Here is a 115343-nt window from a genome sequence, read left to right on the forward strand (position 1 = left end):
AGTGTAAAACGTGTACAATCGGAGCCAGGCAGTTTGTAGTACAAGAACCTGCTGAGATCACTTTATGCTCCTTTTTTAGCATATCGTTATTTACGCCGTAAACTACAGTTACATCAGCATCTGAAACTGGAGCAGAGACAATTACTCTCTCTGCATTATGCTTTGCTGCTTCCGCACGCTTGTTGAATGCACCAGTGCATTCAAGCACTACATCAACATTCCAAGGAATATTTTCAGGGCTACGTTCTCTATATAAAGAAAATTTCCTGCCATTTATAGATAGCCAATTTTCAGACTCGTTAAAATCAATATCGCCGTTAAATTTGCCATGAACAGAGTCATATTTAATCAAATGTGCATGCTGCTCAGCACTGAGCGACCCATTTACCGCCACAACTTCTATTTGCTCGCTATAGTTTTCTACTTCAAAAATAGCACGCAATACACTTCTGCCTATTCTACCAAGACCATTAATTCCTACACGAATTGTCATTTTTCCATCTTAAAAGTTTAATTATAGGAAATATTGCCTAATATTTCATTCTATTCTTTTAGTTGTTAATCCTAATGTTATAATATATTGATTGACTAAAGAAACTGTATCACTTAATTAATAATATCTAAATTTTAACTCGGAGTAGGTTATGCATGGATTACCAATGACAAATTCAGATAATCAGTATCAGCAAAGAAAAATAGAAGCATTGCAAAAAGAAAATAAAGGACTGTCAGAAGAAGTGAAAACATTACAGAAAATGTCAGTGCTGCAAAATGAAATGCTAGTAATGCTACAGTGGAAATCAATAACAGAGAAACTGCGCACAGAAATATTAAAAAAACTGCTAGAAGCACCTCAAGAGGCAGCAGCATTTCAATTAGAAGAAAGAGATGAGGATCAGCAAGTAATAGAAGACATACTGGATATGCAAGAAGAATTTAAATCTTTACAAAATTTGGAAAGTACTACTACTGAACAACCAAATATTCAAGGACAGAGCATATAAACTTGTAATAGTTTCAAACTATTACATATAACTTTCCCTACTTCCTTCTTTATCGTTACCCCGGGTGTTGTAGAACTGGGGTAACACCTTCCGCTACGCAAATCACCTACAAAACACAATCTTTTTATTTCCCCAAACAATTAGTTGTGAATTTAATCAATCATATTAATATAGTAAATATTTACTTAATATACTAATATTTACCTTGACTAAACAATTATAGTGCTGTATTATTCACACTTAAGCTTTAATAGTGAGGTGTTGATGGACACACAAGAATTAGAAAACTTACAGAAAAGTTCATCAACAAAATCCCAAGATGCTGAGGAGAAAACATCAGAAGAGTTGGAAAGAAATTTAAACCCGAATGAAGCCAATAATGATATATTCTAAAATCTATCAAGAATACGAGGGAGAAACATGGACAGAGTCATTAATGAATGGTTTTATAGCAGCTGTTTCTTTGGGATTTGGCTTCCTTCTAGGAAAAATAATTACTCCTACAAACGAAGCTGTTTCTACAAATCTAGAAAACGCTGCTGTTGAACAACCCAATGTGCAACAAACCCTACCCTTATATATATAAAATGACAAATTTTATAACTAAAAAAGTACTTCCCCATTTTCAAAGCACTGCATACAATAGAATTATATTGTAGTGCCTTATACTCATCCTGAGATATAGGAAAACAATCTATACAACATTTTAAGCTGGCTCAGAGCGCTGGCAAACCCAATACCATAATTTACAAGGAGGACTTATGAATAAGAAATTTCTCTATTCACCATTATCAATAAAAAGCATAGAAGAAAACGGAGTATTTTCTGGCTATGCGAGCGTTTTTAATATAGTTGATAAGCAAAATGATCTGATATTACCCGGAGCATTTAAGAACAACTTAAATAAAAGTCAGATAAAACTTCTTTGGCAGCACAACCCAAGTGAGCCTATAGGTAATATTACAGATATTTGCGAAAATGATGTTGGCCTATATATAACTGCACATTTGCTTTTTGGTATTCAAAAAGCAGAGGAAGCATATTTAATGCTAAAAACTGGAACTATTAACGGGCTTTCGATTGGCTATATACCGATAGAGTATGATGTTGATCATGAAAGCGGAGCTCGAGTGTTAAAACAAGTGGAGCTATGGGAAGTTAGTTTAGTCACTTTCCCTGCAAATTTGTCAGCTCAGGTAATCAACGTGAAAAATCAGCACAATGAACAAAAAATGTTAGCAAGAGCAATAGAAAAAGCAAATTCTGTGCTTACGAACATGTGTATTTCTACTTAAAATCTATAAAAATTTTCACACAATTTAACATTTATATTATTATTTATTTAATAATTATATTAATATATATAACTTCAATACTTTAAAAATTAGGTAATTTTATGCTAAATGCTAACAATAAGGTTAATTACGAACCTAGTATTAAACGAAAGGAAAAAAAATATAGCTTATCCACTGTGCTTGCTTGGCTATATCTAAAAACAATCGGACGAATATTGCCAGGGAGATGGAATCAATGGGCAGAGAATATCCTATATTACAATAAAATTATTGCAGATAATGGGGTTCAGATTGATGATCTTTTAAATTCTAACAGAGAAAAGGAACTTACAGAACAAGTAAAATCATTAGAAGAGGAAAAAATAAATGAAACTGTGAAGAAAGAGAATAAAAGCCTACGAGCGCAAAACACAGAACTTGAGAGTGAAGTTAGTAAGTTAAAAAAAGAATCTGATACTCAAATAAAGCAATTAGAAAGTCAACTTGAGGAGAAACAGGCAGAATTAGAACAAGCTAAGAAAAAAAATACTGAAGTAGAGCACCTTACAAGAGAATTGGAAAGTACTCAGCAACAATTAGAGCAAGAAAAGACTAATCTAAATACCATTGAAAAAAAGAAACAAGATTTAGAAAGTGAAATTAATGAATTGAAAGAACAAGCTAAGGGAAAAGATGCTGAAGTAGAGAATCTTAAACAACAATTAGAGAAAGAAAAGACTAATCTAAATACCATTGAAAAAGAGAAAAAAGAATTAGAAGGTGAAGTTAAAGAATTGAAAGAAAAATTACAGATATTAGAAAAAAATAGTACTGAAATAGAAAAACAAAAGGCCGATTTAGAGAAAAAATTAGAGTTTTCACAAGGGGAGAATAAAAAGTTGCAAGAACAAGTTGAACATCTGAGTGCAAAAAAAACAGAAAATATTACAACATTTTCTACTAGAAATAATAAAGAAATACCTAATCAAAGTTTGACATCAAAAGATAAACAAACTGAAGTTTCAAGACCTGAAAGTGGACAACAAAAGTTAAAAAATGAGCTAAAAGACGCTAATAAAAAGCCAGAAGATATTAATAAAGAAACTAAAGCACTAGATGCAAAGAGTATGTTATCTACTACAAAGTCAATTACTAAATCAATTTTTTCAACAGTCAATAACAAGCTTCTTGGTAATGAGGATCTCAATAACTTTTTATCTAAGGAAAACAAGGAGTTGAAAAGAAGTTTTCCTGAATTTAAAGGAGAACACTTTTGCCATAACGTGCTTAAGAAAACTATACAATCTCTATCAAATCAAAGTGATGGTAAATTTGAAAGCAATAAGTTACTCGCACTGTTGGAAAGTAATTTTGAAGAATCTGCAAGGACGATCATAAAAACTAAGGTTGACAAAGTTGTTGAAGAAGTTGTTGAAGAAGTTGCTAAAACTTTTGTTACAAAATATGATCTCACCCAGGTTAAATTTGTTCAAAAGTGCGCAAAAAAGTTGAAAACAACTCAAGCAGAACTAACTTCTATCGTGAATTCTTGGAGTGAAATGAATTGTAGAGATAATGATTCAGCCAAAAAATTTGTTGTGCAGAAGTTAACGGAAGCTGAAATGAAATGTTTTTCAGATAAGATTCAACAACTGGCATCAAGTATAAGAGATAAATTTTTATCCCCAGATCAGAGAATGTGTAATCAGACTCAAGGAAGAGTAAATGAGTATCAATTAACAGAGAAAGCTAAAAAAGAATACACACCTAACTCTTCCATGAGTCACACTACTATATCAAACATGAAGAGATTAGCTAGATAACTAGAGTAGGCTCTTAGCATAAAGTATCAGCTCCTCCTTTGTTAAAGTGTAGGAGCTGTCTTCCCAATGTTGTCGTAGCAATTCCAAGTTTCTACCTAAACTTTTTCCTGGCTGGTGACCTATAATTATTAGATCATCCCCAGATAAAGGAAATTTTGGAATATTGAATATATGAGCAAATGAAATATACTCATCAACATTTGTTCCAGACTCAATACCACAAATCTTCATTAAGTCACAATATAATTCCTTACCAAATAAAGATATGTATTTCTTTTGCTCTTTTTCTGAAAGCTCTGTTTTGATATTGCTTGATAATAAAAATAACAGCTTTTTCTTTTGCTTGTTTGAAAGACGTAAAAACTTGCTCACTTCTTCCCCAAGACTAATCCTATCTTCGGTAGTCCTAATAAGCAACGCTAATTTTGTTAGTGCATCGATTGTGGGATCTAGGAAAGGCGTATGGACATACGCTGAGGGTTTTGTAGGAGGTTTAGTGTTGATAAGAAGTGGTGAAGATAAAATTTCGCATTTTACTTCTTTTGGAATAATTTTTTGTAAAACATCAGATTTTTGCATGCTCTTAAGTGTTGGAGCAGGATCATTGCATTCCAAGAGTTTAAATATTTCTTCTCTTATTCTCTCTCCAGAGAGGTTTTGAATCATGTGCGAATGCTTTTTGCACACATCCAATATTTCATCACTTAAATCTCCTATGCATATTTTAGCGTGAAAACGAAACGCTCTTAAAATACGTAGATAGTCTTCCTTAATCCTATCTTCAGCGTTACCTATAAAGTTTAACTTTCGTGCTTTTAAGTCCTGAATGCCACCAAAGTAGTCGTATATATGGCTATGCTTGTCTGCATAAAGAGCATTAAACGTAAAGTCGCGCCTTGAAGCATCAGCTTGCCAATCATTAGTAAATTCTACCTTCGCATGTCTACCGTCACACTTTACATCATGCCTTAGCGTTGTAATCTCAAAGGATCTTTTATTTAAAATCGCAGTAATAGTTCCATGTTTTAAGCCAGTTGGAATAGTTTTTATATTACGGAGTTTAAACGCTTTAACTGCTTGATTAGGCAGCAGATTAGTAGCAAGATCGATGTCGTGAATGTCACGCTGTAAAATTGAATCTCTAACACATCCACCAACAAGCCTTGCCTCACCACCAAATTTCTCTATGGCCTCAATAATTACACTAGTTTCGTGATCAATTTGCATTTAGGTTACACATACTGAAAATCATGTTACAAAAAATGCGAAACTTTTGCAAAAATCCTCATATAAAAATATATAGGCAGGAGAGTGGTAAAATAAGAGGGTAAAGTGATAGAGTAAGTCTACAACAAATCCAGTGCCTAGAAACTTATAAGTATAAAAGTAATGTTAAAATACAATGTTTTCGATGATTATAAAAAAGCTGGATGAGCTACTTGCATGACACCTTTGTAGCCTTCTCTTGTCATCCCAGTACCTGCTCAAGTAACTGACACTGGTTCCCTTTATGATGGTGTTATCCGAGTAGCTCATCCAGCTTTTTATCAGGAACGTTGATTACTCTTTATTCTTCGCCCTTCCTGCACGTTTACGTTCATTTGGATCAAGTGTACTTTCATTGTCTATATACGCTCTCTAAAAAACCCTTTAATATTATTCTAGCGTATATTGACACATTAATTTTAATAATTAAACTACATTGACTTTAAAGCGAGGTTACAAAAATATGCTAAATCATCAAAATTTAACACGAAAACAAAAAGATTTGTATTTTCAGTTAAAAAGGGCCATATGTAATAGAAAGAGCATTAATAATATTTTAGAAGCAGCCTCAGAGAATGATTTACTAAAAGTTCTTACAGTTGGATATACTACACGATTTCCAAGAGGTGGGGGACGCACTCTAACACTGCTGAACCTTGCTATATATAAAGATAATAATGAATCTGTTGATCTTATTTTAACACACTCTAACAACAAAGGTATACTGCAAGAAATTCTTAAGACTTCAAGTACTATGAACTATACAATAAGAGGTTATACTTACACTTTGACACCACTTGCGTTTGCTATACATAGAAGTAATAACGAATGTATCAATTCTATTTTAATGCAGGCTCAATATAGTGGTATACTGCACAATATCCTTGCTTCTAAAGATATTGTACAGTTTCCAGGTCTGACGTATATCATCACACCACTTAACTTTGCTATATATAAAGGCAATAACGAATGTATCAATTCTATTTTAATAAGAGCTCAAAATAGTGGTGTACTATACAATATCCTTACTTCTAAAGATATTATGCAGTTTCCAAGCCTGACGTATGTCATCAAACCACTTGCCTTTGCTATATATAAAGGTAATAACGAATGTATCAATTCTATTTTGATACAAGCTCGAAATAGTGGTATACTACAAGAAGTCTTTATTGCAGTAAGTACTGTACTGTCTCCATATGTTGAATATACTTTAAATGCTTTTGAGCTATCTGTAGTTATTCATCAGAACGGTAATAATGTTAGAACTGCATTAGATAATGTATCTATTTCTCATAGACTACAAGAAAATAGAAGAACTTAATCAGTGTCCGTTCAACAGAGTGGCAAAAAAGCCCAGTATCAATAATGTCGTGACAGTACTTCTTCTCCTATCATGCAAGTAGTTACACTGGGATTCAGATTTTTATCAGGAACGTTGATTACTCTTTATTCTTCGCCCTTCCTGCACGTTTACGTTCATTTGGATCGAGGAATCTCTTGCGCAGACGTATAGACTTTGGAGTTACTTCTACCAATTCATCATCGTCTATATATGCTATCATATCTTCCAGTGTCATTATCTTTGGAGGAGTGAGTTTTATAGCTTCATCGCTACCTGAAGCTCTTACGTTTGTTAATTGCTTACCTTTAAGTACATTTATTTCTAAATCATTGTCACGACTATGCTGACCGACAATCATACCACAATATACCTTATCTTGTGGCTTAACAAACATAATTCCCCTATCTTGCAGATTGAAAATTGCATACGCTACTGCTTCGCCTTTGTCTGTTGAAATTAAAACCCCATTACGCCTTCCGGAAATTGAACCTTTATGTGGAGCATAACTGTGAAATAAACGGTTGATTATACCAGTGCCGCGAGAATCAGTTAAAAATTCTCCTTGATAGCCAATTAATCCCCTTGATGGCACTAAAAATGTCAACCTAGTTCTGCCACTACCAGAAGGTCTCATGTCAGTTACTTCACCTTTTCGAAAGCTAAGTTTTTCCATGATGATTCCACTATACTCATCATCTACATCAATTACTACTTCCTCTATAGGTTCAAGTTTTTTGCCATCTTCTTCTTTAAACAGCACTCGAGGCCGTGAAACTGAAAGTTCAAAACCTTCCCTTCTCATATTTTCAATCAGTACCCCAAGCTGCAACTCACCACGTCCACCTACTTCAAATGCTTCACCACTTGGAGCCAAAGTTACAGTAATTGCAACGTTTGTTTCTGCTTCTGCATATAAACGATCTTTTATAACAGTTGAGGTAAGTTTTGTTCCCTCTTGCCCAGCAAAAGGTGAGTCATTCACGCTTATAGTAATCGCCATTGTTGGCGGGTCAACTGGAGTTGAGCTGATCGCAGTTGTAACTTCTGGTGCTGCTATAGTGTCTGAAACTGAAGCTTTCTCAAGTCCTGCAATGGCAATGATATCACCAGCTACAGCTTGCTCTACTGGAACGCGTTTTAAGCCAGAAAATGAGAGTAACTTAGTTAATCTCCCTCGCTCAACCACTTGACCATCAAGATCAATTACCTTAAGATCTGAGTTAACTTGCGCGATTCCTTGGTAAATCTTTCCTGTCAATATTCTGCCAAGAAATTTATCAGATTCAAGTAAAGTAACTAGCATAGCAAAAGGTGCATTTTGATCATAAACGGAAGGTTTTATGTAATCTATCACCGTTGAAAATAATGGGCTTAAATCTTTTCTCTCATCAGATAGCTCCTTAGCACACCAACCATTTCTACCTGAAGCATAGAGTACTGGAAAATCTAGTTGCTCGTTGGTTGCATCAAGGTTAAAAAATAACTCATATATTTCATTTAGTACTTCATCAATTCTGCTATCTGGTCGATCAACCTTATTGATTATCACAATCGGTTTTAAATTTGCCTTTAGTGCTTTTGACAACACAAACTTAGTCTGTGGCATTGGACCTTCTGCAGCATCAACCAGTAGTAATACACCATCTGCCATGCAGAGCACCCTTTCCACTTCTCCACCAAAATCCGCATGTCCTGGTGTATCAATGATATTGATTTTCTCATCACCCCACATTATTGACGTACATTTTGCAAGTATTGTAATCCCACGTTCACGTTCTTGATCACCACTATCCATCACTCGTTCTTGAACTTCTTGATTCTCACGAAACGTGCCACTTTGTTTTAACATGTTATCAAGTAAAGTAGTTTTTCCGTGGTCAACGTGTGCAATTATTGCAATATTGCGGATTGATTTAAATTCACTCATTTCTTATCATTTCAAATTTAATTTAATAACAAGTATACGTATAATATATTTAGAGTAAATAACTAAAGCCGTGCTTTCAGAGTATTTTAGGCAGATCATGGAACTCTAACAAAAAGGTTTCATGTTCGCTGTACTTTGTAGCAACTAACACCAAGACAAAGAAGAAGAATCTTGCTTTAGCAGTACATTTATATAAAATTAAAATAAACTAAAGTAATCATTTAAATGCTAACAAGATTCGCTCCAAGCCCAACTGGCTACCTACATGTAGGAAACATACGCACTGCACTCATTTGTTGGATGTACACACGTAATCAAAATGGAAAATTTTTACTACGTTTTGATGATACTGATCTTGAGCGTTCAGATATCAAATATGTAGATAATATCATAGAAGACCTAAAATGGATTGGCATAAATTGGAATTCAAGTTTTAAGCAATCAGAGCGTTTTGAGCGCTATAACGAGGTGTTCTTACAGTTAATGAAAGAAGGTCATATTTATGCATGTTATGAAACAAGAGAAGAATTAGACACTAAACGAAAATTGCAATTAAAACAAGGTCTTCCCCCTATTTACAATAAAGGTGCGTTGCTTCTAACTGAGCAAGAGAAAATTCGTTATGAGCAAGAAGGACGAAAACCACATTTCAGATTTAAATTGGATAGAAATAAAACTGTAAAATGGAATGATGAAGTTAAAGGCGAAATAAATATTGCAACAATTCATATCAGCGATCCTGTAGTAAAAAGAGAAGATGGAATTTATACGTACATGCTACCTTCTGTTATTGATGACATTGACTTTAATGTAACCCATGTTGTACGCGGGGAAGATCATGTAACTAATACCGCAGTTCAGATTCAAATGATTCAAGCATTAAAAGCGAAAATTCCTATCTTTGCCCACCTTCCCCTACTACACTTTGATGATAGCAAAATATCGAAACGGAAAGGTGGGTTAGATATTAAGTCCATAAGAGAAGATGAGATTGAGCCAATGGCGCTAACTAGCTATTTAGCAAAACTTGGCACATCTGATCCAATAGAAGCTCATGTTGATATGCAGCCTTTAATTGACTCATTTGATATCAAAAAATTTAGCTCAGCATCTTTACAATTCAGCTTGAGTGAAATGTATAAGCTAAATAGCAAAGTGCTGCAACAAATGCCATTTGAAATGGTGCAAGATCGTTTAAGTCAAATTGGTTCAGAGTTTTGGTATTTTATAAGAAACAACATAAACAGGTTTTCTGAGGTGGCCAAATGGTGGCAAGTATGTAAATCCAATATAGAGCCTGTGGTTATTAATAAAGAATTTATAAAAATAGCGCTAAGCACATTACCTCAAGGTGATTGTAATGAAAATACGTTATCAGAATGGGTTAAAAATATTCGACAGACAGTTGATATAAAGGCAAAAGATCTATTTATGCAGTTGCGCCTCGCTTTAACAGGAACAGAAACAGGTCCAGAACTCGCTAAATTATTAATTTTTATCGGTAGAGAGAGCATTGTTGCAAGGTTAGAAGAAAATCATACAAAAGGTTTAAATGCACCGAATGTATTTGAATGACACCAATAGTTAATCTCATGCTGAAAGATCATTTTATGATTCAGATCAGTTCTTTTACAGGTCACTTCCAAGCTCATCAAATTTTCTAAGATCTTCTTAAGTTCTGAAAGTTGCAAACTTTTCAAATGAGATTTAAAACTCTGTAATTGTTTGAAGAACAATGGAGGACTCAGCTGGTCAATTGCAGCTTGTTCATTCATTCCATTTTGTATTAACAGCAAAACGCTTTCTAGCCGTAGAAAATAATTTGATATAATACGGATTAATGCTATCGGTGAAAAATTCTCTTGTAATATCAATACATCGGAAATTTTGATGAATTGTCCCATGTCTTTACTCACTATTGCAGAGCACAGATTATCAAGTGTAACATAATCATTGCCGGAGGTTGAAAAGCATAGATCTATATCAGCAAGTTTAAGATCTTTTCTTTTTCCTAGATATAAAACTAATTTTTCAAGCTCTGAATATATAGGCAGTTTGCTATGATTAAAATAAGACTGCAAGTGGTAGATTATCTCACTTGTGCACTCTATATCATTTTGTTTCAAGTAACTTGATATAATATCACAAAGATTACTACCGCTGTCCTTATAGCAGGTAATGACACCGAAAATTTTTGAGCTTTCCATATAACTTTTAGTTGTAGAACTATATGGAAGATCATTTGCGATCATTACTATATAATGATCGCCTATATTATGATCCAATATGTTTCTTAACTCTTTAGATATACTTCCACTGACATTTATCAGCTTAACTAACCTTTTTTTAGTAAACATCGAAATGTTTGCCAACTCGGAAAATAACAAGCCAGGCGACTTATTCACTACTGCAAAATCCATCACCTGAACTGAATACTCATTCAAGTTGGCAATTATTTTCTGTACAAAAATATCGACCTTACTATTGTCACTCCCATGAACTAATACACCACTTAAAGTATCGGGTTTCTCAAGGAATTTTTTAACTTTAGATGGCGTGATTCTCATGCCATCTATATTATATGATCACTATTTGGTGGTACATCATTTGATTGCACATCAGTTTCCAACAATTCTGAGCTTTCTTGATTTGCTGTATTCTGCATATCATCAGACACTTCTTTCTTTCCCGTAACATAATTATAAAAATTTTTTATAGGCTGTCCTATATATCTAGAAAAAAATCCTTCGGCCATATCTTTCACTCCACAAATTAACAATTAGCACATAAAAACAATGTAGCAAAAACTACTTTACGCTCAGATAGTTACACTCATTTGTTAATGAATTATGAACTTCCGAGACCAAAATTAAGTCGATCTACTTAACACCAATCTTATAAAATAAGCAATGATTAAATACACAGCTGCGATAAGTATAATTGCAGGTCCAGTTAATAAGTCAAAACTTGCAGATAATATCAAACCTGATACTCCAGAAATCACAGAAAAAACTGTTGCAACAATAATCATTTGCATTGGAGTTTTTGAAATGAGTCTTGCTGATGCAGCAGGTATTAACAAAAATGCAGCAATGAGTAATATTCCTATTAATTGAGCAGAAATTGCAATAAAGATAGCGAGTATAATCAAAAATTCTAGCCTAACAAAATTAACATTTACTTTCTCAACTGTTGCCAAATCTTGATTAATCGAAATCATCAGCCAATAGCGCCATCTAAATATTAATATCAAAGTAACTATTACGGAGGTTAGAAAAATTGATATTATATTACTTTGGTCAATCATTAATATGTCACCAAAAAGTGAGCTAATAATACTATTATTACCTGATGGAAGAAAAGACATAAGTATTAAACTCGATGATAAAACTACATTGGTAACTATGTTCAATATCGTATCAGCAGAGTATAATTTATTAAAATTAAGAGAAAGTAGTATAGCAAACATAATTGCAATGAGCATTATACTTACCGATGGGCTGATATTAAAGATCAAAGCAAGTGCAATACCAAGCAATGAAGAATGGGACAAACTATCACCCAAATACGATAACCTTTGCCATATCATAAATGACCCTAGAGCTCCTGTGACTAGGCTAATCATAATTACCGCAATTAGACTGTTTATAAAAAAACTCTGTGTAAATATCTCTAACATGCTATCAGATAACTGACAACAAATCTATCTTCAGATATTAAAACGTTATGGGTTCTGCATGCAGAACCCGTCGTCATAAATTCAAAATTTAAATTCTTTTGCTCCATAAGATAAGACTTCATTGAACAATCGCGTATCTTACCAGTACCTATTATCAAAATCTCTATTTCCTCTGTTAAAAAAGATTTAAAATACTCCTTGTTATTTATATCACTTTCTTTCAATTCAATCACCTTTTCAGGAAAAATTATAATTGAGCCATGATATTCTTGATTATTTACCCAAAATCTTTCTTCCCTGTAACCATCTATAAGATTTTTCTTCTTGGAAATTAAGGGCATAAATCAAACTATTAATTCCGTGTCGCACACCCACCATTCTGGATATTCCTTTTTGATATTTGCCGCTGCAGCTTTTGCATTTTCTTCACTATCAAACATTCCAAAACACGCTACACCACTACCTGACATACGAGAAAGTATAGAGCCTTCTTGTGACTCTAGTGTTGATATTACATTCTGAATTTCAGGTACAAGACCTATTGCTGCTTCTTGAAGGTCATTTTTTGTCTCTTTAAGAAGCTCTAACAAATTCTCCTCAGTGTTATCACTCCACTTAATTGGATTAGAGAAATCCTCTTTATACTTGGAAAATACTTCTGATGTATTCAAAAACTTTTTTTTTGGTTTCACAAGTACCAGACTTATGGGTAAAGAGCATTGTTTAATGGAACATAATTCCTCACCAACACCTCTAACAAAAACTGGCTTACTATCTACACTTGCAGGCACATCAGCACCAACGCTTAAAGCTATATCACTTAAAATTTGCCTATCAATATCCCACAGCTCTCCTAGCGTGCGTATCACAGCTCCAGCATCTGAGGAACCACTACCAAATCCTGCAGCAATTGGTACATTTTTTATAACCTTTACAGTGACTTTAGTTCGTATAGGAGCGTACCTAAGCAGTAGACTCAATGCTTTCGTTATAGTATTATATCGATAATTTATTTTAAACTCAGAGTTTACAAATTGAACTGTAGAGTTATCATATCTAAAGTTTTTTTCTCCTACTTTTATCTCTAAAAAATTAGAAAGTTTAGCAAAGACAACCAAACTTTCAATTAAATGATACCCTCTTTCTTCTCTATTTATAATATGTAAAAAAAGATTGATCTTTGCAGGAGCCTTTACACAAAAACTTTCCATCTGTATATCTTCACTAACACTATCTTATTTACTATACTTGAAATGCCACTTCAGTCAAACTTTATACACTCCTAATGAGATCAAATGCCATAAATCCTAACTTCTCTGTATGGGTAAGTGCATCAGCTGGTACAGGTAAAACAAAGATCTTAATAGACAGAGTATTAAGACTTCTATTAGAGAATAAGAGAAATATTCTCTGCTTAACATTTACCAATGCTGCAGCAAATGAAATGGAGGATCGCATTTACAGTACACTTAGTAAGTGGGCAATATGTCCAGAGGGTATATTGGTCACAGATTTAGAACAATTAGCCCAGTGTGTGACCAGAGAAAATAAAGATTATTTAACAAGAGCAAGAAGGCTTTTTTCTGAACTGGAAAATCTTGGTCTTAATATTCAAACTATACACGCCTTTTGTTACAAATTAATCTCCAGCTTTCCTACAGAAGCTGGTATCGCTCCAAATTGTACGTTGAGCGAATGTAAAGAATTGCATTCCATCGTATTTGAAAAAACGCTTCATAACGAAACTGTGCAGGACGATATCAATATCGTTGCAGCTGAAATTGATGAAAATAAGCTGCGTGATTTGCTCTATACCTTATGTATAAAGAGATCAGCTCTAGAAAATAATTTAGGATATATCAAAGATAAACTAAGCGTCCCAGACAAGATTGACAATTTACAGAATGAAACGATTGAGCAGATAAAAAGATTAGCTAAAATATTAAGTAAGGGAAGCAAAAGAGATCAGAGTTACAGTGCGATACTTTATGATTGGTGTAATAGCACAAAATCGTCCGTACCAAATGTTATCATCCCAGTGCTTGACACTGGGATCCAGAAAAAAAGAAATATGGATCCCAGTGTCAAGCACTGGGATGATAACAAGATAGAGAACTTAGCTAAAGTATTTCTCAAATCAGAATCGTACGAAAAAAAGAGCATATCATCCATTATAACAAAGGGTGCTTTGGAAAAATTTGAAGACGTAGAGCAAATGATAGAAAGCATTCAAAATGCATTGTTTACCCATGTAAAGGATATAAATTCTTATCAAATATTCGCAAGAACCAGTAGTTTACTTAGTATATTTAAAGTATATGTTGATCTATATAATAGTGAAAAATCAAAGAATGCACTGCTTGATTATGATGATATCATCAATTTAGCAACAAATCTCCTTAGCAATCCAGGCTATAAAGATTGGATATTGTTTAATCTAGATCAAAAAATAGACCACATTCTTGTTGACGAGGCACAAGACAATAGTATCAGTCAATGGAAAATTATAACAAATCTCTGCAATGAATTTTTTACCGGTGGTGACGAAAAGAGAACTTTATTCGTTGTTGGCGATGTAAAACAATCAATTTACAGATTTCAAGGAGCAAATCCCCATCTATTTAATTACATGCAGCAATATTTTCACACGAAAACCGGTGGCAGAGATTGGGTATCATGTCAACTTGAAAAGTCATTTCGCTCAACTCCAGAAGTTTTGATGCTTGTAGACAGAATATTTAACAATTTTCGTGAAGAAATATCTTTCAATGATAACAAGATAAAACATATTCCATATAGAGAAAACGATCAAGGGTACATTGAAATCTGGCCGTTACTGCCAAAGTATAAAGAGGAAGAGCAGCAAGCCTTACAATTAACACAGAGGAAAGATTATGTAGTAACAGATCGATTACTTGCTCAGGCAATAGCCCAAAGAATTCACAATTGGTTAAACGAAGGGCGGATTTTAGTCGCCAAAGATCGTCATATAGAACCAAGGGATATTATGATTTTGGTACGGCAGCGAAATGTGTTAGTTGATTACATAATAAGTGAACTAAAAAAAGTAAATGTACCAGTTATAGGCCGAGATTATTTTAGAATTATGGATTACATAGCTGTGCAGGACTTAATAGCTTTAGCTGAATTTTTGCTCCTCCAGGCAAATGATCTTGCTCTTGCAAATGTTTTAAAATCACCGCTATTTAACTTCACTGAGGATGATTTATTCAATATTGCATACGATCGTAAAGAACAGTCGTTGTGGGAAAAACTTCAAGATTATCAGGAGATTATCTCTCATGAATTAAACTATCTAATTAATTTATCTCAGACAGAATCTCCCCTTACACTATTCACGCATATATTGCGCACAGGCAAGAAGAAATTTGCTGCAAGGCTAGGTCTTGAGTGCTTCGAGATTCTAGACGAATTTATGAACCTCGTATTGCAATTTGAGCACCCATCTCTTCAAGCATTTGTTCAGTGGATCAAAGAAAATAATCCTGAGATTAAAAACGATATGCAATCAGAACTCAATGCTGTACGAATAATGACAATTCATAAATCAAAAGGTCTACAAGCTCCAATAGTGTTTTTAGTTGACACAAATACAGTACCAAGAAACAGCGAAAATATTTTGTTTGATGCAACGGAAGCACCGTTTTGGTGTGGCAAAAATAGTAATGCTTATTGTAATCAAGTAAAAAGAGAGAAAAAACTAGAGGATTATAACGAATATTTGCGTTTGCTGTACGTGGCACTTACGCGTGCTGAAGATGAGTTATACATTTTAGGCAAAGAGCCAGTGCAAAAGGGCTCTTGGTATGATCTAGTTATTCAATATGGAGCATTATATGAGAGGAAAAAACTATACTTACAGCCGATATTTAAAGAAAAAGTTGAAGTGCTATGCATGAATGCAAACTACCCTTCTATTTATAAAAAACGTGATTATTTTGATGTTCCAGTGATTTCACCTCCATCAAACCTATCAATGTCATTGCAGCACGTAACGCTGGAACATGGAGAAAAAAAGCCAGTGTCAAGCACTGGGATGACAGATGAGAATGCTGGAATGACAAAAAGGAGCATTGGGACGACAGACAGCTATGCAAGAGGCTTAATAATTCACAGTATATTGCAATATATGCCCAAGATAGAGAAAGACAGGAGAAAAAATTGGGTTAGGAAATATCTTGATAGCATAAACACTAGTGAAGATAAGGATGAAATTTACAGCAAAATATTAACCTTTAATGAAAAATATGATTACCTGTTCGACTTGGAGGGCAAATCAGAAATTCCACTTAGTGGAACAATTGACGGAAAACCAGTATTAGTGCGGCTAGACAGACTGTGTATAACAGAAGACAAAGCAATCATAATTGACTATAAATCACACCATAACGTTTCTATTTCCTCATCAAATGAAATAAAAAAGCAAATGTTGATCTATAAAACCTTAGTGCAAGAAGTCTACCCAGATAAGCAGGTAGAGTGCGTGGTTATTTGGATGGAAGATTTAACCTTACAATCTTTGATCTAAACTCCAAGGGAGTGTTAAATAAACTGTGTCAAATCGCATTTTTAGTTGTACTAAATAACACTTGATCTGACACTTTAAAAAAGTAAGTTATAAAATAATAAACAAACAAAAGGAGTGTTAGAAATGAGTACAATACAAACAAAAATACTAAAACCAAAGTTAGGGTTATTGGAGCTAGCAAAACAATTAGGAAATGTATCACAAGCGTGCAAAGTAATGGAGAGATACGTTTTATCGATTCAAGGAATTATATGAAAATGGAGGAGAAGAAGCATTACATGAAATAAGTAAGAAAAAACCTCTATTAGCAAACAGAGTTTCCGAAGATATAGAAAGGGCAGTAATTGCCATAGCTACAGAATTTCCAGCATATGGACAACAAAGAGCTGCAAATGAGCTTAGAAAAAGGGGCATAATAATCTCTGAAGGTGGAGTGAGATCTGTATGGCTGAGAAATGACCTTGAGACCTTCAAAAAAAGACTGAAGGCTCTTGAGGCAAAAGTTATGCAAGATGGAATAATTCTAACAGAGGAGCAACTTGCGGCTTTAGAAAAAGTTAAAGAACAAGGGGAAGCACATGGTGAAATTGAAACAGAACATCCCGGTTATTTAGGTTCTCAAGATACTTATTATGTAGGCAATATCAAGGGTATAGGAAGAATCTATCAGCAAACTTTTATTGATACCTATTCAAGAGTTGCTATGGCAAAGCTTTATACAGACAAAACTGCAATTACTGCAGCAGATCTTCTTAATATACCTTTCTTTGATGGGCAAAACGTACCATTGTTGCGCATTTTGACTGATAGGGGTACGGAATACTGTGGCAAACCAGAAAATCACGCTTATCAGCTATATTTAGGAATTGAAAATATTCTAAAACCAACTCCGCAAACTAATGGCATATGCGAGAGATTCCATAAAACTATGCAAGATGAGTGTTACAATATTATTTTTCGCAAGAAAATCTACAATTCTTTGGAAGATCTGCAGATAGATGTTGATCATTGGTTGCGTTCTTACAATGAGAGCAGGCCTCACTCAGGTAAATACTGCTATGCCTATGCAAACTTTTCTTGATAGCAAACACATTGCTTTTCAGAAAAATATTAGTAGCATTAAACAAGAGACTGATATTAGTTTTAACTATAGTATTTTCTAAAATGAATGATAAATTTCCATTATGGTATTACCAACCAAAAGTTGTAAGTCTGTACATTTATACATTAGAGGTCTGAGGCGGCTTTTGATGGTATGCCAACAGTGTTCTATGGGATTCAAATCTGGTGAATATGTTGGAAGATACAGCACATGACAGCCAAAAGACTCTATTAATGATTTTGTTTTAGTGGTCTTATGAAATGTAGCATTATCCATAACTATGGTTGTGCCAAGTGGCAATTTAGGTAATAACATCTTCTCCAACCATATATTGAATACCTCTTTGTCACACCCACCTTTGAAAGTCATTGGTGCAATAAATCTCATTCCAATCCACCCGGCTACTATACTGATTCTCTCTCGAGTTCTCCCTGGAATATCTGCATAAATTTTCTTTCCTCTTGGAGCACGTCCATATTCTCGGTATAACTTATTATCAACTCCTGCTTCATCTATATATAAGATGCTGGAATGGTCTATTTTTGAGATTTTATCAATAAATTGCTGCCTATCTTCTTGATTGCGCTCTTGATATAGTGTGACTTTTTTTTAAAGTAATTTTTAGCTGTTTTAGTCTATACCAAATTGAATTTATTCCAAATCCAAGATTTTGTTTCATCTCTGCCAGAGTATGATCTGGATTCTTTGTAACATATTCTTCGAGTATTTTTGGGTCTATTTTTCGAATAAAGCTACCGTTTTTAGATGGCTTTAGGCTTTCACCAGCAGCTTTCTTTTTTAACCAGCGGTACAGAGTTGCTATTCCTATCTCCATGAGCTCTGCTATCTCAACCTTTGTCTTCCCTTTTTCTATCATCAATACTGCCTTTTCCCTTAAATCCACACTATATGCCATTATAACTCAAATACTTCATTATACCTTTATCATTTACTTTAGGAAATACTATACCTCAATTCTTCTGTCAGTTAATTCGTGTCTGTCAGATTAAGTTGTGTCTAGTACAAAAGTCAACAATTTAACTAAGTATCACAAACACTTAAACAAGAAAAAGGGGCTTTTACCCGAATAGATATTTTATAACGTCTTAATGCTAACTCCACCGACATATAAATTTGCGTGGCTTTTTCCAGTATTAAGCAATGCAAGTCCAATATTGTCGACACTAGAGCGTAGTTCTCCTACTTCTTCATTATGTTCACTGATTACTTTAGTGCCAATATTTGGAAGTGCATTTTTTCCCTCAACAAGGTAAAGTTTCCTTCTGAATTTTTCTTGTCTGCTCATTCGATTTACAACTTCCTGACCTATATAGCACCCTTTATTAAAGCTTATACCATTTATCTTATCGATTAAATATTGCAGCGGAAATGATGAATTTTGCACCATATCTTTTGCTCCATCTGGGACAAGGTTTTTAATTCTAACTTTTTCATACTGAATAAAATCTCCAACCGGTTCTTTTATTTCATCTTCATGTATGATCCTCATTCCTAGCAGCTTGTGCCTTGGATCTTGAAAAATAACTTGTGACTTACTACTACACTTCGCCAACTTAGCATCAAACAAAACTCCAACCTTATATAGTGAACTAATGTCTTTAATCCTCACTCTAAGGTAAGTTTTGAGCAAGTCTAATTTTTCAATTATTTGCTGTAGATGGGCATTTTCACACTCCAAATAAATATATTTATCATGCTCAATGAGGAAAAAATCGTACAGATATTTTCCCTGAGGGTTGAGTAATAAAGAGTAAATTGCCTGCTGGCTACTTAGTTTATTAATATCATTTGTTATAACACCCTGAAGAAAATCTCTCGTATCTGGTCCGTATAAAGATATTAGACTACGGTTTGCTAGCGGTATGTAACCCATAAAACTTCTGTTCAAACCTTAATTATACACTTTTACTAACTCCAACCCTTGAAATGTAACCTTTAGATGACTACATAGAATTGTAGGTTAATCTATTAATGAGGAAACATAAATGTCAAGTGTAAATTTGAATGTATTAGATGATAACGTGCTAATAAAGCCTATTACTGAAGAAAAACAAGGTGGAATTGTACTACCATCAAGTGCTGAAAAGAAGCCTACTAAAGGTGAAGTTATAGCAATTGGTAGTGGTTCACGCAACTCAAGCGGAGAGCGTATAGCTTTAACTGTAAAAACTGGTGATAAGGTTTTCTACAGGCAGTGGGCTGGGACAGAAGTAGAGCATGATAATGAAAAGTATGTCGTGATGAAGGAGTCAGACCTACTTGCTGTTATCAAGTAGGTATTCCTATTTTACTAAACTAATGCGCTATATAGTGCATTATGTATTTTAATATTCTAAATTTTTTATTAATTTAAGGAGTGATAAAAATGGCTAACATAGTAGTATCAGGCGAACAGTTGCAAGAAGCCTTTCGTGAAGTTGCAGCAATGGTTGACTCAACGGTGGGAGCAACTGCAGGGCCTAGGGGAAATACAGTAGGAATTAGCAAGCCATATGGTGGACCAGAGGTCACAAAGGATGGCTATAAGGTAATGAAAGGTATAAAGCCTGAAAAACCATTACACTCTGCGATAGTAAGCACCATTGCTCAAAGTGCTTCTCAGTGTAATGACAAAGTTGGTGATGGTACCACAACATGCTCAATACTGACTAGCAATATGATAATGGAAGCTTCAAAGTCAATTGCAGCTGGAAATGATCGTATTTGTATCAAAAATGGAATACAGAAGGCAAAAGATGTGATATTAAAGGAGATTACATCAATGTCTCGCACAATTTCTTTAGAGAAAATGGATGAAGTTGCACAAGTTGCAATAATTTCTGCAAATGGTGATAAAGCTATTGGTGATAGCATTGCTGATGCTGTTAAAAAGGTTGGAAAAGAAGGCGTCATCACTGTTGAAGAGAGTAAGGGTTCAAAAGAATTAGAAGTTGAACTTACAACTGGTATGCAGTTTGACCGTGGTTATCTCTCTCCATACTTTGTTACAAATAATGAAAAGATGAGCGTGGAACTTGATGATCCATATTTGCTGATTACAGAAAAAAAACTTAATATTATTCAACCTTTACTTCCTATTCTTGAGGCTATTTTTAAGTCTGGTAAACCTTTGTTTATCATTGCAGAAGATGTTGAAGGTGAAGCATTAAGCACTTTAGTGATCAACAAATTACGTGGTCTAAAAGTTGCTGCAGTAAAAGCTCCAGGTTTTGGTGATAGGAGAAAGGAGATGCTCGAAGACATAGCAGCTTTAACAGGTGCTAAGTATGTCATAAAAGATGAGCTTGGAATCAAGATGGAAGATTTAACTCTTGAAGATCTTGGTACTGCTAAAAATGTTAAAATCACTAAAGACAATACCACAATTGTTAGTGAAGACAGCGACTCTGATAAAAAAAACAGAGTAGATGCTAGAGTTAACCAGATTAAATCTCAGATTGAAACTTCAACCTCTGATTATGATAAAGAAAAGCTGAGAGAGCGTTTAGCGAAATTATCAGGCGGCGTTGCTGTGCTCAAAGTTGGTGGAGCAACCGAAGTAGAAGTAAAAGAACGCAGAGATAGAGTTGAAGATGCACTTCACGCAACAAGAGCTGCAATTGAAGAAGGTATAGTTCCCGGTGGTGGAGTTGCACTTCTTTACGCTGCATCTGCTCTTGATAAGCTAAAAGCTTCAAGCGATGAAGAGCAAATAGGTATCAACATTGTCAAAAAAGTTCTCAGTGCTCCAATCAAAAGATTGGTTAAAAATGCTGGTCTTGAATCTGCTGTTATAATTGACTATTTGATTAAGCAGAATGATAAAGAGCTTATATACAACGTTGAGGCTATGAACTACGCTAATGCATCAACAGCTGGTGTAATTGATCCGGCAAAAGTAGTTCGTATTGCTTTTGAAACGGCAGTGTCTGTAGCAAGCGCACTTATTACTACTGAATCTATGATAGTTGATCTACCAAACAAAGAAGAAAATGCTTCATCACCTATGGGTGCAGGAGCAATGGGCGGAATGGGTGGATTCTAAGTAAACAAGAGCCTTGGAGCAACTTGCTCCAAGGTATCTTTCTAGTTCTAAAAAGTCTTACATTTATAAAGGAAATAAATTTGTGATTTTCTATGCAAAGCCACTACTATTTATATTTGTTACGTCTCTTTAATATTATAACTGCTTAAAAATAAAAAAATAATATATTAAAGTTATAATTGCTAGTATATTTGTATTAGCATAATATTATATTAACAAATGATTTATATAATATTTTTATTATAATAGATAGAACTTAAATTATTTTCTTCATAAATAGAGTATTTATGAAAATACGTATATACTCAATCCTACTTTTACTTTTTTCTTGCACTGAATTGTGCGCTGAAGAAGAAGTTGCAAAATTTGATCTGCTCATTGGTAAGGTAAATAAAGCAAACCTTACCATTGAAGGCGCAATAAAGGTTACAATAAAACCAGGTTGGCATATATATTACAAAGACCCTGGAGATTTCGGCCTTCCTACTTCCTTTGACTGTCAGGGTAACATATCAAATATAGATATTCATTGGCCTACTCCCAAGGAACATGAAGATAAAGTTGGGGAAGTTACATTTATTAGTAACATATATGAAGATATGGTGTTATTTCCCTTTAAAACCAATATCATTCCAAATCAGGAATACGCTGATATTAACTTTCATATAAAGTACGCAATATGTAAAGATAGGTGTATCCCTAAAAATGCCGAGATAAAAACCAGTCAACCACTAAAGGATTTTATAGATTCTGATATCAATAAACTCATAAATGAGTGGTATGAAAAATAGAGCTCCCAGCGAGCAAGTGATAGTTATACGATAGCTTAAAAATGTTATTCCTGTCCCTGAATTTTCCAATAAAGATCTTTCCAAAAATTTCGATCATGAAGCCTTTTGGTCCCCAAAAGGCTTCATTTCAATCAATAACGAAAATTATAACTTTGAAAGAGCTGCTTGCTTATTAACTCCTGTAGTAATTTGTATGCTTTCCACACTTGTTGGAGGATAAAATCCTTTTATTACTTCAGAGCCTTCTCGCTTTAAACATGACAATGCTTCATATAAAGGCTTCGCTTCATATTGTCTTCCTACTTTTACTTCTTTATGTGCAGCTAATTGATCCCAAGTAACACCATTGCTTTCAATAAACTCTACAGGACCATTATCGCTAATGCTAATTTTCATTTTACACTCTTTCCCCTCAACATACCAATTTAAATTCATATAATATGAGCCATTAGCTACTTCATAAATTCTTACTCCATTCTCATCAACTCTGCAGCGTATTCCCCTTGTTTCACACTTGCTTTTACTAGGCAGTAATAATGTAATTCCATCTACACCATATTTTCTGCATAGATCACTATTTAAAACATCAACCACATTTATTGATTTTGTAGGATCGCCAAGCATAATTCTGAGTGCAGGCTTAATCTTACCTTTCTTTCTACTTTCTTTAATTTCTATATATTCTAAAGTATTGTCTTTTATACTTTCAATTACATCTTGTGCAATTTTTTTAGCAATTTTGCCTACAATATTTTTGCTATCGTACTTATTGGCATACTTGTATTCATACCTGCCATTAACTTCATATCTATACTTTTCCTGTCCTTCTTCACTAGGAACCACAGTAGAAAAGTGTTTAAACCACACTTCATCATCATCAATACTAACTTCTTCGTTCTTATCTTCAGAATCTATAGATACTTTACTATCTGGGCTCAGATTTTTAAAAAAATTATCTTTTAAGCGCAAATAAAAACGATTACTTTTATCAAAATAATTCTGATTATTAACTGCTTTTGGATTATCTACCACCATATTACCTCCACACATTAGCTATATAGAGGTATATATCAGTGTTGACCTTCTAGGTCAACACTAAACAATAACGAAAACTATAGTTGTTTCTTTTCACCTGCTAAAGATTGTGCTTGTGCTCCATCTACACTTGTTGAATGTTGCTTCAATATGTGATTTAGATATTCTCGTACTTCATCAGTGTATTTAATGCTCTTGTAGCTTAAACTTCTTATCAACACCTTGCCTAAATGAAAAATATTTCCTCTTTCTTGGAGAAATTTGTTATATTCATTGCAGTTACTGACTTTCATTTGCTGTGGCATATTTTTTCTTCAATGGTTAAATGGCTATTCTATAATGAATTTTGTCAGTAACTGCCAGTTCTTTTCTCTTGAGTGATGCAACAAAGCCATCCCAGTGTCAAGCACTGGAATGACACCCATTTCTTTCTAGTGTCCCCTTTCTTGTCATTCAAGTATCCTTTTCTTATCATCCGAGTAGCTAAAACTAGGATCCATTGTTCATTTTCTGGATTCCAGTCTGGAATGACATTGTTTTAACATTGTACCATATTACAATGTTCATACAGTTGTGATTGGTATGACAAGATAAGAGGTGCTAGAATAATGGAACCGAAGTCATACATAGAAAATAGGTTAGGTATTTTTCAACTTTTGCTATATACTCAAGTAAAAATCTCTCTTTTACAGATGGATACAGTAAAGTTTGTTTTATTACTGCCAACAATACTACTCATACTAGTTGCTGGTGTTTACCTATCGGTTAAACTAAAATGGTTGCAGATATTTAGACTACCGTATGCCCTTTCACTTATTGGAGCTAAAAGAGGAGAAAATAAATTTTCTTCTATAGCTGCTCTGTTTACAATCTTAGGGGGAAATTTAGGAGTAGGAAACATTTCAGGAACTGCTGTTGCTCTAAAAACCGGAGGACCGGGATCCATTTTATGGATGGCAATAATTATTGTTGTTACTTCTGTGATAAAATATGTTACTTGTTACCTAAGTATAAAAACCAGAAAAGAAAAAAATGGACGGTTTATAGGTGGACCTGTAGCCTACATGGCTGATGCATTTAACTCTAGAAAAGCTACAGTTGTGTTTCTAGTTATTATGATGATGGTTTCAATAACAGTTGGTAACCTTGTTCAGGTAAATTCTCTATCAATACCACTCAGCATGGTAGATATACCTGTAGTCATTGGCGGCATTGTAATGGCCATAATATTTTTTGTTGTTGCAGCTCTCAGCTTAAAAAAAATTAAAATTTTTATATCGGCTATGATACCGATAATGACGGTAAGTTACCTCACACTTTGCGGTATCATATTATTTAAGTTTAGTGAAAATATTCTTCCTTCTCTAAAACTAATAACAAGCAATTTTTTTACAACTAGTAGCTTTAACTCTGGTTTATCTTTAGGTTTAATTTTAGAAATGTTGACTATTATTCAAGTTGGAACTTTGCGAGGTATTTTTGCAACAGATATAGGACTTGGCCTCGAAGGAATTGTACACTCCTCGATTACTCCTAAAAAAAATAACAATAAATTTATCATTGAACAGAGTCTAATCACAATAATATCTCCTTTTATAGTTGCACTCATAGTATTCATTACAACAATGGTACTGCTTGTCACAGATTCTTGGATTACTGATTTAGAGAGCACTAACATGTGCATATTTGCTTTTAGAAAAGCTATGAATTGGCCCTATATTGACTATTTTATTATGACCATAATGTTTTGCTTTGCATTTACTACTATTTTTACTTGGTTTTTTTGTTCAAAACAAACAATACGCTATGTATCTATGGATAATAAATACACCAAAATCTGGACTGTAGTTTTTACCTTAATCATTCCATTTGGTGCAATTGGTGGAGTTAAGTTACTCTGGGATATAGCTGATATCTCGATTGCTGCTTTGCTTTTTATTAACATACTTGCTATACTCAAGCTCACTTCTCAAGATCCAGAAGTATTTACTATGAGTAGCAAATACTTGAAGTTGCAAAAACAGAGCTAAAGCAATATTTTAAGTTGTCATCCCAGTCTGGAATCCAGCCTTTCATGAACTTCATCAAAAATGTTATGTTTTAACATAATAATTTTATGCTCACTAACTGAGTGCGACTGGATCCCAGTGTCAGCTACTAGAATGACATACTTTTTGGTGAAAATTACTCTTATATTATAACGTTTGTAGTTATGAATTTGACTATAGGATCAAGTCTAGAAAAATCTAGATTCCAGACTGGAATGACAACTTAAATTGCTTGATGTGAACATAAAATAGCTCATGTCATCACGTTAGCAATACAACTTCTTTAATAAAAACTAAATCAATTCCCGTAATAATTGTACTAGCTAAGGCTAAAAGGCAGAGGGTTATTAGTGAGGGAAAATATGAATACTCAAAGCACACAACAATATCATGAATTCATTCGAGGATTTTTTACTTTATTCGATGAAATAAAAAAGGAAGACGACCCAATTTATAATTCCAGAGTTGGTTTTAATGCAGTAAAGTTTCTAATAAAGCACCCCATCTGGAATTTGGAGACAGATGAAGACAAAAATAAAGCTTATGAAGTTATTCTTCCAGAGCAGAACAAGATAAAGAAAGCCGAACAAAAGCTTGAAAGTGAAGTTAAAGCAAGGTTAAAAGAGTATGTTGATGATATCGCAGGAGTTTCAATATATGGCGATCACGCAAGTATTACACTGGGAGATGACAAAAAAGAGTTTAAAATCAGCGAGTTTTTAAATAGTGACTTTTGTCAGAAGAAAGGAATTTCGGGATTTTCAACGCTGCATAGTGATGGAAAGAGCGGAATGCACGGTTTTGTTGCCGAAGAAGGAGAGAAAAGAATAAGGCATTATGTTGTAACCGATGGTTCATATGAAATGACTTTGAATTGGCATGACAAAAATGGAAAAAAATGTACTATCAAAATCAAGATTGATAAAGATGGTGTAGATCTAACTGAACGTAATGGTGTTACTGAGGAACAATTAAAAGCAAACACAGATGTAAAAATAGGTGGCTTATTCCTATATCAAATACAATTCAAGGAGAAAGGACAAGAACAAGAGAATCAACAATCATCTGAAACTTTCATAGAAAGTGATATTAGTAAAGGTATCGGCGTTCAAGCTACTCAAGATCAAGAAGTTGAGTTTAAGCATGTAACGACTAGCACTACAAATTCTAATAACGCATCTGCTAAAAAGATTCCACCGTCACTGCCACCTAGAGCTAGTTCATTACCTAATAATCAGAAAAAAGATGAGTATCAGCCAATACGGATTAATAGTAGAAATAACTACAATTCTCCATATTCTGATGCTTCTTCAAGCAGTACTATTTTCACCAAGTCTGTAATCTACAATCAAGATAATACACAAGAGGATGAACGGTATGACAATCCTACATTTGCTACATTTGGACATGCTGTACCTGGAAGCCGAAAATCAGATGAAAGTGAGCAAATATCTAATAATCGGCAAAAAGGTGCAATTTTTGATCCTACAACTACTGAAAGCGCTGCACCAGTACAAGACGTTGCATTCAAAAAAGTTAAAGATGCATTTAAGTATGAAAACGCTAAAGAATCACGCAATACTGGAAATAAGCAACCACTAAATGATGTAGCTTCGATTCTTGCATGGAAAGCAAAAAATGAGTTATTACGTAGTGAAAGTGAGTATGATGAAGAATTTTCTGACTTCGAAGATGGTTGGAGCGATAACGAAGATGAGTATATAACGCTTTCAAATCCTCAATCAGATTATAAACAAGAAAAAGATTATCTTAGCACTAAGGAAAACGAAGAAAGAGGAAACGATAAACAAAAAGAAACCGAAGATAAATTACAAGAAAATGAATCGCTAGAATACAGCTTAACAGACATAAAAACAAACGACTCAGGTTACTCATCTCCAACTTACGCTAGCCACTATAATTTTCAGGTCAATTCTGAGCAATTAGAGAAGAGATTAGAAACCATTGAACCAAAAGATACATTGGAAAAATTGAATAAAGGATTGAGAGAACCTTCACACCAGGCTACTAAAGATTTATTCTCAGAAAGTATGTTGAAAGAAATAAAAGAAGGTAAAAAATATGACCCTGTACGTAAGTTATTAGAAAGAAAAGTGGCAGAACAAGAAAATGATAATACTAATCTGACTATAGACAAAAATAGCGAACTATATAAATTGCTAGAAAAAGATGCAGCACAACTGAAAGCTGGAATAGTAGAAGAGGAAAGAAAAGATACTTTAACAGAACGCAATGATAGTCCTGATCGCAATAGAATTGCATTAGCAAATAGAAATAGAATCTGGGCTAAACTTATTGCTGAAGAAAAACAAAAAAAGGACAATGGTATTAGTATAGGTTAAAGTAATTACTTAGCAAGCAATGGGTTTCATGTAATGGTAACCCTATTACAGAAGAGTATGAGCCACGTAAAAATAATACAAACATTCCTGCAAGACCTTGTATGTTGCACCCCCCTGACCTGTTTTTCCACTCTTCTGATGCTAAATAATATTTAATTTCTTGTTCGCTGAGACGCTTAAATTTCACTATTGTAACTACAGTCCTAATATGCTGTTTAGATTGATCAGGAGTTAATAAACACACACTGGTGTATACTCTATGCCTTCTTCCTGATAACAAGCGAACGCATTTTTCTGCTTGCTCAACGTTTTCAGCTTTGAGCAGTATCCTTCTACCACAAGCAACAACTGTATCAACACCAAGCACAAAGTAATTTGGATTTGAACTTTGTGTTTTCTCAGCTTTACTTTTTGCCATACGGATTGAGTAATCTCTTGGAAGTTCCTTTTTTAAAGGAACTTCATCTATGTCTGCTGGCAAAATTAAACCTGGCTCAATATTTATTTGTTTTAGTAAAGCTATACGCCTTTTCGATGATGAAGCAAGAATAAGATTATTTAGAGATCGTTCTGTCACTTGTACCTTTAAGCCTTCTAATTATCCTACCCTTTTTTGCATTCCTATCATAAACACTCATCTCAACCAACACCCTATCGCCTATAATTATGCGTATTTTACTTCTTCTCACTTTCCCTGATACATGACAGATAATCTCATGTTCATTGTCCAGCTTCACTCTAAATTCTGCTGCAGGTAGTAAAGCAGTTACTGCCCCTTCCACTTCAAAAATTGTTTTTGATTTGTCTTCTTTTATCATTGTCGTATTATAATTTAATAATCTTTTTCAGTCTACTATAGATTTTAAATTATTATCAATACAGGAGATTTTTATACTCTACTTGAGTATTGCTCTTGCAACTTAACTCCAATCATCTCCTTAACAATGCAAGAGGAAAGCGAGCTACCTACGCTTCTACTCTCTACTACCTTCTCAATAGAAGTTATGTTAGAAGATAAATCATTATCACAATTTTCCTCATCGCTATCAAGTTCACTATCAAAACTTGAAGATCTGGATAACTCTGTCTTCTTTTGTGAGGCACTATCAGGCTCACTAAAAACGTTTCCTGCTAGAGTATAAAATTGATGATTGAAGCTTCTTTGTTCAATAGAACTCATGTTAGAAGATAAACCATTATCACTACCATATCCGCCATCAGAGCTTGAAGATCTGAGTAACGTCATCTTTTCTTCCAGTGGAACACAAGACTCATTATTAGTCTCATTAAAAATATTTCTTGTTGGAGTATAAAATTGATTATTGAGGCTTCTTTGTTCATCAGCATGAATTTTTTCTCCCAGTCCATCAGCTATTTCTACAACTTTATCATCCCATTCATTCTCACACTCTAGCTTGCTTCTTAACTCTTCAACTTCCCATGCTAGTTTGCATATCCCTTGTTCATAAGATTCCAGTTGTGCTTTATGCTCATCTTTCAACTCTTGCACTTGAAGTTTTAAATTGCTTACATACTGCTCCTTTTCCTTCATTATGTGTGCTGCTTCTTTTAATTTGTCTTCTAACTCCTTCTTTTCTGTATTAATACCTTTTAGCTTACCCTCTAGCTTTCCTTTTTCTTCACATACATTTTTAAGTTCTTGTGCTTTCTCTTGTAACTCTGCTAACACACTTGCTAACTTTTCATCTTTTTGTGCCAGTTCAGTTTGCAATTCCGTGTTTTTTCGCTCTTCTTTTCCAAAACTGTTTTGTAAATCAGTTATTTGTTGTGAAGCAATTTCTGGTTGAGTTTCAGTGTGCTGTAAATTGGCTTCCAATGCATTGCTATTAATAGAAGGAGAAGAAGGAAGGCTATTATCAGCATCAACTTTATGATCTAACTTCCCCTCTGGTTCCTTACCTTGATAAGCCACCATAGATTCATTGTAAAGATTAATAGGAGTAGCCCTATTCTCTTCTAGTGATTCCATTACAGCATCGTATAAGGAGAGACCTTGAATATATAATTCATCGTTTTGCTTTATTAATTCTAGAATCTCCTTCGATGAAACAAAATCTTCACCATTAAATTTTAGTATTTCAGTTATGCCATCTCTACTCACATTCATAATCATGGTACACATTCCTGATCCATCTTTTGCAGGCCAAGTGCTTGTCATTTCATAATATGCACCTTCTTTAAATTCATAATATCTTTTCTTATCTTTTTTATGAGCGTGTATTTCATGTTTTTTATTGCAATAGATATTCAGTTCTTTAATATCTTTCTCTTGCTGTAAAACGTCACTAATCTTTGTTGGCTCACTATTGTCGTAATGAGTAAGGTTAATATTCAAAACTTTATTATTATTGTCAATTTCTTCACAGTAAACTTGAAAGTCCTCTTTCCATTTTCCAAAATACCTACTTGCAACTTCTTTTCCTTCCTTTACTAACTCTATGTATTTACCTATATTTTTCTCAAAGTCCTCATTAACAGGCTTTTCTCTTTCTTTTACTGCTTGATCCACGTACATTCGCTTAAAATCATTATCACCTATTAGATCATTAAAACGCCAATTATCATAAGCTTTTTGTATATCAGCAAAGTCCATCTTTTCTCTCAAAAGCGCTAATAAGCTTATCTTATCTCTCAAATTTTCTAACTCACAATCGAGAAAATCATCGAAACTGCATAACTTTTTATACAGTTCCCTATCTTCTATAATTGAGCGAAGAAATTTCATTATAGTAAGGTTCTTAATGGAAGGCTCATTTTTTTCTGCATCATTAATATAGCTTTTGAGAAATTGAAATATACCAAGCCCATCACTATCTTGGACAAACTTCTCTCTATCATTAACACAATTGTTGCCCTGTGATGAACATAATCTATTATGCAATTTTTGCAAGTCATGTATTGACTTAACTACATATTCTGCAACTGACAATTCTCTCAGCTGGTCACTTGTTTTTTCCGCTTTTACTGCTTTGTCTCCCTTAGTCAAACCTGCAATCATAATACGCCTCCTTTAACTATGTTTATATTATAACAATCAACATGTATTTAAGAAAAATCACACTGCTCACTGTACGTTTACGCTGCTACTTTGCATAATAGATTGCTTGAAGTCACACAAGTATCGTTTTTTATTAGATAAAAGTTAACAAGGCGTTTTCATAGATTTTTAAGCTTAATAACATCCTCTCTTTTTGGACTGGTTGAAATTAGATGAATTGGTACACCTATTAATTCTTCTATTTTTCTCACATATTTCATCAAATTTGCAGGTAATTCCTTAACTGACCTTTTGCCTTGAGTTTTCTCTTTCCAACCAGGAAATTCTTCATATATTGGCTCTAATTCTTTTTGTATTGAATGTGATGCGGGTAAATAATCATACATTTTTCCGCCATACTTATAACCAGTGCCTATTTTAATAGTATCAAAAGAATCAAGAATATCTAATTTGGTTAATACAATGCTTGAAACTCCAGAGAGTTGTACGGCCTGGCGCACTAAAACTGCGTCAAACCATCCGCAGCGCCTTCTTCTATTGCTTACTGTTCCAAGTTCCTTACCTATAGAAAATAAGCTGTCTCCAATTTCGTTATTTTGTTCAGTAGGAAATGGACCATTACCCACTCTTGTTGTATACGCTTTTGCTACACCAATAATGTGAGCATTGTAGGATAATCCTGAGCCTGTTATCGCTTGCGATGCTACAGTATTACTTGAAGTAACAAAAGGGTAAGTTCCGTGGTCGATATCTAAAAATGCGCCTTGAGCGCCTTCAAATATTATTTTCTTACCTTCTTTCATAAAATCATTTAGTATCTTCCACACAGGTTTTTTATATAAAAGAATTTTTTCTGAAATCTCTTGAATTTCCTTTAATATTTCTTCTTTTTTAACTACCTGGTAGTTAAGTCCTGTTCTGATAGCATTATGGTAACTCAGGAGAGCATCCACTCTTTGATTGAGCTCATCTGTGTTTTCTAAGTCACAAAGGCGTATAGCTCTCCTGCCAACTTTATCTTCATAACATGGCCCTATCCCTTTGTTTGTTGTACCAATTTTGTGATTTCCGTTTAAATCTTCAAATAGCTTTTCCTTGTCCTTATGTACGCTAAGTATTAATGGACAGCTCTCGGATACCATCAAGTTGTTATAGTTTACGTCCACTCCTTTAACTTTCAATGACTCTATTTCTGAGACTAGAGCATGTGAATCAAGAGCAACACCGTTTCCTATAATAGATATTTTGTCCGCTCTCAAAACAGCAGAGGGCAGTAAATTTAATTTATAAACCTCATCATCTATTACTATAGTGTGCCCTGCATTATTTCCTCCCTGAAATCTCACAACTACATCTGCATTCTCAGAAAGATAATCTACTATTTTACCCTTGCCTTCGTCACCCCATTGCAGACCAACAATTACAATATTATTCATCACTATTTTCTAGATTAATACGTAAATATTAATGCAGCATGCTACAAATGAAAAGAGAAATCTACGCCTTTCCTATATCCCTAAAATAAAGAAATAGACTATCGACTTTTTTATATATTATAAAATTATTCATCATTATATGGTACAACTTACAGCATATTTATAGTAAGGTGTTAATTATGAAAGAGGCAAAAAAGAGTCCGGTAGTTAGATTAAAGGCCACAGCTAAAGAATTCAATTTTAGTAAATTAAGAGCAGATCAAGATAATAAATTAGCGAATTCCGGTGAAACAATGTTCTTAGATTTTCAAAGAATGAATTTTATTATTAATGAAAAAGAAATAGATAAAAATTTTATTATTGCATTTAAGGAAGGAGCTAAAGATTATAAAAATGAGATTTTTAACCGTGATAATTTTGATAACCTCTCTGAAGAAGGTAAAGCTTTTATGGAACCAGTACTTAAGGAGCTTGATCAAGATAGACTATCTGAAGTTTGGGAAAATCATTGTAATAGCCCTACAGTTGCTGATGAAAAAAAAATTGATGAATATAGAAAGGAATTTGAGAGATTTTATAACGCAGGGAGAAGCTCTTATCATCTATTCTCCAAAAAAGATTACCGTTCATTAGCAAAGGAAATTTTTAAGGAAATGTTTAGATACGCTGAAGCAGAAATCCCAAGTGATGCTATTTTAGAAGAGTTAGTCACCAATTGTAATCAAGCAGGGTATGGGGCTGGTATATTTAATGAATCTCATGCCGCACTCAGTAGTTGTAATTTAACTCCACACAGTCCTAAAAAAGTGCTAAACATTTACTGCACTGACCACAACCGCATAAAAGTGACGTCTGATATGGCAATACCTATAACCACGATTGACAATCCGGAAGAGAAAATATGTGACCTATCCAGCTCATTAGAATTTACACTTGAGTCTCAATATGGTGAAGACCTTGTAAAATATGGAGATGGTAAATTATCACTTACTATTCCTGAAGAGTTGAAAAACTATAAAGACAATGGCAAGACCTTGTTTGACACTATTAAAGAATATTTTCAGAAATTCTGTGCAAAATTAGGATTTAAACCTGAGGCAAAAATACAAATAGAGCATAGCTTAGGTACTCAAATCAAAGTAAACAACTATTTAGATGGTACAATATCTACTACAGGATCGGATGCAAATAAAGAGTTTATCTATCTTTTAAGCGAAAATCTCAGAGGGAGGTTATTGGGATCAGGAGTTGCTCTAGGAGGTGAAGATGTTGATGATATTATTGAAGTCAGAGTATCTTCAGTTATGGATCTACTGCGTGATTATACTAAATTGGAAGATAATAAAGAAAACAGAGAGTTATTAATAAGTGAAGTAGCAGATAATTTAGGGCTTTCCACTCAAGATAAAACAGCATCAGAAGTATTGATGGAATTAAACTCTTTACCTTCTTCGATAAAAGGTCAGGTTAATCATAATCAAGTGCAGTTTGTTGTAAATATTTTTACCAATTTAATTGTTGAAGGAAAAAGCGAAGTATACAAAGAAAAAAATGCAATTAATGCAATTGATGCAATTCATCAGAAGATAGATAAGGCAATTGTTGAGCAAGAAAAAAGAGCAACCAACAAACAAGATATAGAGAATGATAAATGGACAGATAAAATAAAAAAACAGAGATTATCTATGGAATCACATGGGCATTTGCATTAAAGATACTGTGTACAGAGGCGTAGTATGCTCAATTTTCGCCTTTCATTTAAAGCACTCAAATTGACCAAACACACTCAATCCAAAGCGTTTGTAGATTCGATATCTTGAGTAACTTGACGCAGAGAGAATTGTATACCTTAGTCAACTTTTCTAGCGGTATCCATAAGGTAAATCATTATTTGAGTGTTACACCCAAGCCCTCTTTATTTTCCTCTGTTATCAAGCTAAAAATACCATTTGGTTTCATTATGTATACGAAACTATTATGCTTGCAAGAAAAAAAAACCTAAAAAACTGGAAAAGAGAATAGGAATTTGACATAAGCTATTCCCAAATTTTCAATGTTCATATGGTTATAAGCAGTACAGCTATTAATCATCCATTATTGATATACCTGAATTATTCTCAGTAAATAAATCAAGTATAATGTTAGGTACTCTACCATCAACTATGTGAACAACCCCTGCACATTCTTCTACCATTTTAGTATATGACATAAGCCTTTCAACAAATTTTTCTCCTTTAATTTTTCCACAATCAATCGATTCTTTTAAATTTTTAATCAAGACTCTTCCATTGCCAACTTTGTTTATTTCTTCATCTGTATCACTCAAGATTATCATTTTAGATGCGTAAACTGCAAGTGCAATTGCACTTGCAGTGCTATCAGTATCAATATGATATGTTTCTCCATTTTTTCCATAACCGATAGGTGCAATAACTGGTATAGAATCTGATTCTTCAATAAAGAATAATATATCAGGATTGATTTCAGTTGGTCTACCGATAAATCCCATGTCTAGTATTTTTTCAATATTATTTAATCTATTTTCCCTAAGCGTAGTGCTTATCTTTTCAGCTTTTATGAGGTTGCCATCTTTTCCACATAGTCCAATAGCTGAACCACCAGCAGAATTTATATGCTGAACAATTTTTTTATTAATTGAACCACACAGTGCCATTTCAATGATTTTCATAGTGCTTTTGTCTGTAAGTCTGACACCATTTATAAACTTATCATTCATACCTAGCATTTTTAACACTAAGTTAATTTCATATTCTCCGTCATGAACTACCACCGGATTTATACCAAGCTGTTTCAACAGAACAACATTATGCGCAAAAGCACTAAGCAGCGTTTCATCTGAGATTATTACACTGCTGCATTTGATGATAAAAGTTTCGCCTACAAATTTAGGTATGTTAGACAGAACTTCAAATAATATTTCTGTTTTTTCCTTCAATGGCATCTTACCATTTAAAGATTCATCACTTTTCATTTTTTTATCTTGTAAATTTGAAAAACTCATCTCTTACCTTGGTGATTTTATGCTTAACACGAATGCTTATTTGATGAATTGATACATGTTCATTATTAACCCACTTTTGAGTATTTTCTAGAATAGCATCTAGACTTTCCTGATTCACTTTATCTATTTTTGTTAGCACAATATTAAAGTTAATATTATTACATATTAACCAATAAACAAAGTCTTTGTCTATTTCTTTTAATCCTACCTTGCTATCTATAAGCACAAACACTCTTTTTAGATTTCTCCTGTGAATTAGATAGTACTCAATTAGGTTTAAGTATTGTACTGCTTCTTCCTTGCTTGCACAAGAATAGCCATAACCCGGTAGGTCGACAATCCTAAACTTATCATTGTACATAGAGTAAAAATTTATTTGTCTAGTGCATCCAGGTTTAGAAGAAACTCTTGCAGCTTTTTTGCTGTTTATCAGCAAGTTGATTAAACTTGATTTTCCTACGTTTGATCTACCAGCAAATGCAATCTCTGGAGCCGACTCATCTGGTAATGATTTTTTGTCTGAAGCTCCAAATATGAAGCTGCAGATTGATGTTATCTGTTTTGCCATTATACTTAGGTAGAAATATTCGAGACAATTATAGTGTTATTGCTTGATATAAGAAATTTTTTATTTCAGTATATATTACTTACTTAAACAGTTGAAAACTAGACCTGTACTATATGGATATAGAGAATAATTTACAAGACTTAAAAAAAAAGTTTTCTGATGTAGAGAGAAATCTGGAAAACCCTACCAATTTGAGTCAAAAAGAATTCGTTAGTTTTTCAAAGGAATACTCTGAACTCAGACCAATTATCGAGATAATCGATGAATATAATATATTAAAAGAGGAAATTTCAGATTTAGAAGAAATCATGAAAGATGAGAACAGCGATGGTGATATAAAAGAGTTAGCAAAAGAAGAACTTCTTGAGAAGCAAAAGATACTATTACCGAAAGTAAAAGCAAAACTAAAGTTGGCATTATTACCCAAAGATGAAGATGACTCAAGAAATGCAATATTAGAAATTAGAGCAGGCACAGGCGGAGAAGAAGCAGCATTATTTGCAGCGATGTTATTTCGTATGTATCAAAAATATGCAGAAAGAAGAAATTGGAAGTTTGAGCCAATAAGTATTTCTAATACAGGTATAGGTGGCCATAAGGAAGCTTCTGCACTCATTAATGGAACAGAAGTTTTTGCAAGACTGAAATTTGAGTCAGGGGTGCACAGAGTACAAAGAGTGCCAGAAACTGAATCCTCAGGAAGATTGCACACTTCCGCAGCTACTGTTGCAATATTACCTGAAGTAGAAGAGGTTGACTTTGAAATAGAAGAAAAAGATTTACGCATAGATGTTTATAGATCCAGTGGTCCTGGAGGGCAATCAGTGAATACAACTGACAGCGCAGTAAGGGTCACCCACTTGCCAACAGGGATAGTTGTAATACAGCAAGATGAAAAATCGCAGCACAAAAATAAGGCTAAAGCGCTCAAAGTGTTGAGAGCAAGGCTATACGAAATTGAAAGACAAAAAAAAGAAATGGAAAGGTCAACAATGAGGAAAAGCCAAATTGGTTCTGGAGATCGCTCTGAACGTATAAGAACTTATAACTTTCCACAATCAAGAATAACAGATCATAGAATTAATCTCACTTCACATCGACTAGAACAGATTATAAAAGAAGGTGAACTAGATGAATTTATTGAGGCATTGATTTCACGAAATGAAGCAGAAAGGTTGACTGGAGGAGGTAATGTTACTTTTTGATGGAAATTTGAAACAAAGCATAGGTATCAGGTTAAAAAGAAGTAAAGTTAGTTGTTCATAAGGTTGACAATTATTTAAATTTATGCTATAATTAGCAGCCCTATAACTTACAGAAACCATGGAAGTTGACTTTAATCAATATGTTAATAGTAACACCTTAGAGTTAAATAATCTATATGTATATATGGAAAAGCTAGTAAACTTTTTACAGAAAAAGCAAAATATTACAAGCTTGACTTTATCTAATTGTTATATTGATGCTCAGTGCGGAGAAGTTTTAAATGAAGCATTAGAGAATATTAATCTTCCAAATATTACTGAGTGTAAATTAACTTCTAGCATTATTGGCGCAGAAGGCTCAATAGCAATCACTAAATTGTTAAAGAATGGTAACTTTCCAAATCTTATTAAACTTGATTTAATTTCTAATGATATTAATGTTGAAAGTGGAATAATATTAATGAGTGCGCTAAGGGGTGGTAGTTTTTCAAATATTAAAGAATTTAATTTACTTTATGACAACGTCTGCAACGAAGGCATAGCAGCATTACGTGAATCATAGAACAACAATATGCTTCCAAACCTTATTAAGTTTAGTTTTCCCTTTAGTATTACTAATGATAACAAAGATATGGAAATGTCAAGCGAATACCTATTCGGTTAATAGCATCATATAGAAAAAGGCAAGTTACATTTATTTGTTGCTGCTCATAGAACATCCAAATTCAACTCTAGACCTGCTAAAAGGTGTAGGAAATCTTACTGCTATTGACATTATTGCGAAAATTCCATCAATTGATAACTTCCTATTCTGTGTAAAAAAATAAGAAAGGAGAGGAAAAAAGGATTAGTTTCTTTTATGATTATCCAAGAAGTCTAGTCTAAATTCAAGTTTTGTGAATAGGCTAGCGCTTAAATTTTTGATCAAAAAGGGACAAGTTTAGTAAAAAATAATGATATTATAAGTGGAACATAAAATAGCCCCACTGCAGTACTAATTAGGAGCAATAAAGTAGCTTTATCTGGTTGGTAATTTAAAATATTAGCAAGTATTATACTGGATCCAGAAATCGGAATAATAGCCAGTAACATTAGTGCTTTATAGATGCTTTCATCGTATATACCTGTAACATGCTTGTCTAGCAAGACAATTCCCAAAACAAATGACGGCCAGAATATGTACTTTGCTACAATAGTGGTCAAGGCAAGCTTCCAATCTACTTTAAAATTTGTAATTTGTGCAATACTTACTCCAAGCAGCACCATTCCTAATGTGATAAATGTACTTCTGATATTTATCATAACATCTGTCAAAAAAGTGGGTATTTGTATATCATATATACTTAAAAAGAAACCTAGAATCATTGCATATAATGAGGGAAGTTTGAGTAACTTTAATACGCATTCTTTTGCAGTATAGATACCATTTGCAGCTATATAAAATCCCAAGCTATTTTCAAATAGTGCCATTCCTATGTAACAGACAACATACACAGACACTGAATCTTCATCAAATAAAGCCATGGCAATCGGTAGACCAAAATAACCCATACTTGTGCTGCCCGAGCTAAACGCTAATATGTTTCTCGTGTTGTCCTTAAATAAAAAAGAAGAAAGATAATACACTGATAAGGACATAGTACTACCTATAAACCATATCAAAATCGGCAGAGAAATTACTTTTAAATTAACTTCTGTATGAGATACTCCGTATAAAATCACTATTGGATTAGCTATATAAAAGAGTATTTGAGATATAGTATTTCTATCAATTTTAAGATATCTTCCTGCTAAGTAACCAATAAGTATTGTAATGTAAATAGGTAATATTTTGAGGAAAAGAGTAAAGAACATACTAGCCTATTGTGATATCTTTGCTGATAAAGTGATATTAGATTTTAAGGTATTGTAAAAGTAAGTAAAATTTATTTTCCAATTAATCAAGTTCATAGTTAGTTAAAAAAGATTCACTGAGTGCCAAAATTTGTTCTTATATAGGACTTAATAATGATATTTTTATGATTAAATTATGTTAAGTTTGTATAAAGCTCCTTGTATATTTTTATAAACCACTTGTAGTAATTTAGGTAGATTGTTGAAAAAACACTCATCTTGAATGGTTCTCAGGAATTCTTGCCTTAATCATTAAAATCGCACTATTACTTTCCATAATTTTTTTAAAGCCAACTTTTTCGTAAACACGGATTGCACAAACATTTGCTATACCTGGGTCGACAAAGGCATTCTCATAAACTTTAAAGACAAATTTGTTTAAAAATATATTCAAAGCTTGTGAACCAACTCCTTTACCTACATAATTCAGCTCTCCGATATACCAGTCTATAGCAGCACAACTTTCTGGAAGCTCTGAAGTATCGTAGCCTTGTTCAGGTGGAAAATCTTGCCTATTATAGTATTGAATATAACCAATATCAACTGCGTCACAATTAATAATGAATGCATACATCGGTTTTTCAATAATTTGCGTCTCAAACTTCAAACGTTTGAACCCCTTAATGTAGGTACTATATTTTTTCTCAATTAACTCTGGTGTCCAATTTATATCTGCATCCCACCATAGCTTTACGTGAGGTGTTTCTAACCATTTTAATAACAGTAAAAAATGTTCTTCTTTCAACGCTTTAAATGTGATATTTTTATTCATTAATGAAAAATCTCAAATGTTACTACCATTTCTGTTAATCCTGTCTCTAATTGCCAAGTTCATTGAGATTGACATTTCCGTACCTAGTTTTCCTGATATGGTGCGCTATTTTAACGTATCAGAAGGAACAATTCAATTAACTATTGCTTATAATTTCCTAGGCTTTTGCATAGGAGGGTTATTTTTTGGTCCATTGTCTGAATGTTATGGCAGAAGAAGGATTATGATCATAGGTAACACTTTGTTATTAATCGGCGCTGTTGGTTGTGTTTTTGCACCGTCGGTTTTTTCTCTTTTAATTTCTCGTTTTATTCAAGGTATTGGTGCAAGCACATCTGTAGTTGTGTTTGCAATCGTTGCAGACAGTTATCAGGGTGACAAAGCAATAAAATTTATTGGAATCATGAATTCTGTTCTAACAGTTGTCATGGCAATTGCGCCAGTGTTAGGCAGTTTCATCAATGAAATTGTAGGGTGGCGTGGTAATTATGCAACTGTTGCAATACTTTGTTTAATCTCTTGGGTTTTGCTGCTTTTTCTGTTACCAGAAACAAAAAAGGACCGCGATATTTTCAGTTTGAAAAAAATGATGAAAGATTACAGAAAATTATTATCGAGTTCAAAATTTATGGTTCTGTCTTTGCAGCAGAGCCTCTTCTCTGCTGCTTATATGTCATTCATTACTTGCGGACCTTTTTTGTATATGGAAACTTTTGGCTTATCCAGTACTATTTATGCACTACATCAAGGTGCAATAGTTGGGTCCTTCTCACTAATTAGCCTATTTTCCATTAAGATCCTCAAAAAATTTGGAGCCGTATGGTGTGTAATTTCTGGTACGAGCGTGGGTGCTATCGGATCTCTATTGTTTGTAATACTCAGTGTAATTATGCCCCATTCTTTCTACTTAGTAACACTATCTATGATTATTTTTTCTATTGGTTGTGCAATATGCCAGCCAGTGGTTTTTAACGCATCAATAAACGTTTTTCCTGAAATTAAAGGTACGGCTTCTTCTGCACTCTCGTTCATTAGAGCTTTTGTTATGGCTATTTTTATCGGCTTAACAAGCTACGTTTACAACGGTCAGGCAATCAATATATCTCTTCTTGTTCTATCTGCAGTAGCGCTAATTTACTGTCTACTTATTGTTTTTAAGGTCTGGAAAAATCTATAATCACCATATAGATCCTTCTCATTTCTAGTTATTGCGGTAATATGTATTGCAATTTTGCCGGCTGCTCTAAATGTATCTCTTCCACATCACCTAGTCTATATTAGTTAACAAGTATGAGCTTGCTCATGCGTCTAAAATTTGAGAGCCAACTTTCAACAATCCAATCAAATTCTAACTTTCTTTAAAATACTGTTTCTTGCTGTTTTTATACCCTAAAAAATTTAGCTTACTTTTGCGCTAGTTCGTTCAAATAGCATTAGTACGATTTACTTTTTTTGGGATGTAGAGATTTTCTAGGGATTGTCTTCTTGAGTTCTATAGTATTTTGTTCAACATTGAAACGAGAGTCCCGTTTCAAGCATTGAAGTGACGAATCAAGAGCTGCTTTTATCCCATCCCTATCAACTATTTGAGTAGTTGACAATGGAATCCAGTTATTTTCGTTTATACTAATCAATACATCAAATTCTATGCTATTATTGTGTTGTTTGACGTTGCTGGCTCTAATCTTATCATTCCCAAACCCAAACGTTATAGAATTATTCTCATCATAATTGACGCTTGCAGAATCAGGTAAAACCGCAAAATCCGCGTTGTTTACAAATCGAGAAAATGCATTTTTGATGTCGTTAAATGTACCGTAATGGTCTATATGGTCGTCATTAATACTTGTTACAACAGCAATATTTGCAGGAATTTTTAACATAGTTCCATCAGACTCATCAGCCTCGATTAAAAAAATGTCACTCTTGCCAAGTTTTGAATTACTCTGATAGGAGTTTAATACTCCTCCCACAATTACAGTAGCATCAGTACCAGAATGATCAAAAATGGAAGCAATCATAGCTGTTGTTGTTGTCTTGCCACTTGAACCAGAAACCGCTATCACATATTTACCTTTCATAATTTTAGCCAGCATGTCTGACCTATGCAAAACTGTTTTATTGTTATTTCTTGCTGCAACTAGCTCCACATTATCAGGTTTTATTGCGGAAGAATGTACAACTATTTGAGCTTGTCTAATACTACTTGCATCGTGACCAATATAGACCTCTATACCTAATTTTTGTAACCTATCTATATTGTCGTTTGATCGCGTATCACTGCCTTGAATTTTATAACTGGAATTATGAAGAATTTCAGCAATTGCGCTCATTCCAATTCCACCTATACCGATTATATGTATTACTTCTTTTTTAGGGTTCTGTCGCATTTGTAGGGAAGTAGAAAGAAGAATGATATAATTGTCTAAAAAAAAAGCAAAGATGTTTCGTATCAATCAAAAATTGTTGCCATATTTCAAAGGATTTAGCTTTTCAGCGGATGTTATCTGTATACATGAAATGTCGATTCTCTTTGAGCTATCGAGATTTGGAAGAAATGATGAGTATAAGGGGAGCAAAATGCTACGTTACAAAGGTGGGTTATCACGACTGATAGATGAGGCAGTAAGGAAAAGAAAGAAGCAGGTTGGTAGTAGTTGGAGAGACTTACATTAAATTAAACGGTAAATGGGTTTATTTATATACTGTAGACTTGTGTGTTAGTAGAGACAAGTCTGCAGCACTTGCATTCTTTCGTAAAGCCTTCAGGAGTAACTATCTTCCTGAGAAAATTGTAATTGATAAAAGCGGCAGTAATACTGCTGCTCTTGATGATTTGAATGCAGAAATTTCTGAAGATTACAGTTCTTCAAATAAAATATCTAAATAATATTGTTGATAGATTTATCAAAAAACTAATAAAGCCAATGCTTGGGTTTAAAAGCTTCCATTTCGCAAAGATTACCATCACGGGCATAGAAAATATTCGTATGATTCAAAAAAGACAAATTATTAAAATAATGTTTCTACTTTTGAGAATTTTGCTATGTTAATGGCTTCATAACTCCTATAATCCCACCTTTTTTCCTATGGTTTATAGATGCGACAGAACCTTTTTTTTGACTCTGTTGAATTAAAAAGGCTAACTACAGAACGGCCAACTCAGTCTAGTCTTGTAACGGCTTACTAAGGATTCTTTAAATATCGATCCTCAAAAAAATCGGCGTAGGTTTAGGCAGTGTAATGCCTAAGCTTACACATGCGTTGCACAGAGATTTTAAATCACGTTGTTCTTTTGGAATTTGCAACTGATCGAGTATCATTTTTGCTGACTTTGGAGCAATTGGCTGCAGCAAAATGCCAATCATTCTAATGTATTCAAGTAATTTGTAGATTACTAAATCCATGCGCTCTCTATCGGTTTTACTGAGTGTCCAGGGTGCACTTTTATCTATGTAAGCATTGGCCTTGGAAGAGATATTGATAATCAGGAGTATAATCTGGTTAAATTCATACTTTGATAGATGATCCATTACTTGATCAATTATGGCTTTGCAATTTGGTAAACTCTCATCATCTTTAAGCAAATTGCGATCGACCACTGGTACAACTCCAAAGCATTGCTTGTGCAGAAATGAAATTGTTCTTTGCACTAAATTGCCTATATTGTTTGCCAGCTCTGAGTTTATGCGGCTGATCATGTTCTTCTTACTGAAATTACCATCTTGACCGAAACTTGCTTCCCGAAGGAGAAAATAGCGTAGTTGATCAACACCAAACTCTTCTGCCAGACCAATTGGATCTATAACGTTACCAAGGGATTTGGATATTTTTTCCCCCTCGTTCAGCCACCAACCATGAACTGCAATTTGCTTTGGCAGTGATAAATCTGCTGCAAGGAGGATCGCTGGCCAGTATACAGAGTGAAAACGCAATATGTCTTTACCGATCACATGAACGTTGAAGGAGTTTGTCCAAAATTTCTTATATTCCTCATCTTCTATATTAGGAAAGCCTATTGATGTGAGATAGTTAGTGAGCGCATCTATCCAAACATAAATTACGTGCTTGTCATTCCCTGGTACTTTTATTCCCCAATTAAAACTAGTACGAGAAATCGAAAGGTCAGTAAGTCCTGATTTTACAAACGATACCACCTCGTTTTTTCTGCTCTCAGGAAAGATGAAATTCGGCTGATTTTCGTATAACTCTAGTAATTTATTTTGCCAACTTGATAAACGAAAAAAGTAGCTCTCTTCTTTTATCCACTGAACTTCAGCACCTGTTGGCGCTCTGCCATATATCAACTCTGATTCCTGATAAAACGCTTCATCACGAACTGAATACCAACCTGAGTAAGAATTCAGATATATTTGCCCTCTCTCTTCAAGCCTATTCCACAGAGCTATAACTGCTTTTTCATGACGTTCTTCTGTGGTGCGAATAAAATCATCATAATCAAAGTTCATTAGCTCAGCCAATTTTCTGAACGTAACACTTATTTCATCTGTAAATTCTTTTGGCTCTATTCCCTTTACCTTAGCCGCTTTTTCAATTTTCTGTCCATGTTCATCTGTACCAGTAGTAAATTTGACGTTCTTTCCAGCTAATTTCATAAATCTAGCTGCAACATCACAGATAAGGGAAGTATATGCGTGGCCGATATGTGGCTTGTCGTTTACATAATATATTGGCGTAGTGATGTAAAAGCTCTCAAATTGCTCCATTTTGTACTGTTTAAAGCTTTATCGTATCTGCACTAGTAATAAAAATCAATATATATCCTATCGTACAAGCAATCTGAAAATCCATTATACCGCTGCGTTTTGCAGCGGTATCCTGTAAGTGAATTTACGCTTTAGAGTAAGCAGTTTGCTGTCCATAACCTCCAAAATGTTGTTCTGAATAAGAATTATTAAATACACCTTGAGGAGGAGCACTTGGAGCAGTATTAGGATATTGAGGAAAGTAAGTAGGTGGTGCCTCACGATGAGAAGAATCTCCAAAGCTACACTCAGGTCCTCGTTTGTGATAATCATCTACCGCTTCTTCAGCCTTCTTAATATTTTCTGACTCTTTCTCATGCTTCATATGAAAAGCCAAACCACCAGCAAAACATACAAGAGAATTAATACCAAGAATGACTAAACCCCAAATTGGTAAGACTGGGTTAATAGCGCAACCTATCAAAGCTGCTAAAGAAATTGCACCAACTGCAAATTCTATATTTCTGAACATTTTAAGTTTATTATCCAGGTAATCTACCTTTTCTGATTCTCTAGCCGTTTTTTCGCTGCTGTTATACAAATAACACATTAAACCATGAAAACCCATACACACAACTGCAACTACTATACCTAAAGCCAATGATTTCATGTTGTCTTCTGCGTCTTTTTTCTTATCTTCTCTGCTTGGCTGGTTACTACTACCGGAACCAAGGTTATTTATCACTGTAGTATTACCACTAAACAGGCTACGAAGTAGAAAATAATCCCAAAAATCTAAACCTCTACTACTATTATATATATGTATGACTTGAGGGTCTGTAGGTTGTTGCCTATTGCTTCTATCATATTTTGTACTGTTCTGCTCATTAGTTGGATTATTGAGCTTAAATTCCTTATACGCATTTTCAAAACTTTTATCAATCCACTTCTCAATATTTTGCATATCATGAGAACGTAAAAATTCTTGAACACCATTGTCACTGCCATTTTCTTTTATATAGGCAAGTGCATACCTTTTTAAAACACTATTATACATAAAATTTCCCTCTAAATTAGGATTAAATTAATAAAGACTTATTATAACAGAGTAACGTTTTCTTGTCAATTCAACCATACCCTAATACCCAGTTAATATCCTTTCCACCAGTTCTTTTACTGTCGGTACGTAGCCATTCTCATAAAATGGGTCTTGCTTAAATCTGTAAACATTGTGTCCAGAAAACATGAGTTCATTTTCAACATTGCCGTCATGTACAATGTTTTGCAGTGTCTTTTGTATACAGAAACTCCGTGGATCTGGCTTTCGCCCTGTTGAATGGTCACCATGATCTTTCCAATTGCTAAATAAGCAGTGACTCAAACATCCCATGCAATTAATTTGATCTTGTCTTATCTCCGCAAATTTGCTTGGTGTCACAAAAATAACAGTTGTATCTGGAGTTTTCATTGCCTCTGTATAACCTTCCTGAGTCCACTTATCTGCCAGTTCTTTGTCTTGTGCAGTAAGGTAAATCTTTCTACCTCTGCTACCCATTGCAAATTCATTATTAAACTCTCCACTCGCACTTTCTGAAAATTTTATTTGACGTGAATTTCGTTCCTGTAGCTCATGTATGAAGTTATTTTTTACTGCAGATGAATAGAATCCTGTTGGACTAAATTTGTTTAAAAATACATCACCTTCTTCTAAAGTAAGTAACTTCTTTTTCCATTCTGTAGAAATCGGACTTTCTTTTGTTAAAAGTGGACGAGTGCCAAACTGAAAAGCTATTGGTCCAATTTGTAAATTGTCAAACCAATGTTCCCAATCCTTCAAATGCCACACTCCCCCTGCCATAACAATTGGCGTTTCAGTAAGACCAATCTCGTTCATGAAAGATCTAAGCTCTGCAACTCTTTCAAATGGAGCCTGCGGTAATTCTGGGTCTTCACTATTACTCAAGCCATTGTGACCACCAGCAAGCCACGGATCCTCATATACTACTCCACCAAGTAAAAAGGAAGATATTTTTTGATAAGCACGTTTCCATAACGCTTTAAAAGCGCGTGCTGATGAGATAATAGGGTAATAATAAACTTGATATTTAGCTGCAATTTCTCCGAGTCTGTAAGGCATACCAGCACCGCAAGTGATTCCATGAACTAAGCCTTTTGCTTTTTCTAATATGCCATGAAGGACTTGTTCTGCTGCTCCCATTTCCCAAAGCACGTTCATATGTATTCTTCCACGGCCTTTTGATATTTCATTCGCTATTTTTGCTTGACTAACTCCAGCCTCAATACTATACTTAATTAATTCCTCATGTTTTTCATTTCTTGTTTTACCCCTATAAATCAGTGGCACCAACTCTCCATTGTCATCAATAAGTTTAGCATTTGCACCAGAAAATGTACCAACAGCATCTGCTGCAGCAAACGCCCCACTTGATCTTCCATCACTGATTGCAATGCCTTTGCCGCCCTCGATGATTGGCCACACTTCTTTCCCTGAAATCACTATCTTTTTTATCTTATTTTTCAAAATTTCCTCTTAATCTTTCACTCTATTTTACTTAATTACTAAAAAAATCATAGCTTTTCTTTTTATACCTATGCATTCAGTTTTAAATAGGCATAGGAGATGCTATAAATATAGTTTTATAAGAAATTTGCTATATGATCATAGGTTTAACAGGTGGGATTGCAGTTGGAAAGAGCTTTGTAGCCAATTGCTTTAAAGAATTTGGTGCCGCTTTGTTTGATGCCGACTCTGTCGTGCACCAGCTTTATAAAGTGGACAAAAACATAATAAGTTATGCAGAAGAAAAATTTCCTGGGGTGGTAGTAAATGGTAAAATAGACAGAGCAGTATTGTCTGAATATTTTTTAGCCTATGATGAAAATTGGAAACAATTCCAATCTTTAGTGCATTCCGTTGTGCGAAATGAATTAGAAATTTTTATTGCTCAGGAGAAAAAAAATGATAGAAAATCTCTAGTTCTAGACATTCCACTCCTGCTGGAAACGAGATTCCATTTGTATTGCGATTTTATTGTTTTTATCCATGCAGATAGCGCTGTACAAGCTCAAAGGCTCAGTGAGCGTAATATGGATAAAGAAAAGCTGAATCTAATGTCTAGTATTCAGCTACCTATTGAAGAAAAAAAGCAAATGAGCGACTTTATCATCGATACCAGTGCAAATGTTCTTTCTCAAGTGAAAGATATAATAAACTCGTTAGACCTTAACACGTGATACGGTTATTCTCCACAAGATTACTCCGAATCTTAGCTATACTATCAGCAGATTTTACCATTAAAATTTCAAACCTTGAGCCTGCATTCAAAAACGATTCTACTGATCTGCCGAAAAAATCATATCTCCATCCCTTGAATAGTTTATCTATCTGCCCAGATATTGAGCCAGCTAACTCATCTTTTGATGAAATTAACTTTCTTGATATGTTATTTTCCTTACATTTGCTCTCCAAAATAATCGAGAGTATATCAAATACAGATTTATCATAATTATCTGACAGAGTATAATTTTGCTGCACAAATTCCTTCTCATTCTCATTGAAAATATTCATAAATTCTAATAAATCTTCCTCTTTTATATTTTTTGTGTTCCTCTCAAGATCATCTAAAACCTCGTCAATACGCTCCACATTTTTTTCAATAAGACCAATTATTACAGCATTATTAATTACTTTATTACGATTGATGTTATAGCGTTGTGCTAAAGTCTCTTGCCACTCACTCACTGCTTTAACAACTAACATTAGCCTCGGATTTGCTTCATAGTTAAATTTAATCCTCCTCCATGCATCTTTTGGACTATGCAAATACTTATTTATATCAACCAATAATTCCATCTCTTCTTGAAACCAACTCATCCTATTACTTTCTTCAAGTTTATTGCACAATATTTGGTATAGATCATATAGATATACCACGTCGTTTATTGCATAGTCTAGTTGATCCTCAGACAATGGACGCCTTAACCAGTCTGAATTTTTAGCTTTAATTTTATCCAGTGCTATTCCTTGATATTGCTCTACTACTTTTGAATAACCAATAAAGTCATGATAATAATGGCAAAACATAGCAGCAACTTGGGTATCAAAAATAGGAGTGGGAACACATTTAAACACAGTGAGTAAGGATTCTATATCCTGCCGGCAGCTATGAAACACTTTGATTATTCCTTGATTTAGCATCATTTTCTTAATGAATGATAAATCAATTTCTGGCACTAATGCATCTACAATAAAACTCTTCTCTCCGTAAGAAATTTGAATTAACGATAATTTTGGGTAGTAGGTTAAATTATTTCTAATGAACTCTGTGTCCACTGCTATAAATTTTGGATCTTTTGCCATCAATTCTTCACATGCATTCTCCAGCTCCGATGTCGTACTAATTAGCATATATTTTTTATTCAGTGGCTATATTTTACCACTTATATTAAATCTTTACAATTGGTCCAAATTCATAGCACAATTGTATGATAACTAACTCTTCCGTAAGTATACAGTTTTGCCAGACACAACAGTACGTATTACGTGCCCTTTTACTTTGCGTCCATCGAAAGGGGAATTTTTTGATTTACTAGCAAAGTTGTCAACTTTAATTTTCCATTCATGATCCAAATCAACTAAAATTAAGTCCGCTGCAAGGTTTTTCTGTATGCGGCCACGTGGCACATGTATGATATCTGCAGGCTTATATGTCAATTTTGCAAGCACATCAAGTAGACCCATTTGTCCACTATGATATAGTTCAAGTGAAAGGGGCAGCATTGTTTCAAGGCCAACAATACCAAATGCAGCATTTTCAAGTGGCAGATCTTTAGAACTAAGATCATGCGGAGCATGATCGGTTGCAATGCAATCAATCACACCTGTCTTTAAACCTTCAATCATAGCTAAACGATCCTCTTCAGTGCGAAGCGGCGGGTTCATTTTTGCGATTGCTCCGTGTTGTTTTACTATATCTTCAGTTAAAGTAAAGTGATGAGGAGTTACTTCACATGTAACATTTAATCCCAAATCTTTTGCACGTTTAATAGCATCAAGTGAATCTTTTGAAGAGACATGTAAAATATGGTAGTGTACATTTTCTATGTCCTTCATTAGCAGTATATCACGAGTTACCATAACCGATTCCGATTCACTCAAGATTCCCTTTACTCCCAATTCTTCAGAAATCTTACCCTCGTTAATTACGCCACCAGCAGATAGATTCAAATCTTCTGCGTGTTGAGCAATAGGAACACCAAGCATACTTGAATAAAGCAGTGCCTGTCTCATAATCATTGGATTCATAACTGGCATACCATCATCGGTGAACCCAACTGCACCTTCTTCCTTTAAGAGTGCCATTTCAGTTAATTTTTCTTCCGAAGTGGTGATTTTAGCGTAAAATTGAACATTCACATGCGAAGTTTCAAATGCTCTATATTTCAAATACTTAGCCAAGACAACACTATCAATCGCTGGAACAGTGTTTGGCTGGCAAACTACAGTTGTAACGCCCCCTGCAGCTGCAGATTTGCTGCCTGTATGTATAGTTTCTTTATGCTCTTGACCTGGTTCACGAAAATGCACGTGAATGTCAATAAGACCTGGCATTAGAACAAGCCCTTCACAATCTATTGTTTCATCAACTCCACTTGTTGAAAATAATGATTCGCCAAAATCAACAATTTTATCCCCTTCAGTCAATAATGAACCTTTTATATCAAGTTTAGTTTCCGGGTCAATAATACGAGCATTGGTATACGCAATTTTATAGCCTTCCTTTTGCCCTGTCTGCAATAAATTCCAAATCATATTTGAGTATCGATTATAAAATAAATCTAAAGTTTTTTTAGTAAAATACAACCAAATTAAAGTGATGATATAAAACTAGCAATAAAGAATATTTAAATTAATACTCAAGCAGCTATTCTATAACTACCATTTTCGATTTCAACGTTATTAAGTGCGGTATTTGCGTTATAAGAACAGTAACATCCTACTGCAAGAAAAGTTAATGCAGCTACAGCAAGCGAAACACACATTGCTAAATGAACCATTGTTAGACTTGTACCAACAGCAAATGCTCCAGATAATACAAAAGAAACAGAAGCATAATTACCTTGCCTTTTACTATAAATTTTTGCTTTCAAGAATTCTTCATTTAGCTCTTCATCCTTGCTTTCAGATTGTTTCTGTTGAGTTACTTCATCAGTTAGACCTTGCCTTGTATCATTCAGCTGCCCTTCCGGTTCTGTCGCATCTATAAACCATAGGAAAAAAGGTGGGATTATAGGAGTTATGAAGCCATTAACATAGCAAAATTCTCAAAAGTAGAAACATTATTTTAATAATTTGTCTTTTTTGAATCATACGAATATTTTCTATGCCTGTGATGGTAATCTTTGCGAAATGGAAGCTTTTAAACCCAAGCATTGGCTTTATTAGTTTTTTGATAAATCTATCAACAATATTATTTAGATATTTTATTTGAAGAACTGTAATCTTCAGAAATTTCTGCATTCAAATCATCAAGAGCAGCAGTATTACTGCCGCTTTTATCAATTACAATTTTCTCAGGAAGATAGTTACTCCTGAAGGCTTTACGAAAGAATGCAAGTGCTGCAGACTTGTCTCTACTAACACACAAGTCTACAGTATATAAATAAACCCATTTACCGTTTAATTTAATGTAAGTCTCTCCAACTACTACCAACCTGCTTCTTTCTTTTCCTTACTGCCTCATCTATCAGTCGTGATAACCCACCTTTGTAACGTAGCATTTTGCTCCCCTTATACTCATCATTTCTTCCAAATCTCGATAGCTCAAAGAGAATCGACATTTCATGTATACAGATAACATCCGCTGAAAAGCTAAATCCTTTGAAATATGGCAACAATTTTTGATTGATACGAAACATCTTTGCTTTTTTTTAGAGCCTGTACGCGATTTCTGAATATGGTAAGATGAGGTACAGTTGATATGAGGTAAAGTATGAGGAATACATATCCAAGTGACATAAGTTATGAAAAATTCGAAAAGATTAGACTAATTTTAGAAAGCGTGTGAAAGAAAACAAAGCCAAGAAGACTGGATTTATATGAGTTATTTTGCGGTGTGCTTTATGTGCTAAAAAGTGGCTGCCAATGGCGAATGCTGCCAAAAGAGTTTCCAAAATGGCGCAATTGTTACGATTACTTCAAGAAATGGAGTAAAAAAACGAATGAAGATAGAGAAAGTGTTCTAGAAATTGTCTTAAAAAAAATTGGTTGGAGAGAACAGTGGTCGGAATACCAAAACAAGCTTCTGCATCATTGATGCCCAAAGTGTAAAAAATACCGATACTGCTGAAGAAAAAGGTTATGATGCCGGCAAGAAAATTTCAGGGTCACATTGCAGTAGATACGCAAGGTTTGCCGCACGCAATTTATATTACTACGGCTAATATCGGAGATCGTAATGCTGCTGTAGAAATGATTTGTAAAGCAAGAAAAAATCTTTCCGAAGTTCAAAATATACTGGTTGATGAAGGTTATACAGGAGAAAATTTTGCAACTCAAATAAAAACGACTATTGGTGCAACTGTTGAGGTGAAGTGAATTACATACCTTTGTTGTATTGCCAAAAAGGTGGGTTGTGGAGCGTTCTTTTGCTTGGCTGGAAAAGTGTAGACGGTTGTGGAAAAATTGTGAGCGAAAGCTCAATACTAGCCTACAAATGGTTGTTCTGGCTTTTACTGCTTTACTCCTCAAGAGATTATGAACAGGCTCTCAGAGGATTAAATGGAAAGACACCACTACATTACGCTATAGAGTTTAAGCATGGTGGATCTGCTACTTACGAAGAAGAACATTAATCCTTTTGTGGAAGATAATGATGGTAAAACATCTCTTCAAAGAAGGGAAAAAAGCAGAAATATTAAAAGCGCTAATTAATAATAAATACGGGTCAGAACAAGATAACTTACTTCATTTAGCTGCAATGATAGGTGAAGTTAATGCAGTTAGATATTTGATAGGAAAAGGTGTTGACGTTAACGTACGAAATGCTCTGCATCATACGCCATTACATCTAGCAGCAGGTATAGGACATGCAGAAGTTGTAAAGATTTTGATAAGAGAAGGAAACGCTGAAATAGATGTCTTTGATGCGCGAAATCAGACACCAATGCACTATGCAGTTAATAATAAAAAGTTGGAGATAGTAAAGTTACTGCTGAAGCTTGGAGCAGATGTGAATAGTGCACGCATGGGACAAAACTCAATGAAATTGTCACCTGTTCATATAGCTGTAAGTAATACTAATTACGATGAAAGAGATTTGTGTTTGGATATCCTCAAATGCTTAATAAGGGAGCCTAATGCTCAAGTCAATTTGCAAGACTACGAAAATAAAACACCACTACATTATGCTGAAAGACTGAAAACAATAGAAGTTTTACTAACGCGAGAAGATATAGACCCTCTGGTAAAAGACGATAGTGGCAAAACACCATTTGATTACGCTAAACCTGAGATAAAGAAGGCTTTGATAAGTAATAAATACGGTTCTGAAAAGAATAGTCTACTTCACTTAGCTGCACAAAGAGGAGAAATTGAGCTTGTAGAGTCTATTTTAAAAGAAAAAATTGATATTGATATTTCAAACAATAAAGGTCTATCACCGATTTACCTTGCTGCAGAAAAAGGACATTTACATGTAGTAAAATTACTACTGAAAAAAGGAGCAAACTATACACCTGTTCTGCACTTAGCAATCAAGTCAAATAATTTAGAATTGCTAAAAACTTTATTTAAAGAAAAGAGCATCAAATTACCAGATGAGATAGGCAGATCTGTACCAATTTATTATAGGTGTATAGAGCATAGAGATGCAAAAGTAAGAAAATACAATAGTGTGATCTGTGTTTTTACCTCAGTAAGTGCAGTAGCAATGGCAGCATATATAGGTTTAACAGCAGCCACAATAAGCAGTGCGATCATTTTTGCAACAATAACAGGAGTATTTGCGCTTGTTATAGCAATAATGCTAAGTGAGATGAGCAAAAGATATATAGAAAAGGAATTTCAGAAAAAGATGTTTATGGAGGAGTGTAGTTCTACTGTTAATGATATTCAGATAGAACCAATTATGAGTAGATGCAGACAATGATATACGCCACATCTTTTTCTGAAGGTTTAAAACCAGATCCAGAGCTTAAAGTATCAGAGTGGGCAAATGAGTATCGAGTTTTAGCAGCAACTGCAGCATCAGAGCCAGGAAAATGGAGAACAGAAAGAACGCCTTATTTAAAAGAGATCATGGATTCACTATCTCCGTCCTCGCCAGTAGAAAAAGTGGTATTCATGAAAGGAGCACAAATTGGAGGAACAGAAGCAGGTAACAATTGGATAGGCTATATCATCGATCAAACACCAGGGCCAATGCTAGTAGTACAGCCAACAGTTGAAATGGGAAAGCGTTGGTCGAAGGGAAGATTTGCACCACTGATTGAAAGCACACCATGTTTAAAAAGTAAAGTAAAAGACCCAAGATCAAGAGACTCGGGCAATACTGTGCAAAGCAAGGAGTTTCCAGGTGGAATAGTAGTAATAACTGGAGCAAATAGCAGTGTAGGACTTCGCTCTATGCCAGTAAAATACCTCTTTCTTGATGAAATAGATGCCTATCCAGGAGATTCAGGAGGTGAAGGAGATCCAGTTTTACTCAGCATAGCCCGTACTAATACATTTGCACGGCGAAAGATTTTTTTAGTATCAACACCAACGATTCATGGAATAAGCAGAATTGAGAAAGAATTTGAAGCAACAGATAAGAGATACTTTTTTGTACCATGTCCGTATTGTAATTACTATCAAGTATTAAAATGGCCACAAATAAAATGGGAAGATAAAAATCCAAATACAGCACACTATATGTGTATAGAATGTGGTGAAAAGATAGAAAATCATCAAAAGACAGAGATGCTTGAGCGTGGAGAATGGAGGCCTACTAATAGAGTAAAAGGTGAGAAAAAAGGATTTCATCTTTCAAGTCTTTATAGTCCAGTTGGCTGGTATAGTTGGCAACAAGCAGTAGAGGATTTTCTTCATGCAAAAGAAAGTGAACAATTACTGAAGGTTTGGATAAATACCACGCTAGGAGAAACTTAGGTAGACAAAGGAGAAGTACCAGACTGGAAGCAATTATTTAACAGGAGAGAATTTTTTCCCGTAGGCACAGTACCTAAGAGAGAAGTGGTACTTACTGCAGGAGTAGATGTACAAAAAGATCGGTTAGAAGTAGAAGTTGTAGCATGGGGAAAAAGCCGTGAAAGTTGGTCAATAGACTACCGAGTATTTGAAGGAGACACAGGAAGTGGAGAAGTATGGAAAAAGCTTTCAGAGCTGTTAAATCATCATTTTATCGGTGAAAATGGGCTTGAATATATGATAAGTATGATGGCAGTTGATGCAGGATATGCAACACAGGAAGTTTACAACTGGGTAAGAGGTCATCAAGGATCTGGAAGAGTAATGGCAGTCAAAGGTGTAAATAAAGCACTAGTACCACTTAGCAGCCCAAGTAGAGTAGATATAACAGTTGGTGGTCAAAAGCTAAAGAGAGGAATAAAGCTGTGGCCAGTAGGAGTATCGATTTTAAAGTCAGAACTTTTTCAATTACTTAATGTTTTAAAGGACGGTGAAGAAGCTCCAGCAGGATACTGTCATTTTCCAGAGTATGCACCTGAATATTTTAAGCAGCTAACAGCAGAGCAATTAGTCAGCAAGGTAGTAAAAGGATACACTAAACAAGAGTGGCAAAAGGTAAGAGAAAGAAATGAAGTACTGGATTGCCGAATTTATGCGAGAGCAGCATCAATAGCACTGGGAATAGACAGATGGCCAGAGAGTAAATGGAATAGTTTAAGTGAAAAACCAGAAAGTAAAAAATCAAAGAAAATAGTCAAAAGCAAATGGATCAGCAAGTAATAAATGTATAACGAAGATTATTTAATTCAAGTCGAAGAAGCGATAAAGAAGCTGCAAAACGGAGAGCGAGTAGTATCAATTGCATATGGTGACCATGTAGTAAGGTATGCTGAAGTTCAGATAAATGACTTGCTAAGCTTAAGACAACGTATTAAAGCTGAACTGAAAGTTGCAGGTGTGAAGCCAAAGAGGAAAATTGTTTTTTCAACGAGTAAGGGAATTGACAAAATTAATTAAAAATGTAATACTATATAGTAGAAATTTTATAACTATAGGAGTTACATGAATATTAAAGAATTACAAGAAGAACTAGTTGGAAAAATTGCGTTGATTCCTACGGAAAATGATAGAGCTAGTGTTAAAAGAGCACTAGAGATTGTCAATGAGGTAAAAGATCATATTAACGATATCATTGTTTTTGGTGATCAGCGGCTTACAGCTTTAGATTATGTGATTATTGCTGACAGCCAAGGTAGTAATCCAAAAATAAGTGAAAGGCCAAGAATAGGTAATAGAGCATTAAAAGAGCTAGAAGATGCTATTAGAAATATTGGAGGAAAAACATCAGAGGAGCTAGGGCTGGTACGAAACGTCCCCTATAGTCGAGAAGAATTTTTAAGTGCTTCAGAACGAGCATTACAAATTCTTGAAGAGGTACAGAGAGATTCAAATGGTCGAATAGTAAAAGAAAGAATTCGTAATTTGGCTCATTCTGCCCTATTTGCAGGTTCGCTCTACCTAGTCTATACATCTGGAAATTATAATGATGAAGAGTTTTCAATGTCTAGGTATTTAACAGGTATATTTGGAATAGGAGTTTTTACTATGTTGCAAGTATCACAGATCATGAGTTGTTTAAGAGAGCTCACTCTTGGTCAACAGGAGAGACAACCTTTTATGAATTTAGAAAACGCCACTGTGCAACCTAATATAGAAGAAAGGAGTCTATCTTAAATTTAAGTGTACTTCTGGTAAAAATTAAATAGAGATGTACTTGTATAGGAACTGCTTGAATAAATAACAGGTGTTGATAGCTTATTGACTGGATTTTCTAGCAGTTCACTGTAGTTACAAATAGTGCAACAATCTGTTGCGTAGTTAACAATCTAAATGTTACTCAAATCATTCAAACAATTATTCAACAAACCAAAGATAAAAAGCTCAGCGTGGGATGCAGCAGGTTCAGGAAGAAGATTTTTTCACTTTCAACCAGAGTTAGGAAGTATAAACAATTTGCTGTCTCAAAGCCTTGAAACTTTACGTAGTCGATCACGTGATATGGTGAGAAAAAATCCATATGCAGCAAATATCATTGATACGATAGTAAGTAACTCTATTGGAACAGGAATAAAACCGCAATCAAAAGCAAGAGATGGAGAATTTCGAAAGAAAGTGCAAGAGTTATGGCTAAAATGGACAGATGAAGCAGATAGCTGTGGAATAAGTGATTTTTATGGATTACAAGCTCTAGTATGCAGAAGTATGATAGAGGGAGGAGAATGTTTTGTACGCCTCCGAAATCGTAAACACGAAGATGGATCTTCTGTACCATTACAACTGCAAGTACTAGAATCAGAGCATTTGGACAATAAAACAAATCTAACTTTAGCAAATGGTAACATAATTCGTAATGGTATTGAGTTTAACAGGCTTGGTCAAAGAGAAGCTTATTACTTATTTAAAGAACACCCTGGTGAAAATACCTTTGGAGAGTCAGTAAGAGTACCAGCAAATGATGTTTTACATATTTATAGACCATTAAGACCTGAGAGGGGAACCTTGGCTTTCTAACGTGCTTTTGAAGCTTTACGAACTTGACCAGTATGATGATGCAGAATTAGTACGAAAAAAGACTGCTGCGATGTTTGCTGGATTTATTACCAGACTTGATCCAGAAGCAAGTATTTTAGGTGAAGGTGAAGCCAATGAGCATGGTGTAGCTTTATCAGGACTCGAGCCAGGAACCATGCAGCTACTTGATCCAGGAGAAGACATAAAATTTTCAGAGCCGTCTGATGTTGGAGGAAGTTATGAAGCATTCATGAGACAGCAACTGAGGGCAATAGCGATTGGCACAGGGATAACATACGAGCAACTAACAGGAAGGCGTTAATTATTCATCCATTCGAGCGGGATTAATAGAGTTTCGTCGTCGATGTGCTATGCTGCAACACAACATTATGGTATTTCAGTTTTGCAGACCAGTATGGAATAGATGGCTAGAGTTAGCAGTGCTTTGTGGAGAACTGAGTATAGATGAAAAAGTAGTAAAAGCAGCGAAAGAAGAAGTAAAATGGATACCACAGGGATTTGATTGGGTAGATCCACTAAAAGACCAGCAAGCACAGCAAATGGCAGTAAGAAATGGATTTAAGAGTCGCTCAGAAGTTGTTTCAGAATTGGGTTATGATGTAGAAGAAATTGACCAAGAAATAGCAGAAGATCAAAAACGTGCTGATTCTTTCAACCTTCTCTTTGATTCTGATGTGTACTAAATAACACTTGATCTGACACTTTAAAAAAGTAAGTTATAAAATAATAAACAAACAAAAGGAGTGTTAGAAATGAGTACAATACAAACAAAAATACTAAAACCAAAGTTAGGGTTATTGGAGCTAGCAAAACAATTAGGAAATGTATCACAAGCGTGCAAAGTAATGGAGAGATACGTTTTATCGATTCAAGGAATTATATGAAAATGGAGGAGAAGAAGCATTACATGAAATAAGTAAGAAAAAACCTCTATTAGCAAACAGAGTTTCCGAAGATATAGAAAGGGCAGTAATTGCCATAGCTACAGAATTTCCAGCATATGGACAACAAAGAGCTGCAAATGAGCTTAGAAAAAGGGGCATAATAATCTCTGAAGGTGGAGTGAGATCTGTATGGCTGAGAAATGACCTTGAGACCTTCAAAAAAAGACTGAAGGCTCTTGAGGCAAAAGTTATGCAAGATGGAATAATTCTAACAGAGGAGCAACTTGCGGCTTTAGAAAAAGTTAAAGAACAAAGGGAAGCACATGGTGAAATTGAAACAGAACATCCCGGTTATTTAGGTTCTCAAGATACTTATTATGTAGGCAATATCAAGGGTATAGGAAGAATCTATCAGCAAACTTTTATTGATACCTATTCAAGAGTTGCTATGGCAAAGCTTTATACAGACAAAACTGCAATTACTGCAGCAGATCTTCTTAATATACCTTTCTTTGATGGGCAAAACGTACCATTGTTGCGCATTTTGACTGATAGGGGTACGGAATACTGTGGCAAACCAGAAAATCACGCTTATCAGCTATATTTAGGAATTGAAAATATTCTAAAACCAACTCCGCAAACTAATGGCATATGCGAGAGATTCCATAAAACTATGCAAGATGAGTGTTACAATATTATTTTTCGCAAGAAAATCTACAATTCTTTGGAAGATCTGCAGATAGATGTTGATCATTGGTTGCGTTCTTACAATGAGAGCAGGCCTCACTCAGGTAAATACTGCTATGCCTATGCAAACTTTTCTTGATAGCAAACACATTGCTTTTCAGAAAAATATTAGTAGCATTAAACAAGAGACTGATATTAGTTTTAACTACCTCAATTCTTCTGTCAGTTAATTCGTGTCTGTCAGATTAAGTTGTGTCTAGTACAGTTTACGCAATAGGCAACGATTTCATATACTGAGGCTCATTTAAATATAGAGCCTCAACACCATTTAATTTTTGTTTATTTTTTAGTCTATAACGGACTAATAGCCCTGCATGGCTAGCATTTAACTCTGGTAAACTGCAATCCATATATGTAATGCAGTCCGTTTCAGGCTGGAGTTCACTTACTACAGCAGGATTTGATAGCGGTAACAAATTGAAATCAAATAACTGTGTATAAAACTTTTGATCATCTTCGATTATAGCTTTAATATTTTTTTTGCTATTTGCACAAAGTAGCGATATTGCATATGCTTGAGCTTCCAGCTCACTAACCCCATATAACGGCTTATTTGTAGCAAGATTTATACCTTGTGCAGTTGATATACCAACTCTGATTCCAGTAAAACTTCCTGGTCCAACTATCACTGCTAAATGGTCTATTTTATCGTAGCTGTAATTATGCTTATCAAACAAAGTATTCAGTATTTGAAAAAATGATTCTGCATGACTATTGTTTACAGAATTGCGTTCTACAAAACAATTACCATCGTAATCAATTACTGCTATTGAACTACCAGCACCTACAGTATTAATTGCTAGAATGGACATCACTTAAGCTTATCATAGAGCTTTGTAAACATCATAGTGAACGCACCGTTACCCATAACATTTGCTGAAGTTATTATTGGGTCAAACACTATATACAATGCTGTAATTAATGAAAGCATCTCTGGGGAGAATTTAAGATACTTCTCAAGAACAGGCAACATTACTATAACCCCTCCCGCTGGAACTGCAACAATAGCAAATTTAAATAACAGAAAGTAGAGAAGGAAAGTCACATAGTCTGTTGCAGACAATGCACCACCAAAAGTCATTATCATTGATAGTATTATAATAAAAAAGCAATCACCTACTAAATGAAAGCTAGCAGTTATTGGCACAACAGACGATGCTATATCATGCTGCTTTACATTTTTTTTGCTTCCTTCAAGAGTAAGCGGTATAGCTATATTACTAGACATTGTGCTCATTGCAGTAATAAATGCTGGTATCATATTACCTATACTAGCTATCCAGCTTGTGATCTTGAACGAATTTGCTGCTCCATATAAGAGAAAAACATAAAGGTAGGTTGCAGATGATATAATAATAAAAATTATTGAGTAATCCTTAAATATTATGGGTAAAACCTGATCATGTTCCATTTTTAAAGCAAGACCAAGTACAAACATTGGAATAATTGGCGTCAAAAATGTCTTCAAAATAAAGAGAGTTAAATCTAACATTTTGTTCGAGAGCTCTTTGCTTTTTTTTGGTAATATTGTGGACACTAATATGCTTAACACAAATCCACAAGCAAGGGCATAAAAATTAGAAAGCAATGCAGGTATCCTAAATGACCATAAAGGAACAATTGTTTCTTCATATGTTATATCTTGTATTGAATAAGTGTTTTGTGTGATGAAATGCCCAACAGAATAAGCTATTAAACTTGAAGCTAGATTCGACAAGAAAATCGTTATAATAAGTAATAATATAAACTTTATAGCCGACTGCTTAAGATTGTTAACACTACTAAAGATTAATGCAAAAACAATAAAAGGCATTATAAATAGTAAGATCTCTTTTATACTAAGGCTTATTGAATACAAGAAGGTTTTCACTTCCATTGGAACTAGATGACCAAAAAATACAACCGAAGTGATAACAGCAAGTAAGGTTAGTAATTGTAACATATTCTAATATAGCGATATCCTATGGAAATACATATGATAAATTAGCTGCTAAGTAAAGTAAAACTGCCTAAAATATTTGCATTACCTTCTAGTAATTGAATGAGATTTCAAATTACAACGTTTCCACAAAGTATATAATTAACATCCACACCTTTGGTCAAGTTCCATTCACGCTTTATTACATTATATTCCATACCAGTCATATCTTGTAGTGTTACATTGTTTTCCCTTAGATGATTTGCAATTTCTGATGGCTTGAGAAATTTATTCCAATTATGTGTGCCTTTTGGCAGCCAGTTTAATATGTACTCTGCGCCGACTATTGCAAGACAGAAGGATTTAATAGTTCTATTTATCGTCGATATAAAAATTAGCCCTTCTGGCTTCAACAGCTCTATTGCTTTTTTCATGAAAAACTCTAAATTATCGACATGTTCAACCACTTCCATCAACAAAACCACGTCATACTTCTTGTCATTGCTTAGCTCTTCAATGCTAGTGTGTGTGTATTCTATATTTAACCCTACTTTCTTCGCATGCGACTGTGCCACTTTTATGTTTTCCTCACATACATCTATTCCCGCAACGCTAATACCAATACGCGCCATTGACTCTGACAAAATGCCACCACCACAACCAACATCGAGCAATGATAGTTCTTTTAAATCGCATTTTTTTAATTCTTTTATTTTCTCAACGATGTATGATACTCTCACAGGATTCATCATGTGCAATGGCTTGAATTTGCCATTCTCATTCCACCATTCACCTGCTATTTTAGCGAATTTTGATATTTCATCTTCGTTATAAGTTTTTGTGGTTTTTTTCTTGCTAATATTGCTAAGTTTATCAAGGCGTTCTTTATGTCTACTTTCTTTTGAAAATTCTGTTTCGAGGAATTGTTTGACTATGTCTTTTGCTAATCCACTCGCAGTAAACCCTGCACCAAGACAAAGTATATTCGCGTTGCCATGCTCGCGAGCTAATTTTGCGATCTCAACACTATTACATAAAGCAGCGTAGATTCCTTCAAAACGATTTGCCACAGTACTCATGCCCAAACCTGTACCGCAAATTAATATTCCATAATTTGCTTTTTTGTTTGTTATATCTTCTACAACTTCAGCAGCATAGTCAGGGTAGTCTACACTCTTTTGTTCAGCAGTGCAGCCACGGTCTATCACTGTATAATCTAAAGTTTCCAAGTAAGCCTTTATTTCTGATTTTAGTTCATAACCTGCGTGGTCTGAAGCAACTGATATCACATCTGACATATAAGAAATTGCAACTTAAGGGTATTTATATGGGTAATTTATTTTGAGCTTTTTGTCAAGCTCTCCTGATCTTTCTGAATAAATTTCGAGTCAGATATGCATAAATTCTATATAATTTTTATCCTACCACTACTCATTCGGTAAAATGGATCATATAGATATTATAAAGTCAAAATTATTGTTGTCCGACATAGTAGGAAAAAAAGTTAGGTTAATAAAAAGAGGAGATAGTTTTGTTGGACTCTGCCCATTTCATAACGAAAAAACTCCATCTTTTTCGGTCAGCAATGTTAAGGGCTTATATTACTGTTTCGGTTGCTCAGCTCATGGTGATGCGTTTGAATTTATTTCACAAACTGAGGGCTTAAGTTTTAAGGAAGCGTTGGAAAAATTGGCATCTGTTGCAGGTGTTGAGTTACCCAAAAACCTCAGCTTTGCTAAAGAAAATGACAAACTGTTTTCAGCACTGAATTTAGCTGCAAGTTGGTTCGCGCAGAAAAATCGAGGTGTTATGGCTTATTTAAGGCAGCGCAAGATCTCACTCAAAATCATAGATAAATTTAAGATAGGTTATGCACCAAGTTCTGGCTTGAAGGAATATTTGAACTCCTCTGGTATTAAAGACGAGATTTTGATCGATGTTGGGTTAATAAATAAGAATTTTCGTGATTATTTCTATGATCGGCTGATATTTCCTATACACAACATCACGGGCAAAGTTATTGGTTTTGGCGGACGTGCGCTGAACTCTGAGCAACAGCCGAAGTATTTAAACAGCCCAGAGAGTCAGCTCTTTAAGAAAAGAGAAAATTTATATGGATTAAACTTTGCTTTGAGTGAAATACGCAAAAAACAGCATCTATTTGTTGTTGAAGGATATATGGATGTAATAGCACTACATCAAGCGGGAATTAGCAATACAGTTGCTCCGCTTGGTACCGCAATTTCTGCAGAGCAGATAAAAAATCTTTGGAAACTTGCTAAAGAAATTTCTATCTGTATGGATGGCGATAGTCCTGGATGTCATGCTGCTATTCGAATTGCAGAACTTGTTCTGCCGATACTGGAGCCTGGATACACATTGAAGTTCGTGACTTTGCCAAGCAACAAGGACCCATGCGATATATGCAATGAACTAGAATATAAGACGGAAGATGTACTATCCGCTTTTAACCGCTCAACAGAACTGCACTCTGAATATTTATGGCATCACATAATTGGTAGCAATTTGCAAAATTATGAAAAATTTGCTCCGGAAAAATATTCAATTCTTGAGCACAAGTTCATGAAATATGTCAATGCTATCGGTAACAGCAGTATTAGAAGGTATTATAGAGATTATTTTTACAATAAGGTCAGTGAATTAAGAAGAAACTTTAAAAAGCTGATTTTTAATAGCAAAGCAACAAAAGGTGAGTATCTTTACAATAAATCTCCAGAGCTAATTGAAGCAGAGCAAAATCAGGCCATAATTTTGCGTATAGCCGTAGAATTTCCTGAAATCTTGAACCGTCCTATATTTTTTGAGCAATTTTCTCATTTCGAATTTACTAATGAGATGAAAAAATTACAACAGTACGTAATTAATATGGTAACTAATGAGAGCAACTTTAATAAAGAAATTCTGCTACAGGAGTCTAGTGTTATAAAGTTTATATTTGAAAAAACTAGCGTACTAAATAGTCAATTAAGTGAGAAGAGATCGGCAGAAACTGTCTGGAATAACATAGTATTACGGAAAGAATTAAATGTATTACAAGAAGAAAAAATTAAAGCAAGGCTGGGCGGTAATTTTGACTTAGAGGAAAGGCTAATAGAACAAATAAAGCAAATAGAGGATAGTATACAAGAAATGCAAATGGAATTTATTCAAAAGTAGATGGCTTAAGATGTTCAAAATTATTAGAAAAACACTGTATTAGTAGTTGCTTAAAATAGCTTATTCTAGTATATTTCTGGTTTGTTCAACTACGATAAGTGTTTTCATTTCTTCCTCTTATTATCTTTCTAGCCTTATACCTTGGAAGTGGTATTTATTTTTCTTTTATCGGACTTGGTAATCCTCTTCATCAAATTTCACCGTTAGTTTGCTTATTACCAGCATTATTTTTTGCTGTTCTATTCAATAAAAACAAAATTCAACATAGTATTGATACTCTTATAAAAGGTATGGGTAATAAAACTACTCTTACCGTATGTTTGATTTTTCTATTTGCTGGAGCATTTTCTACTGTTACTGAATCGCTTGGTAGTATAAATGTTGTTACTAACTTAACTATTCGATTTCTTCCAGCAAGATTATTACTTCCTGGAATGTTTTTACTTTCTACTTTTATTTCAAGTGCAATCGGCACATCAATCGGAGTTATTGCACTTATAACACCAATAGCTGTTAATTTAGCACAAAATGGAGCTTTTGATTGTGCAGTGGGTGTTGGAGCTGTGATAGGTGGGTCTATGTTTGGCAGCAACCTTTCAATGATATCTGACACTACTATTGCTGCTACTTCTTCACAAGGAGCTTCAGTAAAGGATAAAATAAAACTCACTTTCAAGACAGGATCTGTTACAGGTCTTATAATACTTATTTATCTAGTAATAATTTCAAATAGTACAGAAGTTGTTTCTATCTCAAGTCTGAATTATTTATCCATAGTCAAAATTATCCCTTATATATCTTTAATAATTATGGGTTTATTTGAAATAAACACTCTGGTAACATTAGCTATTAATATGGTTATTGCTGGGATATTAGGAATAGCTTTTTTTGATTATTCTCTTATTGAATATTCTCGTGACATATATAGGGGTTTTTATAAGATGAATGAAGTAATGATATTTATTCTCTTCAGTAGTGGATTAAGCCACTTAATGTACGAATACAGTCAGAAAAAGATAGATAAATTCACCGATGAGGTGAATCTCACAAGAAGTCAAGCTGAACTTATGATTGCAGGAATATCATCTTTGTTTACTATTTTAGTTTCCAGCAATGTTGTTGCTATTTTATTAACTAGTAATATTGCGAAAAGGCTTGCGCAAAGATATAACATTGCACCACACCGTAGTGCGTACTTATTAGAGATATTTACTTCTATCACAAAAAGTATCTTACCTTATGGTTCTCACGTATTACTAGCAAGCAGCATTGCCTCTCTGTCACCTATCATCGTACTAACAAAAGTATATTATTGTTTTGTTTTTGCAGCAGTTGCGATAGGTGAAATAGTGATTAATGACAGACGTCATGTGGTTGTAGCTCCTCAATTACCATAAACAACTCTTCTGTAGCTTTGTGGAAATTATGCTAACCATGGATGGCTTTCTTGCATAGTACTAACAGACATATGGTTTTAGAGTATCATTATAGGGATTTGGTATTAATAATTCAGGAATACTGGGAACATATAAATTCATAAAGGGTTTTGAGTTTTTTTGCTCTACCAAATGATCTTTACGAACTTGTTATTTATTATAAATGCAATAGGATATACTATATGAGATATGATAGTAAATATAGGTCCTAATAGGAATATAGATGACAAGAGATAGGCAATGGAATTACAAAGAGTTTGCAAATATTAGTTATTATTTGTAGAATATAGAGAAATTAGTAGAGATTTTAATAGTATGCCATCCGTTACTTTTATTTTACCTGATGGAAGTAAGAAAAGTTATGAAGCTGCAGAGGGAGAAACTCTTCTTAATTTAGCCCATAGAAGTGATCCAGATCTGCTTGAAGGTGCATGTGAAGGTTCTCTTGCTTGCTCTACATGCCATGTGATTGTTGATCCAAAATTTTATGATGTTGTAGAAACACATAATCCTATATCTGATGAGGAAAATGACATGCTGGATCTAGCTTTCGGTTTAACAGAGACATCGAGGCTTGGATGCCAAATAAAAATCACAAAAGATATTGACGGTTTGTGCGTAACCGTGCCCAGAGGTACAAGAAATATATCATTAGATAAATAAGAGGATAATGCGTAAAATTTTTATCTATATTCTCATCTCCTTACCTTTGTTTATTCCTCTAGCGTATAGTGGTTTTTGGTATTTTTCTGCATTTAAGGTAAAAAGTCTTTTAACTGATTACATTAATGACGAAAAAGTTGATATTTCACATGATTTTAAGGGATTTCCTTTTAACCTAGTTTTTCGTGTAACGAATCCAAAATTTTCTAATGAGCAATTAACTGTTTCATCTGAAGCTTTAATGATAAAAAACAGATTATTTGATAAGTCAGTATATATCTATATACCAAGCAATAAAGTAAACATTGCTGTCCGTAGTGATGAGAAAAAGAATATAAAGTGTCACACACACGTGAGTAGCCACTTTGTTGTTAAACTAAATGATTTACTATCTTCATTAAAATTCAACAGAAATAGCACTGTAATAGAATATATAGATACATTTCGTTACGAAGATTATGGATTAAAATGTGATGTTTTAGAAAATCAGCAAAGTGTTATAACTGAAGTGAATGATAAAAGTAATTACATTCAATTTCACTTTGATAAAGAACTGAATGAAAATACTAAACTAGAATTTGATTTTTATACTTACCGTTATAAACATACTGCAAGTCCTGAAAATTACCTTAGTGTCGACGCTAAATTAGATTATGAATTTGTAAACCATATTTCAGCTTCTAAGATTAATTTCAACATAGAAAAATTTTTGATTGAGAGTAATAACTTTTCTATTGCTGCGAATGGTGGAGTAAGTAATTACAATTTAGTTACATCTTCATTTGAAGATAAAATCAATGTAGCCATATCAAATTATAAAGAATTAATTTCGTTTGTGACTAATGATTCAAAGACTGCAGATAAATTGGAAAAATCAATATCTTCCTTATCAGAAAAAATCACTGATAACGACATTCAATTTTCAATAAAGTACGACAATAATGTAGGTTCAGGCTTTATTGGAAAATTATCCACTACTGATTTTATCACTCAATTCACCAAGAATGAGAATAGTAATTAGCTTACTTTTTACATTGATATTCCATTTAAGCATAAATGCTTTTACTTTGGATGATAAACTAAGAGACGAAAGTATGGAAGAGCGAGCAAGTAGCTTATTTGCAGTAATAAAGTGTCCAGTATGCTCTGGTGAATTATTATCCGAATCTGAGTCTCAAGTTGCATATGGTATGCGTAAGACAATTCGCAAGAAGATCAGTGATGGATATACTAACGAGCAAATAGTTTCAGAGTTAAAAAATTCTTATGGAGATTCAATTATCATTGTACCACCTGTAAAATCTAGTACCTACATTTTATGGTTTATTCCTTTTATAATTCTTCTTATTGGATGTTTTCTAATACGAAAATCAGTTCAGAAAATAGATAAAGTAGTAAAAAGATAACTATAGAGTAAAAGTGAGTTTACAACAAATGCAAGTAGCTACTATACGAACATGAGTTGGGAGTGTTAAATAAACCATACGCGTCAAGTTAAGGAAATAAAGGTATGAAAGAGATAGAATAATAAGGTATAAGTTCTCCCAGAAATACTTTTAGTGAGAGAACCAATGAATAAAATAACTAGCTTATCAAAAAAGCTCAAAGAATTTTTTAATGAAAAAGCAGATAAAATCTCAACTACAACAAGGTTTATAAAAAGAAAGAGAAAGCTAAAAGGTTCATCGTTCGTAAAAGCCATGGTCTTGGGTAATATAGGGGTTGATAATTGTAGCGTAGAAACAATGTGTCAATTACTAAACGAGGACTCGATAGATATAACAAAACAAGGTTTGGATTTTAGATTTACTGAAGAAGCAGTGGAATTTATGAAAAGGATGTATAATGAATCTGTGGTTCTCTTCAAAAATATCTTGCAAGTTGATTGCAAAATCTTACAGCAATTTAATAGTGTTAAATTATTGGACAGTAGCTATATTACTCTACCTAACAGTATGGAAGAGATGTATAAAGGTTATGGTACTAGCTACAGTGGCTATGAAAGCAATACTAAGTCTGGAATAAAGTTACAATTAGTTTTCGACTACATGAATCAGATAATAGACCAACTTAATTTAACGGAGGGAGTAAGATCAGACCAGGGATATAGGAAACATTTAAGTAATATATTAAGCAATGATTTGCTAATATCTGATCTCGGTTATTTTGTGTCAAGTTCTTTTAAACAAATCAATGAAATAGGAGCTTATTTCATAAGTCGTTATAAATCCGATACCAACATATATGATGTAGAAACAAATCAAAAAATGGAGTTATTAGAATGTTTAGAGGATAAGTTATTTTTAGAAAACGAGGTATTGTTAGGAAAAGAAGCAAAAATTAGAGTAAGAATTATATGTCAGAAACTAACTGAAGAACAGTCTATGGCCAGAAGAAGGAAAGCTAATAGATTAGCAAGATCGCAGGGATATACATCCTCTAAAAGAAATCAAAAATTGTTGAACTGGTCAATATTTATAACTAATGTTCCAGAAAATAAAATTAGTGCTGAGCAAGTATTAACGATTTACAGAGTAAGGTGGCAAATTGAGTTATTATTTAAATTGTATAAAAGCCATATCAGACTTGATAAGCTAAAAGGAAAGCCATGCAGAGTATTATGTGAACTATATGCTAAATTGTGCGCAATTCTTATATTTCACGGCATAGTTGGTTGCACAGAAGTGAAAAAGAATACAGAACTTAGCTTAACAAAGGCATTTATTGAGCTAAAAAGGCGGGTTAGAGAGTTATTCTTAACATTAAATTGTGTAGTCAGTAAAGTTCAAATTTTCCTCAAAAAACTCATCTCAACCTGGTCAAAATTCTCCTTAAAAGATAAATATAGAAAAACAAGAATATCAACTTTGAGTGCACTAAATTTGTTCATTTTTCCTTAACTTGACGCGTATGGTTAAATAAACTGTGTCAAACCGAGAAGTAAAGTAATAAATTGATAAAAAAATGGAGGTTTGACAATGAGTCAAGCAAACAGAACTACCGGTTTGGTAGACTATAAAGAATTAGAAACAAATATCTTATCATCTATACGAGAAGGAAGACCATTGACAGGAAGAGATGGAGCATTAACACCATTTATAAAAAAACTGCTAGAGGGAAGGCGAGATAGAAAACCATTTGTCGGCTGAAAGCGAAGAAAACAACCGAAGAAATTCTGTACTAGACACAACTTAATCTGACAGACACGAATTAACTGACAGAAGAATTGAGGTAGTTAAAACTAATATCAGTCTCTTGTTTAATGCTACTAATATTTTTCTGAAAAGCAATGTGTTTGCTATCAAGAAAAGTTTGCATAGGCATAGCAGTATTTACCTGAGTGAGGCCTGCTCTCATTGTAAGAACGCAACCAATGATCAACATCTATCTGCAGATCTTCCAAAGAATTGTAGATTTTCTTGCGAAAAATAATATTGTAACACTCATCTTGCATAGTTTTATGGAATCTCTCGCATATGCCATTAGTTTGCGGAGTTGGTTTTAGAATATTTTCAATTCCTAAATATAGCTGATAAGCGTGATTTTCTGGTTTGCCACAGTATTCCGTACCCCTATCAGTCAAAATGCGCAACAATGGTACGTTTTGCCCATCAAAGAAAGGTATATTAAGAAGATCTGCTGCAGTAATTGCAGTTTTGTCTGTATAAAGCTTTGCCATAGCAACTCTTGAATAGGTATCAATAAAAGTTTGCTGATAGATTCTTCCTATACCCTTGATATTGCCTACATAATAAGTATCTTGAGAACCTAAATAACCGGGATGTTCTGTTTCAATTTCACCATGTGCTTCCCCTTGTTCTTTAACTTTTTCTAAAGCCGCAAGTTGCTCCTCTGTTAGAATTATTCCATCTTGCATAACTTTTGCCTCAAGAGCCTTCAGTCTTTTTTTGAAGGTCTCAAGGTCATTTCTCAGCCATACAGATCTCACTCCACCTTCAGAGATTATTATGCCCCTTTTTCTAAGCTCATTTGCAGCTCTTTGTTGTCCATATGCTGGAAATTCTGTAGCTATGGCAATTACTGCCCTTTCTATATCTTCGGAAACTCTGTTTGCTAATAGAGGTTTTTTCTTACTTATTTCATGTAATGCTTCTTCTCCTCCATTTTCATATAATTCCTTGAATCGATAAAACGTATCTCTCCATTACTTTGCACGCTTGTGATACATTTCCTAATTGTTTTGCTAGCTCCAATAACCCTAACTTTGGTTTTAGTATTTTTGTTTGTATTGTACTCATTTCTAACACTCCTTTTGTTTGTTTATTATTTTATAACTTACTTTTTTAAAGTGTCAGATCAAGTGTTATTTAGTACAATTTAGTCTTATATAAAATTAGTATCATCAGAAACAGGATTATCTTCATAGTAAGGACTCGCTCTTTGCATATCATCAAAAACAGTTTTTAACAGTACTTCCTTATCAGTATCCCATGCAACTTTCTTCATGATTGGAATATAATCCTTACACTTTTGGTCATTTCCACAGTCCTTGATTTTACCATTAGCCTTTAGATAAGGCTTTAATAAATTATAGTGTATTTGAGTGTTATTGCCCTCTTTATCTATCATTTGTCCTGAGCTATTAACAAGTATCAATGGTGCAACTTGTTTTGCTTTCATAACACTTATTTCACCGAACTCTTTAACGAGATCAGGACATGATTCTCTAGAAAAAAAATTCTTGTTGCATTCTTTAGTAGCATAGTACTCGTTAGAGTAGCAGAAACTCTTAATCCCTTCTTCTTGACACGCTAACTCTTGTGGACTATTAATGCATTTATCACATTTTATATCACTAAAGTAGCCTATTGAACTAAGAGTATCAGTAAAGGCAAATTTAAAATTTACTGCACCATAACCACCCTCTGCTCCCTTTTCTATATATGGTGCAATTTTAGGATTACCGTACATCTCAGAATACAAATTCTTTAATAAATCAGATGTATTAAAACCTTGATAACCTATCTTTCCATTTTCTCCATAAAAACGAGCATAAGATCCACAAATTTCTTCCTTGCTACAATCTGGGGTTATTTTTTGAGACGTAATTTCTCTATTTTCATCCCTTCCTCCATTAGTAACAGGTTTGACTACATTAGTTTCATCTCCTCCTCCATTAGTAACAGGTTTGACTACATTAGTTTCATCTCCTCCTCCATTAGTAACAGGTTTGACTACATTAGTTCCACCTCCTCCATTGGGACAAGGTTTATCTGTACCACTTCCTTTCTCTTTTTTACATTCTTCAGCTGCTTTTTTATACCACTCAGTCTCTGCTTTTGCCGTGTCAATTTTACACTGTATAAGTTCTTCTTTATCACTTCCTTTCTCTTTTTTACATTCTTCAGCTGCTTTTTTATAACACTTATTCTCTGCTTTTGCCATGTCAATTTTATACTGCATAAGTTCTTCTTTTACCTTGTCAATTTTACACCGCATAACTTCTTCTCTCTCTTGTCCAATTTCGCACCTCAAAGCTTCTATTCTTGCTTGCTCAGCTTCCAATTTTGCTTGCTCAGCTTCCAATTTTGCTTGCTTAGCTTCCAATTTTGCTTGCTTAGCTTCTAATTTTGCTTGTTTAGCTTCTGCTTGAGCATCATCATACTTTGCCTGATTAATTGCCTGTTCAGAGCCTTCTTTCATCTTCTCAGCATCTTTTTTACACTGTATTAACTCATCTTTTGCTGCCTCAGCTTCATTCTTAGTTTGTTCTACCTTCCCTTTCTCTTCTTGAACCTGTAATTTTAACTCATCAACTTCTGCTTTTGCTGCCTCAGCTTCATTCTTAGTTTGTTCTACCTTCCCTTTCTCTTCTTGAACCTGTAATTTTAACTCATCAACTTCTGCTTTTGCTGCCTCAGCTTCATTCTTAGTTTGTTCTACCTTCCCTTTCTCTTCTTGAATCTGTAATTTTAACTCATCAACTTCTGCTTTTGCTGCCTCAGCTTCATTCTTAGTTTGTTCTACCTTCCCTTTCTCTTCTTGAACCTGTAATTTTAACTCATCAACTTCTGCCTTTGCTGCTTTAGCTTCATTCTTAGTTTGTTCTACCTTCTCTCTTTCTTCTTGAACCTGTGACTTTAATTCACTAGTTTCTGCTTCTAATTGTGTAATTTCTCTTTGTGATTCCACAGCATCTTTTTTACACTGTATTAACTTATCTTTTGCCTTCTTAGTTTCATCTCTACAGTCACGAAGTAAATCTTCTTCTGATTTATCATCCTCTTTTCCCGCAACCTGATCTCCTAGATTTTCGACTTGCTCACCCTCTTCACCATAAAAAAGTTTGTTGGCATATAAATTACTATTATTAACTTGATCGCTATAGATATTGTTTGACATTGTGACATCCTATACAGTCAAAACTGGAATTAAATTAGAGTATAAAAGCTAGGAATTCAACATGGGTAAAAGAAACCACAGCTCAGGAAATCTAAGGTTAACTCAGAAATTATTATAAGCCAAGTAGATCTAGCATGATAACCAACAATTAGATTTTCTTTCAATTTCCACCTTACTCACCAGCTTGACACAGTCCATCTTTATTCATTAGAGAGCCGTGATTCCTCTACTCTCCAATGATTAACACTTGTCAGTTTTGAGTGTAGTAGTTGATAGCCTGTACGTAAATACGTTGCTTTTGTCCTTTAGAAATTTTTAGTCTACTATCTTTATCCAGAAAAAAATTGTAAAATTTCTATAGTTATGGTATAATTGTAAATACCGCTTGCCAATAAGCTGAGTATAAAAATGCCGTTCGGACAAATCATTACATATAGCACGATATTACTTACTATAATTGCAGTATTTCTCTTTTTGAGAAAAATATACAAAAATCATATTAGAAAAATTATATTTCCTCTAAAAGTTCTCAAAGAAGAGTGGGAAGAAAATAGAAGATTTAATGAATTGTATCAAAAAAATAAGCAAAAAGAGTTGATGAAACAACAGGAAATGCTAAGGGAGAAACAAAAGAATATGCAAGTTTACAAAGAAGATCTAGAAATAGTTGATATAGCAAAACCGTTAGGTAAATGGACAAAGATGGTTATGATGGGTAATAGTTTAATGAAACATTTTGCACAATTGATAAACAGAGAAGGTGATAAGAAAGGATTTTGGGAGCTATTTATAAAAGCTCAGTCTTCAACTAAGGGTAAATATAAAGGAAAAGGCAGATAATCCATGCTTGAATGTAAAAATCTATCCTGTGCTCGTAATAACAAAGTATTATTTAAAAACCTCAATTTTAAAGCTGAGCCAAAATCAAAAATCTTAATCACTGGTCCAAATGGTAGCGGCAAAACCAGCTTAATCAGAAGTTTATCTGGACTCTTACCACCAGTATCAGGCAATATAAGATACTGCGGAAAAGACATATATGATGATCCAAAATCCTTTATATCTTCCATGGTTTACGTAGGACATAAAAACGCCTGTAAAGATAGTTTAACAATTGGTGAAAACATAGAATTCTGGGCAAGAATACGGAACACTAGAGAATCAGTTATGGCAGCTGCTTATTGTTTAGAGTTGCAGCCTGTATTTAACATTAGATATGGTGAACTTTCTGCAGGCTGGAAAAGAAGAGTTGCGCTTGCTCGCCTTTTAATTTCTAATGCAAACATTTGGCTGATAGATGAACCATTCTGTAATCTTGATAGCACAACATGTGAATTAGTATTGAACCTAATCTCAATACGCTCTGAGCAGAACGGTACAGTAATTATTACAGGACATAGCTCTACAGAACAATTGTGTGACTTCAAGACAATCGACATACGTGATTTTAACAGACCTCTTGTATAATTTTTGGCCTTATTGTACTTACATCAATAATTTATTATCACATTTAATATTACGCATTAAAATTAACTCATCTCTTTCAAAGGCTCTATATTAAAAATCGAAAGTCCAGAAGCAATGACGTGTGCTAAGGCTTGGACGAGAAACATTCTTGCAGCGGTGAAATTTAAGTTATTCTCCAGTATAAACCGCATATTTAAATCACTTTTGCCATATCCCCATAAAACGTGAAACGCTTCTGCAACTTCAAGTAAGTAGAAAGTGATTCTATGTGGCTCACAAAGCCTTGCAGATATTTCTACCACATCTGGCCACTTTGCTAAGGTTTTTATGAGGAATAGCTCCCCATCTGTCTTTAAAAGTGAAGGGTCTGCTGTTGGGAGCTCTTTTGGAGCATTACGCATTAACGAATGAGCACGGGCGTGCGCATATTGCACATAAAAAATAGGGTTGTCTTTTGACTGTTCTTTAACTTTAGCAAAATCAAAGTCCAAGACCATATCATTCTTGCGTGTTAACATTATAAAACGAGTTATATCCCTGCCAACCTCTTCCACTACATCCCTAGCTGTAAGAAAATTTCCTGATCTTTTCGACATCTTAACAGGTTTGCCATTTTCGAAGAAATTCACAATATTATGCAGTTTTACCTCTATCTTTGCTTGATCATCACTGAGCGCAGAGACAACTGCTCTAAGCCTTTTAATATAACCGCCATGGTCACTGCCGAGCTCTACGATCATATTGTTAAAACCACGTGATATCTTATCAAAATGGTAAGCAATATCCGATGCAAAATAAGTCCAGCTACCATCCTCTTTTTTTAGTGCGCGGTCAACATCATCACCAAATGTTGTAGAGCGAAATAACATTTCTTTTCTAGAAGTCCAACTTTCACTTTCTTTGCCTTTTGGTTTCTCCAGGTACCCTTCATACACTAGACCCTTGTCAGACAATATCTTTATACTCTCTTCGATTTTGCCATTTTTTTGTAGCTCATACTCTGAAGTAAAGACATCATGACTTACTCCAAGTAAGTTCATGTCTTCCTTTATTATCTCTAAAATGGAACTTAAAGTATACTCTCTAATTATTTGATTATCCTCCTCTTCTCTAAGCTCCTTGCCATATTTTTTAGCTAGCCCCTCCCCTATTGGTTTTAAATATTCACCTGGGTATAAACCTTTTTCGATGCTAATTTTCTCTCCCAGAGCTTCCTTATACCGCAAATATACTGACCGAATTAGCGTATCTATCTGCGCTCCAGCATCATTAATATAGTATTCCTTAGTAACTTTATAACCAACTTTTTTCAATAAATTTGCCAAAACATCACCAAACACTGCCCCTCTTGCATGACCAATATGCAGTGGACCGGTTGGATTTGCAGATACAAACTCAACATTGATGGCCTGATTGTTTCCAATGTTGAGAGTGCCAAACTCCGTTTTTAGCTCATTTATTTGTTTTAAAATCCCATACCATACTTCCATTTTCAAGTGCATATTGATGAACCCAGGACCTGCTATTTCCACTTTTGCAACTTCATCAAAAGATTTAAATTCTTCTGCTAAGATCCCTGCAATCTCAACTGGATTCTTTTTTTCATGCTTTGCAAGCACCATAGCAACATTTGTGTAAATATCTCCATGCGCTCTATTGCTCGGAGGTTCTACAATAAAGTTTGTTGCATTCGTGCTTATAATACCCCTTTGCTTCAACTCATTTAACTTGCTGGAAATTAGAGAGGAAACCTGCTTGAAAATGTTCATTAACTAAAAAGCTATAAGACCTGTAGCAGTATAGCGAATAAGTGGGGCTAGTTGAAGGGTTATCTGATGTAATCTATAGCTAAAGTGACTTAGGTTTACCGACAATTTGAAGAACTGTCATTCCGCTACTAGTTAGCGGCCGCGGTGGTATGACGTGTTGCTCCGTGTCAGCTACTTGGATGACACCTATAGCTCTGTCATTCCAACGCGTAACGCTGGAATGACAAAGAAGAATGGGCTATTGGTTTTTCATATGGTTATGCAAAAGCCTAATCTTGCAGTCTTTTCTTTAATGGCACATGTATCAAAATCGTATAAGCTTATACCATTCCCTGTTCAAAATATCATTTATATAAAAAACACTGGCACTACCTCTGAAGAATACCAAATTACTTCTTTGCAAAGTTCACAATCTCTTCCGTTTTCTGTACAATCAGTTACGTTTCCCTCCTGATCAAAAAATTCTTTGCATTCATCAAAAGTTTTATTACTTATTGTCCCATCTTTTTTTATAAGTCTATCTGTTTTTTTGTCAGCAACAATCAGTGATTCACTTTGAGAAAGTACTACCACCGGCTTATTTTTGTCAATGCTGTCAGGGTAGTAATATGCTCTTGTGTTAGTTAAATAAGCATCGTCAGAAAATACGTGATTTTTACAAGATGCATACCAATCAGGCCAATCATTCCTGTCACCAATTTGGCGTACATTATAAGATTCTTTGCAAAGACTATTCGGAGGAATAGTCATGCAATTTGCATTCATACTTCCTCTCCAAGTGATAAAAGGGTATTCCATGCCATTCTTATCGCAGTTAGTTGCTGCTATACCAAGTTGTTTTACATAATAATCATCGGTTTTAATTTTGTCAATAATGTCTGCACTTAAGTCAGGGTAAATTTTATTTAATGCCTCTCTTATATAAAGCTTACCATTCTGAGTTACTTCAATATAGTTACCATCTTTTCTGCTGTTGTCACATCCTTTTCGGTCACACTCACCTTCGTCAAATATTTTTCTAGTTTTCTCTTCAAGGTTACACGTTTTTAATATGTCACAATTTAACTTTACCCTTAATTCTTTGTCTATTTTTTCTTCTACTTCCTTTATCAATTCATCCTTAGCCTTATCATCAATCTTACAATTAAGATCTTTCTCTAGTTCATTTTTAATCTTTTCTTTCAGTTCATCCTTAGTCTTGTCATCAATCTTACAATTAAGATCTTTCTCTAGTTCATTTTTAATCTTTTCTTTCAGTTCATCCTTAGTCTTATCACCAATCTCAAACTTAAGATCTTTCTCTAGTTCATTTTTTATTTTATCCTTTATCTCATTCTTAGTCTTATCATCAATCTCAAACTTAAGATCTTTCTCTAGTTCATTTTTTATTTTATCCTTTATCTCATTCTTAGTCTTATCACCAATCTCACACTTAAGATCTTTCTTTAGTTCATTTTTAATCTCTTCTTTCAGTTCATTCTTAGTCTTATCACCAATCTCACACTTAAGATCTTTCTCTAGTTCATTTTTAATCTCTTCTTTCAGTTCATTCTTAGTTTTATCATCAATCTTGGATTTAGGGTCTTTACCATCATCTAGCCTTGTATGTAAATTAATTTTCAATATATGTGGCAGTTGACGTATATGACTTACATGCCTATTATTTGAATAAGGGGAAGTGTTCTTTAACATAAAATTGCTCCATTAATAAATAAAGGTTACTAAAAAGTTAACATAAAATAGAAGTGTATACTAACAATGTATACACCTTCATTACTTTCATATAATATAAACAATACCTTCTGGTACTGACATTTGTTCAGGAGAAAATGCTGATTCTGTGCGCGTATCTATTATAGAAGCATTTATCGCATCCACACAAGCTTTGCATTCAGGATTACTATCACATTGTCCTTTGATACGATTGTCTGGACCAATTTCAAGATTGTTGTCACTTTTATCAATAATTTCTTTACATTTTGCAAACATTAAACCACTAGATTTCTTAGTAATGGCATCTTTAATCTCTCCAGAAACTGCATCAACTACTATTGAAAGCTTTGAAAAGTCAATTGGTTTTTTAGGTTCTGGACAAGCAGGACAAGGAGGTATTTTTATATCAGGAAGCTGTATATTTAATTCGAGTCTATCACAACACGGATCAAAGTGGTCATGGCAATGTGGGTTAAAGTGGTTATGACAATGTGGACCAAAATTATTATGGTACCGTGGGTCAGTTGTGCAAGCTGTGCGCGTAGGAATACATGAACCAACACGTGGAGATGAGGAAAAATTATAATTCATAAGAATCCTTTAAAAAATAACTATTAGATTATTATAGGATAAAAAAGTTAATGATTTAATAATTTTGAGGCTAAAATTAGAATATACAAACTTACAGTACATTTCAAAATACGACTTTAATATAGAAGATATTCGCATTGAAAAGCTTTGCCACAGCAAAATGCTGCTAAGATTTCAAGAAAAAGCTGTCAGTAGTCAAATTTATTGTATTTTAAAGCAAAATGTGAAGCACATGGTTTCCCATGTGCTATTGGAAGTACGTATAGCAAGAGTGAAAGAACGTACGTTTGTGAGTGATTTAAATCTAATCTCTTAGCAGAAAAAATCAAACGTATCACAAGGATTATAACATGTATCATAATAGTTATGATATGAGTTAAAATGATTGTGGCAGGAATTAGTAGTACAAGGTACAAATGCAGGTGTACAAGCTTGTGCACAATTCGATACTGGTCCTTGTAATGCTGGTACTGGCAAATTATAACCCGTAAATGGTAGTTTTGGTAAATTACTGTAATTATAAACCATAATGATCCTTAAAAAAATACTATGAGATTATTATAAGTTAAAATGATTAAAGATTTAATAATTTTCATTATCAATCTAGCATAACAACCAACAAGTATGACTCAAATTTTCCTTCAGTTTTTACTATATCTTCGCCAATTTTGCATACAGCCCATCTTTACTCATTAGAGAATCATGAGCTCCTACTTCTTCTACTTTCCCGCAATTAATCACTATAATCTTGTCAGTTTTGAGTGCGGTTGATAGCCTGTGCGTAATTATAATTGTTGTTCTGTTTTGCATTAACTTGCTCAGTGCTTTTTGCACTAGGTTTTCACTTTTATAATCAAGAGCGGAAGTTGCTTCATCAAGTATTAAAACCTGAGGATTTTTTAGTATTGCTCTTGCTATTATGATGCGTTGTTTTTGCCCTTCGGAAAGCTTTAGTCCTCTTTTTCCTACAAATGTATCAAATTTATCCGGCAGCTTATCAATAAATTCCATCGCATACGCACTGATAGCTGCTTGCCTGACTTCCTCATATTCAGCACCCGGTTTGCCGTATAGTATATTTTCCATTATTGAGCAAGAAAATATCATGTGATCTTGTGGTACTAAGCCAAACAGCGATCTTAGATCATTTAGCGCAATTGTCTTAATATTCTGTCCATCGATAGTAATACTGCCTTCACTTGGATCGTGAAAACGGAGCAGAAGCTTTAAAATGGTGCTCTTGCCACTGCCAGATGGTCCAACAATTGATACTGATTGGCCTGCCTCTATAGAAAATGATACGTTATTTAATGCTGGCTTATCAGCATAAAAAAATGTTACATCGTTAAACGCAATTTCTTTTTGAATACTATTAATTCTTATAGGATTTTCGCCATTTACTATAGAGCTTTTCATGTTCGTAAACTCAAACAAACGCTCTACAATTCCAAGACCTCGTTGTAGGTCACTGACGTTATCGCTCAAATTGTTGACAGCTCCTGCCGCAAGCGCTGAATAAAACACAAATGAGGAGAGTTCTCCAATAGTTATATTATTGCTTAAGACTTCTTTTATTCCAAAAAAAAGCAAAATAACTAGCGAACCTATCACACACGTGATAACTAGAGTTACTAAAATAGCACGCAAGAGTACTAATTTTACGTATGATTTTGATACTGAGTTTAGATGTTTCTGAAAACGAATTTTTTCATTTTCTTCTAGTACAAATGATTTAATGGTTACTATAGATCTAAAATTTTCCTCACTAAATGATGCAAGCTCACTTAATTTATCCTGAGCAAAGCGTGCATAATTGCGAACTTTTTTTCCAAGTGAAGTCATGATAATGAGCAGTATGGGTATTATTGCAGCTGCATATGCGGTTAAATGTAGATTTGTGTATAACAGCATTGCAACACTACCAGTCAGTACCACAAAATTCCTCAATATTGTCAGTAAGCTGCTGTTTATTATCGATTGCAATGCAGAGGTATCAGTAATGAGTGCTGAGATAACATCTTGTACGCCTGTGTTCTCAAAGAAACTTGGTTGCAAGTCAGTGATACTGCTATATAAGTCGTATCTGATTCTTGCGATAACTTTCTCGCTGCCAATGCCAATGAAATATAACCGAATAAATGCAGTGAAAGAAATGCCTAAAACTATCAGTATTGAAACTACGAGCTTGGTAGTAAAGTTATGCTCTGCGCCAGAATCAATTATGTTGCTTAAGCCCCTACCAAAAAGAAGAATCGTTAAAGCTGAAAATAGAACTGCAATAAAAGCTACGGTAAAATAATGTAGATTAGGTTTTATATAATAAAATAACTGCTTAATGTTAGATCGCATTTTATTTTTAAGTTAATTATATAGATTTTAGCTTCAGGAAAAAGTTACAATATTAGTTTACAGTGTACTTCGTTAGAGCAATACGTTCAAGAAACTTTAGCTTGATTTCTACTGAAGAAAAAACGCTGCGAAATTACAGAAAGTTAGCAAAAAAACTACTGAATAGACCAGAGTTTAATATTCATTTTGTTCCAATATGTAATGCTACTATTCCATAACTCATATTATAGAACTCAACATTCTTAAAGCCTATCTCTTCAATTTCCATTTTAAAATTAGTTTGAGTTGGAAATTCTCTGATGCTTTTCACTAAATATTCATAAGAACCCTTATCTTTAGCAACTATGCTACCAATTTTAGGAATTACTTTAAATGAGTATAAGTCATAAAATTTGGTGAATATCTCATTTTGATAATGCATAGGGGCAAATTCCAAGCAGACAAATTGTCCATTTTGCTTCAATACCCTATATGCTTCACTTAAAGCCTTCTTACGGTCGGAAAAGTTTCGAATACCAAAAGCTACTGTATAATAATCAAATTCGGAATCTTCAAATGGTAAACTCTCTGCATTTGCACATACCCAATTGAAATTTAGCTGATTTGAATTTATAGCTTTATCACGCCCTTTGTCCAGCATGTTTTGATTTATATCACATACTGTAACTTGAGTACTTGGTTCACCTCTTGCTATTCTTATAGCTATATCTCCGGTTCCTCCAGCAATATCCAAAACCTTGGAGTTCTTTTTAAAATGCACACTACTTACCATCTTCTCTTTCCATAGCCTGTGCATTCCAAGACTCATTATATCATTCATGATGTCGTAGCAATTTGCTACAGAATCGAAAACCTCTTTAACTAGTTGTGATTTATCCATATTTTATATAGAGATTGCTTACATAATTATTTTAAACTTTAGCAGTTAAATTAATATACTAATGAGAAAAATATACTACAATTAAACATATTTAATCCAGTAAATCATTAGTGTCGACAGCTTTTTCACAAAATATCATCTCTCTTATTATGATATTATCTGTAGCAGTTGTTGATATGGCAACAGACTTATACTCAGTTGCATTGCCAAGTATTGCCAACTATTTTAAGGTGAAAGGTAATATAGCGCAGCTTACGATCAGTTTAAATTTAGTAGGAGTTGCAATATCTGGATTAATTTATGGCCCACTGTCAGACTATTATGGTAGGCGCCTAATAATGCTGATTGGTATGACAATTTTTACTTTGGCAAGTATTGTATGTTGCATAGCTGATAATATTATACTTTTAATATTAATCCGGTTTATACAAGGAGCTGGAGCTGGTGTTGCAGGCGTTGTCGGATATGCAGCAATCAGAGATATGTACTCAGGTAGTGAATACTCAAGAGTAATCTCAAAGTTAAATATGGTAGTAGCGCTTTCACCTGGAATAGCTCCAGTGGTAGGCAGTTATATAATTTCACATGGTTATAGTTGGAAATTTTTGTTTTTTATCATATCACTTGCTGCAATTATTATGCTCATTTTTATTTACTTGAAGCTGCAAGAAACGCTCACTGTAAATAAAAATCAAACCAACATAGCCATCAATATCTTCAAGCAATATATATCAATATTCAGGAATTATCGTTTTCTTGGGTTTTCAGCCATTCATGGATTAACTTTCATGTGGCTTTGGGCATACATTGCTAACTATCCGTTCATATTTGAATCAATGGGTATTGAAGTACAATATTTTGGCTATCTCATATCAATCATAGTCATATTTTACGTAATCGGCACTTTAATTAACAGAAGGTACGTACCAAAAATAGGAGTGAGCAAGATGCTAATCATAGGTTTGGTATTACCAATAATATCTGATGGTTTATTGGTATATTTTTATTTCATGAACAAATTGAACGTACTTATTCTTCAAGTTCTTTGGATTCCAAGCAATATAGGACTTGCACTCGTAATCAGCAATAACGTAACTTCTGCTTTAGAAACGGTCAAAAGTATAGGGCTTGGTAGTGCAGTTCTCTCATTTTGCAATATGATGTTTGGGGCTGTTGGAATATACATAGTAGGAAAATTCTTTTCTTATGGCATTTTACCAAATTTACTATTAACAGTTGTATGTTCTATAATTGCAATTCTTATATATAGTTTACTTAAATATACTGAAAAACACGAAGGATAATCATTATTTCTACAACCCAGATTTCATGAATTATTAATTACCTTACTATAGTAATGCAATTTTATAGAGAAGTGTTAAATGAATTATTCAATCAGAAATATAGATGCTGCTTTACTTGATGCTGCTAAAAGAGGTGATCTTAATGAAGCAAAGCGCCTAATAATTGAAGAAGCTGATGTTAATGCATATGATGGATCTCAAGGTAATTCTCTATATTGGGCTGTTAAAAATAATCATTCTTATATAGCAAAAGTTCTATTAGATAATGGAGCAGATTTTATTGCTTATGACTCTTCTCGAGAACGCCACGTGTTAAATAAATACGAAGAAGTAAAAGCTGAGCATTGTAAGGTTTCTCTACATCTGGCTGCCAGACTTGGCGACTTGAAAGCAGTAGAAGACCTATTAAAGAAAGAAGCAAATGTTAATACAAAAAATGATAAAGGACAGACTCCTTTAGATTTAGCTAAGACAGAAGAAATAAAAAATCTATTACAAAGCATAAAAGATGCCAATGATAAATTGCTTGAAGCTGCTAAAAGCGGTAATATTGATGATGTAGAAAATCTGTTAAATAGAGAAGAAAAAGTACAGGTTAACGCAGAAAATGAATTTGAAGAGACCCCTCTACACTTATCTGCTCAAAATGGACATAAAGACGTAGTGGAATTTCTACTCAGCAAAGGAGCAAAAATTGATGCAAAAAATGAATTTGAAGAGACTCCTCTACATTTGGCTGCTCAAAATGGACATAAAGGTGTAGTAGAATTTCTATTCAGTAAAGGAGCAAAGGTTGATGCACAAAGTGATGATCTAAGCACCCCTTTACATTTTGCTGCTAAATATGGACATAAAGACGTAGTAGAATTTCTACTCAGCAAAGGAGCAAAGGTTGATGCACAAAGTGATGATCTAAGTACCCCTTTACATTTTGCTGCTAAAAGTAGATATAAAGATACAGAAAAGATAGTAAAATTTCTACTTGATAAAGGAGCAGACGTTAATGCACAAAATAATGCAGGAGAAACCCCTTTACATTTAATTCTTCAAAAAATAGACCTAGATATAGATACAGATAAATTCTATACTCTACTGAACAAAAAAGGCATCAATGTTAATCTAACAGATAAAAATAAAGAGACTCCTTTGCATTTTTTTTTAAAAAAGAAAGCGATGGAGATACCTGAATTGGACGATCTACTGAAAGTAGAAAGTATCAATGTTAATTTACAAAATATAGATGGAAAGACTCCTTTACACCTGGTAATTGAAAAAAACAACTGGAATACATTGCCTAATGTATCGTGGAGCCGTGAAAAGATGGTCGATATTCTAATAGGAATGAAGGCAAATGTTAATGCAGTAGATAAGGATGAGAGGACTCCTTTACATTGGGCTGCAGGATATGGTAGAAAAGAGATAGTAAAAGCTCTAATAAACGCAGAAGTAAATGTTAACGCAGTAGATAAGGATGAGAGGACTCCTTTACATTGGGCTGCAAACTATGATAGAAAAGAGATAGTAGAAGCTCTAATAAACGCAGAAGCAAATGTTAATGCACAAGATAAATATGGAAAGACTCCTTTAGATTTAGCTAGCACAGAAGAAATAAAAACTCTATTACTAAAACCCCCCAAAAAAATTGATGACAGTATAGCATCAAAAGATAATGAAGTAGGTCAAGAGGAAGATGCTGAGCAAGAAGGTAATGCCCAACTAAGTTTACAAGAACAAGAGGAAGAATCACAGGAGATCAGTTCAGAAGAAGAAAGTGATGTAAAAATTGAAGCTGCTGATAATGGACATCTTCCTTATGCAGAACCTACACAAAATAGAGTATCGACAAATGAAGAGCAACCGAGCTCTTTTTTCGATAATTTGCTTAATATAATTATGAAGCCCTTTTCTTTAATTGCATCATTTTTTGGTGGCTTTTTTTCATGGTTGTTTGGATCTGATGAACCATCAACTGAATCTGATCAAATAATTGCACCAAGTAACTCAGGAGGAGAGGAGCTAACAAACTATCAAGAGGGTGACAATAATATTATATAATAGATTTCTTGCATAACTGGCATTCAAAGGAAAATCAATTGATGTCATGAAAGTAGCTGACACTGGCACCCAGTTAAATTTACGGAGTATAATGGATTCCAGTGTCAAGCACTGGAATGACAAGAAAGGGAGCACTGACTTGAACATTCCCCTGAACAGATACCTTGATACATTAAAGTTTCTAGGTTTGAGTAGTGAAATCCGATTCAGTGTGAAAATTAGCAAACTCCTTTTTAAGCTGTAGAATAAAATTTTTTATTTTAATGAAAAAATTGCTTCCGCATACTCAAGATGCCATTATAATGATGGTAGAGATATTTAGAGAGCTCAAAATTTATCTTGGTCTGCAGACCTTTTAACCAATTTTTCAATAAAAATTCAGCTACATCTGTTGTGTGTACATTCTGAATATTTTTTATACAGGAGGATTTTATGTCCAGAATTCCAGATATTTGACCTTTACTTTAGCTAACAACAGGCGCCTGTAGTTTTTAGAATTAGTGTTAACACGGTTTTTCTACTTTTTTTTTCTTAATGTTTTAACTCAATACACACCATCATCATTTACTGCTTCTAAATATATCATTGCTAAACACACGCCGCTGTGTATTTCTATAGATAACTCATTGCCTAGACTTCGATTAAAGCAAGAATTCTTTCCTGGAAAAGCAAGGTTACTATGGCATAGTTCCCATTTTAATCCTTTAGTTGATATTTGAGCTTTCGGTATACCAAGTAAGGATATTTTAGTATTTTTTAGCAAAGAGGAAAAACAGGTAATACCCTTTTGTAAGGCGTACCCCACCATGGAAGGCGAAGGCATATAAAAGATACTATCTGTACTTGAAAAAATGTTGATATTTTGTAGTATATGATCAATTGCTCCTCCAGTAATACCCGTTACTATTGATGGCAATAACTTTACTGTTTTTAAGTGAGCCATTGCTTTAGAAAAGTCGCAATAATCTTGATCAGGTAGATATACTGTATTTAAATTAGCACGTAAATTCGGATTTATACTATCCAAATCTCCTATTACAAGATCAGGTTTTACGCCAATTGATAGAAGCTTATTTGCTCCTCCATCTACAGCAATAACAGGTATATCTTGTTTAAAAAACGATGAATCAGGTATTTCTCCATTTAGTACTACAATAGAACGATATTCTTGCTCCACGCTACAATGTAGCATATGGTTATAAAACGCTTCGTGCAGTTTTTGCATCGTAGTAACATTTTTGAACAATTGATATTATACTGATCACTAATCCAGCAATATTACTGAGTATCACAAAAGTTAAACCCTGACAAATACCGTAAATAAGCCAAGATGATGAAAAAATAAGATAATTCACCAACATTAGCATCGATACGTCACGAGTAAGTTTTGTGATATATGCTCTATATACTTGAGGCAATAACCCAATGAGAGATGTAATGAACGCGATGAAGCCAAAGCATTCTTCAATATTTATATACATTTTCCTACGTTTGTTTTAACAAGATCAGGTTCAAAGGGTTGTACTTTATGTACTCTCAGCTTTTTTAGAGCACCCCTAATGCGTGTAATTTATAACATCATTTAGTCTATTAATCAAGAAATTAACAGTGACTTGCATTCATGAAACCCAATCGGCTTCTATGCTAATTATTATCCAAACTAATAGTCGGCTGTGCATCCTGCTCAGAGATCAGAGCAACTAGCAAATTGTTTATCAATTGAACCTTTTGTTTTCCATCCAATTGTAAGCTTTTATTTTTTTCAAAATGGGCTATTACTTCTTCGATAATTCCTATTGCATTTTGCACTATATGCCTTCTTGCAGAGGTGATGGCATGTGCTTGTTGACGTCTCAGCATTGCTTGTGCAATCTCAGATGAATACGCCAAATGCGATATTCTCGCTTCTGCAATTTCAATTCCAGCAATATTCAATCTTTGTTGTAGCATTGATCTCAATTCATTTGAAATTTTATCAGAATTTTTACGCAAAGATTCCTCATCGTTTTCGCTATCATACGGATAATTACTTGCCAGTTCTCTAATTACCGAGTCACTTTGCACAAAAACAAAATCATGATAATTATTAACATTATAATATGCCTTCGCAGGACTGCTCACTCTCCAAACAATTACTACTGAAATCTCTATCGGACTTCCATTAGCATCATTAACTTTAATTTTTTCTGTATTGATATTCTGAAATTTCAAAGAAACTCTATATTTACTCGAAAATGGAAGCGTTACGCATATTCCAGACTTAAAATAAGTTCCAATATAATGACCAAAAAACTCTATCACTCTTGCTTCATTAGGATCATTAACGAAAAATCCTTGAGAAAAAGTCAATATTGAAACAGCAGCAACTCCAAGTGCAATTGTGCTGTCATACACAAAAAGTACCAATAAAATTAACCCTAGCGCTATTAGTACAGGAAAAGCCCGAATTTTACTTAGATTTCTATCATTTATTGTATTTTTATCTGTACTGTCTTCATCAGATTGCTTTTTCACTTGCACCCTCTCTGCTGATTATTTCATCTACCTTACTTACAAATAATTTAAACTCTCTTAATTCACAATCAGGCAACTTTATCTCATTGCCATGAGCTATCGTAAGCGGATCAATGTGTTTACCATTATACATAACTTCATAATGTAAATGGGGCCCTGTTGCAACACCAGTGCTACCAACATAAGCTATAACCTGACCCTGCTTTACTTTAGAGCCTAACTTTACATCGCTACTAAATTTGCTTATATGTGCGTAACAAGTTGAATATTTATTGTTGTGCTTTATTTTGATGTAATTCCCATAGCCACCATTCTTTCCTATATATTCTATTACACCTTCTGCAGTGGCGTGTATAGGAGTGCCAAGTTTAGCTGCATAATCTACTCCTTTATGAAAAGCAATTTTACCATGAATGGGATGCTTTCTATTACCAAAATTCGAGGATATACGAAAATCTCCGTTTAAAGGACTTACAAAAATTTCGCTACTCTTCAAGCTTACCCCCTCTTTATTAAAATACTCTTCTTTGCTGTTTTGTGACTCATAATAATATAAACTTATAGCTTTATTGCTTGTTGTGAGTGAAGTATATAAAATTTTTTCTTCAGCCTTCTGATTACCGAGCGATTTCTCAAAAAGAACCTCCAACTTACCTTTTGGCACAATGTCTTTTTTAAAATCTACACCATAATCTTTATATATGCCGATTAATCTCATTATTGTATCTGGCGCCAAACCTTCTGCATCAAAAAAAGAGGATTTTATGTCACTGGATATGAATAACAACTTTCTATCACTTTCTGTAGCTTTTTTTTTCCTGATCCCGTCTTGGAATAACACTGGAGAGTGGGTTAGTGTCATTCCAGTGCTTGACCAGTTTTTTAATCGAAAATGTTGTATAGCGTGCTGTTTACAATCAATTTCCAGTGTCTGGGCACTGGAATGACAATAGTCTTTCTGCGCAAATGTTTCAGTTGCATATGCTGGTAAAATACAAAGCAGTAGAAATATTACCAGCCTCATAGTTTATCAGCAAAAATAAAATTACCTTCAACATACTGCACATCATCATTATCTTCTAGCTCTTCAACTAATGTAGATAATTTATCAATTAATTCTTTGTCGCTAACTTCAATCAGGTCCTTTGGTTGCCATGAAAGACGAGCAAGTTCTGGTTCTCCAAATTTTGTATAGAAAGCATCACGCACTCTACCAAAATCTTTCACTCCACAAGTTATAACATATAATTCTTCCTTGTTATTTTCCTCAACATTCAATACTTCTAATTCAATTCCATAGTTAAATAAATCTTCAAAATTTATACCCTCTGCTTTATAGACAATTAAGCCTACATGATCGAAAAGGTAACTCACACATCCTGTTTCTCCCAAATTACCGCCTTTGCGAGAAAAGATATAACGTATCTCAGAAGCGGTTCGGTTGCGATTATTCGTCAGAGCATGAACAATAATTGCAGTACCAGAAGGTCCGCAGCCTTCATATTGTATTTCTTCATAATTTTCTCCAGCAACGTTACCAGTTGCATTTTTTATTGCTGTTTCTATTTTATCTTTTGGTAGATTTTCCTTTCGCGCAGCAAAGATAGCAGAGCGAAGACGTGGATTAAGCTCGGGATCAGGTAGCCCTTGTTTTGCAGCAACTGTTATTTCCCTAATGAGCTTCGTAAATTTTTGCGAGCGCTTTGCATCTTGAGCACCTTTTCGATGTTTTATATTTGAAAACTGTGAATGACCAGCCATAAAAAAACTAATTCACCCCTTCTGCTAACATATTTTCATACTGCTCAGCTTCTAAGTCAAGGCCAAGAGCTAAGTGAGCTGTTATTAAATAACTAATAACTCTAGAAGAATATTTATCGCTTATCATATCTTGAAAACGCTTAATTGCTGCTAAATATTCACCACGCTTTAGGTAAAATTCACCAATAGAATACTCTTTTTTTGATATATGTTCTGTGATTAATTTTTCTTTTTCTTTGATCTCTTCTATATATTCGCTATTCGGAAAAAGATTAATATATTCAGTAGCTAGCTCTAAAGTTTTATATGCAATTTGTTGCCCAAGCTGCACTTTGTTAATTTGCATGTAATAAGATAATACTCTTAAGTAATATACATATGGCAAATCTTCACCATTTGGATAAACGTATATATAATCATCCATATCACTTGCAGCACCGCTGTATTTACCCATATTATAGTGAGAAACCCCAGACAATAATTTGGCTTTCATTGCCCAATAAGATAAAGGATACAAATCCTCTATCTTTTGAAATGCTCTAATAGCTTGCTTATATTTTTTCTGATCATAAAGCTTAACTGCCTCCTCATATAGTTCAGTTTCAGTGTGTTCAAGATCATTCGCATACGACTGCGTGAAGGGGCAAGTCAGAAGAAAAAAGCATATGATTAAAGTCTTATACATAAGATTTTTTTTGATCAAAATAAAGTATAGACTAAATATTACCTAAATAAACAAATTTTTGGCATTATCATCGAACGAAAAGCGGCTCTTGGCCACCATTACCTATATTGCTCGCACCACCACCTATTGCAACACCCTTTCCACTCACTTCTACGTTCTCTAGCTTTTTACTATAAGAATGCGTAATCAATCCACTTCCTACCATCAAAAGAGCAATACCTACCAGACCTAAAGCAGGCCCAACAGCAGATGATGCTAATGCTACTCCAGAAATCAATATTATTTTCCTGATTAGTAATAAAGAAGAACCAGCGAGCATTAACTTAGCTGCAGACATATTGCTTGTCTTTTTTTCAGATTTCTCATCAAAATCTTGCTCTTTTTCTACTTCAGAATTTTTATTTTTCTTGTACTCACGATAGCAAAAAGTAGCACTCGCTACAAAGTAAAATAGACTAGAAATTGAAAAAGCTACGTCTCCTATTATTCCTTGCTCCAATGCTTCACCTACTATGCTAGCCACAATAACTAATGTAACTAAAGCAGCATCAGCATAGTTAAAGTAATCATCAACGGTACAAGGAAGGTCTCTCTTTTCTTTTTCTCCATCTTCAATATTCTCCAACTCTCGTTCTTTTTCTGCTATTTTTCTATTATTATAAATTAAATATAGCGTGCAAATAAGGGATAAGACTGTGAAAGGTAATATAGTGTGGCCTAATGAGCTGCTTATAAGGCCAAGTAATACCTGATCGCTATATGTTTTTTCGAGCTCAATTGCCATCAATAATGCAAATGGAACCATTGTTACCAATGATACACATTTCCTATGTAGCTCTCTTTTTTTTAACGTTAATAACTCCTGTTCCAGCTTCTGCTTTTTTTTTCCTTCTTCAAGTATTAATAGTTCTTGTTCGAGCTTTTTGCTTTTTTCTTCCTCTCTTTCTTTTCTGACTTCTTCATCAACTGTTGGCCAAAAATCTCGAAAAAAATCCTCTATTTTAATATCTTTCTCAGAACTTGATCTCTTAAAGGAAGACTCAGTATTAAAGCTATCTATAATAATACCAGTCATACAAACTTGACTAATTTATAAACTAATACATTATACAGGATTTTAACTAATCAGTCAATATTGTGAAATTATTAACTTTCTTTGTATGCTCTTAAGTAATTTAGTCAATCTGTTTGATGCCAGCTAGAACGTAATTATAGCCTGACCACATAGTCATAACAGCCGCAGCCCATAAGCAAACCACACCTATATATTTAGTTGCTTCATAATCACTCATTATTAACGCTACTATAGCAACCATCTGCAAAAATGTTTTAATTTTCCCAGCCTTACTCACAGGTAAACTAACGTTTGTAGCTATCAAGAACTCCCGCAAGCCTGAAACTAATATCTCCCTACAAACAATTATAACTGACGGTATAATTGTAATATCATCTATCTTATGCTTATAAACTAGCATGATTATTGTTGAAGCTACTACTAACTTGTCGGCAATTGGATCAAATAACTTGCCAAAATTCGATTGGACTTTCCATGCACGCGCTAAATAACCATCAAAAAAATCTGTAATGCACGCAAACATAAAGATCAATATTGTTATTAGACTTGCATACTTACTTTCTATATAAAAGCTTGATATTATTGCCGGTATTGCGAGCGCACGAGAAATTGTTAGCAAGTTAGGCACGTTTTTCTTAAGCATGTCACATCACCCTACGTAGTAGATAAATTTATACAGAAGTACAATAGAGTTCACAAGCTAATAGTTGAACATTCATAAAAACCCCATATACTTAGGAAATTACTAACAATAAGCTCAAAGCATAAGAATGAATAATGATTTAGATAACACCACAAAACAAGAAGCACTGAAGTATCATAATAGGGGTGGTAAACCTGGTAAAGTGTCGATTATACCAACAAAACCCTTATCCACACAGTATGACCTATCACTTGCTTATTCCCCTGGGGTTGCAGCTCCATGCCTTGCAATAGCTAAAAATCCTAAAGCTGTTTATGATTACACGGCAAAAAGCAATTATGTGGCTGTCATTTCAAATGGCACCGCAGTGCTGGGACTTGGCAATATCGGTCCTCTTGCTTCAAAACCCGTCATGGAAGGAAAAGCTGTTTTATTTAAGCGTTTTGCTGACATTGATGCAATTGATATAGAAGTTGACACAGAAAACATAGAAGATTTCATCAATGCAGTAAGGTATCTTGGTCCAAGTTGGGGGGGAATAAATCTAGAAGATATAAGATCTCCTGATTGTTTTATAATAGAGAAACGTCTAAATGAGTTGATGGATATTCCGGTTTTTCACGATGATCAACATGGAACTGCAGTAGTTGTTGCAGCTGGTATAGAAAATGCCCTCGATATTGCTGAAAAGAAATTAGAAGACGTCAAGATCATCATGAATGGAGCTGGAGCAGCTGGTATTGCGTGTTTGGAAATACTAAAGTCTATGGGCGCTAAGAACATAGTACTATGTGACAAACAAGGAGTAATACACAAAGACAGAAAAGAGGACATGAATGAGTGGAAGGAAAAATATGCAATTGACACTAAAGAACGTTCTCTACTTGATGCCATAAAAGGCTCTGATGTATTCATCGGACTCTCTGCAAAGGATGTGCTCAGCGAAGAGATGTTAAAAAGCATGGGTAAAGACCCGATCATTTTTGCTCTTGCTAATCCTGATCCAGAAGTAAGGCCTGAATTTGCAAAGTCTGTAAGGCCAGATGCAATAATTGCAACTGGTAGGTCAGACTATAACAACCAAGTCAATAACGTAATGGGGTTTCCTTATATATTCAGAGGAGCACTTGATGTACATGCAACGACAATAAATGAAGAAATGAAAATTGCCGCTGCAGATGCAATAGCAAAGCTTGCCCGTGAGCCAGTGCCGAATGAGATATCTGCAGCCTATGGCGGTCGAAAAATGAGCTATGGACGTGAATATATAATACCTACTCCATTTGATCCAAGATTAATTTCTATAGTATCTCCTGCTGTTGCAAAAGCTGCAGTTACCTCAGGTGTGGCAAGAAAGGAAATAAAGGACTGGAGTGAGTATGCAAGTCAATTAAAATCTCGTCTTGCTAGTGCTCTCAATACGCTCAATTTATTGTCTTCACAATAATCAATTGCATATTTTAGACTTATAATTAAAATAAACTGATGACTATTACAATTCACGAGTTAGAGAAAATTATCAAACAATCATTTCCTGATGCTGATATAAAGATTAAGGACCTTGCTGGAGATGATGATCATTACCATTTAAAAATAACTTCCAAGTGTTTTTCTGGAAAGACAAAAATAGAACAACACAGAATGGTATATAAGGCTCTTGAAGGTCAGTCTATACATGCATTGCAATTAGAAACTAGCACTTAAAATTAAGGTGATATTTATGAACAACTTTGAACAAATAAAAAAAGACATAGCAGAAAACGATGTAGTGCTGTATATGAAAGGCACCTCTGACTTTCCTCAATGTGGATTCTCTGGACTCGTCGTGTCAATTCTCAAAAAATTGAATGTAAAGTTTAAATGCATCAACGTACTTGAGAATGATGAAATACGTCAGTCCATAAAAAGTTTCTCTGATTGGCCAACAATTCCACAATTATATATAAAGGGAGAGTTTATTGGTGGTTGTGACATAATTCGTGAGATGTATGAAAAAGGTGAGTTACAAAATTTGCTAAAAGAAAAAAAGGTTATTGCAGAGTAAGTTTACACAGCAGAGTGGTAAAAGAGAAAACAAATGGTGTCATTTGATACTGGAATGTAACCTTACCTTCTACCTTTTCTACCCTGATGAACGAATAGCTTTTTAGTAGTTTTTTTTCATCTCAAAATCTACCAACTTTTGAATTCTTTTTTTTACAAGAAAAAAATTGCTTGCGCATATTTAAAATGTGATTATAATCATAATTAGAGATATTTTAAGAGCTCAGAATCTATCTTTGTCTGCAGACTTTTTCTATTAAACAATCAAATTCATTAAAAAATGTAGTGTATCTTCTTCAGTGTATACACGTATACTTAATCTCTGTCGTATGTGCACTGCATTTTTTTTTAACTCTTTTTATACAGGGGGATTTTATGTCCAGAATTCCAGATACTTGACCTTTACTTTAGCTAATAAAAACCAACTGGTACCATGGTTTTTATAAAGAAAGCTTAACAAAAAACCGTTTCATGGTAAATTTGCCATACACACTTAAAAAGTGGTCATATCTGTATAGGTATGGTGTTCATATTTATATACTAAAATAGATATAATATGTATTTGCACAATATTTAAACTGTGTGTCTAAAGCAAAAAACAAAGATGATTCATTATCAATTTTCTATGGTCAGTACTTGACACTAAAGTGACGAGAAAAAAGCACTGGTTTCACATACATCTGAACAGATACACTGAATTTGTTAAACCTTATCACCAGGCTTAACAAATAGATTGGCTAATGTACCTCAGTCTCAGTTGCACATATCTCCTTTACATCACATTTTCAACTTATTGTCTTTGTGCTTTTCTTGATTTAGTATAAGATTCTACTTTTGCCTCTTTTACAGTCGTACCTGGAGCAATATCTCCGTCACTTTCTAAGCTATCATTAGAAGAAGCACTTCTGTCACTTTTTAAATTGTCATTGGAAATATCCATATCTTTAACTTCTACGTTAGCACTTTGCTTAGCAAGATTTTCAACTGTTTGGAGATTTTCTTTCGGAACTGCTGTCAGTTTTTGGTCTAATTTTGCTTGCATTAAATTTACTATCTCTGTGTGATTTCTTTCGCGAGCTAAGTCTAAAGGTGTTTTATTATCCTTACTTTTAGTTTCTATGCTAGCCCCTTGATCAACAAGAAATTCAACAATCTCTTTATGGCCTCTCTCAGCAGCACGGTGCAATGGCGTCCGTCCTTTCTCGTCTTTAGTTTCTATGTTAGCTCCTTGCTCAACAAGAAATTTAACAACCATTATATGGTTTCTCACAGCAGCATAGTGTAAAAGTTTCCATTCTTCCTTGTCTTTAGTTTCTATGTTAGCACCTTGCTCAATAAGATTTTTAACTGTTTGGAGATTTCCTCTTATAACTGCAACTCTCAAGTCTTTATCTAATTTTGCTTGCGCTAGAAAATTTACCATTTCCATGTTATTTCTTTCGCGAGCTAGATCTAAAGGTGTTTTATTATCCTTATTTTTAGCTTCTATGTTAGCACCTTGCTCAACAAGATTTTTAACTGTTTGGAGACTTCCTCTTGCAGCTGCAGCTATCAAGTCTTTATCTAATTTTGCTTGCGCTAGAAGATGTACCATTCCCGTGTTATTTCTTTCGCGAGCTAAGTCTAAAGATGTTTTATCATCCTTATTTTTAGCTTCTATGGTAGCTCCTTGAGCAAGGAGAAATCTAGAAAGCTCGAAATGGCTATAAGCAACAGCATAGTGTAAAAGTGTCCATCCATTACTATTAGCATCATCAATCCCCATCCCCTTAGTAAGAAAAAATTCCACTATATCTTTATAACCTTCTTTAGCAGCTATATGTATAGACTTTTTACCTTCATAAATAACTTTAGCATTAATATCAGCTTTTTTTTCATTCACAAGAAATTCAACAATCTCTTTATGGCCTTTCCATGCAGCATAGTGTAAAGGCGTCCATCCATTACTATTAGCATCATCAATCCCCATCCCCTTAGTAAGAAAAAATTCCACTATATCTTTATAACCTTCTTTAGCAGCAGCATGTATAGGTTTTTTACTATTACAATTATCTTTAGCATTAATATTAGCTTTTTTTTCATTCACAAGAAATTCAACAATCTCTTTATGGCCTCCCCATGCAGCATGGTACAATGGTGTCCGTCCTTTCTCGTCTTTAGCTTCTATGTTAGCTCCTTGATCAGCAAGAAATTTAACAACCATTATATGGTCTCTCCCAGCAGCATAGTGTAAAGGTGTCCATTTATCATTATCAGCATCATCAACCCCTATCCCCTTACTAAGAAAAAATTCTACTATTTCTTTATGACCTGCTTTAGCAGCAGCATGTATAGGCTTTTTACTATCACCATTAGCTTTAGCATTAATATTAGCTTCTTCTTCATCCACAAGAAATTCAACAATCTCTTTACGGCCTTTCCATGCAGCATAGTGTAAAAGTGTCCACCCATCATTGTCTTTAGCTTCTATGTTACCACCTTGCTCAATAAAATTTTTAACTGCCTGGATATTTCCTTGATCTACCTCTTCAATTAATTCAGAACTTAAACTCATTTTGCACTCCTAATATGTTTAAATTGGTATTTAGTAATATAAAAGTACTTAAGTCAATATGTTTTTTGACATATGATAAAAAATTTTTCACAAAAATGTAAATTTGCTATGACAAGTACGTTTCTCATCTTAATTTCTGTATAGTCTCTTAAACTTCAATTCACGTAATTGACTTTCCTTTTTCATCAGTCAAATTAGTGAATGCGGGACCCAGTCGTTTTGCACAAAAATGTTGTAGAGCGCTTTCGTGTTTACCAATTTAGTGCCCAATCGAATTCCTAGATTCAAGTGTCAAGCACTGTCCTCCTGCTGAAACAATGCTCGTAGTTATGTGTCACGGGTTACTATGTGCCATATTGCAACGTTCGTACAGTTGTATGGTTGACATTCGAGTTATACCTTATCACCAGGCTTAACAAATAGATGGCCCAATGTTATTAACTTTATAGGCTTACTTTCATTATTTGCGACTACCCAAACTCCATCGTCTTCATGGTCAACAATTTCTATTGGTGTAAATACTACATAATTATTGTCATCAACAATCTTTATTCCAAGAATACCATCGTCATTTAAGCTCAAAGCTGAAGAGGGAATTTTATATGCAAATTTTTCACCTGAAGGTAGGCTTACACTAGCAGTCAGTCCTTGCAAGGATATAATTTCATTATCAGTTACCTTGACCTCCACTCTATAAGATCCAGTTTTAGGCTCAGCAATTTTACTAATAAAACTCACTTCACCTACTAATTCCCTTCCGTCTAGCAAATTAATTTGCGCTGCACTACCCAGTTTTATTTTATTTACTTCATTTTCTGAAACATACAACACTACAAGAACCTGATCAAAATTAACTATGTCAGTTATCTTATGTCCAAGATTAACAAAATCCCCTTCATTTACGTTGATCTTATCTACATAACCATCAATAGGGGATTTAATCGCAGTATTTTCTAAATCCAACTCTAGCCTTTTTAGGTCAGCTTTTGCACTCTGCAATGCAGTAAAAGCTGCTTCCACTCTTATCTGTGCTCCATAGCCTTTTTTATTCAATTTTTTAGAGGAATCATACTCAATTTCACGCTGATTTAACAAAGCTTTGGCTTTCTCAACTTGTGCAACTCTGTCATAATCTTCTATCTTTAAAATTACATCGCCTCTTTTTACTTTTTCACCATCAGACAAATAAATAGCAATAACTTGACCACTTGTTCTTGAGACAAGGCTTGCCCTATGCAAGGGATTTACTGTACCAGAAAAATTTAAATATACAGTGCGATTTTGTGGAGTATAATCCTGAGTTTTTACTGAAAAACTACTAATTGGATTATCACTATGAACCGCCTGATCTTTTTTTAAAAATGTATTGTTGATAAAAAACAGTAGAATAAGAGCAATACCGGAAACGATGATTACTTTGTTTCTCATCCTTAAACAGTAAAGTTTATTGACCAATCTTGTTAGAAATAACTGCATAAATTTTCGAATCAGAAGTGTAAGTATAACACAGCTATTGTCACTCTATAAATAGTTTTATATGAGCAAGTTTTCTTACAATAAATAAGTTTTTATTGCAAAAATGCAATTTTTAATCAAATAAAAAAGTTGTGCATAAAATTTCCATCATATTATATGATGAAAATAAGAATATTGTAACAAAACTAAATATATATTTAAACAGAGCTTTAGCCCATCACTAAACCAACACCCAATTGCTCAACACTATCAATTTTAATTTGTAAAGTGCCCTTTATAAATTTATTAGCCTGGTCTGTACTCATAAAAACTGCATGTTTATTGGGCATTAATTTTTCCATAACAGCTCTATCTTTATTTTGCAAATGACAAATATAGCTATACTCTTTGAAATCTAGAAGTTTAGCAAAGCCATCACGATCATTCTTATGGTGAAAAGCAACATTTATACCTACTATTTCGTCCGTTTCTTGCAGCTTTCCATCTTTATCTATTACCTGTGCCTTAGCAAGCGCAACTGTAGGCTTATGGCCATAATTTGCTCCAATAATTCTCCTTATTGAGTGTTCTATTGCCATTTTTATTATTTTAGGATTACTGCAGGCATCTACTTTAGCATAAACCGACTGGCTTTCTAATTTCTCTGAGTATTTTTCATTAAATTCTTTTATCCTGTGAAAATGTCTTTCATATTGAGTCAATCCATCTTTCCCTTTTTTCTCCATCCTTTCCAAGAATTTCTCTACAGGTTCTCGTTTGGCTAGACTAATTTTGCGTATAAGCGGAATTTGTTTTTTCAAGCTAATCCAATATGGTAGGCAAACAACTTTTGCATCTTCCGAAAATAGACCTTCTAATTTTTTCACTGCATTGTATAAGTTTGCTGATTCTGGTTTATAATGCCCACTATTATTGTCTATATAAGTTATTTTACCATTTACCACTTTCATTAAACCAGAACATAAAATCGGCTTACCGCCTGCAAGAGTTGAATGACGATAAGCCCATTCGCTTTTGTTAACATTAATATGTTCATGAGTTACTAATTTTCCATCAAGCGTGATAACATAAGCTACACAACCTTTTTTACCCTTACTAATTTTATCAGTTGTATCATATAGTTTGCTTTTAAAGACTTTTAACTTGTTACCTTCCACTTCTGGAATTAAGTCCACGTATAATTTTCCTTTATAAGGAATTTTAGTATATTCTGCTTGGTCATCTGGAGTAAAATACTTAACCCTTGTATTAGTTCCAGGAATTTTTCTTCCTTCAACTCCAACTTCTGGAAACAAATTATATCGTGGAAAAAAATAAGTAAAATTATTCTCTATCCAATACAGAATCTTATTTATGATACCAAAAACTTTTCTATTACCTAAATCAATAGAGAGTTGCTGTTCCTTTGGTACTGCTAGATGATTGGACTTTGTACCAGACTTGCCAAATTCTTTGGCAGCATATTTAAACTTTTCTAGTAAATATTCCTTACGTTCTTTTAATATTGACATTTTTACCTAACTCACTATTACTTTATCTTATATTATTTTAAACAAAAAGTCAATCTTTCTTAAGATATTAAGAAAAAAAGTAGCAGCAAAATAGCTAAACTGACTTAGATTTATCGACAATTTGAAAAATCATCATTCCGCTACTTGTTAGCGAAATCTATGTTCGTACAGTTGTGCTGCCCAACAAACTTATGCTAAGCTGTGCTGCCACTAATTTTGCAACCAGTACTCTATAAGGCGAGCATGACACATAATCAACCCCTGATTTGATGAAAAACTCTATGGACTGTGGATTCGCTCCATGCTCTCCACATATACCAAGTTTAATTTCTTTTCTGGTTTTTTTGCCCCTTTCGATAGCTATTCTGATTAATTCCCCTACCCCTTCGACATCTAGCACCTCAAAGGGATCGTTTTTGAATATGTTGCTTTCCTTATAAGAATCGAGGAAATTAACTGAATCATCTCGTGAAAGTCCCATAGTTGTTTGTGTTAAATCATTAGTGCCAAAACTAAAAAATTCTGCGTGTTTTGCGAGTTTGTCAGCAATCAGTGCTGCTCGTGGAAGTTCTATCATCGTTCCGATTGAATAGTTCACATCGAAATTTTCGGCTTCTTTCTTTATTAACTCGCATATCAGAATAAACTCTTTCTCACTCATGATAAAAGGAATCATGATTTCAGGTTTCACTTCTATCTTCTTTTCTTTCCTTAATTCACTTGCAGCACTGAGTATTGCCCTAATCTGCATTTTATATATTTCAGGATGAGAAATAGCAAGCCTACACCCTCGATGGCCAAGCATTGGATTTTTTTCTGATAACTGCGCTATTTTATTTTTTACTGATTCAACTGACTTATTCAGTGATTTGGCAATTTTCTCTATAATAGATTGATTGTGGGGCAAAAACTCATGTAGAGGTGGATCAAGTAAACGTATAGTAACCTCCCTGCCCTCCATAATAGAAAATATTTCTTTGAAATCAGACTTTTGCATTTCTTCGAGTTTATTTAATGCATTTGTCCTTTCATTTTCATCATCAGCTATTATCAACTTTTGAATGAATTCGATTCTATCACTAGCAAAAAACATATGTTCTGTGCGACATAATCCTATACCTTCTGAACCGAATTCTTTTGCAATTTTTGCATCTTTTGGAGTATCAGCATTCGCTCTCACCTTCACTGTTTTGATTTCATCTACCCAGTTAATTATCGTTTTGAATTCTTGAGATAATTCAGGCAAAATTGTAGGGAGAATACCAAGCATAACCTCTCCTGTTCCTCCATTGATGGTGATTGATTCACCTTTATTTACTTTTATATCCCCTATAGAAAGAAATTTTTCATCTTTATCAATATAAAGTCCATTTAGACTACAAATGCATGGTTTACCCATTCCACGAGTTACAACAGCGGCATGCGAGGTCATACCTCCTCGCGCTGTTACTATTCCACTTGCAGCATTCATTCCATTAATATCTTCAGGGCTCGTCTCTGATCTTACCAAAATTACTTTTTTACCCTGCTCTGCAGCTTTTTCAGCATCACTTGCACTGAATACTACATATCCAGAAGCAACACCTGGAGAAGCTGGCAGTCCTTTGCCTATTACTTCTTGATCGATTTTAACATCAAGAACTGGATGTAATAAATTGTCAAAAGTTTTTGGATCAATTCTCAATATTCCTTCCTCTTTTGTAATCACTCCTTCGTTTACCATATCAACTATTATGCGAATAGCAGCTTCGGCTGTGCGCTTGCCAGACCTAGTCTGCAAAATCCATAACTTACCGTCCTGTACAGTAAATTCGATATCCTGCATGTCCTTATTATGACTTTCAAGTTTTTCACATACCGCGCATAATTCTCGGTAGATGTTTGGTAGCAACTTCTCTATGGTGTTTTCTTGCTCGCCGTTAACTGGCATAGGAGTATAAACACCAGAAACCACATCCTCACCCTGAGCATTAACTAAAAACTCACCAAAAAGCTTTTTTTCTCCAGTTGAAGGATTACGTGTAAATATCACGCCGGTTGCAGAATTATCATTTAAATTACCAAAAACCATTGCTTGCACGTTGACCGCTGTTCCAAGGTTTTCAGGAATATTATGTATTCTTCTATAGGAAACAGCCCTATCATTTTTCCAAGAGGCAAATACTGCATTAACTGAGTTTAACAATTGCTCTTCAACGTTCTGCGGGAAATTTTTTCCTATTTTCTCACATACTATCTCTTTAAAATCATTAACAATTTTCTTTAAAACATTAACATCAAGATCAGCTAAGCTTTTTGCTCCACTCTTTTGCTGCTCATTATCAATAACATCTTGAAATAGGTGATGATCAAGCTGTAGTACAACACTCGAGTACATCATGATGAAACGGCAGTAGCTATCGTAAGCAAAACGTTCGCCACTTTTTTTTGCAAGCCCAACAACGGTTTCATCATTTAGACCAACATTTAAAATAGTATCAAGCATGCCCGGCATTGAATTCACACTACCAGAGCGTATGGAAACTAATAAAGGATTATTTGAATCCCCGAATTTACAACCGATGTCACTTTCGAGCATCGCCATGTAGTTTTTTATCTCGTTACGTAGATCACAAGACAATTCATTATCTTGACAATAGGCCTGACAAACAGCAGTGGAAATTGTAAAACCAGGTGGAACAGGAATGCCAATGTTACACATCTCTGCCAGATTTGCTCCCTTCCCTCCTAGTAGATTTCTCATTGCTGCATTACCTTCACAGTTGCTTTGGCTAAAGTAATATATTAACTTTTCTTGCATTTTTTTCGGATTTTCACTAATAAACATACTATACATACTATTCTAATAAATTTGTCAGGCAGGAGTAATAAATTTTGTAAAATTCAGCACAATTAAATAGCCTCTTTTCCTTTCATTCTAATGTCCCTATTGTCATTCAAGTCTGTCATCTCAATGACCTCTATGATGTCATACCTGTTGGAGTATGAATGTAGCCTTATCTCACACTCCTGTCATCCCAGTACTGGGATCCAGAAGACTGATCAAGTAATAAGAACTAGTCACGCGCTGGCTCTCTTAAATTACTTTAGCTATAAGTGTTAAGAAATTTACCAGTCAAAAAAAGGCAAAAGAATCCACATGGTGCTGATTTTATTACTGTAATTGATAATGTGCTAACGCTTAAACGAAGCGAGTTTAGGCTGAATAGAAAAAAATAAAAAAAGGCATGCAGCCGCCATAATTTTCGCCAATAAACACAAGAGTTGTCAAGAAGCTTCTATTAAATGAAAGTTATGAAAAAAATCTATTGCAAGTCTTTTAATATTCTGTTAAGAGCTGGAATAATATAAAAATTATCATGTTCGGATTAGAAGACAGGAAATTTCTGATTACTGGTGCATCAGGCGGGATAGGGCAAGCAATTGTAGAAATTATGCATAAGGCCAGAGCAACTTTATGTATTTCTAGTACAAAAAAAGAAGTACTCGAAGAAGTTGCTAAAAAATATGAAAAAAACATTCACGTACTCCCTTGTGACTTATCAAATGCTGAGGAGGTAAATCAACTAATAAATAAAGCAAGTGAGTCGATGAAAGGCTTTGATGGGCTCATATGCAATGCAGGCATTACACAAGACAGTTTATTGCTGAGAATGACAGATGAAGCATGGCAAAAGGTGATTGATATTAATTTGAGCTCTACATTTACACTAAATAGAGAAGCATGCAGGAAATTAATTAAAAATAGCTGGGGAAGAATTATAAATGTTTCCTCAATAGTAGGTTTAACAGGCAATGCTGGGCAGGCAAATTATGCAGCTTCTAAAGCTGGAATGATAGCTATGAGCAAATCTATAGCAAAAGAAGTTGCAAGTCGCGGTGTAACAGTAAATTGCATTGCTCCTGGATTTATAGATACTAAAATGACTGAAGTTTTAAATGAAAAACAAAAAGAAAAAATATTAGATAACATTCCAATGAAAAGAATGGGAACAGGAGAAGAAATAGCAGCAGGGGTATTGTTTTTAGCAAGCGACGAAGCAAGATATATAACGGGGCATGTGCTTAACATCAATGGTGGGCTATTTATGTAGCAACACTTATTTATGGACAAACTATGAGTTTTACCTTAAAATAAATATATATAAATTTAGATTCACACTAGTTTATTACTTGGAGGCAAAAGAATGAGCTATATAATAAAAAAATTTTTTAATGCTTTATGTATAGTGCTGTTTCTCTCTTTTTCAGATTACGCAAGTGCTGCTAATGATATAGATGATACAACTGCCCAAGTAATATGTAATATTATTGGTTATATTTGGGGAATAGGCGGACCACTTATGACTGTAGTCATAATAGGTGCAGCTTTGCTTGCAATATTTGGTAGAATGCCATGGCCAGCTCTCTTTGCCTTAGGTATGTTTTGTGGTGTATTTTTTGGCGCCAAAACGATTATAATGAAAATTATACCCAATATAAGTACTGAAGTAAAAGATATGTTGGATAAGTGTGGAAAATAATCCTAAAAGTAAGCGTGTTTTTGTGTGTATTGTTGTTTCATATCTTCAATTTGTAGCAAGTAAGAGCTGTCTTTTGGTAAGCTTTTAACAGCTAAATCGGCGTATTTCATAAATTTCTCTAAATTACCTTCAATACAAGCCTTTTTCGTCAAAGCAAAATAATACATTGCTATATCAGCGCTACGTTTATATGCAATACTTAAATACTTCCAGACAAAGGCGTTATTTGTTTCTACGTTTGCAACCTGCTCTAGGTAAAAAATTGCCTTCTCTATTTCACCGTGTAATAATAAAGTATGAGATAACGCAAGTTTCACTAAATAGTTATTCTTCTCAGATAAATATCTAAGTGATTCTTCATACATTTTTATTGCTTCACTTAAATTTCCAGCTTTGTATAACATCTCCGCTTTTAATTCATATAAATAAGGATCATTGCGTGACTCTTGAATCAATGAATTAACTTTAGTAATAGCCTCTTCTATCTTTCCTTGCCTATAGTGAATTACAGCATTTACATACTTAGAACTACCTTCATATTTATTAGATAACACATGAATAGGAGCAAAGAAAGAGTCTAGCTTTGCAACCATACGCTCAAACTTCAGCAATTTATCTGCAAGGATTGGTTTTATATTGTTTTTAACCTTATAATTCTGTACAGCAAATATACGCTTATCACTAAGTGGGTGAGTGCGGAAATACTCTTCAGTGTTTTCATGCTCAATACTCTTAAAATAGTCAAAAATCTCTTTCATACCCAAATTATCATAGCCAGATTCATCTAGGTATCTTAAAGCATAGCTATCTGCTACACTCTCTTGCTCTTGAGAATAGTTAAAAAACAACCTTGAACTAAGCGTTACACCACTAAGCAAGATTGCACTCGCAACCTGAGGGTTAATGACAATACTAGAAACTAATCCTACCATATAACTAATCATTGCTATTGATTGAAAATAACCTACAGCACTACTCATTTGTAATACATGACCAGCAGATATATGAGCAATTTCATGTGCTAATATACCAAGTAAGACATAAGGTTCAGTCGAATATTGTAAAAGCCCTAAATGAATGAAAATGCTATTATTGTTAATTACAAAAGCATTAATCGATCTATCATCAACTATAAAAACTTTTATTTTATCATTATCAATACCCGCAGCAGAAAATAAAGGTTGCGCTAGATCCTTAACTACCGCTTCCACTTCACTATCTCTAATAATACTAACAGAGTAAGCGCTATTACAGTATACGAAAAAAAATAGTAAAACAAAAAGCTTAGACATGGAAATTCCTTGTTTGTATAACTTTGAGGAATTTTGTATTTTAACACTTAAACTATACGAATCTATAAACGCTAGTTTAAATTTTGAACGTAACTGATAAGTTTATCAATGGTAGTTAACTTAATATTATGTTGTTCAGCAAATTCAAGCAACTGGGGTAAGCGCATCATAGAGCCATCATCATTCACTAATTCACAAATAACTGCAGAATGATTACATCCCACTAACTTAGCTATCTCAACACTTGCTTCAGTATGACCAGCACGTTGCTCTACTCCACCCTCATGTGCAATCACAGGAAAAATATGACCGGGAGTTATAATGTCATCCTGAGTTCTATTTTTATCAATAGCAACATGTATAGTTTTTGTTCTATCCTCAGCTGAAACACCCGTAGTAATACCATAACGTGCATCAATTGATGTAGTAAAAGCAGTATGATTTTCACCAACATTTTTTTTTTCCATGAAACTAAGGCCTAACCTTTTCATGTGAACTTTAGTCATTGCTAAACAAACAATCCCTGTACCGTATCTAACCATAAAAGCCACATGTTCTGGCTCTAATTTCTCAGCTAATACAATCAGATCACCTTCATTCTCTCTGTTTTCATCGTCAACTAAAATGAATAATTTACCAGAACTAGCATCCCTCAATACATCTTCCACAGAAGAAATACCGGGTAGACTAATTGAAGGATAAGTTACTTGTACCATGATTTACTTAAACTCAATCTTAACTATTTTATACAATTTCTCTCCATTTGGCACTATCACTTCCACATACTCACCAACTTTTTTGCCAATTAAAGCACTACCGAGTGGTGAATCCGTAGAGATCAACTGCTTTGAAGCATCAGCTTCATACCCACCTACAATCTTATAAACATATTCTATTTCACTGTTATCATCACCGAGCATGCTTACCGTAACAGTTGCACCAAACATTACTGTATCACCAGACAAATTTTTTACTTCTATCACTTCTGCATGTGAAAGTTTACTCTCTACCTCAATTATGCGGCCTTCAATAAAACTTAATCTTTCCCGTGCTGCATGGTATTCTGCATTTTCAGATAAATCGCCTTGATCACGAGCATCAGAAATAGCCTGTATGATAGAAGGTTTTTCTTCCTTTAATTTCTCAAGTTCGACTTGCATACTCTCAAAACCTTCCCTTGTAATAGGAAACTTGTTAACAATGGATGAAGTCATAATCACCGCCTAAACGCAATTAAATTGAGTGACAAAATCACTCACAATACCAAGAATATCATCTTTTATATCATCATTCATGTCACCTGACAACTTTTTTAAAACTCCAGGGTGAACAGTTTGAAAATAATTGATAAGATCACACTCGAACCTATTGATGTTGCTCACCTGTACCTTATTTAATTGACCATACAGATTAGAAAAGATATACATAAGCAATACTTGCTCTTCTATTTGCATAGGTGAATACTGTTTTTGCTTTAATAATTCAATAAGGTATTTACCTTTGTTTAAGGACAATTGAACAGTAGCATCAAGATCAGAACCAAATTTAGCAAAGTCTTCCAGTTCTCTATATTGGGCCAAACTCAGCTTTATAGAACCAGCAACTTTTTTCACAGATTTCAATTGTGCAGCAGAGCCAACCCGAGAAACCGATAAACCTATATTCACTGCAGGGCGAAATCCTTTGTGAAATAATTCAGACTCAAGAAAAATTTGTCCATCGGTAATTGAAATCACATTAGTTGGAACATATGCAGATACATCACCAGCCTGAGTCTCAATAATCGGCAAAGCAGTCAAAGATCCCTGTCCTTTTTCATCAGACATTTTGGCAGCTCTTTCAAGCAAGCGAGAGTGTACATAGAATATATCTCCAGGATAAGCTTCACGACCAGGAGGACGTCTGAGCAATAAGGACATCTGCCTATATGCCACAGCATGCTTAGATAAATCATCATATACCACCAAGCAATGCATTCCATTATCACGGAAAAATTCTCCAATAGTGCAACCGGTATAAGGTGCTAAAAATTGCATAGGCGCGCAGTCAGATGCGCTAGCCACAACTACGGTTGTATACTCTAATGCTCCACTTTCTTTTAGCTTATTCACCACTTTTGCTACTGTCGAAATTTTTTGTCCAATAGCAACATAAACACAGTAAATTTTTTGATTTTCGTTTACCTCATCATTAATCTTCTTCTGATTGATAATAGTATCAATCGCAATAGTGGTTTTACCAATTTGTCTATCGCCAATAATTAATTCACGTTGCCCTCTACCTATAGGAATCAACAAATCTATAATTTTAATTCCTGTCTGCAGAGGTTCATGCACAGATTTACGGTCAATAATACCTGGCGCTTTAGATTCTATATACATTTTGTTCTTGGCTCTAATTTCTCCACCATCGTCTATAGGATCGCCTAATGCATTTACAACTCTCCCTAATAATTCATGACCTACAGGCACCTGTACAACATCACCACTACATTTTACAACGTCCCCTTCTTTTACATCACGGTCATTGCCAAGCACAACTATTCCAGCTGTATCATGATCTAAATCAAGAACTATTCCTTCTACACCGCTTGCAAAAGATACCTTTTCACCAAACTTTGCTTTTTCCAGCCCATAGACCAATGTGATACCATCCGTTACTGAAATTACTTCACCTATATTTTCTCGTTTTATAGGATTATCAAATGTCTCAACCTTCTCTTTTATTATGTTTACTACTTCAGAGGCATTCATGCTATTCTTCATATACAATTCCTTATTTTCAACATTTCCATTTTACTCAAATCAACCAATCTATCCAAATAACTCTTAAGCGAAGCATCAATCAAGTTAAAACCATACCTAACTACAAAGCCACCTAGTATAGAAGGATCAACCACATGACTGACTTTTATTATTTTACCAAGAAAGTTCAAAGATTCAGTAATTATTTTTATATCAGGTTTCTTTAAAATCTCTGCTGATTTTATAGTAATTTCCAATTCATTTTCACTTTCCCTTACAAGATTTAAGAATTTTTCTAATATAAGGATTAATAAACGGGAGCGCTTGTTTGCAAGTGTAACCATAATAAATTTGACTAAGTTTTCACTCAAGTTCTCCTTTATAGAAAGTATCGCTTCTTTTTTGTGCAAAAGAGAAACCATAGGATGAGATAGATACACAAAAACATCTTGATCTTTAAAAAAAGCTAACAAAAATTCTACTTCTTTTCTTATAATACCTAATCTGCTTCCTGAGACATGAAACAGTGCTCTAGCATAAGATGAAACTAAATTATTGTTTTTCATATTCAATTACCTATTCTAGTAAATCTAAATTATTTTAGCTACCATTGTTCAATCCAAGCATTTTTTATATAAATAGGTCTTCTCCTTAAGGAAAGAAAACATAAATCATATCTGACTGAATAATCTAAAAAATCAAGATTTTTACTTAAGAAATATTTAGAAGAATTTATAATAGACTGACACTGAAAATGAGATATCGGTACTTCTTTTCCAAATAAACTTGTTTTAACTTCTATAAAAATCAGCTCCCTTTTTTTAGATACAATTAAGTCAATTTCACCCAACTTACAACGGAAGCGACGTTTTATAACATTATAGAATTTCAGCTTTAAATATATCGAAACTAACAATTCTCCAAAGTAACCTACAAAATAGCGCAACCTACTTACCATAAAAAGAATAATTAGCTTTGTGTAACTACTTTGCTTCCTTTTTTATTTTTACTATAAATCTCACCTTTTGCTGAAATATCTCTATCAACTAGCTCTATCACTGCCATTGGAGCGCAATCACCCTTTCGAGTACCAAATTTTATTATTCTAGAATATCCACCTTTACGGTCTTGATAACGATTAGCTAGAACGCTTAATAATTTATCAACTACTAACTTACTATTATGAAGACGTGAAAGCAAAAGCCTTCTACCATGTAAAGAATCGTTATTCTTAGCAATTGTAATAAACTTTTCCACATATGGACGAAGTGCTTTAGCCTTTGGTAAAGTAGTTACAATCTGCTCATGATTAATTAACGAGATAGATAGATTCTTTAACATTGATAACCTATGCTCGGTACAACGAGACAGTTTATTTTTCTTTATTCCATGTTTCATATACTACCTAATCCTCATCAGTATGTTGTTTAGCCAGTTCATCTATATCCTTAGGCGGCCAATTTGGTATATTCATACCCAAAGACAAACCTGAATTATTTAAAATTGCCTTGATTTCATTCAAAGACTTTCGGCCAAAATTAGCAGTTCTTAACATTTCAACTTCCGTCTTTTGCACAAGATCACCTATATAAGTGATATTTTCATTTTTCAGACAGTTATGAGATCTAACAGATAATTCCATTTCATCTACTTTACGCAATAGAACAGGATCATAGCCCAAATCTTTAGCACCACTAGACAAAGAAACTTGCGATTTTTTATAACTAATATCAGAACTAATAAAAGGCTGAAATTGCTCCTGTAATATTCTTGCAGCATAGTCAACAGCTTGACTTGGAGAGATTGTACCATCAGTTTCAATTGACAATATTAGCTTATCTTTATCAGTAACTTGACCAACACGACTATTCTCTACTCTATACGAAACCCTCTCGACAGGACTATATAAAGCATTAACTGGAATAAAACCAATTAAATCTTGTTCATTCATAAGCTTTAAAAATTCATTTTCTTTATATTTATTTACAGGAAGATAACCTTTTCCGCTAGCAACATATATAGTAATGTTAAGCTCCACATCTTGACCTAGTGTACATATCACCAAATCTTTATTAACAATAGAGCATTGGTCATCAGTTTCTATCATTCCAGCTAATACTTGACAAGGCCCTTTAGCGCTCAAATTTAAGCACTTATTAGACGTGTTATTTAACTTACATCTCAACATGCCCATATTTAATGCTATATCAGTTATGTCTTCCCTAACTCCTTGGATCGAAGTAAATTCATGATTCACGCCTTCAATTTTTATTCCATAAACAGCACTACCGCGAAGAGAAGACAACATTACACGCCTTAATGCATGACCCAACGTTAAAGCAAAACCACTTTCCAAAGGTTCTAGAACTATATCACTTTTTTTACTTGAATCACCTGATATTACCTTAATCGCATTAGGCTTAGTTAATCTATCTAAATTTCCACAGAAAGAGACATTATCACTATAATACATACAAAAACCTTCCAAATATCCTATACTCTTCTTTTTTTCCTTAGTCTACACCCATTATGAGGTATCGCCGTTTTATCTGCAATTGAAGTGACAGTCAATCCACAATTCCGAAGTGCTTTAACTGCAGCTTCTGCACCAAAACCAGGACCACGAATTATTACAGAAACAACCTTCATACCAAATCTCTCTATTACTTTCTTCGCAGCAGAATCGGCAACCTTACCTGCAGCATAAGGTGTGGATTTTCTCGAACCAGAAAAACCACATGCACCAACAGAAGTCTGGTAAAGCGTATTACCACAAACATCAGTCACATTTACAAAAGTATTATTAAAAGTTGCACGAATATGGACAATACCAGTAATAAACCTTTTTGTATTCTTACCAACCGTTTTAACTTTTTTCATAAAAACTCACGATAATAACAAATTTTATTTTTTTCCAGCAATAGGCAATTTAGATCTGCCTTTACGAGTTTTAGCATTAGTATGGGTTCTTTGTCCCCTCACAGGCAAACCTTTTCTATGCCTTAATCCTCTATAGCAACCGATTTCCATTAAAGATTTTATATCCATAGCCACTTTTTTTCTGAGCTCACCCTCTATGACATATTTTTGCCTAATAAAACTACTAATTTTCTCTATATCTTCATCTTGTAATTCTGAAACACGCTTACGCTCATCAATTTTACAGCTACGACAAATTATATTCGCAGTAGTAATACCTATACCATGTATATAAGTTAATGCAAAAGGAATACACTTCTTCACCGGAACATTTATGCCTGCAATACGTGCCACTTATACCTCGATACTTTATTAATAATAACTCTTAATTTATACCATAAAACAACTTATAGTCAAATCAAATTACAAGAAATTTTACTTTCAATCTCTTGCATTACTCTATCAACACTCAAATTAGCGTTAATTGTTAACAACTTGTCCTTATAATACTCGCGCAAACCCTCTATCTGAGAATGATATTCTCTTATCCTCTTATTAATTGCAAACATATTAGCATCATCAATTCTCTTCTCCAATCTCGTACTTTTACATTTAGCACAAGTAGTATTCTTAAAAGAAGATATACTATATATACTTTTACAATCCAAACAAGTAAGACGATCTTTTAATCTATCAATTGCAATATTATCGTCAAGCTGCAACTCAATTACAAGATCAACATCCCTATTGCATCTTTTTTGCAAAACTTGAGTTAAAAAATGAGCTTGATTTAAATTTCTTGGAAAACCATCTAACAAAAAATCACCATCTATTAATGCAAGCTGGTCACACAATAATTTACATATAACTTCATCTTGAATTAAATTACCAGATTCAACAGTATCCTTTATTCCTTTACCTAATTTACTCCCACTAGATATAATATTCCTTAATAAATCTCCTACTGAAACTAATTTAAAATTATACTTTGCTATTAACAAACTGGACTGAGTACCCTTACCAGAGCCAGGAGGACCAAAAATTGTAATAATCACTTTAGTCTCCTTGTTTTAGACTCATATTTCTTTATCCAACTATCGTACCTATTTGAAAAAACATAAGATTGTACTTGCATAATAGTATCAGTAATAACGTTAACTATAATCAGCAAGCTCGTCCCACCAAAAATAAATGGTATATCATAATGATACCTCATAATTTCAGGTATAGTACATATTACCACCAAATACGCAGACCCAATAAATGTTAATTTAAAAACTATATCTTGAAGATAATCAGAAGTATGTTTTCCAGGCCCTCTACCAGGAATAAAACCACCATTTTTCCTAAGAAAATCAGCATTTTCCTCTGGATTAAATATAAAATTGGTATAGAAAAAATTAAAAAGTACTATAAGTATTAAGTAAGTTATAATGTACATCACTTTATTTGCCATAAAGTAGTTTAAAATAAAATCAGCAATGGCATGACCTTTATAGAAATTTGCAATTGAAATAGGCGTTAATAGAATTGCGTTAGCAAAAATAGTTGGTATTACACCAGATAAATTGATCTTCAATGGAATGTAAGTAAAATCATCATTATGTAATTTTTTAAACTGTTTTTTGGGATATTGAACAATTACCTTTCTATAAGAAGATTCTGTAAAAATGACTAAAAGGAGCAGTAAAAAAAACAATGCTATAACAAAAAGGGTAATGAAAAACGACATACTACCATTTTTATTTAATGTTAGCAGAGATGATAAAGCATTATGTAATTCAGATGTTATGCCAGTAAAAATGATTAATGAGATACCATTGCCTATACCGCTCACACTGATCCGCTCACCAAGCCATATTAAAAATATAGTTCCACCTAAAAGGCTAAAGACACCTATAGTACGAAACATAATACCAGGTTCAACTACAACTAATACCCCTTCCCTATTCATTCTTTCTAACCCTATTAAGATCGTAATTGATTGAAAGATACAAAACACTATAGTCATATAGCGTATATAAGAGTTCATCTTTCGACGTCCTAACTCTCCTTCATTTTTAATTTCATTGATTCCTTTAACGGCAGAAGATAATAATTGCATAACTATGGATGCAACTATGTATGGCATAACGTTTAATGCCAAGATCGTCATTCTAGCTAAAGCGCCACCAGAAAATAAATTAAATACTCCAAAAACACCAGAACTCTCTTTTGGAAATATATCATTGATTATATCAAGATTAACTCCAGGAATAGGAACATAAGTGCCTAAACGATAACAAACTAAAGCCATTAGCGTAAAAAATATACGCTTTAGTAAATCACTTTTATATAATAACGTAGAATCCAAACTATTAAATGCAAATTTACTGCTCATGATTTACGATAGTATTTCTACACTACCACCAACTGAAGCTACAGATCTTTTTGCAGCTTCTGATGCAAAATCAACATGAAACACAAATTTTTCGCTTAATTTACCCTTATTAAGAAGTTTGATTTTACTTTTAACAGATCTGATAAAACCTAATTTATGCAGTAGCTCCTTATCTATGATAGAATCCTTGACTATTTTTTTAGCTTCCATTAAGCACTGTACATCACCAACATTAAATATAGAGTATAAGTTTTTGCGTATAGGCTTAAAACCTCTTTTAGGTAAACGAGTATATATAGACTGCTGTCCACCTTCAAAACCATTTATAGAAACGCCACTTCTCGCTTTTTGCCCTTTATGCCCCCTACCAGATGTTTTACCTTTACCACAACCAATACCTCTACCTAATAATTTAGGCTTCTTTTTCTTAGATAATTTGGTAAACACAGAATTTAATTTTACAGCATCATTCATACTTTACCTATTTCCAACTATCTCACTAATCTTTTTACCCCTCTTACCTGCCACTTGGCGAGGAGATAACATAACATCAAAAGCCTTAAATACTGCACATATAATATTATGGGGATCATTTGATCTAGTAGACTTAGCTACCACATCCTTTATACCTAATACCTCAAAAACCGACCTCATTGCTCCACCAGCAATAATACCTGTTCCAGTTCTTGCAGCTCTTAAAACTATCTCACCAGAACAAAATTTAGCTTTAATATCATGATGTAAAGTTCTACCTTCACGTAAGTACACCCTAATCATCGACTTCTTTGCAGCATTTACAGCTTTCACTCTTGCTTCAGCAACCTCTGCGTGTTTACCTATTCCACATCCTACCCTACCCTTACCATCACCAACAACAACCAAAGTTGAAAATGAAAATCTTCTACCACCTTTAGTAACCGTTGTTACCCTTCGCACTGAAACCAAAAGTTCTGATAAATCATTATTATTTTGTAAATTCTTTACAGCCATATTTAAAACCTTCTAAAATTTAAATCCAGAGCTTCTTAAAGCCTCAGCAAATTGAGAAATCAATCCTGTATACTTATATGCTCCCCGATCAAAGACGAACCGCTGCTGCAATTTTGTACTAGGCAGACGCTCAATCAATAAAGAAGAAACCTGTTTTATAGTTTCAGCATTGACCCTACCTTTACATACATTCCTAATTTTATCATCCAAAGTAGAAGCAGAAGCTAGGGTTATTCCTTTTGCATCGTTAATCAACTGAACGTAAAAATGTTTATTAGACTTAAATACGGATATACGTAAACGTCCAGCGCTCTTATCGAGCTTCGCTCTATTACGAAGTTTCCTTTTTTCATAGCTACTTAAAAAATTATACAATCTTTTCATTTTAATTACTTCTTTTTATTTACAACCTTACGCAGCATAAATTTGCCTTTTATTACAATACCCTTACCTTTATAAGGATCATATTTTCTAATTTTGCATATATCAGAAGCCACCATATAGACTTTTTGCTTATCCATACCGCGAATCACTAAATGAGTTGGCTTTATACACTTAATCTCAACGTCTTTAGGCACTTTATACTTAATATTATGACTATAACCAAGATATAAAGTCAAATACTTATCATCACATTCTGCTTTATACCCCACACCATTAATCTCAAGATCAACAGAAAAATCATTAACCATACCGTTAATCATGTTATTAATATTACTTCTATAAGTGCCCCATATAGATTTTATTTTATCATAATCATCCCTGCCTTGATCAACAGAAAGTAACAATTGATTATCAACTATCTGACACAGAATGCCACTACACAAGTTCAGCTCTTTTTCTGCCCTAACACTTCTTATTAATACCCTACCATCATTATATTCAACTGAAAGATCAGCAGGAATATTGATAGGTGCGGCACCTATACGAGACATACATTTCTCCTATCATTTAAAATACACGACACAAAACTTCTCCACCAACTTTTAATCTACGTGCATTATAATCGGTCATCACTCCTTTCGGTGTAGATATAATAAAAATTCCAAGACCATTATATGCTTTAGAAATGTCCTTACACTTAGAATAATAACGACAACCGGGCTTTGATACCCTAGCTATATCATTAATCACAGGTGATTTATCATAATACTTCAACTGCACAACAAGCGAAGGGATACTATCACTCTCTTGCTTTTCATAATTAAGAATATACCCTTCCTCTTTTAAGATCTTCAATATAGAA

Annotated in this window: 100 protein-coding genes, 12 pseudogenes and 1 riboswitch (2 of these 113 only partly in view); of the genes and pseudogenes, 44 read left to right on the plus strand and 68 right to left on the minus strand. The window is 34.1% G+C overall.

Features of this window, described 5'->3' with window-relative positions; translation table 11 throughout:
* A protein-coding gene (gene gap, locus AAGD65_RS04775) for a type I glyceraldehyde-3-phosphate dehydrogenase (protein WP_019236363.1) crosses the window boundary here: on the minus strand, positions 1-493 show its 5' portion. The gene continues 479 nt to the left of window position 1, outside the view; 493 of the gene's 972 nt are visible here — the first part of the coding sequence; its start codon is at positions 491-493; the stop codon falls past the left edge of the window.
* Between the two features lie 151 nt (positions 494-644).
* Here gap and AAGD65_RS04780 point away from each other — a divergent pair, with 151 nt between their 5' ends.
* The 5 genes from AAGD65_RS04780 to AAGD65_RS04800 all read left to right on the plus strand — a co-directional run bounded on the left by AAGD65_RS04780 (position 645) and on the right by AAGD65_RS04800 (position 4101).
* On the plus strand, positions 645-1004 hold the full coding sequence (locus tag AAGD65_RS04780; RefSeq protein ID WP_341810902.1) for a hypothetical protein: 360 nt from the start codon (positions 645-647) through the stop codon (positions 1002-1004).
* Positions 1005-1268: 264 nt separating this feature from the next.
* Positions 1269-1397 carry a hypothetical protein gene (locus AAGD65_RS04785; protein ID WP_264375850.1) on the plus strand — a complete coding sequence of 43 codons (129 nt, stop codon included), beginning with the start codon at positions 1269-1271 and terminating at the stop codon, positions 1395-1397.
* Complete coding sequence (locus AAGD65_RS04790) at positions 1384-1590, plus strand: hypothetical protein (protein ID WP_264683336.1); 207 nt, start codon at positions 1384-1386, stop codon at positions 1588-1590. Before AAGD65_RS04785 ends, AAGD65_RS04790 begins: the two co-directional genes overlap by 14 nt.
* A 175-nt stretch (positions 1591-1765) precedes the next feature.
* Positions 1766-2299, plus strand: coding sequence for an HK97 family phage prohead protease (locus AAGD65_RS04795; protein ID WP_341810903.1), 534 nt, complete (start codon positions 1766-1768; stop codon positions 2297-2299).
* A gap of 101 nt (positions 2300-2400) precedes the next feature.
* Entirely contained in the window at positions 2401-4101 is a 1701-nt protein-coding gene (locus tag AAGD65_RS04800; RefSeq protein WP_264683332.1) for a hypothetical protein, read from the plus strand.
* Here the strand turns inward: AAGD65_RS04800 and AAGD65_RS04805 are convergent, their stop codons facing one another.
* Complete coding sequence (locus tag AAGD65_RS04805; RefSeq protein ID WP_264683330.1) at positions 4102-5328, minus strand: CCA tRNA nucleotidyltransferase; 1227 nt, start codon at positions 5326-5328, stop codon at positions 4102-4104.
* 502 nt (positions 5329-5830) lie between these two features.
* Here AAGD65_RS04805 and AAGD65_RS04810 point away from each other — a divergent pair.
* Positions 5831-6688, plus strand: a complete 858-nt coding sequence (locus AAGD65_RS04810; RefSeq protein ID WP_264683328.1) for a hypothetical protein — start codon at positions 5831-5833, stop codon at positions 6686-6688.
* A gap of 118 nt (positions 6689-6806) precedes the next feature.
* Here the strand turns inward: AAGD65_RS04810 and typA are convergent, their stop codons facing one another.
* Positions 6807-8636 carry a translational GTPase TypA gene (gene typA / locus AAGD65_RS04815; protein ID WP_264683326.1) on the minus strand — a complete coding sequence of 610 codons (1830 nt, stop codon included), beginning with the start codon at positions 8634-8636 and terminating at the stop codon, positions 6807-6809.
* Between the two features lie 225 nt (positions 8637-8861).
* Between typA and gltX the strand changes: the two genes are divergently transcribed.
* A complete protein-coding gene (gltX, locus tag AAGD65_RS04820; protein ID WP_264683324.1) occupies positions 8862-10211 on the plus strand; it encodes a glutamate--tRNA ligase in 1350 nt (449 codons plus the stop codon).
* On the opposite strand, the gene holA is transcribed toward gltX, so the two are convergent.
* The 5 genes from holA to AAGD65_RS04845 all read right to left on the minus strand — a co-directional run bounded on the left by holA (position 10172) and on the right by AAGD65_RS04845 (position 13526).
* On the minus strand, positions 10172-11203 hold the full coding sequence (holA, locus tag AAGD65_RS04825) for a DNA polymerase III subunit delta (protein ID WP_264683323.1): 1032 nt from the start codon (positions 11201-11203) through the stop codon (positions 10172-10174). The two genes, gltX and holA, sit on opposite strands and share 40 nt — an antisense overlap.
* Before the next feature lie 5 nt (positions 11204-11208).
* Positions 11209-11391: a hypothetical protein gene (locus AAGD65_RS04830; protein WP_264374746.1), complete on the minus strand. Its 183-nt coding sequence runs from the start codon at positions 11389-11391 to the stop codon at positions 11209-11211.
* Between the two features lie 114 nt (positions 11392-11505).
* Positions 11506-12315 carry a metal ABC transporter permease gene (locus tag AAGD65_RS04835; protein WP_015588476.1) on the minus strand — a complete coding sequence of 270 codons (810 nt, stop codon included), beginning with the start codon at positions 12313-12315 and terminating at the stop codon, positions 11506-11508.
* Positions 12309-12656: an Mth938-like domain-containing protein gene (locus AAGD65_RS04840; protein ID WP_007302686.1), complete on the minus strand. Its 348-nt coding sequence runs from the start codon at positions 12654-12656 to the stop codon at positions 12309-12311. Before AAGD65_RS04840 ends, AAGD65_RS04835 begins: the two co-directional genes overlap by 7 nt.
* Positions 12657-12659: 3 nt before the next feature.
* Positions 12660-13526 carry a 4-(cytidine 5'-diphospho)-2-C-methyl-D-erythritol kinase gene (locus tag AAGD65_RS04845; RefSeq protein WP_264683320.1) on the minus strand — a complete coding sequence of 289 codons (867 nt, stop codon included), beginning with the start codon at positions 13524-13526 and terminating at the stop codon, positions 12660-12662.
* Positions 13527-13600: 74 nt separating this feature from the next.
* Between AAGD65_RS04845 and AAGD65_RS04850 the strand changes: the two genes are divergently transcribed.
* Together AAGD65_RS04850 and AAGD65_RS04855 are read left to right on the plus strand one after the other, a co-directional pair.
* Positions 13601-16864 carry a UvrD-helicase domain-containing protein gene (locus tag AAGD65_RS04850; protein ID WP_264683318.1) on the plus strand — a complete coding sequence of 1088 codons (3264 nt, stop codon included), beginning with the start codon at positions 13601-13603 and terminating at the stop codon, positions 16862-16864.
* Positions 16865-16987: 123 nt separating this feature from the next.
* A pseudogene (locus AAGD65_RS04855) lies at positions 16988-18027 on the plus strand (IS481 family transposase).
* Here AAGD65_RS04855 and AAGD65_RS04860 read toward each other — a convergent pair.
* The 3 genes from AAGD65_RS04860 to AAGD65_RS04870 form a co-directional block, all read right to left on the minus strand.
* Positions 18024-18524, minus strand: coding sequence for an IS630 family transposase (locus AAGD65_RS04860; protein ID WP_306794344.1), 501 nt, complete (start codon positions 18522-18524; stop codon positions 18024-18026). The pseudogene AAGD65_RS04855 and the gene AAGD65_RS04860 sit on opposite strands and share 4 nt — an antisense overlap.
* Positions 18525-18534: 10 nt before the next feature.
* On the minus strand, positions 18535-18882 hold the full coding sequence (locus AAGD65_RS04865; RefSeq protein ID WP_264336399.1) for a transposase: 348 nt from the start codon (positions 18880-18882) through the stop codon (positions 18535-18537).
* A gap of 180 nt (positions 18883-19062) precedes the next feature.
* Positions 19063-19860 carry a YgfZ/GcvT domain-containing protein gene (locus AAGD65_RS04870; protein ID WP_006012580.1) on the minus strand — a complete coding sequence of 266 codons (798 nt, stop codon included), beginning with the start codon at positions 19858-19860 and terminating at the stop codon, positions 19063-19065.
* Positions 19861-19972: 112 nt separating this feature from the next.
* On the opposite strand from AAGD65_RS04870, the gene AAGD65_RS04875 reads away from it, so the two are divergent.
* The 3 genes from AAGD65_RS04875 to AAGD65_RS04885 all read left to right on the plus strand — a co-directional run bounded on the left by AAGD65_RS04875 (position 19973) and on the right by AAGD65_RS04885 (position 22802).
* A complete protein-coding gene (locus AAGD65_RS04875) occupies positions 19973-20263 on the plus strand; it encodes a co-chaperone GroES (RefSeq protein ID WP_007302813.1) in 291 nt (96 codons plus the stop codon).
* Positions 20264-20352: 89 nt separating this feature from the next.
* On the plus strand, positions 20353-22011 hold the full coding sequence (groL, locus tag AAGD65_RS04880) for a chaperonin GroEL (protein ID WP_264683314.1): 1659 nt from the start codon (positions 20353-20355) through the stop codon (positions 22009-22011).
* A 287-nt stretch (positions 22012-22298) separates the two neighbouring features.
* Positions 22299-22802 (plus strand): protein-disulfide reductase DsbD domain-containing protein, encoded by a 504-nt coding sequence (locus tag AAGD65_RS04885; protein WP_264683312.1) that lies wholly within the window; start codon positions 22299-22301, stop codon positions 22800-22802.
* Between the two features lie 144 nt (positions 22803-22946).
* Here AAGD65_RS04885 and AAGD65_RS04890 read toward each other — a convergent pair whose 3' ends face one another.
* The gene (locus AAGD65_RS04890) at positions 22947-23837 is read right to left on the minus strand and encodes a hypothetical protein (RefSeq protein ID WP_264683311.1); all 891 of its coding nucleotides are present in this window, start codon (positions 23835-23837) and stop codon (positions 22947-22949) included.
* Between the two features lie 77 nt (positions 23838-23914).
* Entirely contained in the window at positions 23915-24142 is a 228-nt protein-coding gene (locus AAGD65_RS04895; RefSeq protein ID WP_064085506.1) for a hypothetical protein, read from the minus strand.
* Between the two features lie 387 nt (positions 24143-24529).
* Here AAGD65_RS04895 and AAGD65_RS04900 point away from each other — a divergent pair, with 387 nt between their 5' ends.
* Positions 24530-25867: an alanine/glycine:cation symporter family protein gene (locus tag AAGD65_RS04900; protein ID WP_264683308.1), complete on the plus strand. Its 1338-nt coding sequence runs from the start codon at positions 24530-24532 to the stop codon at positions 25865-25867.
* 380 nt (positions 25868-26247) lie between these two features.
* On the plus strand, positions 26248-28248 hold the full coding sequence (locus tag AAGD65_RS04905; protein ID WP_264683306.1) for a hypothetical protein: 2001 nt from the start codon (positions 26248-26250) through the stop codon (positions 28246-28248).
* Here AAGD65_RS04905 and AAGD65_RS04910 read toward each other — a convergent pair.
* The 4 genes from AAGD65_RS04910 to AAGD65_RS04925 all read right to left on the minus strand — a co-directional run bounded on the left by AAGD65_RS04910 (position 28235) and on the right by AAGD65_RS04925 (position 32703).
* Positions 28235-28825 (minus strand): Maf family nucleotide pyrophosphatase, encoded by a 591-nt coding sequence (locus tag AAGD65_RS04910; protein WP_264683304.1) that lies wholly within the window; start codon positions 28823-28825, stop codon positions 28235-28237. The two genes, AAGD65_RS04905 and AAGD65_RS04910, sit on opposite strands and share 14 nt — an antisense overlap.
* On the minus strand, positions 28803-29066 hold the full coding sequence (infA, locus tag AAGD65_RS04915) for a translation initiation factor IF-1 (protein ID WP_052264695.1): 264 nt from the start codon (positions 29064-29066) through the stop codon (positions 28803-28805). Before infA ends, AAGD65_RS04910 begins: the two co-directional genes overlap by 23 nt.
* A 71-nt stretch (positions 29067-29137) precedes the next feature.
* Positions 29138-31267, minus strand: a complete 2130-nt coding sequence (locus tag AAGD65_RS04920) for a hypothetical protein (RefSeq protein WP_341810904.1) — start codon at positions 31265-31267, stop codon at positions 29138-29140.
* A gap of 158 nt (positions 31268-31425) precedes the next feature.
* Positions 31426-32703 (minus strand): adenylosuccinate synthase, encoded by a 1278-nt coding sequence (locus tag AAGD65_RS04925; RefSeq protein ID WP_264683300.1) that lies wholly within the window; start codon positions 32701-32703, stop codon positions 31426-31428.
* Positions 32704-32882: 179 nt separating this feature from the next.
* Between AAGD65_RS04925 and AAGD65_RS04930 the strand changes: the two genes are divergently transcribed.
* Positions 32883-34415, plus strand: a complete 1533-nt coding sequence (locus AAGD65_RS04930; protein ID WP_264683299.1) for a hypothetical protein — start codon at positions 32883-32885, stop codon at positions 34413-34415.
* 371 nt (positions 34416-34786) lie between these two features.
* Here AAGD65_RS04930 and argB read toward each other — a convergent pair whose 3' ends face one another.
* Together argB and yihA are read right to left on the minus strand one after the other, a co-directional pair.
* The gene (gene argB, locus AAGD65_RS04935; protein WP_040754531.1) at positions 34787-35695 is read right to left on the minus strand and encodes an acetylglutamate kinase; all 909 of its coding nucleotides are present in this window, start codon (positions 35693-35695) and stop codon (positions 34787-34789) included.
* Positions 35696-35699: 4 nt separating this feature from the next.
* Positions 35700-36296 (minus strand): ribosome biogenesis GTP-binding protein YihA/YsxC, encoded by a 597-nt coding sequence (yihA, locus tag AAGD65_RS04940; RefSeq protein WP_369800778.1) that lies wholly within the window; start codon positions 36294-36296, stop codon positions 35700-35702.
* A gap of 110 nt (positions 36297-36406) precedes the next feature.
* Between yihA and prfA the strand changes: the two genes are divergently transcribed.
* Together prfA and AAGD65_RS04950 are read left to right on the plus strand one after the other, a co-directional pair.
* Positions 36407-37498, plus strand: coding sequence for a peptide chain release factor 1 (prfA, locus tag AAGD65_RS04945; protein WP_264683298.1), 1092 nt, complete (start codon positions 36407-36409; stop codon positions 37496-37498).
* A 118-nt stretch (positions 37499-37616) separates the two neighbouring features.
* A complete protein-coding gene (locus tag AAGD65_RS04950; RefSeq protein WP_264683297.1) occupies positions 37617-38060 on the plus strand; it encodes a hypothetical protein in 444 nt (147 codons plus the stop codon).
* 362 nt (positions 38061-38422) lie between these two features.
* Here the strand turns inward: AAGD65_RS04950 and AAGD65_RS04955 are convergent, their stop codons facing one another.
* Together AAGD65_RS04955 and AAGD65_RS04960 are read right to left on the minus strand one after the other, a co-directional pair.
* Entirely contained in the window at positions 38423-39352 is a 930-nt protein-coding gene (locus AAGD65_RS04955) for an AEC family transporter (RefSeq protein ID WP_064125222.1), read from the minus strand.
* Between the two features lie 253 nt (positions 39353-39605).
* Positions 39606-40163: an acetyltransferase gene (locus AAGD65_RS04960; RefSeq protein WP_264683296.1), complete on the minus strand. Its 558-nt coding sequence runs from the start codon at positions 40161-40163 to the stop codon at positions 39606-39608.
* A gap of 16 nt (positions 40164-40179) precedes the next feature.
* Here AAGD65_RS04960 and AAGD65_RS04965 point away from each other — a divergent pair, with 16 nt between their 5' ends.
* A complete protein-coding gene (locus AAGD65_RS04965; RefSeq protein ID WP_264683295.1) occupies positions 40180-41340 on the plus strand; it encodes a multidrug effflux MFS transporter in 1161 nt (386 codons plus the stop codon).
* A gap of 424 nt (positions 41341-41764) precedes the next feature.
* On the opposite strand, the pseudogene AAGD65_RS04970 reads toward AAGD65_RS04965, so the two are convergent.
* Positions 41765-42553 (minus strand): annotated as a pseudogene (locus AAGD65_RS04970) (Mur ligase domain-containing protein); the annotation flags it as partial.
* 52 nt (positions 42554-42605) lie between these two features.
* On the opposite strand from AAGD65_RS04970, the pseudogene AAGD65_RS04975 reads away from it, so the two are divergent.
* A pseudogene (locus AAGD65_RS04975) lies at positions 42606-43227 on the plus strand (IS6 family transposase).
* Between the two features lie 133 nt (positions 43228-43360).
* Here the strand turns inward: AAGD65_RS04975 and metG are convergent.
* The 3 genes from metG to AAGD65_RS04990 form a co-directional block, all read right to left on the minus strand.
* Positions 43361-44890: a methionine--tRNA ligase gene (gene metG / locus AAGD65_RS04980; RefSeq protein WP_264683293.1), complete on the minus strand. Its 1530-nt coding sequence runs from the start codon at positions 44888-44890 to the stop codon at positions 43361-43363.
* 124 nt (positions 44891-45014) lie between these two features.
* Positions 45015-45926, minus strand: coding sequence for a hypothetical protein (locus AAGD65_RS04985; protein ID WP_264683292.1), 912 nt, complete (start codon positions 45924-45926; stop codon positions 45015-45017).
* An 81-nt stretch (positions 45927-46007) separates the two neighbouring features.
* Positions 46008-47411, minus strand: a complete 1404-nt coding sequence (locus AAGD65_RS04990) for an NAD(P)H-dependent flavin oxidoreductase (RefSeq protein WP_264683291.1) — start codon at positions 47409-47411, stop codon at positions 46008-46010.
* 134 nt (positions 47412-47545) lie between these two features.
* Between AAGD65_RS04990 and coaE the strand changes: the two genes are divergently transcribed.
* Positions 47546-48124: a dephospho-CoA kinase gene (gene coaE / locus AAGD65_RS04995; protein ID WP_264683290.1), complete on the plus strand. Its 579-nt coding sequence runs from the start codon at positions 47546-47548 to the stop codon at positions 48122-48124.
* Here the strand turns inward: coaE and AAGD65_RS05000 are convergent.
* The 4 genes and pseudogenes from AAGD65_RS05000 to AAGD65_RS05015 all read right to left on the minus strand — a co-directional run bounded on the left by AAGD65_RS05000 (position 48114) and on the right by AAGD65_RS05015 (position 51808).
* A complete protein-coding gene (locus AAGD65_RS05000) occupies positions 48114-49298 on the minus strand; it encodes a ribonuclease D (protein WP_264683289.1) in 1185 nt (394 codons plus the stop codon). The genes coaE and AAGD65_RS05000 overlap by 11 nt on opposite strands.
* Positions 49299-49382: 84 nt before the next feature.
* Entirely contained in the window at positions 49383-50702 is a 1320-nt protein-coding gene (locus AAGD65_RS05005) for a dihydroorotase (protein WP_264683288.1), read from the minus strand.
* Between the two features lie 104 nt (positions 50703-50806).
* A pseudogene (locus tag AAGD65_RS07000) lies at positions 50807-51013 on the minus strand (hypothetical protein); the annotation flags it as partial.
* Positions 51014-51186: 173 nt separating this feature from the next.
* A pseudogene (locus AAGD65_RS05015) lies at positions 51187-51808 on the minus strand (IS6 family transposase).
* Between the two features lie 74 nt (positions 51809-51882).
* Between AAGD65_RS05015 and AAGD65_RS05020 the strand changes: the two are divergent.
* From AAGD65_RS05020 to AAGD65_RS05050, 7 genes and pseudogenes are all read left to right on the plus strand, one after another.
* Positions 51883-52650, plus strand: a pseudogene (locus AAGD65_RS05020) (IS5 family transposase).
* Positions 52610-54039 (plus strand): annotated as a pseudogene (locus tag AAGD65_RS05025) (ankyrin repeat domain-containing protein). Before AAGD65_RS05020 ends, AAGD65_RS05025 begins: the two co-directional pseudogenes overlap by 41 nt.
* Positions 54036-55859: pseudogene (locus AAGD65_RS05030) on the plus strand (phage terminase large subunit family protein). The pseudogenes AAGD65_RS05025 and AAGD65_RS05030 overlap by 4 nt, the downstream one beginning before the upstream one ends.
* 3 nt (positions 55860-55862) lie before the next feature.
* Complete coding sequence (locus AAGD65_RS05035) at positions 55863-56096, plus strand: gpW family protein (RefSeq protein WP_264683287.1); 234 nt, start codon at positions 55863-55865, stop codon at positions 56094-56096.
* A gap of 45 nt (positions 56097-56141) precedes the next feature.
* Positions 56142-56813, plus strand: a complete 672-nt coding sequence (locus tag AAGD65_RS05040; protein WP_264683286.1) for a hypothetical protein — start codon at positions 56142-56144, stop codon at positions 56811-56813.
* 156 nt (positions 56814-56969) lie between these two features.
* A pseudogene (locus AAGD65_RS05045) lies at positions 56970-58354 on the plus strand (phage portal protein).
* 69 nt (positions 58355-58423) lie between these two features.
* Positions 58424-59472 (plus strand): annotated as a pseudogene (locus AAGD65_RS05050) (IS481 family transposase).
* A gap of 36 nt (positions 59473-59508) precedes the next feature.
* Here the strand turns inward: AAGD65_RS05050 and tsaB are convergent.
* The 3 genes from tsaB to ubiG form a co-directional block, all read right to left on the minus strand.
* Positions 59509-60114 carry a tRNA (adenosine(37)-N6)-threonylcarbamoyltransferase complex dimerization subunit type 1 TsaB gene (gene tsaB / locus AAGD65_RS05055; protein WP_264683410.1) on the minus strand — a complete coding sequence of 202 codons (606 nt, stop codon included), beginning with the start codon at positions 60112-60114 and terminating at the stop codon, positions 59509-59511.
* Positions 60114-61244 carry a dicarboxylate/amino acid:cation symporter gene (locus AAGD65_RS05060; protein WP_264682419.1) on the minus strand — a complete coding sequence of 377 codons (1131 nt, stop codon included), beginning with the start codon at positions 61242-61244 and terminating at the stop codon, positions 60114-60116. Before AAGD65_RS05060 ends, tsaB begins: the two co-directional genes overlap by 1 nt.
* A 107-nt stretch (positions 61245-61351) precedes the next feature.
* A complete protein-coding gene (gene ubiG / locus AAGD65_RS05065) occupies positions 61352-62518 on the minus strand; it encodes a bifunctional 2-polyprenyl-6-hydroxyphenol methylase/3-demethylubiquinol 3-O-methyltransferase UbiG (RefSeq protein WP_010401578.1) in 1167 nt (388 codons plus the stop codon).
* A gap of 145 nt (positions 62519-62663) precedes the next feature.
* Between ubiG and dnaG the strand changes: the two genes are divergently transcribed.
* The 7 genes and pseudogenes from dnaG to AAGD65_RS05100 form a co-directional block, all read left to right on the plus strand.
* On the plus strand, positions 62664-64397 hold the full coding sequence (gene dnaG / locus AAGD65_RS05070; RefSeq protein ID WP_264682418.1) for a DNA primase: 1734 nt from the start codon (positions 62664-62666) through the stop codon (positions 64395-64397).
* A 98-nt stretch (positions 64398-64495) separates the two neighbouring features.
* Complete coding sequence (locus AAGD65_RS05075) at positions 64496-65794, plus strand: Na+/H+ antiporter NhaC family protein (protein WP_264682417.1); 1299 nt, start codon at positions 64496-64498, stop codon at positions 65792-65794.
* A 354-nt stretch (positions 65795-66148) separates the two neighbouring features.
* Positions 66149-66496, plus strand: a complete 348-nt coding sequence (locus tag AAGD65_RS05080) for a ferredoxin family 2Fe-2S iron-sulfur cluster binding protein (protein WP_006013713.1) — start codon at positions 66149-66151, stop codon at positions 66494-66496.
* 7 nt (positions 66497-66503) lie between these two features.
* Positions 66504-67517, plus strand: a complete 1014-nt coding sequence (locus tag AAGD65_RS05085; RefSeq protein WP_264682415.1) for a hypothetical protein — start codon at positions 66504-66506, stop codon at positions 67515-67517.
* On the plus strand, positions 67501-67902 hold the full coding sequence (locus tag AAGD65_RS05090; RefSeq protein ID WP_010401557.1) for a cytochrome c-type biogenesis protein CcmH: 402 nt from the start codon (positions 67501-67503) through the stop codon (positions 67900-67902). Before AAGD65_RS05085 ends, AAGD65_RS05090 begins: the two co-directional genes overlap by 17 nt.
* 165 nt (positions 67903-68067) lie before the next feature.
* Positions 68068-69396: an IS4 family transposase gene (locus AAGD65_RS05095; RefSeq protein ID WP_264682442.1), complete on the plus strand. Its 1329-nt coding sequence runs from the start codon at positions 68068-68070 to the stop codon at positions 69394-69396.
* A gap of 78 nt (positions 69397-69474) precedes the next feature.
* Positions 69475-69670, plus strand: a pseudogene (locus AAGD65_RS05100) (IS256 family transposase); the annotation flags it as partial.
* Positions 69671-69706: 36 nt separating this feature from the next.
* Here the strand turns inward: AAGD65_RS05100 and AAGD65_RS05105 are convergent.
* Positions 69707-70755: pseudogene (locus AAGD65_RS05105) on the minus strand (IS481 family transposase).
* Between the two features lie 85 nt (positions 70756-70840).
* A complete protein-coding gene (locus AAGD65_RS05110) occupies positions 70841-72859 on the minus strand; it encodes a hypothetical protein (protein WP_264682414.1) in 2019 nt (672 codons plus the stop codon).
* A 408-nt stretch (positions 72860-73267) separates the two neighbouring features.
* Between AAGD65_RS05110 and AAGD65_RS05115 the strand changes: the two genes are divergently transcribed.
* Positions 73268-73699 (plus strand): hypothetical protein, encoded by a 432-nt coding sequence (locus AAGD65_RS05115; RefSeq protein WP_264682413.1) that lies wholly within the window; start codon positions 73268-73270, stop codon positions 73697-73699.
* A 3-nt stretch (positions 73700-73702) separates the two neighbouring features.
* On the plus strand, positions 73703-74326 hold the full coding sequence (gene ccmA, locus AAGD65_RS05120) for a heme ABC exporter ATP-binding protein CcmA (RefSeq protein ID WP_064085635.1): 624 nt from the start codon (positions 73703-73705) through the stop codon (positions 74324-74326).
* Positions 74327-74388: 62 nt separating this feature from the next.
* Here the strand turns inward: ccmA and argS are convergent, their stop codons facing one another.
* The 3 genes from argS to AAGD65_RS05135 form a co-directional block, all read right to left on the minus strand.
* Positions 74389-76095 carry an arginine--tRNA ligase gene (gene argS, locus AAGD65_RS05125; protein ID WP_341810905.1) on the minus strand — a complete coding sequence of 569 codons (1707 nt, stop codon included), beginning with the start codon at positions 76093-76095 and terminating at the stop codon, positions 74389-74391.
* A 348-nt stretch (positions 76096-76443) separates the two neighbouring features.
* Positions 76444-77787 carry a hypothetical protein gene (locus AAGD65_RS05130; RefSeq protein ID WP_341810906.1) on the minus strand — a complete coding sequence of 448 codons (1344 nt, stop codon included), beginning with the start codon at positions 77785-77787 and terminating at the stop codon, positions 76444-76446.
* 87 nt (positions 77788-77874) lie between these two features.
* Positions 77875-78399, minus strand: a complete 525-nt coding sequence (locus AAGD65_RS05135) for a hypothetical protein (protein ID WP_264682408.1) — start codon at positions 78397-78399, stop codon at positions 77875-77877.
* A gap of 64 nt (positions 78400-78463) precedes the next feature.
* Between AAGD65_RS05135 and AAGD65_RS05140 the strand changes: the two genes are divergently transcribed.
* Positions 78464-78715 (plus strand): hypothetical protein, encoded by a 252-nt coding sequence (locus AAGD65_RS05140; protein WP_264704299.1) that lies wholly within the window; start codon positions 78464-78466, stop codon positions 78713-78715.
* A 335-nt stretch (positions 78716-79050) separates the two neighbouring features.
* Here AAGD65_RS05140 and AAGD65_RS05145 read toward each other — a convergent pair whose 3' ends face one another.
* Complete coding sequence (locus AAGD65_RS05145) at positions 79051-80748, minus strand: ABC transporter ATP-binding protein (protein ID WP_264682406.1); 1698 nt, start codon at positions 80746-80748, stop codon at positions 79051-79053.
* A gap of 181 nt (positions 80749-80929) precedes the next feature.
* On the minus strand, positions 80930-81628 hold the full coding sequence (ubiE, locus tag AAGD65_RS05150; protein WP_264682404.1) for a bifunctional demethylmenaquinone methyltransferase/2-methoxy-6-polyprenyl-1,4-benzoquinol methylase UbiE: 699 nt from the start codon (positions 81626-81628) through the stop codon (positions 80930-80932).
* Between the two features lie 149 nt (positions 81629-81777).
* Here ubiE and AAGD65_RS05155 point away from each other — a divergent pair, with 149 nt between their 5' ends.
* Complete coding sequence (locus tag AAGD65_RS05155; RefSeq protein ID WP_264682402.1) at positions 81778-82932, plus strand: Bcr/CflA family efflux MFS transporter; 1155 nt, start codon at positions 81778-81780, stop codon at positions 82930-82932.
* Between the two features lie 78 nt (positions 82933-83010).
* Positions 83011-84987: an ankyrin repeat domain-containing protein gene (locus tag AAGD65_RS05160; RefSeq protein WP_264682400.1), complete on the plus strand. Its 1977-nt coding sequence runs from the start codon at positions 83011-83013 to the stop codon at positions 84985-84987.
* A gap of 544 nt (positions 84988-85531) precedes the next feature.
* Here AAGD65_RS05160 and AAGD65_RS05165 read toward each other — a convergent pair.
* From AAGD65_RS05165 to pgsA, 8 genes are all read right to left on the minus strand, one after another.
* Entirely contained in the window at positions 85532-86212 is a 681-nt protein-coding gene (locus tag AAGD65_RS05165; RefSeq protein WP_341810907.1) for a thiamine diphosphokinase, read from the minus strand.
* On the minus strand, positions 86184-86468 hold the full coding sequence (locus AAGD65_RS05170) for a SemiSWEET family sugar transporter (RefSeq protein ID WP_264682396.1): 285 nt from the start codon (positions 86466-86468) through the stop codon (positions 86184-86186). The genes AAGD65_RS05165 and AAGD65_RS05170 overlap by 29 nt, the downstream gene beginning before the upstream one ends.
* Positions 86453-86555: riboswitch (TPP riboswitch) on the minus strand. (Overlaps the previous gene by 16 nt.)
* Before the next feature lie 76 nt (positions 86556-86631).
* Entirely contained in the window at positions 86632-87501 is an 870-nt protein-coding gene (locus tag AAGD65_RS05175) for an SPFH domain-containing protein (protein WP_264374651.1), read from the minus strand.
* A complete protein-coding gene (locus AAGD65_RS05180; protein ID WP_264682393.1) occupies positions 87485-88525 on the minus strand; it encodes a M23 family metallopeptidase in 1041 nt (346 codons plus the stop codon). Before AAGD65_RS05180 ends, AAGD65_RS05175 begins: the two co-directional genes overlap by 17 nt.
* Positions 88522-89262: a YebC/PmpR family DNA-binding transcriptional regulator gene (locus AAGD65_RS05185; protein WP_264682391.1), complete on the minus strand. Its 741-nt coding sequence runs from the start codon at positions 89260-89262 to the stop codon at positions 88522-88524. The genes AAGD65_RS05180 and AAGD65_RS05185 overlap by 4 nt, the downstream gene beginning before the upstream one ends.
* Positions 89263-89269: 7 nt before the next feature.
* Positions 89270-89947, minus strand: a complete 678-nt coding sequence (bamD, locus tag AAGD65_RS05190; RefSeq protein ID WP_264682389.1) for an outer membrane protein assembly factor BamD — start codon at positions 89945-89947, stop codon at positions 89270-89272.
* 67 nt (positions 89948-90014) lie between these two features.
* Entirely contained in the window at positions 90015-91022 is a 1008-nt protein-coding gene (locus tag AAGD65_RS05195; RefSeq protein WP_264682387.1) for a hypothetical protein, read from the minus strand.
* Positions 91023-91122: 100 nt separating this feature from the next.
* Positions 91123-91665: a CDP-diacylglycerol--glycerol-3-phosphate 3-phosphatidyltransferase gene (pgsA, locus tag AAGD65_RS05200; RefSeq protein ID WP_006012406.1), complete on the minus strand. Its 543-nt coding sequence runs from the start codon at positions 91663-91665 to the stop codon at positions 91123-91125.
* A gap of 127 nt (positions 91666-91792) precedes the next feature.
* Between pgsA and AAGD65_RS05205 the strand changes: the two genes are divergently transcribed.
* Genes AAGD65_RS05205 through grxD form a run of 3 tightly spaced genes read left to right on the plus strand, consistent with a single transcriptional unit; the run spans position 91793 to position 93709 of the window.
* Positions 91793-93112: a malic enzyme-like NAD(P)-binding protein gene (locus AAGD65_RS05205; RefSeq protein ID WP_264682385.1), complete on the plus strand. Its 1320-nt coding sequence runs from the start codon at positions 91793-91795 to the stop codon at positions 93110-93112.
* 38 nt (positions 93113-93150) lie between these two features.
* A complete protein-coding gene (locus AAGD65_RS05210; RefSeq protein WP_264682383.1) occupies positions 93151-93369 on the plus strand; it encodes a BolA/IbaG family iron-sulfur metabolism protein in 219 nt (72 codons plus the stop codon).
* 16 nt (positions 93370-93385) lie between these two features.
* Entirely contained in the window at positions 93386-93709 is a 324-nt protein-coding gene (gene grxD, locus AAGD65_RS05215) for a Grx4 family monothiol glutaredoxin (RefSeq protein ID WP_264682381.1), read from the plus strand.
* Positions 93710-94498: 789 nt separating this feature from the next.
* On the opposite strand, the gene AAGD65_RS05220 is transcribed toward grxD, so the two are convergent.
* From AAGD65_RS05220 to ppdK, 4 genes are all read right to left on the minus strand, one after another.
* Positions 94499-96262, minus strand: coding sequence for an ankyrin repeat domain-containing protein (locus AAGD65_RS05220; RefSeq protein ID WP_264682379.1), 1764 nt, complete (start codon positions 96260-96262; stop codon positions 94499-94501).
* 393 nt (positions 96263-96655) lie between these two features.
* Positions 96656-97690, minus strand: a complete 1035-nt coding sequence (locus tag AAGD65_RS05225) for an efflux RND transporter periplasmic adaptor subunit (RefSeq protein WP_264682377.1) — start codon at positions 97688-97690, stop codon at positions 96656-96658.
* Between the two features lie 257 nt (positions 97691-97947).
* Positions 97948-99249, minus strand: a complete 1302-nt coding sequence (locus AAGD65_RS05230) for a hypothetical protein (RefSeq protein WP_264682375.1) — start codon at positions 99247-99249, stop codon at positions 97948-97950.
* Between the two features lie 157 nt (positions 99250-99406).
* Complete coding sequence (gene ppdK / locus AAGD65_RS05235) at positions 99407-102076, minus strand: pyruvate, phosphate dikinase (protein ID WP_264682373.1); 2670 nt, start codon at positions 102074-102076, stop codon at positions 99407-99409.
* A gap of 532 nt (positions 102077-102608) precedes the next feature.
* Here ppdK and fabG point away from each other — a divergent pair.
* Together fabG and AAGD65_RS05245 are read left to right on the plus strand one after the other, a co-directional pair.
* On the plus strand, positions 102609-103343 hold the full coding sequence (gene fabG, locus AAGD65_RS05240; RefSeq protein WP_264682371.1) for a 3-oxoacyl-[acyl-carrier-protein] reductase: 735 nt from the start codon (positions 102609-102611) through the stop codon (positions 103341-103343).
* A gap of 93 nt (positions 103344-103436) precedes the next feature.
* The gene (locus tag AAGD65_RS05245; protein ID WP_264682369.1) at positions 103437-103772 is read left to right on the plus strand and encodes a TrbC/VirB2 family protein; all 336 of its coding nucleotides are present in this window, start codon (positions 103437-103439) and stop codon (positions 103770-103772) included.
* A 2-nt stretch (positions 103773-103774) separates the two neighbouring features.
* Here the strand turns inward: AAGD65_RS05245 and AAGD65_RS05250 are convergent, their stop codons facing one another.
* The 17 genes from AAGD65_RS05250 to rpsH all read right to left on the minus strand — a co-directional run.
* Positions 103775-105064 (minus strand): M48 family metalloprotease, encoded by a 1290-nt coding sequence (locus AAGD65_RS05250; protein WP_264682367.1) that lies wholly within the window; start codon positions 105062-105064, stop codon positions 103775-103777.
* A gap of 71 nt (positions 105065-105135) precedes the next feature.
* On the minus strand, positions 105136-105780 hold the full coding sequence (ribB, locus tag AAGD65_RS05255; RefSeq protein WP_007302560.1) for a 3,4-dihydroxy-2-butanone-4-phosphate synthase: 645 nt from the start codon (positions 105778-105780) through the stop codon (positions 105136-105138).
* A 3-nt stretch (positions 105781-105783) separates the two neighbouring features.
* Positions 105784-106278: a transcription elongation factor GreA gene (gene greA, locus AAGD65_RS05260; RefSeq protein ID WP_007302559.1), complete on the minus strand. Its 495-nt coding sequence runs from the start codon at positions 106276-106278 to the stop codon at positions 105784-105786.
* A gap of 9 nt (positions 106279-106287) precedes the next feature.
* On the minus strand, positions 106288-107829 hold the full coding sequence (gene atpA / locus AAGD65_RS05265) for a F0F1 ATP synthase subunit alpha (protein WP_264682364.1): 1542 nt from the start codon (positions 107827-107829) through the stop codon (positions 106288-106290).
* Positions 107826-108374 carry an ATP synthase F1 subunit delta gene (atpH, locus tag AAGD65_RS05270; RefSeq protein ID WP_064085599.1) on the minus strand — a complete coding sequence of 183 codons (549 nt, stop codon included), beginning with the start codon at positions 108372-108374 and terminating at the stop codon, positions 107826-107828. The genes atpA and atpH overlap by 4 nt, the downstream gene beginning before the upstream one ends.
* 38 nt (positions 108375-108412) lie before the next feature.
* On the minus strand, positions 108413-108766 hold the full coding sequence (locus AAGD65_RS05275) for a YraN family protein (RefSeq protein WP_010404733.1): 354 nt from the start codon (positions 108764-108766) through the stop codon (positions 108413-108415).
* An 11-nt stretch (positions 108767-108777) separates the two neighbouring features.
* Positions 108778-109206 carry a 50S ribosomal protein L17 gene (gene rplQ, locus AAGD65_RS05280; protein ID WP_010404731.1) on the minus strand — a complete coding sequence of 143 codons (429 nt, stop codon included), beginning with the start codon at positions 109204-109206 and terminating at the stop codon, positions 108778-108780.
* Between the two features lie 7 nt (positions 109207-109213).
* Entirely contained in the window at positions 109214-110281 is a 1068-nt protein-coding gene (locus AAGD65_RS05285; RefSeq protein WP_264682360.1) for a DNA-directed RNA polymerase subunit alpha, read from the minus strand.
* Between the two features lie 20 nt (positions 110282-110301).
* A complete protein-coding gene (gene rpsK, locus AAGD65_RS05290; protein WP_006012273.1) occupies positions 110302-110688 on the minus strand; it encodes a 30S ribosomal protein S11 in 387 nt (128 codons plus the stop codon).
* Between the two features lie 24 nt (positions 110689-110712).
* Positions 110713-111081 carry a 30S ribosomal protein S13 gene (gene rpsM, locus AAGD65_RS05295; RefSeq protein WP_006012270.1) on the minus strand — a complete coding sequence of 123 codons (369 nt, stop codon included), beginning with the start codon at positions 111079-111081 and terminating at the stop codon, positions 110713-110715.
* A 59-nt stretch (positions 111082-111140) separates the two neighbouring features.
* Positions 111141-111782, minus strand: coding sequence for an adenylate kinase family protein (locus tag AAGD65_RS05300; protein WP_264682356.1), 642 nt, complete (start codon positions 111780-111782; stop codon positions 111141-111143).
* Positions 111779-113107, minus strand: coding sequence for a preprotein translocase subunit SecY (gene secY, locus AAGD65_RS05305; RefSeq protein ID WP_010404717.1), 1329 nt, complete (start codon positions 113105-113107; stop codon positions 111779-111781). The genes AAGD65_RS05300 and secY overlap by 4 nt, the downstream gene beginning before the upstream one ends.
* A 3-nt stretch (positions 113108-113110) precedes the next feature.
* Positions 113111-113581, minus strand: a complete 471-nt coding sequence (gene rplO / locus AAGD65_RS05310) for a 50S ribosomal protein L15 (protein ID WP_006012263.1) — start codon at positions 113579-113581, stop codon at positions 113111-113113.
* A gap of 3 nt (positions 113582-113584) precedes the next feature.
* Positions 113585-114097 carry a 30S ribosomal protein S5 gene (gene rpsE, locus AAGD65_RS05315; RefSeq protein ID WP_010404712.1) on the minus strand — a complete coding sequence of 171 codons (513 nt, stop codon included), beginning with the start codon at positions 114095-114097 and terminating at the stop codon, positions 113585-113587.
* Positions 114098-114109: 12 nt separating this feature from the next.
* Positions 114110-114481 (minus strand): 50S ribosomal protein L18, encoded by a 372-nt coding sequence (gene rplR, locus AAGD65_RS05320; protein ID WP_052265059.1) that lies wholly within the window; start codon positions 114479-114481, stop codon positions 114110-114112.
* Between the two features lie 5 nt (positions 114482-114486).
* On the minus strand, positions 114487-115032 hold the full coding sequence (gene rplF / locus AAGD65_RS05325; RefSeq protein ID WP_010404706.1) for a 50S ribosomal protein L6: 546 nt from the start codon (positions 115030-115032) through the stop codon (positions 114487-114489).
* A gap of 16 nt (positions 115033-115048) precedes the next feature.
* A protein-coding gene (gene rpsH / locus AAGD65_RS05330) for a 30S ribosomal protein S8 (RefSeq protein WP_007302546.1) crosses the window boundary here: on the minus strand, positions 115049-115343 show its 3' portion. The gene runs 101 nt beyond the window's last position; the window shows 295 of its 396 coding nt (coding positions 102-396); the start codon falls outside the window, past its right edge — the gene reads right to left on this strand; it ends in the stop codon at positions 115049-115051.

Origin of the sequence: Wolbachia endosymbiont (group B) of Chesias legatella (assembly GCF_964026945.1) — a bacterium.
Classification (GTDB): Bacteria; Pseudomonadota; Alphaproteobacteria; order Rickettsiales; family Anaplasmataceae; genus Wolbachia.

What these genes read in the sequence shown, in the direction of transcription:
- AAGD65_RS04780 (WP_341810902.1), top strand. Translation starts at nt 645, where the DNA reads ATGCATGGATTACCAATGACAAATTCAGATAATCAGTATCAGCAAAGA.
- AAGD65_RS04785 (WP_264375850.1), top strand. Translation starts at nt 1,269, where the DNA reads ATGGACACACAAGAATTAGAAAACTTACAGAAAAGTTCATCAACAAAA.
- AAGD65_RS04790 (WP_264683336.1), top strand. Translation starts at nt 1,384, where the DNA reads ATGATATATTCTAAAATCTATCAAGAATACGAGGGAGAAACATGGACA.
- AAGD65_RS04795 (WP_341810903.1), top strand. Translation starts at nt 1,766, where the DNA reads ATGAATAAGAAATTTCTCTATTCACCATTATCAATAAAAAGCATAGAA.
- AAGD65_RS04800 (WP_264683332.1), top strand. Translation starts at nt 2,401, where the DNA reads ATGCTAAATGCTAACAATAAGGTTAATTACGAACCTAGTATTAAACGA.
- AAGD65_RS04805 (WP_264683330.1), bottom strand. Translation starts at nt 5,328, where the DNA reads ATGCAAATTGATCACGAAACTAGTGTAATTATTGAGGCCATAGAGAAA.
- AAGD65_RS04810 (WP_264683328.1), top strand. Translation starts at nt 5,831, where the DNA reads ATGCTAAATCATCAAAATTTAACACGAAAACAAAAAGATTTGTATTTT.
- typA (WP_264683326.1), bottom strand. Translation starts at nt 8,636, where the DNA reads ATGAGTGAATTTAAATCAATCCGCAATATTGCAATAATTGCACACGTT.
- gltX (WP_264683324.1), top strand. Translation starts at nt 8,862, where the DNA reads ATGCTAACAAGATTCGCTCCAAGCCCAACTGGCTACCTACATGTAGGA.
- holA (WP_264683323.1), bottom strand. Translation starts at nt 11,203, where the DNA reads ATGAGAATCACGCCATCTAAAGTTAAAAAATTCCTTGAGAAACCCGAT.
- AAGD65_RS04830 (WP_264374746.1), bottom strand. Translation starts at nt 11,391, where the DNA reads ATGGCCGAAGGATTTTTTTCTAGATATATAGGACAGCCTATAAAAAAT.
- AAGD65_RS04835 (WP_015588476.1), bottom strand. Translation starts at nt 12,315, where the DNA reads ATGTTAGAGATATTTACACAGAGTTTTTTTATAAACAGTCTAATTGCG.
- AAGD65_RS04840 (WP_007302686.1), bottom strand. Translation starts at nt 12,656, where the DNA reads ATGCCCTTAATTTCCAAGAAGAAAAATCTTATAGATGGTTACAGGGAA.
- AAGD65_RS04845 (WP_264683320.1), bottom strand. Translation starts at nt 13,526, where the DNA reads ATGGAAAGTTTTTGTGTAAAGGCTCCTGCAAAGATCAATCTTTTTTTA.
- AAGD65_RS04850 (WP_264683318.1), top strand. Translation starts at nt 13,601, where the DNA reads ATGAGATCAAATGCCATAAATCCTAACTTCTCTGTATGGGTAAGTGCA.
- AAGD65_RS04865 (WP_264336399.1), bottom strand. Translation starts at nt 18,882, where the DNA reads ATGGCATATAGTGTGGATTTAAGGGAAAAGGCAGTATTGATGATAGAA.
- AAGD65_RS04870 (WP_006012580.1), bottom strand. Translation starts at nt 19,860, where the DNA reads ATGGGTTACATACCGCTAGCAAACCGTAGTCTAATATCTTTATACGGA.
- AAGD65_RS04875 (WP_007302813.1), top strand. Translation starts at nt 19,973, where the DNA reads ATGTCAAGTGTAAATTTGAATGTATTAGATGATAACGTGCTAATAAAG.
- groL (WP_264683314.1), top strand. Translation starts at nt 20,353, where the DNA reads ATGGCTAACATAGTAGTATCAGGCGAACAGTTGCAAGAAGCCTTTCGT.
- AAGD65_RS04885 (WP_264683312.1), top strand. Translation starts at nt 22,299, where the DNA reads ATGAAAATACGTATATACTCAATCCTACTTTTACTTTTTTCTTGCACT.
- AAGD65_RS04890 (WP_264683311.1), bottom strand. Translation starts at nt 23,837, where the DNA reads ATGGTGGTAGATAATCCAAAAGCAGTTAATAATCAGAATTATTTTGAT.
- AAGD65_RS04895 (WP_064085506.1), bottom strand. Translation starts at nt 24,142, where the DNA reads ATGCCACAGCAAATGAAAGTCAGTAACTGCAATGAATATAACAAATTT.
- AAGD65_RS04900 (WP_264683308.1), top strand. Translation starts at nt 24,530, where the DNA reads ATGGATACAGTAAAGTTTGTTTTATTACTGCCAACAATACTACTCATA.
- AAGD65_RS04905 (WP_264683306.1), top strand. Translation starts at nt 26,248, where the DNA reads ATGAATACTCAAAGCACACAACAATATCATGAATTCATTCGAGGATTT.
- infA (WP_052264695.1), bottom strand. Translation starts at nt 29,066, where the DNA reads ATGATAAAAGAAGACAAATCAAAAACAATTTTTGAAGTGGAAGGGGCA.
- AAGD65_RS04920 (WP_341810904.1), bottom strand. Translation starts at nt 31,267, where the DNA reads ATGATTGCAGGTTTGACTAAGGGAGACAAAGCAGTAAAAGCGGAAAAA.
- AAGD65_RS04925 (WP_264683300.1), bottom strand. Translation starts at nt 32,703, where the DNA reads ATGAATAATATTGTAATTGTTGGTCTGCAATGGGGTGACGAAGGCAAG.
- AAGD65_RS04930 (WP_264683299.1), top strand. Translation starts at nt 32,883, where the DNA reads ATGAAAGAGGCAAAAAAGAGTCCGGTAGTTAGATTAAAGGCCACAGCT.
- argB (WP_040754531.1), bottom strand. Translation starts at nt 35,695, where the DNA reads ATGAAAAGTGATGAATCTTTAAATGGTAAGATGCCATTGAAGGAAAAA.
- prfA (WP_264683298.1), top strand. Translation starts at nt 36,407, where the DNA reads ATGGATATAGAGAATAATTTACAAGACTTAAAAAAAAAGTTTTCTGAT.
- AAGD65_RS04950 (WP_264683297.1), top strand. Translation starts at nt 37,617, where the DNA reads ATGGAAGTTGACTTTAATCAATATGTTAATAGTAACACCTTAGAGTTA.
- AAGD65_RS04955 (WP_064125222.1), bottom strand. Translation starts at nt 39,352, where the DNA reads ATGTTCTTTACTCTTTTCCTCAAAATATTACCTATTTACATTACAATA.
- AAGD65_RS04960 (WP_264683296.1), bottom strand. Translation starts at nt 40,163, where the DNA reads ATGAATAAAAATATCACATTTAAAGCGTTGAAAGAAGAACATTTTTTA.
- AAGD65_RS04965 (WP_264683295.1), top strand. Translation starts at nt 40,180, where the DNA reads ATGTTACTACCATTTCTGTTAATCCTGTCTCTAATTGCCAAGTTCATT.
- metG (WP_264683293.1), bottom strand. Translation starts at nt 44,890, where the DNA reads ATGGAGCAATTTGAGAGCTTTTACATCACTACGCCAATATATTATGTA.
- AAGD65_RS04985 (WP_264683292.1), bottom strand. Translation starts at nt 45,926, where the DNA reads ATGTATAATAGTGTTTTAAAAAGGTATGCACTTGCCTATATAAAAGAA.
- coaE (WP_264683290.1), top strand. Translation starts at nt 47,546, where the DNA reads ATGATCATAGGTTTAACAGGTGGGATTGCAGTTGGAAAGAGCTTTGTA.
- AAGD65_RS05000 (WP_264683289.1), bottom strand. Translation starts at nt 49,298, where the DNA reads ATGCTAATTAGTACGACATCGGAGCTGGAGAATGCATGTGAAGAATTG.
- AAGD65_RS05005 (WP_264683288.1), bottom strand. Translation starts at nt 50,702, where the DNA reads ATGATTTGGAATTTATTGCAGACAGGGCAAAAGGAAGGCTATAAAATT.
- AAGD65_RS05035 (WP_264683287.1), top strand. Translation starts at nt 55,863, where the DNA reads ATGTATAACGAAGATTATTTAATTCAAGTCGAAGAAGCGATAAAGAAG.
- AAGD65_RS05040 (WP_264683286.1), top strand. Translation starts at nt 56,142, where the DNA reads ATGAATATTAAAGAATTACAAGAAGAACTAGTTGGAAAAATTGCGTTG.
- tsaB (WP_264683410.1), bottom strand. Translation starts at nt 60,114, where the DNA reads ATGTCCATTCTAGCAATTAATACTGTAGGTGCTGGTAGTTCAATAGCA.
- AAGD65_RS05060 (WP_264682419.1), bottom strand. Translation starts at nt 61,244, where the DNA reads ATGTTACAATTACTAACCTTACTTGCTGTTATCACTTCGGTTGTATTT.
- ubiG (WP_010401578.1), bottom strand. Translation starts at nt 62,518, where the DNA reads ATGTCAGATGTGATATCAGTTGCTTCAGACCACGCAGGTTATGAACTA.
- dnaG (WP_264682418.1), top strand. Translation starts at nt 62,664, where the DNA reads ATGGATCATATAGATATTATAAAGTCAAAATTATTGTTGTCCGACATA.
- AAGD65_RS05080 (WP_006013713.1), top strand. Translation starts at nt 66,149, where the DNA reads ATGCCATCCGTTACTTTTATTTTACCTGATGGAAGTAAGAAAAGTTAT.
- AAGD65_RS05085 (WP_264682415.1), top strand. Translation starts at nt 66,504, where the DNA reads ATGCGTAAAATTTTTATCTATATTCTCATCTCCTTACCTTTGTTTATT.
- AAGD65_RS05090 (WP_010401557.1), top strand. Translation starts at nt 67,501, where the DNA reads ATGAGAATAGTAATTAGCTTACTTTTTACATTGATATTCCATTTAAGC.
- AAGD65_RS05095 (WP_264682442.1), top strand. Translation starts at nt 68,068, where the DNA reads ATGAATAAAATAACTAGCTTATCAAAAAAGCTCAAAGAATTTTTTAAT.
- AAGD65_RS05110 (WP_264682414.1), bottom strand. Translation starts at nt 72,859, where the DNA reads ATGTCAAACAATATCTATAGCGATCAAGTTAATAATAGTAATTTATAT.
- AAGD65_RS05115 (WP_264682413.1), top strand. Translation starts at nt 73,268, where the DNA reads ATGCCGTTCGGACAAATCATTACATATAGCACGATATTACTTACTATA.
- ccmA (WP_064085635.1), top strand. Translation starts at nt 73,703, where the DNA reads ATGCTTGAATGTAAAAATCTATCCTGTGCTCGTAATAACAAAGTATTA.
- argS (WP_341810905.1), bottom strand. Translation starts at nt 76,095, where the DNA reads ATGAACATTTTCAAGCAGGTTTCCTCTCTAATTTCCAGCAAGTTAAAT.
- AAGD65_RS05130 (WP_341810906.1), bottom strand. Translation starts at nt 77,787, where the DNA reads ATGTTAAAGAACACTTCCCCTTATTCAAATAATAGGCATGTAAGTCAT.
- AAGD65_RS05135 (WP_264682408.1), bottom strand. Translation starts at nt 78,399, where the DNA reads ATGAATTATAATTTTTCCTCATCTCCACGTGTTGGTTCATGTATTCCT.
- AAGD65_RS05145 (WP_264682406.1), bottom strand. Translation starts at nt 80,748, where the DNA reads ATGCGATCTAACATTAAGCAGTTATTTTATTATATAAAACCTAATCTA.
- ubiE (WP_264682404.1), bottom strand. Translation starts at nt 81,628, where the DNA reads ATGGATAAATCACAACTAGTTAAAGAGGTTTTCGATTCTGTAGCAAAT.
- AAGD65_RS05155 (WP_264682402.1), top strand. Translation starts at nt 81,778, where the DNA reads ATGATATTATCTGTAGCAGTTGTTGATATGGCAACAGACTTATACTCA.
- AAGD65_RS05160 (WP_264682400.1), top strand. Translation starts at nt 83,011, where the DNA reads ATGAATTATTCAATCAGAAATATAGATGCTGCTTTACTTGATGCTGCT.
- AAGD65_RS05165 (WP_341810907.1), bottom strand. Translation starts at nt 86,212, where the DNA reads ATGCAAAAACTGCACGAAGCGTTTTATAACCATATGCTACATTGTAGC.
- AAGD65_RS05170 (WP_264682396.1), bottom strand. Translation starts at nt 86,468, where the DNA reads ATGTATATAAATATTGAAGAATGCTTTGGCTTCATCGCGTTCATTACA.
- AAGD65_RS05180 (WP_264682393.1), bottom strand. Translation starts at nt 88,525, where the DNA reads ATGAGGCTGGTAATATTTCTACTGCTTTGTATTTTACCAGCATATGCA.
- AAGD65_RS05185 (WP_264682391.1), bottom strand. Translation starts at nt 89,262, where the DNA reads ATGGCTGGTCATTCACAGTTTTCAAATATAAAACATCGAAAAGGTGCT.
- bamD (WP_264682389.1), bottom strand. Translation starts at nt 89,947, where the DNA reads ATGTATAAGACTTTAATCATATGCTTTTTTCTTCTGACTTGCCCCTTC.
- AAGD65_RS05195 (WP_264682387.1), bottom strand. Translation starts at nt 91,022, where the DNA reads ATGACTGGTATTATTATAGATAGCTTTAATACTGAGTCTTCCTTTAAG.
- pgsA (WP_006012406.1), bottom strand. Translation starts at nt 91,665, where the DNA reads ATGCTTAAGAAAAACGTGCCTAACTTGCTAACAATTTCTCGTGCGCTC.
- AAGD65_RS05205 (WP_264682385.1), top strand. Translation starts at nt 91,793, where the DNA reads ATGAATAATGATTTAGATAACACCACAAAACAAGAAGCACTGAAGTAT.
- AAGD65_RS05210 (WP_264682383.1), top strand. Translation starts at nt 93,151, where the DNA reads ATGACTATTACAATTCACGAGTTAGAGAAAATTATCAAACAATCATTT.
- grxD (WP_264682381.1), top strand. Translation starts at nt 93,386, where the DNA reads ATGAACAACTTTGAACAAATAAAAAAAGACATAGCAGAAAACGATGTA.
- AAGD65_RS05220 (WP_264682379.1), bottom strand. Translation starts at nt 96,262, where the DNA reads ATGAGTTTAAGTTCTGAATTAATTGAAGAGGTAGATCAAGGAAATATC.
- AAGD65_RS05225 (WP_264682377.1), bottom strand. Translation starts at nt 97,690, where the DNA reads ATGAGAAACAAAGTAATCATCGTTTCCGGTATTGCTCTTATTCTACTG.
- AAGD65_RS05230 (WP_264682375.1), bottom strand. Translation starts at nt 99,249, where the DNA reads ATGTCAATATTAAAAGAACGTAAGGAATATTTACTAGAAAAGTTTAAA.
- ppdK (WP_264682373.1), bottom strand. Translation starts at nt 102,076, where the DNA reads ATGTTTATTAGTGAAAATCCGAAAAAAATGCAAGAAAAGTTAATATAT.
- fabG (WP_264682371.1), top strand. Translation starts at nt 102,609, where the DNA reads ATGTTCGGATTAGAAGACAGGAAATTTCTGATTACTGGTGCATCAGGC.
- AAGD65_RS05245 (WP_264682369.1), top strand. Translation starts at nt 103,437, where the DNA reads ATGAGCTATATAATAAAAAAATTTTTTAATGCTTTATGTATAGTGCTG.
- AAGD65_RS05250 (WP_264682367.1), bottom strand. Translation starts at nt 105,064, where the DNA reads ATGTCTAAGCTTTTTGTTTTACTATTTTTTTTCGTATACTGTAATAGC.
- ribB (WP_007302560.1), bottom strand. Translation starts at nt 105,780, where the DNA reads ATGGTACAAGTAACTTATCCTTCAATTAGTCTACCCGGTATTTCTTCT.
- greA (WP_007302559.1), bottom strand. Translation starts at nt 106,278, where the DNA reads ATGACTTCATCCATTGTTAACAAGTTTCCTATTACAAGGGAAGGTTTT.
- atpA (WP_264682364.1), bottom strand. Translation starts at nt 107,829, where the DNA reads ATGAAGAATAGCATGAATGCCTCTGAAGTAGTAAACATAATAAAAGAG.
- atpH (WP_064085599.1), bottom strand. Translation starts at nt 108,374, where the DNA reads ATGAAAAACAATAATTTAGTTTCATCTTATGCTAGAGCACTGTTTCAT.
- AAGD65_RS05275 (WP_010404733.1), bottom strand. Translation starts at nt 108,766, where the DNA reads ATGGTAAGTAGGTTGCGCTATTTTGTAGGTTACTTTGGAGAATTGTTA.
- rplQ (WP_010404731.1), bottom strand. Translation starts at nt 109,206, where the DNA reads ATGAAACATGGAATAAAGAAAAATAAACTGTCTCGTTGTACCGAGCAT.
- AAGD65_RS05285 (WP_264682360.1), bottom strand. Translation starts at nt 110,281, where the DNA reads ATGTATTATAGTGATAATGTCTCTTTCTGTGGAAATTTAGATAGATTA.
- rpsK (WP_006012273.1), bottom strand. Translation starts at nt 110,688, where the DNA reads ATGAAAAAAGTTAAAACGGTTGGTAAGAATACAAAAAGGTTTATTACT.
- secY (WP_010404717.1), bottom strand. Translation starts at nt 113,107, where the DNA reads ATGAGCAGTAAATTTGCATTTAATAGTTTGGATTCTACGTTATTATAT.
- rplO (WP_006012263.1), bottom strand. Translation starts at nt 113,581, where the DNA reads ATGAATGATGCTGTAAAATTAAATTCTGTGTTTACCAAATTATCTAAG.
- rpsE (WP_010404712.1), bottom strand. Translation starts at nt 114,097, where the DNA reads ATGGCTGTAAAGAATTTACAAAATAATAATGATTTATCAGAACTTTTG.
- rplR (WP_052265059.1), bottom strand. Translation starts at nt 114,481, where the DNA reads ATGAAAAGATTGTATAATTTTTTAAGTAGCTATGAAAAAAGGAAACTT.
- rplF (WP_010404706.1), bottom strand. Translation starts at nt 115,032, where the DNA reads ATGTCTCGTATAGGTGCCGCACCTATCAATATTCCTGCTGATCTTTCA.